The 113,439-nt window shown below is 71.5% G+C and carries 106 protein-coding genes (1 of these 106 only partly in view); 26 read left to right on the top strand and 80 right to left on the bottom strand.

The window, feature by feature from the left end:
- From argJ to infC, 15 genes are all read right to left on the bottom strand, one after another.
- On the bottom strand, positions 1-647 hold the 5' portion of the coding sequence (argJ, locus tag L0965_RS15250; RefSeq protein WP_101306549.1) for a bifunctional glutamate N-acetyltransferase/amino-acid acetyltransferase ArgJ. The gene continues 511 nt to the left of window position 1, outside the view; only the first 647 of its 1,158 coding nucleotides appear in the window; its start codon is at positions 645-647; its stop codon lies off the left edge, out of view.
- Complete coding sequence (argC, locus tag L0965_RS15245; RefSeq protein ID WP_101306550.1) at positions 644-1,699, bottom strand: N-acetyl-gamma-glutamyl-phosphate reductase; 1,056 nt, start codon at positions 1,697-1,699, stop codon at positions 644-646. Before argC ends, argJ begins: the two co-directional genes overlap by 4 nt.
- A gap of 217 nt (positions 1,700-1,916) precedes the next feature.
- Positions 1,917-2,906, bottom strand: coding sequence for an NAD-dependent epimerase/dehydratase family protein (locus L0965_RS15240; RefSeq protein ID WP_101306551.1), 990 nt, complete (start codon positions 2,904-2,906; stop codon positions 1,917-1,919).
- Entirely contained in the window at positions 2,903-4,486 is a 1,584-nt protein-coding gene (locus L0965_RS15235; protein ID WP_101306552.1) for a hypothetical protein, read from the bottom strand. Before L0965_RS15235 ends, L0965_RS15240 begins: the two co-directional genes overlap by 4 nt.
- A complete protein-coding gene (locus tag L0965_RS15230; protein ID WP_060959514.1) occupies positions 4,468-5,238 on the bottom strand; it encodes an ABC transporter ATP-binding protein in 771 nt (256 codons plus the stop codon). The genes L0965_RS15235 and L0965_RS15230 overlap by 19 nt, the downstream gene beginning before the upstream one ends.
- A gap of 224 nt (positions 5,239-5,462) precedes the next feature.
- Positions 5,463-8,027, bottom strand: a complete 2,565-nt coding sequence (gene pheT, locus L0965_RS15225; RefSeq protein WP_101306553.1) for a phenylalanine--tRNA ligase subunit beta — start codon at positions 8,025-8,027, stop codon at positions 5,463-5,465.
- A complete protein-coding gene (pheS, locus tag L0965_RS15220) occupies positions 8,027-9,079 on the bottom strand; it encodes a phenylalanine--tRNA ligase subunit alpha (protein WP_101306554.1) in 1,053 nt (350 codons plus the stop codon). Before pheS ends, pheT begins: the two co-directional genes overlap by 1 nt.
- Before the next feature lie 63 nt (positions 9,080-9,142).
- Positions 9,143-10,072, bottom strand: coding sequence for an amino acid ABC transporter permease (locus L0965_RS15215; protein WP_198553626.1), 930 nt, complete (start codon positions 10,070-10,072; stop codon positions 9,143-9,145).
- Complete coding sequence (locus tag L0965_RS15210; protein WP_060959511.1) at positions 10,069-10,716, bottom strand: amino acid ABC transporter permease; 648 nt, start codon at positions 10,714-10,716, stop codon at positions 10,069-10,071. The genes L0965_RS15215 and L0965_RS15210 overlap by 4 nt, the downstream gene beginning before the upstream one ends.
- A gap of 72 nt (positions 10,717-10,788) precedes the next feature.
- Positions 10,789-11,703 carry a glutamate ABC transporter substrate-binding protein gene (locus tag L0965_RS15205; RefSeq protein WP_060959510.1) on the bottom strand — a complete coding sequence of 305 codons (915 nt, stop codon included), beginning with the start codon at positions 11,701-11,703 and terminating at the stop codon, positions 10,789-10,791.
- A gap of 64 nt (positions 11,704-11,767) precedes the next feature.
- On the bottom strand, positions 11,768-12,556 hold the full coding sequence (locus tag L0965_RS15200) for an amino acid ABC transporter ATP-binding protein (RefSeq protein WP_060959509.1): 789 nt from the start codon (positions 12,554-12,556) through the stop codon (positions 11,768-11,770).
- Positions 12,557-12,644: 88 nt separating this feature from the next.
- Complete coding sequence (locus L0965_RS15195) at positions 12,645-13,445, bottom strand: RNA methyltransferase (RefSeq protein WP_061782142.1); 801 nt, start codon at positions 13,443-13,445, stop codon at positions 12,645-12,647.
- A 74-nt stretch (positions 13,446-13,519) separates the two neighbouring features.
- Complete coding sequence (rplT, locus tag L0965_RS15190; RefSeq protein ID WP_060959507.1) at positions 13,520-13,900, bottom strand: 50S ribosomal protein L20; 381 nt, start codon at positions 13,898-13,900, stop codon at positions 13,520-13,522.
- A gap of 30 nt (positions 13,901-13,930) precedes the next feature.
- The gene (rpmI, locus tag L0965_RS15185; RefSeq protein WP_005048908.1) at positions 13,931-14,125 is read right to left on the bottom strand and encodes a 50S ribosomal protein L35; all 195 of its coding nucleotides are present in this window, start codon (positions 14,123-14,125) and stop codon (positions 13,931-13,933) included.
- Positions 14,126-14,201: 76 nt separating this feature from the next.
- Complete coding sequence (infC, locus tag L0965_RS15180) at positions 14,202-14,867, bottom strand: translation initiation factor IF-3 (RefSeq protein WP_234057999.1); 666 nt, start codon at positions 14,865-14,867, stop codon at positions 14,202-14,204.
- 233 nt (positions 14,868-15,100) lie between these two features.
- Between infC and L0965_RS15175 the strand changes: the two genes are divergently transcribed.
- Positions 15,101-15,499 (top strand): DUF1844 domain-containing protein, encoded by a 399-nt coding sequence (locus L0965_RS15175; RefSeq protein WP_060959506.1) that lies wholly within the window; start codon positions 15,101-15,103, stop codon positions 15,497-15,499.
- Between the two features lie 12 nt (positions 15,500-15,511).
- Here the strand turns inward: L0965_RS15175 and L0965_RS15170 are convergent, their stop codons facing one another.
- From L0965_RS15170 to L0965_RS15145, 6 genes are all read right to left on the bottom strand, one after another.
- Entirely contained in the window at positions 15,512-16,309 is a 798-nt protein-coding gene (locus L0965_RS15170) for an SseB family protein (protein WP_101306556.1), read from the bottom strand.
- Positions 16,293-17,039 (bottom strand): bifunctional 1-(5-phosphoribosyl)-5-((5-phosphoribosylamino)methylideneamino)imidazole-4-carboxamide isomerase/phosphoribosylanthranilate isomerase PriA, encoded by a 747-nt coding sequence (gene priA, locus L0965_RS15165; RefSeq protein ID WP_060959504.1) that lies wholly within the window; start codon positions 17,037-17,039, stop codon positions 16,293-16,295. Before priA ends, L0965_RS15170 begins: the two co-directional genes overlap by 17 nt.
- Before the next feature lie 61 nt (positions 17,040-17,100).
- The gene (hisH, locus tag L0965_RS15160; RefSeq protein ID WP_060959503.1) at positions 17,101-17,769 is read right to left on the bottom strand and encodes an imidazole glycerol phosphate synthase subunit HisH; all 669 of its coding nucleotides are present in this window, start codon (positions 17,767-17,769) and stop codon (positions 17,101-17,103) included.
- On the bottom strand, positions 17,766-18,377 hold the full coding sequence (gene hisB, locus L0965_RS15155; RefSeq protein WP_101306557.1) for an imidazoleglycerol-phosphate dehydratase HisB: 612 nt from the start codon (positions 18,375-18,377) through the stop codon (positions 17,766-17,768). The genes hisH and hisB overlap by 4 nt, the downstream gene beginning before the upstream one ends.
- A 54-nt stretch (positions 18,378-18,431) precedes the next feature.
- On the bottom strand, positions 18,432-19,538 hold the full coding sequence (locus L0965_RS15150; protein ID WP_060959501.1) for a histidinol-phosphate transaminase: 1,107 nt from the start codon (positions 19,536-19,538) through the stop codon (positions 18,432-18,434).
- Between the two features lie 57 nt (positions 19,539-19,595).
- A complete protein-coding gene (locus tag L0965_RS15145) occupies positions 19,596-20,018 on the bottom strand; it encodes a LysM peptidoglycan-binding domain-containing protein (protein WP_101306558.1) in 423 nt (140 codons plus the stop codon).
- Between the two features lie 276 nt (positions 20,019-20,294).
- On the opposite strand from L0965_RS15145, the gene lexA reads away from it, so the two are divergent.
- Together lexA and L0965_RS15135 are read left to right on the top strand one after the other, a co-directional pair.
- Positions 20,295-20,960 (top strand): transcriptional repressor LexA, encoded by a 666-nt coding sequence (gene lexA / locus L0965_RS15140; protein ID WP_060959500.1) that lies wholly within the window; start codon positions 20,295-20,297, stop codon positions 20,958-20,960.
- Positions 20,961-20,962: 2 nt separating this feature from the next.
- Positions 20,963-21,979 carry a hypothetical protein gene (locus L0965_RS15135; RefSeq protein WP_101306559.1) on the top strand — a complete coding sequence of 339 codons (1,017 nt, stop codon included), beginning with the start codon at positions 20,963-20,965 and terminating at the stop codon, positions 21,977-21,979.
- 9 nt (positions 21,980-21,988) lie between these two features.
- Here the strand turns inward: L0965_RS15135 and L0965_RS15130 are convergent, their stop codons facing one another.
- The 6 genes from L0965_RS15130 to L0965_RS15105 all read right to left on the bottom strand — a co-directional run bounded on the left by L0965_RS15130 (position 21,989) and on the right by L0965_RS15105 (position 29,711).
- The gene (locus L0965_RS15130) at positions 21,989-24,253 is read right to left on the bottom strand and encodes a TIM-barrel domain-containing protein (protein ID WP_101306560.1); all 2,265 of its coding nucleotides are present in this window, start codon (positions 24,251-24,253) and stop codon (positions 21,989-21,991) included.
- Positions 24,250-25,374 (bottom strand): glycoside hydrolase family 15 protein, encoded by a 1,125-nt coding sequence (locus tag L0965_RS15125; RefSeq protein ID WP_101306561.1) that lies wholly within the window; start codon positions 25,372-25,374, stop codon positions 24,250-24,252. The genes L0965_RS15130 and L0965_RS15125 overlap by 4 nt, the downstream gene beginning before the upstream one ends.
- 63 nt (positions 25,375-25,437) lie before the next feature.
- Entirely contained in the window at positions 25,438-26,682 is a 1,245-nt protein-coding gene (locus L0965_RS15120) for a sugar ABC transporter substrate-binding protein (protein ID WP_060959496.1), read from the bottom strand.
- A gap of 47 nt (positions 26,683-26,729) precedes the next feature.
- Complete coding sequence (locus L0965_RS15115) at positions 26,730-27,545, bottom strand: carbohydrate ABC transporter permease (RefSeq protein ID WP_060959495.1); 816 nt, start codon at positions 27,543-27,545, stop codon at positions 26,730-26,732.
- Positions 27,538-28,485 carry a carbohydrate ABC transporter permease gene (locus tag L0965_RS15110; protein WP_082734139.1) on the bottom strand — a complete coding sequence of 316 codons (948 nt, stop codon included), beginning with the start codon at positions 28,483-28,485 and terminating at the stop codon, positions 27,538-27,540. Before L0965_RS15110 ends, L0965_RS15115 begins: the two co-directional genes overlap by 8 nt.
- A complete protein-coding gene (locus L0965_RS15105) occupies positions 28,482-29,711 on the bottom strand; it encodes an ROK family transcriptional regulator (protein WP_061782138.1) in 1,230 nt (409 codons plus the stop codon). The genes L0965_RS15110 and L0965_RS15105 overlap by 4 nt, the downstream gene beginning before the upstream one ends.
- A 181-nt stretch (positions 29,712-29,892) precedes the next feature.
- Here L0965_RS15105 and L0965_RS15100 point away from each other — a divergent pair, with 181 nt between their 5' ends.
- Together L0965_RS15100 and L0965_RS15095 are read left to right on the top strand one after the other, a co-directional pair.
- Positions 29,893-33,228 carry a TIM-barrel domain-containing protein gene (locus L0965_RS15100; RefSeq protein ID WP_101306562.1) on the top strand — a complete coding sequence of 1,112 codons (3,336 nt, stop codon included), beginning with the start codon at positions 29,893-29,895 and terminating at the stop codon, positions 33,226-33,228.
- A 22-nt stretch (positions 33,229-33,250) separates the two neighbouring features.
- Positions 33,251-36,151, top strand: coding sequence for a TIM-barrel domain-containing protein (locus tag L0965_RS15095; protein WP_101306563.1), 2,901 nt, complete (start codon positions 33,251-33,253; stop codon positions 36,149-36,151).
- A 43-nt stretch (positions 36,152-36,194) separates the two neighbouring features.
- Here L0965_RS15095 and metE read toward each other — a convergent pair whose 3' ends face one another.
- Both metE and L0965_RS15085 read right to left on the bottom strand, forming a co-directional pair.
- A complete protein-coding gene (metE, locus tag L0965_RS15090) occupies positions 36,195-38,516 on the bottom strand; it encodes a 5-methyltetrahydropteroyltriglutamate--homocysteine S-methyltransferase (protein ID WP_101306564.1) in 2,322 nt (773 codons plus the stop codon).
- A complete protein-coding gene (locus tag L0965_RS15085) occupies positions 38,513-39,433 on the bottom strand; it encodes a methylenetetrahydrofolate reductase (RefSeq protein ID WP_232783914.1) in 921 nt (306 codons plus the stop codon). Before L0965_RS15085 ends, metE begins: the two co-directional genes overlap by 4 nt.
- A 313-nt stretch (positions 39,434-39,746) precedes the next feature.
- On the opposite strand from L0965_RS15085, the gene L0965_RS15080 reads away from it, so the two are divergent.
- A complete protein-coding gene (locus L0965_RS15080; RefSeq protein WP_101306566.1) occupies positions 39,747-41,657 on the top strand; it encodes a prolyl oligopeptidase family serine peptidase in 1,911 nt (636 codons plus the stop codon).
- Between the two features lie 343 nt (positions 41,658-42,000).
- On the opposite strand, the gene hflX is transcribed toward L0965_RS15080, so the two are convergent.
- Positions 42,001-43,524: a GTPase HflX gene (gene hflX, locus L0965_RS15075; protein WP_101306567.1), complete on the bottom strand. Its 1,524-nt coding sequence runs from the start codon at positions 43,522-43,524 to the stop codon at positions 42,001-42,003.
- A 69-nt stretch (positions 43,525-43,593) separates the two neighbouring features.
- Here hflX and L0965_RS15070 point away from each other — a divergent pair, with 69 nt between their 5' ends.
- Positions 43,594-44,235, top strand: coding sequence for a class I SAM-dependent methyltransferase (locus L0965_RS15070; RefSeq protein ID WP_101306568.1), 642 nt, complete (start codon positions 43,594-43,596; stop codon positions 44,233-44,235).
- Positions 44,236-44,271: 36 nt separating this feature from the next.
- Here the strand turns inward: L0965_RS15070 and dapF are convergent, their stop codons facing one another.
- The 17 genes from dapF to L0965_RS14985 all read right to left on the bottom strand — a co-directional run bounded on the left by dapF (position 44,272) and on the right by L0965_RS14985 (position 60,333).
- On the bottom strand, positions 44,272-45,135 hold the full coding sequence (gene dapF / locus L0965_RS15065) for a diaminopimelate epimerase (RefSeq protein ID WP_060959489.1): 864 nt from the start codon (positions 45,133-45,135) through the stop codon (positions 44,272-44,274).
- A 56-nt stretch (positions 45,136-45,191) separates the two neighbouring features.
- Positions 45,192-45,617 carry a GNAT family acetyltransferase gene (locus L0965_RS15060; protein WP_060959488.1) on the bottom strand — a complete coding sequence of 142 codons (426 nt, stop codon included), beginning with the start codon at positions 45,615-45,617 and terminating at the stop codon, positions 45,192-45,194.
- Positions 45,614-46,528: a tRNA (adenosine(37)-N6)-dimethylallyltransferase MiaA gene (gene miaA / locus L0965_RS15055; RefSeq protein WP_101306569.1), complete on the bottom strand. Its 915-nt coding sequence runs from the start codon at positions 46,526-46,528 to the stop codon at positions 45,614-45,616. The genes L0965_RS15060 and miaA overlap by 4 nt, the downstream gene beginning before the upstream one ends.
- Positions 46,525-48,075 carry a tRNA (N6-isopentenyl adenosine(37)-C2)-methylthiotransferase MiaB gene (miaB, locus tag L0965_RS15050; protein WP_101306570.1) on the bottom strand — a complete coding sequence of 517 codons (1,551 nt, stop codon included), beginning with the start codon at positions 48,073-48,075 and terminating at the stop codon, positions 46,525-46,527. Before miaB ends, miaA begins: the two co-directional genes overlap by 4 nt.
- Before the next feature lie 74 nt (positions 48,076-48,149).
- Positions 48,150-48,899, bottom strand: a complete 750-nt coding sequence (locus L0965_RS15045) for a regulatory protein RecX (protein WP_101306571.1) — start codon at positions 48,897-48,899, stop codon at positions 48,150-48,152.
- Positions 48,899-49,954, bottom strand: coding sequence for a recombinase RecA (gene recA / locus L0965_RS15040; protein ID WP_101306572.1), 1,056 nt, complete (start codon positions 49,952-49,954; stop codon positions 48,899-48,901). The genes L0965_RS15045 and recA overlap by 1 nt, the downstream gene beginning before the upstream one ends.
- A 269-nt stretch (positions 49,955-50,223) precedes the next feature.
- Positions 50,224-50,448: a DUF3046 domain-containing protein gene (locus L0965_RS15035; RefSeq protein WP_060959483.1), complete on the bottom strand. Its 225-nt coding sequence runs from the start codon at positions 50,446-50,448 to the stop codon at positions 50,224-50,226.
- 1 nt (position 50,449) lies between these two features.
- Positions 50,450-50,770: a helix-turn-helix domain-containing protein gene (locus L0965_RS15030; RefSeq protein ID WP_060959482.1), complete on the bottom strand. Its 321-nt coding sequence runs from the start codon at positions 50,768-50,770 to the stop codon at positions 50,450-50,452.
- A gap of 182 nt (positions 50,771-50,952) precedes the next feature.
- Entirely contained in the window at positions 50,953-51,510 is a 558-nt protein-coding gene (locus tag L0965_RS15025) for a CinA family protein (RefSeq protein ID WP_101306573.1), read from the bottom strand.
- Positions 51,507-52,097 (bottom strand): CDP-diacylglycerol--glycerol-3-phosphate 3-phosphatidyltransferase, encoded by a 591-nt coding sequence (gene pgsA / locus L0965_RS15020; RefSeq protein WP_060959480.1) that lies wholly within the window; start codon positions 52,095-52,097, stop codon positions 51,507-51,509. The genes L0965_RS15025 and pgsA overlap by 4 nt, the downstream gene beginning before the upstream one ends.
- A gap of 38 nt (positions 52,098-52,135) precedes the next feature.
- Complete coding sequence (locus L0965_RS15015; RefSeq protein ID WP_234057998.1) at positions 52,136-54,823, bottom strand: DNA translocase FtsK; 2,688 nt, start codon at positions 54,821-54,823, stop codon at positions 52,136-52,138.
- Between the two features lie 108 nt (positions 54,824-54,931).
- Positions 54,932-55,426, bottom strand: a complete 495-nt coding sequence (locus tag L0965_RS15010; protein WP_060959478.1) for a GNAT family N-acetyltransferase — start codon at positions 55,424-55,426, stop codon at positions 54,932-54,934.
- A 31-nt stretch (positions 55,427-55,457) separates the two neighbouring features.
- On the bottom strand, positions 55,458-57,134 hold the full coding sequence (locus tag L0965_RS15005; RefSeq protein ID WP_060959477.1) for a ribonuclease J: 1,677 nt from the start codon (positions 57,132-57,134) through the stop codon (positions 55,458-55,460).
- A 47-nt stretch (positions 57,135-57,181) separates the two neighbouring features.
- The gene (gene dapA, locus L0965_RS15000) at positions 57,182-58,159 is read right to left on the bottom strand and encodes a 4-hydroxy-tetrahydrodipicolinate synthase (protein ID WP_060959476.1); all 978 of its coding nucleotides are present in this window, start codon (positions 58,157-58,159) and stop codon (positions 57,182-57,184) included.
- A 44-nt stretch (positions 58,160-58,203) separates the two neighbouring features.
- A complete protein-coding gene (locus L0965_RS14995; protein ID WP_101306575.1) occupies positions 58,204-58,968 on the bottom strand; it encodes an SDR family oxidoreductase in 765 nt (254 codons plus the stop codon).
- Between the two features lie 28 nt (positions 58,969-58,996).
- The gene (locus tag L0965_RS14990) at positions 58,997-59,494 is read right to left on the bottom strand and encodes a dihydrofolate reductase (protein WP_101306576.1); all 498 of its coding nucleotides are present in this window, start codon (positions 59,492-59,494) and stop codon (positions 58,997-58,999) included.
- A complete protein-coding gene (locus L0965_RS14985; protein ID WP_157831622.1) occupies positions 59,491-60,333 on the bottom strand; it encodes a thymidylate synthase in 843 nt (280 codons plus the stop codon). The genes L0965_RS14990 and L0965_RS14985 overlap by 4 nt, the downstream gene beginning before the upstream one ends.
- Positions 60,334-60,410: 77 nt before the next feature.
- On the opposite strand from L0965_RS14985, the gene L0965_RS14980 reads away from it, so the two are divergent.
- The 3 genes from L0965_RS14980 to L0965_RS14970 all read left to right on the top strand — a co-directional run bounded on the left by L0965_RS14980 (position 60,411) and on the right by L0965_RS14970 (position 62,265).
- Positions 60,411-60,845: a thioredoxin family protein gene (locus tag L0965_RS14980; protein WP_060959472.1), complete on the top strand. Its 435-nt coding sequence runs from the start codon at positions 60,411-60,413 to the stop codon at positions 60,843-60,845.
- A gap of 87 nt (positions 60,846-60,932) precedes the next feature.
- Positions 60,933-61,358: an OsmC family peroxiredoxin gene (locus tag L0965_RS14975; RefSeq protein ID WP_101306577.1), complete on the top strand. Its 426-nt coding sequence runs from the start codon at positions 60,933-60,935 to the stop codon at positions 61,356-61,358.
- Positions 61,351-62,265 (top strand): TIGR01777 family oxidoreductase, encoded by a 915-nt coding sequence (locus L0965_RS14970; RefSeq protein ID WP_101306578.1) that lies wholly within the window; start codon positions 61,351-61,353, stop codon positions 62,263-62,265. The genes L0965_RS14975 and L0965_RS14970 overlap by 8 nt, the downstream gene beginning before the upstream one ends.
- Here L0965_RS14970 and L0965_RS14965 read toward each other — a convergent pair whose 3' ends face one another.
- Together L0965_RS14965 and dapB are read right to left on the bottom strand one after the other, a co-directional pair.
- Positions 62,266-62,715, bottom strand: coding sequence for a hypothetical protein (locus tag L0965_RS14965; protein WP_101306579.1), 450 nt, complete (start codon positions 62,713-62,715; stop codon positions 62,266-62,268). It abuts the gene before it with no gap.
- Entirely contained in the window at positions 62,712-63,530 is an 819-nt protein-coding gene (gene dapB / locus L0965_RS14960) for a 4-hydroxy-tetrahydrodipicolinate reductase (RefSeq protein ID WP_101306580.1), read from the bottom strand. Before dapB ends, L0965_RS14965 begins: the two co-directional genes overlap by 4 nt.
- A 44-nt stretch (positions 63,531-63,574) precedes the next feature.
- On the opposite strand from dapB, the gene L0965_RS14955 reads away from it, so the two are divergent.
- On the top strand, positions 63,575-64,054 hold the full coding sequence (locus tag L0965_RS14955) for a GNAT family N-acetyltransferase (RefSeq protein ID WP_101306581.1): 480 nt from the start codon (positions 63,575-63,577) through the stop codon (positions 64,052-64,054).
- Positions 64,055-64,194: 140 nt separating this feature from the next.
- Here L0965_RS14955 and L0965_RS14950 read toward each other — a convergent pair whose 3' ends face one another.
- The 3 genes from L0965_RS14950 to L0965_RS14940 all read right to left on the bottom strand — a co-directional run bounded on the left by L0965_RS14950 (position 64,195) and on the right by L0965_RS14940 (position 68,487).
- Positions 64,195-64,794, bottom strand: coding sequence for a histidine phosphatase family protein (locus tag L0965_RS14950; RefSeq protein ID WP_060959466.1), 600 nt, complete (start codon positions 64,792-64,794; stop codon positions 64,195-64,197).
- Positions 64,795-64,892: 98 nt separating this feature from the next.
- Positions 64,893-65,915: an aldo/keto reductase gene (locus L0965_RS14945; protein ID WP_060959465.1), complete on the bottom strand. Its 1,023-nt coding sequence runs from the start codon at positions 65,913-65,915 to the stop codon at positions 64,893-64,895.
- A 292-nt stretch (positions 65,916-66,207) separates the two neighbouring features.
- Positions 66,208-68,487: a polyribonucleotide nucleotidyltransferase gene (locus L0965_RS14940; protein ID WP_060959464.1), complete on the bottom strand. Its 2,280-nt coding sequence runs from the start codon at positions 68,485-68,487 to the stop codon at positions 66,208-66,210.
- A 286-nt stretch (positions 68,488-68,773) separates the two neighbouring features.
- On the opposite strand from L0965_RS14940, the gene L0965_RS14935 reads away from it, so the two are divergent.
- Entirely contained in the window at positions 68,774-68,947 is a 174-nt protein-coding gene (locus L0965_RS14935) for a DUF5302 domain-containing protein (protein ID WP_157831623.1), read from the top strand.
- Between the two features lie 30 nt (positions 68,948-68,977).
- Here the strand turns inward: L0965_RS14935 and L0965_RS14930 are convergent, their stop codons facing one another.
- Positions 68,978-70,936, bottom strand: coding sequence for a GDSL-type esterase/lipase family protein (locus L0965_RS14930; RefSeq protein WP_101306582.1), 1,959 nt, complete (start codon positions 70,934-70,936; stop codon positions 68,978-68,980).
- A gap of 151 nt (positions 70,937-71,087) precedes the next feature.
- Between L0965_RS14930 and L0965_RS14925 the strand changes: the two genes are divergently transcribed.
- On the top strand, positions 71,088-71,690 hold the full coding sequence (locus tag L0965_RS14925) for a DedA family protein (RefSeq protein WP_082808059.1): 603 nt from the start codon (positions 71,088-71,090) through the stop codon (positions 71,688-71,690).
- 38 nt (positions 71,691-71,728) lie between these two features.
- Here L0965_RS14925 and L0965_RS14920 read toward each other — a convergent pair whose 3' ends face one another.
- Entirely contained in the window at positions 71,729-73,171 is a 1,443-nt protein-coding gene (locus L0965_RS14920; protein ID WP_061782130.1) for a cation:dicarboxylate symporter family transporter, read from the bottom strand.
- A 165-nt stretch (positions 73,172-73,336) separates the two neighbouring features.
- Here L0965_RS14920 and L0965_RS14915 point away from each other — a divergent pair, with 165 nt between their 5' ends.
- Both L0965_RS14915 and L0965_RS14910 read left to right on the top strand, forming a co-directional pair.
- Positions 73,337-74,602, top strand: a complete 1,266-nt coding sequence (locus L0965_RS14915) for an ATP-binding protein (RefSeq protein ID WP_061782129.1) — start codon at positions 73,337-73,339, stop codon at positions 74,600-74,602.
- A complete protein-coding gene (locus L0965_RS14910; protein WP_101306583.1) occupies positions 74,599-75,279 on the top strand; it encodes a response regulator in 681 nt (226 codons plus the stop codon). The genes L0965_RS14915 and L0965_RS14910 overlap by 4 nt, the downstream gene beginning before the upstream one ends.
- On the opposite strand, the gene L0965_RS14905 is transcribed toward L0965_RS14910, so the two are convergent.
- Positions 75,280-76,665, bottom strand: a complete 1,386-nt coding sequence (locus tag L0965_RS14905) for a glucose-6-phosphate dehydrogenase (protein ID WP_101306584.1) — start codon at positions 76,663-76,665, stop codon at positions 75,280-75,282.
- 52 nt (positions 76,666-76,717) lie between these two features.
- Between L0965_RS14905 and L0965_RS14900 the strand changes: the two genes are divergently transcribed.
- The gene (locus L0965_RS14900; protein WP_232783915.1) at positions 76,718-78,571 is read left to right on the top strand and encodes a glycoside hydrolase family 15 protein; all 1,854 of its coding nucleotides are present in this window, start codon (positions 76,718-76,720) and stop codon (positions 78,569-78,571) included.
- A gap of 22 nt (positions 78,572-78,593) precedes the next feature.
- On the opposite strand, the gene L0965_RS14895 is transcribed toward L0965_RS14900, so the two are convergent.
- Together L0965_RS14895 and L0965_RS14890 are read right to left on the bottom strand one after the other, a co-directional pair.
- Positions 78,594-79,256 (bottom strand): FMN reductase, encoded by a 663-nt coding sequence (locus tag L0965_RS14895; RefSeq protein ID WP_061782126.1) that lies wholly within the window; start codon positions 79,254-79,256, stop codon positions 78,594-78,596.
- The gene (locus L0965_RS14890; RefSeq protein WP_198553714.1) at positions 79,253-80,449 is read right to left on the bottom strand and encodes an LLM class flavin-dependent oxidoreductase; all 1,197 of its coding nucleotides are present in this window, start codon (positions 80,447-80,449) and stop codon (positions 79,253-79,255) included. Before L0965_RS14890 ends, L0965_RS14895 begins: the two co-directional genes overlap by 4 nt.
- Positions 80,450-80,592: 143 nt before the next feature.
- On the opposite strand from L0965_RS14890, the gene L0965_RS14885 reads away from it, so the two are divergent.
- Together L0965_RS14885 and L0965_RS14880 are read left to right on the top strand one after the other, a co-directional pair.
- On the top strand, positions 80,593-81,750 hold the full coding sequence (locus L0965_RS14885; protein WP_101306587.1) for an acyltransferase family protein: 1,158 nt from the start codon (positions 80,593-80,595) through the stop codon (positions 81,748-81,750).
- 52 nt (positions 81,751-81,802) lie between these two features.
- Positions 81,803-82,813 carry an isopenicillin N synthase family oxygenase gene (locus L0965_RS14880; RefSeq protein ID WP_101306588.1) on the top strand — a complete coding sequence of 337 codons (1,011 nt, stop codon included), beginning with the start codon at positions 81,803-81,805 and terminating at the stop codon, positions 82,811-82,813.
- On the opposite strand, the gene L0965_RS14875 is transcribed toward L0965_RS14880, so the two are convergent.
- From L0965_RS14875 to rpsO, 3 genes are all read right to left on the bottom strand, one after another.
- A complete protein-coding gene (locus tag L0965_RS14875; protein WP_157553764.1) occupies positions 82,810-83,220 on the bottom strand; it encodes an N-acetyltransferase in 411 nt (136 codons plus the stop codon). The two genes, L0965_RS14880 and L0965_RS14875, sit on opposite strands and share 4 nt — an antisense overlap.
- A gap of 79 nt (positions 83,221-83,299) precedes the next feature.
- The gene (locus L0965_RS14870; RefSeq protein WP_101306590.1) at positions 83,300-83,929 is read right to left on the bottom strand and encodes a hypothetical protein; all 630 of its coding nucleotides are present in this window, start codon (positions 83,927-83,929) and stop codon (positions 83,300-83,302) included.
- 132 nt (positions 83,930-84,061) lie between these two features.
- Positions 84,062-84,331 carry a 30S ribosomal protein S15 gene (gene rpsO, locus L0965_RS14865; protein ID WP_005048780.1) on the bottom strand — a complete coding sequence of 90 codons (270 nt, stop codon included), beginning with the start codon at positions 84,329-84,331 and terminating at the stop codon, positions 84,062-84,064.
- Between the two features lie 136 nt (positions 84,332-84,467).
- On the opposite strand from rpsO, the gene L0965_RS14860 reads away from it, so the two are divergent.
- The 3 genes from L0965_RS14860 to L0965_RS14850 all read left to right on the top strand — a co-directional run bounded on the left by L0965_RS14860 (position 84,468) and on the right by L0965_RS14850 (position 87,137).
- The gene (locus L0965_RS14860) at positions 84,468-84,689 is read left to right on the top strand and encodes a DUF167 domain-containing protein (RefSeq protein ID WP_060959454.1); all 222 of its coding nucleotides are present in this window, start codon (positions 84,468-84,470) and stop codon (positions 84,687-84,689) included.
- Positions 84,686-85,984 (top strand): MFS transporter, encoded by a 1,299-nt coding sequence (locus L0965_RS14855; RefSeq protein WP_060959453.1) that lies wholly within the window; start codon positions 84,686-84,688, stop codon positions 85,982-85,984. The genes L0965_RS14860 and L0965_RS14855 overlap by 4 nt, the downstream gene beginning before the upstream one ends.
- A gap of 184 nt (positions 85,985-86,168) precedes the next feature.
- Positions 86,169-87,137 carry a DMT family transporter gene (locus L0965_RS14850; protein WP_101307252.1) on the top strand — a complete coding sequence of 323 codons (969 nt, stop codon included), beginning with the start codon at positions 86,169-86,171 and terminating at the stop codon, positions 87,135-87,137.
- On the opposite strand, the gene L0965_RS14845 is transcribed toward L0965_RS14850, so the two are convergent.
- Positions 87,103-87,669 carry a YceI family protein gene (locus L0965_RS14845; protein WP_060959452.1) on the bottom strand — a complete coding sequence of 189 codons (567 nt, stop codon included), beginning with the start codon at positions 87,667-87,669 and terminating at the stop codon, positions 87,103-87,105. The genes L0965_RS14850 and L0965_RS14845 overlap by 35 nt on opposite strands.
- A gap of 141 nt (positions 87,670-87,810) precedes the next feature.
- A complete protein-coding gene (locus L0965_RS14840; protein WP_060959451.1) occupies positions 87,811-88,179 on the bottom strand; it encodes an FKBP-type peptidyl-prolyl cis-trans isomerase in 369 nt (122 codons plus the stop codon).
- A 219-nt stretch (positions 88,180-88,398) separates the two neighbouring features.
- On the opposite strand from L0965_RS14840, the gene L0965_RS14835 reads away from it, so the two are divergent.
- Positions 88,399-89,265: a fumarylacetoacetate hydrolase family protein gene (locus tag L0965_RS14835; RefSeq protein ID WP_101306591.1), complete on the top strand. Its 867-nt coding sequence runs from the start codon at positions 88,399-88,401 to the stop codon at positions 89,263-89,265.
- Between the two features lie 74 nt (positions 89,266-89,339).
- Here the strand turns inward: L0965_RS14835 and L0965_RS14830 are convergent, their stop codons facing one another.
- The 7 genes from L0965_RS14830 to L0965_RS14800 all read right to left on the bottom strand — a co-directional run bounded on the left by L0965_RS14830 (position 89,340) and on the right by L0965_RS14800 (position 95,426).
- Entirely contained in the window at positions 89,340-89,756 is a 417-nt protein-coding gene (locus tag L0965_RS14830) for a hypothetical protein (protein ID WP_060959449.1), read from the bottom strand.
- 83 nt (positions 89,757-89,839) lie between these two features.
- A complete protein-coding gene (locus tag L0965_RS14825; protein ID WP_101306592.1) occupies positions 89,840-91,297 on the bottom strand; it encodes an aspartate ammonia-lyase in 1,458 nt (485 codons plus the stop codon).
- A gap of 147 nt (positions 91,298-91,444) precedes the next feature.
- The gene (locus L0965_RS14820; protein WP_101306593.1) at positions 91,445-92,431 is read right to left on the bottom strand and encodes an aldo/keto reductase; all 987 of its coding nucleotides are present in this window, start codon (positions 92,429-92,431) and stop codon (positions 91,445-91,447) included.
- Entirely contained in the window at positions 92,428-92,811 is a 384-nt protein-coding gene (locus L0965_RS14815; RefSeq protein WP_060959446.1) for a MerR family transcriptional regulator, read from the bottom strand. The genes L0965_RS14820 and L0965_RS14815 overlap by 4 nt, the downstream gene beginning before the upstream one ends.
- Positions 92,812-92,868: 57 nt before the next feature.
- A complete protein-coding gene (locus L0965_RS14810; protein WP_101306594.1) occupies positions 92,869-93,774 on the bottom strand; it encodes a phosphodiesterase in 906 nt (301 codons plus the stop codon).
- Between the two features lie 45 nt (positions 93,775-93,819).
- Positions 93,820-94,152: a peptidase gene (locus L0965_RS14805; protein WP_101306595.1), complete on the bottom strand. Its 333-nt coding sequence runs from the start codon at positions 94,150-94,152 to the stop codon at positions 93,820-93,822.
- Positions 94,152-95,426 carry an inorganic phosphate transporter gene (locus L0965_RS14800; RefSeq protein WP_060959443.1) on the bottom strand — a complete coding sequence of 425 codons (1,275 nt, stop codon included), beginning with the start codon at positions 95,424-95,426 and terminating at the stop codon, positions 94,152-94,154. Before L0965_RS14800 ends, L0965_RS14805 begins: the two co-directional genes overlap by 1 nt.
- A 176-nt stretch (positions 95,427-95,602) precedes the next feature.
- Here L0965_RS14800 and L0965_RS14795 point away from each other — a divergent pair, with 176 nt between their 5' ends.
- A complete protein-coding gene (locus L0965_RS14795; RefSeq protein ID WP_101306596.1) occupies positions 95,603-97,732 on the top strand; it encodes a S9 family peptidase in 2,130 nt (709 codons plus the stop codon).
- Positions 97,733-97,884: 152 nt separating this feature from the next.
- Here the strand turns inward: L0965_RS14795 and L0965_RS14790 are convergent, their stop codons facing one another.
- From L0965_RS14790 to L0965_RS14770, 5 genes are all read right to left on the bottom strand, one after another.
- Positions 97,885-98,559, bottom strand: coding sequence for a hypothetical protein (locus L0965_RS14790; RefSeq protein ID WP_157831624.1), 675 nt, complete (start codon positions 98,557-98,559; stop codon positions 97,885-97,887).
- A 525-nt stretch (positions 98,560-99,084) separates the two neighbouring features.
- Positions 99,085-100,113, bottom strand: a complete 1,029-nt coding sequence (locus tag L0965_RS14785; RefSeq protein WP_101306598.1) for a 6-phosphofructokinase — start codon at positions 100,111-100,113, stop codon at positions 99,085-99,087.
- A gap of 113 nt (positions 100,114-100,226) precedes the next feature.
- On the bottom strand, positions 100,227-102,404 hold the full coding sequence (locus L0965_RS14780; RefSeq protein ID WP_101306599.1) for a DEAD/DEAH box helicase: 2,178 nt from the start codon (positions 102,402-102,404) through the stop codon (positions 100,227-100,229).
- A 310-nt stretch (positions 102,405-102,714) separates the two neighbouring features.
- The gene (locus tag L0965_RS14775) at positions 102,715-105,063 is read right to left on the bottom strand and encodes a cation-translocating P-type ATPase (protein WP_101306600.1); all 2,349 of its coding nucleotides are present in this window, start codon (positions 105,061-105,063) and stop codon (positions 102,715-102,717) included.
- An 11-nt stretch (positions 105,064-105,074) separates the two neighbouring features.
- Positions 105,075-105,296, bottom strand: a complete 222-nt coding sequence (locus L0965_RS14770) for a heavy-metal-associated domain-containing protein (RefSeq protein ID WP_061782119.1) — start codon at positions 105,294-105,296, stop codon at positions 105,075-105,077.
- Positions 105,297-105,398: 102 nt separating this feature from the next.
- Between L0965_RS14770 and deoC the strand changes: the two genes are divergently transcribed.
- Positions 105,399-106,115, top strand: coding sequence for a deoxyribose-phosphate aldolase (gene deoC / locus L0965_RS14765; RefSeq protein WP_060959436.1), 717 nt, complete (start codon positions 105,399-105,401; stop codon positions 106,113-106,115).
- A 24-nt stretch (positions 106,116-106,139) separates the two neighbouring features.
- On the opposite strand, the gene L0965_RS14760 is transcribed toward deoC, so the two are convergent.
- Genes L0965_RS14760 through truB form a run of 4 tightly spaced genes read right to left on the bottom strand, consistent with a single transcriptional unit; the run spans position 106,140 to position 108,916 of the window.
- Complete coding sequence (locus tag L0965_RS14760; protein WP_060959435.1) at positions 106,140-107,087, bottom strand: bifunctional riboflavin kinase/FAD synthetase; 948 nt, start codon at positions 107,085-107,087, stop codon at positions 106,140-106,142.
- Positions 107,084-107,590, bottom strand: a complete 507-nt coding sequence (locus tag L0965_RS14755) for a hypothetical protein (protein WP_232783916.1) — start codon at positions 107,588-107,590, stop codon at positions 107,084-107,086. The genes L0965_RS14760 and L0965_RS14755 overlap by 4 nt, the downstream gene beginning before the upstream one ends.
- A gap of 46 nt (positions 107,591-107,636) precedes the next feature.
- Positions 107,637-108,005: a hypothetical protein gene (locus L0965_RS14750; RefSeq protein WP_060959433.1), complete on the bottom strand. Its 369-nt coding sequence runs from the start codon at positions 108,003-108,005 to the stop codon at positions 107,637-107,639.
- Positions 108,002-108,916, bottom strand: a complete 915-nt coding sequence (gene truB, locus L0965_RS14745; protein ID WP_101306601.1) for a tRNA pseudouridine(55) synthase TruB — start codon at positions 108,914-108,916, stop codon at positions 108,002-108,004. Before truB ends, L0965_RS14750 begins: the two co-directional genes overlap by 4 nt.
- A gap of 69 nt (positions 108,917-108,985) precedes the next feature.
- Here truB and L0965_RS14740 point away from each other — a divergent pair, with 69 nt between their 5' ends.
- Both L0965_RS14740 and L0965_RS14735 read left to right on the top strand, forming a co-directional pair.
- Positions 108,986-109,852, top strand: coding sequence for an A/G-specific adenine glycosylase (locus L0965_RS14740; RefSeq protein WP_101306602.1), 867 nt, complete (start codon positions 108,986-108,988; stop codon positions 109,850-109,852).
- Positions 109,853-109,932: 80 nt separating this feature from the next.
- Entirely contained in the window at positions 109,933-110,418 is a 486-nt protein-coding gene (locus L0965_RS14735) for a flavodoxin domain-containing protein (RefSeq protein WP_101306603.1), read from the top strand.
- Between the two features lie 3 nt (positions 110,419-110,421).
- Here L0965_RS14735 and rbfA read toward each other — a convergent pair whose 3' ends face one another.
- Positions 110,422-110,859, bottom strand: a complete 438-nt coding sequence (gene rbfA / locus L0965_RS14730; RefSeq protein WP_060959431.1) for a 30S ribosome-binding factor RbfA — start codon at positions 110,857-110,859, stop codon at positions 110,422-110,424.
- A gap of 140 nt (positions 110,860-110,999) precedes the next feature.
- A partial coding sequence (infB, locus tag L0965_RS14725; RefSeq protein WP_234057997.1) for a translation initiation factor IF-2 occupies positions 111,000-113,439 on the bottom strand: 2,440 nt, incomplete at its 5' end.

Raw genomic sequence — 113,439 nt, 5'->3', positions numbered from 1 at the left:
CCGTCCGAGTCGAGCCGGTCGAAGCTCACGCGCGTCGCCGCACGCAGGTGCGCGTCGGCGTCGGCGGCGGCGAGCACCGCATCGGTCGTGAGGACGACGAGCATCGTCGCCAGGCCCGGGGCGAGCATGCCCGCGCCCTTCGCCATCGCGCCGATGGTCCACCCGTCCCCCTCGAACACGCTGGTCTTGGGCACGGTGTCGGTGGTCATGATCGCGCGCGCCGCGTCGTCGCCGCCGTCGTCCGACAGCGCCGCGATCGCCGCCTCGGTGCCGGCGAGCACCTTCGCGCGGAAGACCTCGTCGCCGGTGCCGATCAGCCCGGTGGAGCAGACGAGCACATCGCCGGGGCTCACGTCCAGCAGCTCCGCGGCCTTCTCGGCCGTCTGGTGCGTCGTCTGGAAGCCGAACGCGCCGGTGAAGCAGTTGGCACCGCCGGAGTTCAGCACGACGGCCTCGACCGTCGCGTCCTGGATGGCCTGCTGCGACCACAGGATCGGGTTCGCCTTGGCGCGGTTGCTGGTGAACACGGCGGCACCGACCTTGAGCGGGCCGCGGTTGACGACGACGGCGACGTCGGGCTTGCCGGTCGATTTGAGGCCGGCGACGACGCCGGCGGCGGCGAATCCTGCGGGGGCGGTGACGCTCACGGTGCCACTCCGTTCACGGTCAGGCCCGTGGCCTCGGGAAGGCCGAGGGCGATGTTCATCGACTGGATGGCGGCACCCGCGGTGCCCTTGACGAGGTTGTCGACCGCCGTCACGACGACGACGCGGCCGGCGGGGCGGTCGATCGCGAGTCCGACGAGCGCCGTGTTGGCGCCGAGGACGTCCGCCGTCCGGGGGAACTGTCCCTCGGGAAGGAGCTGCACGAACGTCTCCGACCCGTAGGCGTCCTCCCACGCGGCGCGGATCTCGGCATCCGTCACCCCGTCGACGATCGGCGCCGTGGAGGTCGCCAGGATGCCGCGGGCCATCGGCACCAGCACCGGGGTGAACGAGATGCGCACGTCGGCGGCGGCGGGCGCCGCAGCGGTGAGCGCCTGCTGGATCTCCGGAATGTGGCGGTGCGTGCCGCCGACAGCATACGGGTTGGCGGAGCCGAGGATCTCGGACGCGAGCAGGGTGGTCTTCAGGCTCTTGCCGGCCCCGGACGGGCCGACGGCGAGGACGCTGACGATGTCCGACGGGTCGATGACGCCCGCGGCGACACCGGGGGCGAGGCTGAGGGCGACGGTCGAGGCGTTGCAGCCGGGGGCCGCGATGCGCGAGGCGCCGACGAGCGCGTCGCGCTGCTTGGCGCCGCCGGCCCCGACGAGGAGCTCGGGCACGCCGTAGGTCCACGGCTCGTGGAAGGCGCCGCCGTAGAACGCGTCCCAGGCCGCCGGGGAGGTCAACCGGTGGTCGGCGCCGGCATCGATCACGAGGGGCGTGTCGGCGAGCGCGTCGGTGTACTGGCCGGACTGGCCGTGCGGGAGCGCGAGGAAGACGACGTCATGGCCGGCGAGCACGTCGGGCGTGGTCGGCTGGAGCGTCAGGTGTGCGAGGGAGCGCAGGTGCGGCTGGTGCTGGACGAGCGCGTCGCCCGCGTTGCTGTGCGCGGTGACGGTCGTGATGCGGATGTCGGGATGAGCGGCGAGCAGGCGCAGGATCTCGCCGCCCGCATAGCCGGAAGCGCCGGAGACGGCGACCGAAAGGGTCATTGTTCAACCTTATTGTGACTGTGGTCTGCAGACGGTGGGCTCGAAACGGCGACACCGGCGGCTCGACCCGTCACGGCGACAGGGAGCTCGCGGGATCGCCTAGAGTCGGCGGCCGGCCTGGCGTCGGCGCGCGCGTCGCACCGTGGTGACGGTGAGAGGAGCGGCCGGATGCATGCGGCGACCGTATCGCGCGGACGGGGTGCGTCGCAAATCGGCCTCAGCCGCCCGCGCGGGCGGCGAGCAGCGCGCGCTCGTCGGCGCGGGTGAGGCCGGCCCGGCGCGGGCGATCGAGTCCGCGGGCGCGCTCGTCGGCGAGCACACGCTCCAGCGTCGCGCCGAGCGGCGTGAGCCGCCCGCCGAGCAGACGGAAGACCGCGTTCGATCGCGTCGCGAACCCGGGCATGCCCTCCGGCAGCCACAGCGGCAGCGAGCGCTCCCCCGCCCAGTGGGCCACCCCCTGGGCGACCAGCCAGTCGGGGGATGCCGCGACCACCTCCCCCGTGTGTCCCGCCGTCGCGCGGGCGGCCGCCAGCACCGTGTCCAGCGGCAGGGCGTCGCCGACGGCGTTGACGGCGCCCGTGAACCGCGCACCGCCCAGGGCGACGACGAAGCTCGCGAGGTCGTCGACGTCGATCACCTGCACCGGCGCCGCCGGCACGTCGGGCACGAGCACCGGCTCGGCTCCCGCGGCCGCGAATCGCGCGACCCAGTAGCCGAAGCGGTCGGTCGGATCGCCCGGTCCGACGATGAGCCCGGGGCGTACCACGGCGGCACGGTGGCCGCACGCGGCGCGGACCGCGGCCTCGGCGGCCGACTTCTCCCGCCGGTAGTCGCCTTCCTCGCCCGGTCCGGCGGGCGGCGCGAGCGGCGCGGTTTCGTCGGCGCCCACCACGTCGTCGTCCGCGTACGCCGACACGCTCGACACATAGGTCCAGTGCCGGGCGCGACCGCCCAGGGCGTCGACGGCCGCGCGCACGTGGGCGGCCGTGGAGGAGATGTCGACGACCTCGTCCCACTCGCGGTCCGCGAGGCTCTCGTAAGCGGAGGCGGAGGCGGAGTCGCGGTCGCCGACGACCAGCCGCGTGCCGTCCGGCACGGGGCGGCCTCCGCGCGCGAGACAGGTCACGGCGGCGCCGGCATCCCGCCACCGCCGAGCGATCCGGCCCGACAGCCACCCGGTGCCGCCGAGGACGAGGATCTCGGTCATGTCGTCGGGAACGCCTTGATGCGCTGCAGCAGATCCGGTCCGCTGCGATCGAGCGCGCGGCCGCCGAGCCACACGCCCAGCGCCGCCGCTCCCCCGCCGACGCCGATGCCGACGGCGAGCGCCACCCAGCCCCACAGCGGTGCACCCGTGACGAGACCCGCGATGGCGAACGCGATCGCCGGGGCACCGAGCACGAGGCACGCCCCCATCACGACGAAGACGAGCAGACCCGTGAGGAAGGTCTGCCCCGGCACGCTCTTGAAGGGGCTGTCTCCGGGCGCGGCGACGGGGCTGACGATCAGCGCCGACGAGACCGCGCTGACGCCGTACCCGCCGAGGAGCAGCCCGAGCGCGGCGCCGAGGATCGCAGGGAGCTCCGCCGAGCGACCGCCGACCGCGGTGGTGACGACCGCGACGAGGACCACCAGCGGGATGCCGATGCTCGCCGCACCGAGCGCCCGGCCGAGCCGGTCGTCGCGGCCGCGGATGCCGGTCGCGAGCACCGAGGCGAACGCGGTGCCGTCGTAGGACACGTCGGTGTACCCGGCGAGGCAGAGCACGAAGGCGACGAGGATCGCCGACGACGAGAACATGAACCCGTCGATGCCGCCGGTGAAGGCGAACAGCAGCGGGAACAGCGGCACCACCAGCAGCTGCCGCAGGTAGCGGGGATCGCGCAGCCACGCCGTGAGGGAGCGGGCCCAGGTCGCGCCGATGCCACCGGTCGGCATCCGACCGAACAGGCCCAGGGCACCGGAGCGGGCGACCTTGGCGGCGCGCTGTCGCGGCGCCGTCGTCGCGCCGTGCAGCGCACGCGCCCACAGCATCCAGAGCACTCCGAGCGTCGCGAGCGCGATCAGCAGCTTCAGCGCCGCGCTCCCCCACGCACCGGCCGCCACGTCGCCGGGGACCGCCCAGGTGGCCCCGATCGGGGTCCACGAGAGCACGCCGGCGATCTGCCGCACCTGCTCGCCGAGGTCGCGCGCCGAGCCCAGCAGCGCCAGCGTCCCCGTGATGATCGGCCCGGACATGATCAGCAGCACCAGCACGACGGTGCCGACGAGCTCGCGGCCGCGCCGGTTGCCGCCGAGCACGGTCGACAGCGCGGAGACGAGGCGCGAGGCCACGACGCACGTCAGCACGGCGAGCGCGATGCACGGCACCGCGACGAGGGCCGCGAGGGGCCAGCGCACCCAGAGCGCGACCGTCGCGAGCGCGGCGATGGAGGTCGCGATGCCCGGGATGCCGGTGAGCCCCGTGACAGTGAGGGCGAGCATGACCTGACGGGTGGTGAGCGGGAAGGGGGCGAGCTTGTCGGCATCCACCGTCGTGTCCATGCCGGTGACCAGCACCGGGCCGAGCACCCAGCCCAACAGCAGCGCGGAGCCGCCGGTCACGGCCACCGCGCGGGCGACGTCGAGGCTCTGGAAGACCGCGATCGCGACGAGGCCCGTGATCACCGACCCCAGGATGCCGAGCGCCCAGAGGATGCCGAAGCAGAAGCCGACGAGCTGCCACGGCCGGCGGGCGAGCGTGTTGCCGAGGATGCGGTAGCGCAGCCTCAGGACTGTCGCAACCACTGCGGGCCCTCCGAGGTGTGGCGGCCGCCGACCAGCGACAGGAAGCGGTCCTGCAGGCTCTCGCCCGCGCGCACCTCGTCGACCGTGCCGGCGGCGAGGACGCGGCCGGTCGCGATGATCGCGACGTGGTCGCACATGCGCTGCACGAGGTCCATCGAGTGGCTCGAGACGATGATCGTGCCGCCCGAGGACGTGTACGAGCGCAGGACGTCCTCGATGTTGGCGGCCGACACCGGGTCGACCGACTCGAACGGCTCGTCCAGCACGAGCAGGCGCGGGGCGTGCACGAGCGCGCAGGCCAGCGCCACCTTCTTGGTCATGCCGGCCGAGTAGTCGGCGACGATCGTGCCGGCGGCCTCACCGAGATCCATGAGCGCGATCAGGTCGGACACGCGCCCGGCGATCTGCTCCCGGGGCACCGAGAACATCATCGCGGTGTACGTGAGCAGCTGCTCCCCCGTCAGGCGGTCGAACAGACGCACGCCGTCGGCGAGGTTTCCGATCATCGCCTTGGCGCGCACCGGATCGGCCCACACATCGACGCCGTGCACCCACGCCGTCCCGGCATCGGGGCGCAGCAGTCCCGTCGCCATCGACAGGGTCGTCGTCTTCCCGGCGCCGTTGGGACCGACGAGTCCGTAGAACGAGCCCGGTGGGACGAGGAGGTCGACACCGGCGACCGCGGTCTTGTCGCCGAAGCGCTTGACGAGGCCCGCGAGCTGCAGGGCGGGGACCAGCTGGGTGTCAGTCATCCCCACCGAGCCTAGCCCGACCGGCGCGCGCGGTCACAGCCCCGTCGCCGACGCCGCGGCATCCGCCGGTGTCGGAGCGCGCCGGCACGATGGCCGCATCGCCGAAGCCCGAACTGCACGGGCCCCGACGCGTCACGCGGGACGCTCGACGCTCGACTCCGGCGTGTCGCGCAAGAGGGCTTGCAGATCCGTCACGAGGGCCACGCGACGGCCCCGAGCGGGCGCTACTCCCGGATCGTCGCCGCGTAGCGCTGGGTCGCGACGGCGACGCCGGCGAGCTTGGCCTCCGTGGCCTCGGCCGCGGTGAGCGTGCGATCGGGCGCCCGGAACCGCAGCGCGAACGTCAGGCTCTTCGTGCCGTCGGCGAGTCCCGTTCCGCGATAGTCGTCGACGAGACGCACGGTCTCCAGCAGCGGGCCCGCGCCGTCGACGAGCGCCGCCTCGACGTCACCGGCGACGACGTCCGCGCCCACGACGAGCGAGACGTCCTGCGTCGCGGCCGGGTAGCCCGACAGCGACGGCGCGACCGCGGGAGCGCCCGCGAGAGCGAGGACGCGATCGAGATCGAGCTCGGCGACGTAGACCCGCCCGTGCAGGTCGGCGTCGGCGGCGACCTGCGGCAGCACCTCGCCGACGTAGCCGACCTCGACGCCGTCGACGGAGAGGATCCCGGTGCGTCCCGGGTGCAGCGCGGCGCGCCGGCCCTGGGCCACGTCGATGCGCACGCCCGCGGCGGCGGCGATCGTCTGCACCGCGAAGAGCGCGTCCGACAGTTCCGCCGCGACGGCCGGCTGACCCGGCTGCTTGGCGACGATGTCGCCGCCGAGGAGGACGGCCGCGTGGCGCGGCTGCGGCGGCAGCGAGGCGTTGAGGGCCGCGAGGGTCTCGTCATCGGGACGCACGGCGAGCGGCGGCACGGTCGCCGTGCCGTAGACGACGCCGTCTTCGGGGGTGAAGACGAGTCCCGTCTCGAACAGGGCCAGGTCGGTGAACCCGCGGGCCTGGTTGCGGTGCGCCACGGCCAGCAGCCCGGGGATGAGCGAGCGGCGTAGATACGGCGCCTGTCCGTCCAGCGGGTTCGCGAGCCGCACCGAGGCCACGGGCTCGCCGGAGGCCGAGCCGTGCAGCGCGTTCGCCTCGGCGGTCGAGAAGGGGAACGACGGCGTCTCGACGTAGCCGGCGGCCGCCAGGGCGTTGGCGACCCGACGACGCCCCTTCTGCAGCGCGGTCAGGCCGCGACCCGACGGGGGAGTCGGCAGGATCGACGGGATGCGGTCGAGCCCGTGGATGCGCGCGACCTCCTCGGCCAGCGTCCACTTGTCGGTGAGGTCGGGGCGCCACGTCGGCGGGATGACGATCCATCCGCCGCCGGGGATGTCGGCGGGCACGGCCTCGTCGAACACGACCCCGTCGACGAACGCCTCATCGACATCCGTCACCTCGCAGCCGATCATCTCGAGGGCGTCCGTGATCTCGGCATCCGTGTAGTCGACGCCGATGAGGGTCGGCACGAACGCACGCGGCAGGTCGATGCCCTCCACGAACACCTCGCCGAACAGCGCGCCGCCCAGCTCGGTGTCGAGAGTTCCGCCGGCGAGGTCGACCATCAGGTCGGCGACGCGGCGGGCGGCGACGAACGGCAGCAGCGGGTCGACGCCGCGCTCGAAACGGCGCGAGGCCTCGGACGGCAGCTTGTGGCGACGGGCCGTGCGCGCGATCGTGATCGGGTCGAAGGTCGCCGCTTCGATGAGCACGTTGCGCGTGGCATCCGTCATCTCGGTCGTCCCGCCGCCCATCACGCCGGCGAGGCCGATCGGGCCCGACTCGTCGGTGATGAGGAGGTCCTCGGCGCTGAGCGTCCGCTCCTTGCCGTCGAGGGTCGTGAGCTTCTCCCCCTCGCCGGCGCGCCGGACGGTGATGCCGCCCTGCAGCCGGTCGAGGTCGTACCCGTGGATCGGGTTGCCGAGCTCGAGCATGACGTAGTTGGTGATGTCGATCAGGATGCCGAGGGAGCGGATGCCCGCGAGGGTCAGCCGCGCCACCATCCAGGGCGGCGTGGGGCGGGTCGGATCGACCCCGCGCACGACGCGGGCGACGAACTCGCTCGCTCCGACGCGGCCCCGCAGCGGTGCCCGGTCGTCGACGACGATCGGGAATCCGCTGCCGGGCGCGACGTCCGCCCACTCGTGGTCGGCGGGGTCGCGGAAGGCGGCTCCGGTGGCGTGCGAGTACTCGCGCGCGATCCCGCGCAGCGACAGGGCGTAGCCGCGGTCGGGCGTGACGTTCACGTCGACCGCCACGTCGTCCAGGCCCAGCAGGGCGATCGCGTCGGCGCCCACCTCCGGGTCCAGTCCGAGCTCGACCAGACGCAGGATGCCGTTGTGCTCCTCACCGAGGCCGAGCTCGCGCGCCGAGGCGATCATGCCGTCGGAGACGTGGCCGTAGGTCTTGCGCGCCGAGATCGGGAACGGGCCGGGCAGGACGGCGCCGGGCAGCGACACGACGACCTTGTCGCCGGCGACGAAGTTGGAGGCGCCGCAGACGATGCCGCGGACGCCGCCGTTGGCCGCGCCCACGTCGACCTGGCACCACCTGATGGTCTTGCCGTTGGACTGGGGCTCCGCCTCGAAGGAGAGCACCTGGCCGACCACGACCGGACCGGTGATCTCGAAGCCGATCGCCTCTTCCTCCTCGAAGCCCACCGACACGAGCGCCGCGAAGACGTCGTCGGTCGTGGCATCCTCGGGAAGCTCGACGTACTCACGCAGCCACGACAGAGGGACGCGCATCAGACCACCATTCCGAACTGCTCGCTGAAGCGGACATCGCCCTCGGCCATGTCCCGCATGTCCTGCACGTCGGAGCGGAACATGAGCGTGCGCTCGATGCCCATTCCGAAGGCGAACCCGGAGTAGACCTCCGGGTCGATCCCGGCCGCGCGCAGCACGTTCGGGTTGACCATGCCGCAGCCGCCCCACTCGATCCAGCGCGCGCCGCCCTTGAAGGTCGGGTGCCACAGGTCGAGCTCGGCCGACGGCTCGGTGAAGGGGAAGAAGTTGGTGCGGAAACGCGTCTTCGCCTCGGCGCCGAACAGGACCTTCGCGGCGTGGTCGAGGGTGCCCTTGAGGTTCGCCATCGTGATGCCCTTGTCGACGACGAGTCCCTCGAACTGGTGGAAGGCAGGCAGGTGCGTGGCGTCGAACTCGTCGGTCCGGTACACCCGTCCGGGCGACAGCACGTAGATCGGCAGCTCACGCTCGAGCATCGAGCGCATCTGGACGGGACTGGTCTGCGTGCGCAGCACCAAGTGGCGCTCGACGGGATCCACGAAGAACGTGTCCTGCATCTGGCGCGCCGGGTGGTCGATGTCGAAGTTCAGCGCGTCGAAGTTGTACCACTCGTGCTCGAGCTCGGGTCCTTCGGCGATCTCCCATCCCATGCCGACGAAGAGGTCGGCGATCTCCTCCTGCAGGAGAGAGATCGGATGCCGGGCGCCGACGCGTCCCCGCGGCGCGATCGCCGTGATGTCGACCCGCTCGGCCTCGAGCTTCGCCGCGTTCTCCGCGGCCGCGAGCTCCTCCTCCCGGGCGACGAGCGCCTGCGTGACGCGCCCGCGCGCCTGGCCGACGAGCTTGCCGAACGCGGCCTTCTGCTCGTTCGGCACGTGACGCAGCTGCGCGTTCAGCTGCGCGAGGGGCGACCCCTCGCCGGCGTGGGCCGCGCGCGCCGCCTTGAGCTCGGCCGTGGAACCGGCCGCTGCGATCGCCGTCAGGGCGTCGGCGACGGCGGCATCCACGTTCTCGGCGGTGATCGCGGGAGTGATCTCGGGTGCGTCAGACACAAGAGAGGAGTCTACCGGCGGCGGCGCAGGCTGCCGGGACCGCGCCGGCGACCGCCCCGCGGATCACATCTGCGACGTGTTCCCCGGATCGAGCTTGCCCGCCCGCGCCTGCAGGGCGATGAGCTCGGTGTCGGTGCCACCGGTTCCCATCGGATGATGGGGCGCGCCCCCCTCGGCCGCCTGCTGCTGCTGACGCCGCTGGGACCGCTGTTCGATGCGGTACGCCACATAGCTGAGGGCCAGGCACATCGCCACGTAGATCGAGCCGCCGACGATCGCGGTCTGGATGAGAGGCGAGCTGTACACCGCGTTCGAGCCCAACAGCTTGATGACGTAGAGCAGCTCGGGGTAGGTGATGATGAAGCCGAGCGCCGTGTCCTTCAGGGTGACGACGAGCTGGGCGACGATGACCGGCATCATGGCGCGGATCGCCTGCGGAAGCAGGATCAGGCGGAGCACGCCGGCCTTGCGCAGACCGATCGCGTAGCCCGCCTCGCTCTGGCCGCGCGGCAGCGACTCGACGCCGGCGCGGATCACCTCCGCCAGGACCGAGCCGTTGTACGCGACGAGGGCGATCACGACCGCCCAGTACGGCTCCATCCGGATGCCGATGACCGGCAGACCGTAGTAGAGCAGCATCATGAAGACGAGGACGGGGACGGCGCGCAGGATCTCGGTGATCCAGCCGACGGGCACCCGGATCCACGTGTGCGCGGACAAGCGCCCGATCGCGAGGACGAAGCCGAGCACGAGCGCACCGGCCGCCGCCGCGGCGAAGGCCGCGAGCGTCGCGAGCGCGCCGTCGAGCAGCCGCTGCCAGATCGTCGCGTACGTGAAGATCTCCCATTTGTCGGCGGAGAACTGTCCGGTCGCGGCGAAGCGCCAGATCACCCACCCGGCGATCGCGAGGACGAGCAGGATCGTGGCGAGTCCCAGCACGCGGTTGCGGGCGACGGCGCGGGGACCGGGGACGTCGTAGAGGACGGAGCTCATCGTGCGACCTTCCATCGGCGTTCCATCGCTCGCTGCAGCCACGCGAGCAGCAGCACCAGGGCGACGAAGATGACCATGACCCACAGGAGGGTGACGAGCTGGTTCTCGCCGCGCTCGCTGAGGTTGCTGCGGACCGACCCCAGGTTGAGGACGGAGAAGCCGGCGGCCACGGTGGTGTTCTTCAACAGCGCGATGAGCACGCTCATCATCGGCGGGATGACCGAGCGGGTGGCCTGCGGCAGCACCACGAGCGTCATCACCTGACCGAAGGTGAGACCCAGCGCGCGGGCGGCTTCGGCCTGACCGACCGGCACGGTGTTGATCCCGGAGCGCAGCGTCTCGGCCACGTAGGTCGCCGTGTACACGCCGAGGGCGAGCGTCGCGAGCAGGATCGCGTCGATGCGCTCCCGCAGCAGGATCGGCAGGCAGAACGCGAAGAAGAACATGACCAGCGTCAGCGGGGTGTTGCGGATCCAGTTGACGTAGACGGCGCCCACCGCGCGCGCCGCCGGAATCGGCGAGACGCGCATCGCGCCGACGACGAAGCCGAGCACGAGCGCGAGGACGCCGCCGCCGAAGAACAGCACCAGCGTGCCGGTGAGGGCCTCTCCCCACAGGTCCAGGTTGTCGGTGATGACCTCCACCGCTCCGCCTTCCGTCGTTGTCGTCGTGGTCGGGTTCCGGCGGCGGCGCCGCAGCGCCGCCGCCGGGGCGGATCAGTCCGCCGCGTCGACCTGCGGCTGCGTCGCCTTCACGCCCGAGGCGCCGAGGTTCTTGTCGAAGATCGCCTGCCAGGTCGATCCGCCGTCGGTGAACATCGTGTTGATGAACGTCTGGAAGGCGGTGTCGCCCTGCGCGATGCCGACGCCGTAGCGCTCCTCGCTGAAGGGCTCTCCGACGACCTTCAGCTGGTCGGGCGCCTGCGCGGCGTATCCGATGAGGATAGCCTCATCGGTGGTGACGGCGTCGACCTGGCCGTTCTTGAGATCTTCGACGCACGCGGAGTAGGTGTCGTACTCCTTCGTCTTGGCCTGCGTCTCCTCCTTGATGCGCTGGATCGAGGTCGAGCCCGTGGCCGAGCAGACGGTGTCGTCCGCGGTCAGCGCGTCTTTACCCGTGATCTTGTCGTTGTCGGCGGCGACGAGCAGGCCCTGACCGGTGATGAAGTAGGGACCGGCGAAGGAGATCTGCTGCTTGCGCTTGTCGGTGATCGAGTAGGTGCCGACGTAGTAGTCGATGTCGCCGTTCACGAGCGCCTGCTCGCGGTTGGCGGAGGCGATCGCCTGGAACTCGATCTTGTCCTCGTCGTAGCCGAGCGACGCCGCGATCCACCGCGCGATGTCGACGTCGAAGCCGCTGCGCGTGTTCGTGACCGGGTCGAGGTAGCCGAGACCGGGCTGATCCTCCTTGACGCCGACCTTGACGACGCCGGCGCTCGTGATCTTGTCGAACGTGGGGCTGCCCTCGAGCGTCACATCCGTGGCGACCGTCCACGGGGTCTCGGCGGCGCCGCCCGCGCCCTCCGTCGCGCCGGGCTCTGCACCCGGGGTGCCGCTGTTGCACGCCGTGAGGGCGAGGGCCGCGACGGCCAGACCGGCGAAAGCGCCGGCGATGCGATTCTTCTTCAGCATGTGATCCTCCTGTTTCGTATCCATCTCTCGTTGACCGCGCCGGTGCCGGGCGCGGACGTCTTCATCAGTGCGTGATCAGCTTGGAGAGGAAGTCCTTCGCGCGGTCGCTCTTCGGTGCGGTGAAGAACTCCTCGGGCCGGGCCTGCTCGACGATCTGCCCGTCGGCCATGAACACGACGCGGTCGGCGGCCTTGCGGGCGAACCCCATCTCGTGGGTGACGACGATCATCGTCATGCCGTCCTGGGCGAGGCCGACCATGACGTCGAGCACCTCATTGATCATCTCCGGGTCCAGCGCGCTGGTGGGCTCGTCGAAGAGCATCACCTTCGGCTTCATCGCCAGCGCCCGCGCGATCGCGACGCGCTGCTGCTGACCTCCGGACAGCTGAGCCGGCAGCTTCGCCGCCTGGTGGCCGACGCCGACGCGCTCGAGGAGGACCTTCGCCTCCGCCTCGGCATCCGCCTTCTTCATCCTCTTGACCTTGATCGGCCCGAGAGTGACGTTCTCGAGGATCGTCAGATGCGAGAACAGGTTGAACGACTGGAAGACCATGCCGACGTCGGCGCGGAGCGCGGCGAGGGCCTTGCCCTCCTTCGGCAGCTCGGTGCCGTCGATCGAGATCGTGCCGCTGGTGATCGTCTCCAGCCGGTTGATCGTGCGGCAGAGCGTCGATTTGCCGGAACCGGACGGCCCGATGACCACCACCACTTCGCCGCGGTTCACCGTCAGGTCGATGTTCTTCAGGGCGTGGAAGTCGCCGTAGTGCTTCTCGACCGCATCGATCACGACCAGGGGATCGCCTCGACGGACCGTGATGTTGGACGTCGCCGGAGCCGGGTGGGGAGTCGACATGCGGGCCAGCCTAGGCAGATCACCTCGACGTGGCACAACTTATGCACAGGATCTTGACCGAGTCGTGACCGACCCGCGACAATGCGCGTCAGCGCCCTCCGCGCTGCGCGAAGGCGGTCTCGTACAGGCAGACGCTGGCCGCGGTGGCGAGATTCAGGGACTCGGCGCGCCCGTAGATCGGGAGGCGCAGCGAGAGGTCCGCAAGGCCCAGCGCGGCGTCTTCGAGGCCGCGCGCCTCGTTGCCGAACAGCCAGGCGGTGGGCTCGGCGAGCACCTCGCGGCGCGCGAGGAAGTCGTCGCCCCCGACGTCGGCGGCGACCACCCGCATCCCCGCGGCGTGGGCACGCTCGACGGTCGCGGACAGCTCGGCGCCGACCGCGACCGGCAGGTGGAAGAGCGACCCGGTGGTGGCCCGCACGACCTTGGGATTGTAGGGATCGACGGTGCGCCCGGTGAGCACGACGGCATCCGCGCCCGCCGCGTCGGCGGCGCGGATGATGGTGCCCAGGTTCCCGGGATCGCGCACCTCCTCGCAGATCGCGATGAGCGTCGGGGATGCCGCGAACACGTCCTTCAGCGACGTCGGCGACTGGCGCGCGACCGCGACGATGCCCTGCGGCGTGACGGTGTCGGCCATCGCGTCGAGCACCGCCTCCGTCGTGAAGACGATCTCCAGCCCCGCGTCGCGCGCGGCGTCGCGGATGTCCTGGTGCCGCTCCATCGCCGTGGGCGTGGCGAAGAGCTCGACGAGGGTGTCGGGGCGGAAGGCCAGCGCCTCGCGGGCGGCCTGCGGCCCTTCGAGCAGGAACAGCCCGGTCTCCTGACGTGCACTGCGCTTGGTCAGTTTGGCGACGGCGCGCACGCGCGGAGAGCGAGGGTTTTCGAGCACGCTCTCATCCTAGAGAAGAAGAAGGGGTGTCCCCCGTTCGGAGGACACCCCTTCTGTGTGCTGTGTTGCGGTGATTACGCCTTGGGCGCGTTCACGTCCGCCGGCAGCGCCTTCTTGGCGGTCTCGACGAGCGACGCGAAGGTCTTCGGCTCGTTGACGGCCAGCTCGGCGAGCATGCGACGGTCGACCTGCACGCCGGCCAGGCCCAGGCCCTGGATGAAGCGGTTGTAGGTGAGGCCGTTCGCACGGCTCGCGGCGTTGATGCGCTGGATCCACAGGCGGCGGAAGTCGCCCTTGCGCTTGCGACGGTCGCGGTACGCGTAGACCAGGGAGTGGGTGACCTGCTCCTTGGCCTTGCGGTACAGGCGCGAACGCTGACCGCGGTAACCGGAGGCGCGCTCGAGGATGACGCGACGCTTCTTGTGGGCGTTGACGGCCCGCTTGACTCTAGCCATTTTCTTCTACTTTCTCGTCTGCGTCAGCGCTCAGATGCCGAGGAGCTTCTTGGCGACCTTCGCGTCGCCGGGAGCCAGGATCTTGTCGGCCGACAGGCGGCGCGTGCGCTTGGTGGGCTTGCCCTCGAAGTTGTGGCGGAGGTTCGCCTGCTGCTTCTTGATCTTCCCGCTACCGGTGACCTTGAAGCGCTTCTTGGCACCCGAGTGGGTCTTCTGCTTCGGCATGTCTCTATCCTTCGTTGTGGTTCCCGCGGGGCGGGAGCTCGTGGGGCCGACGCGGCGGGGCCGCGGGCCGGGCGACCTACTCCGCGGGAGCGGTCTCGGCGGGGGCGGACTCGGGCTCGGCGCCCGGGGTCGTGCGCGCCTGGCGCACCGCCTCCTTGTTGGCAGCACGCTGGGCGTTCTGCTCGGTCTTGACCTCGGACTTGTTCTTGTGCGGGGCGATGACCATGACCATGTTGCGACCGTCGATCGTCGGGTTCGACTCGACCGTGCCGTACTCGGCGACGTCCTCGGCGAACTTGCGCAGCAGACGCACACCCTGCTCGGGACGCGACTGCTCGCGACCGCGGAAGAGGATCATGGCCTTGACCTTGTCACCCGACTGCAGGAAGCCCTCGGCGCGCTTGAGCTTGGTCGTGTAGTCGTGAGCCTCGATCTTCAGACGGAAACGGACCTCCTTGAGGACCGTGTTGGCCTGATTGCGACGCGCTTCCTTGGCCTTCTGGGCGGCCTCGTACTTGAACTTGCCGTAGTCCATGATCTTGACCACGGGCGGCTTCGAGTTGGGGGCGACCTCGACGAGGTCGAGATCTGCTTCCTGAGCGAGGCGCAGCGCGACCTCGATGCGGACGACGCCGACCTGCTCACCCGCGGGTCCGACGAGGCGGACCTCGGGAACGCGGATGCGGTCATTGGTGCGGGGATCGCTGATGCGGAACTCCTTAGTCGTACGGGTGGGTGCCACCGGACACAGGGATGTGTCTCGGGCGGAAGATCGTCACGTCCACCCCGCACGACGCGCACGTCGGCTTCGTTCCTGCACCCTCACCCGCAACGGATCCCGTCGTGGCGGCCCCGTCGGACGGGGCGGAGTGCGTGACCCGGTAGCCTGGAGCGGCAAGCGCGGGTGGGATGTGATCCTCTTTCGATCCGGAGCAGAACACTCCGGCGCCCGCACAGTCTAGCAGAGAGCAGCACGTGGACACGATTCCCTCCTCCCCCGACCCCCACGAGGCCGAACGGCTCGCCCGATGGGAGGAGCGCGAGCGCGCCGCCGCGGCGGCGAGCCGCGACATCGCCGACGTCCCGGCCGTCGAGGTGATCACGACGGCGGCCGTGCATCTCATGAGCGCCGCGGCCGTCAAGACGGGACTGGCCGACGACCCGGCCACGCAGCTCGACCTGGATGAGGCCCGCAAGCTCATCAACGCCCTGGCGGGTCTCATCACCGCCGGCGCTCCGGAGATCAGCGACATGCATGCGCGGTCGCTGCGCGACGGGCTGCGCTCCCTTCAGCTCGCCTTCCGTGAGGCATCCGTCATCCCCGATCCGATCGGCAAGGGACCGGGCGAGAAGTGGACGGGCCCAGTCACCTGACCGGCGACACGGTCAGCCGCGGACGAGCTTGACCGTCAGGGAGTCGACGAGCACCGCGATGCGGTCGTCCGCCGCCCAGCGGGCGGCGAGGCGCTGCAGGATCGCGTCGAGCTGCGTCTGGTCCAGACCGTCGACGAGGTGCAGGCGCACGATCAGCTCCGGTCCGCGCAGGCGCGCCTCCGGGTCGCCGCTGGCCACCGAGAGGTCGAGCACGCCGAGCTCGGCGCCGATCGACGCGTGCAGACCGGCCATGACCTCGGGTGACAGGTGGGCGGGCTCCCACGGCAGCGCCTGACCGATCGCCCACACGGCGGGTCGGCGCAGCACGAACTCGGTCGCGGATGCCGGGTCGATCACGATCAGGTCGGTGTCGTCGGCCGCGGCCGACAGCGCGGTGCGGATGCCGTCGGCCGGCACCGGCCGCGCCTTCGGGTCCCACGCGGCCATCGTCGCGACGGACGTGAACACCGGCAGCACCGTGCGCCCGTCCGGTCCCGCGACGGTCACGATCGAGAGCTCCTGCGTCTTGTCGACGAGGTGGCCCGACGGTGCGACGCCGACCTCCCCCGCCTCGGCGACCAGGGGGATGAGCAGCCGAGCCGAGCGGTAGGCGTCGACGACGGCGACCGCGTCGCCGCTGCCGTCGCGGAACGCGGTCAGTGCCGCCAGCAGCGCGGGATCGGCCGATCCGTCGTCACCGGCGTGCGGGTTCGCCTCGAACGAGCGCCCCTCCCAGGGCACGCCCGCCGAGTCGGCGGCGCAGGAGTGGCCTCCCGCGCCGTCCCCGGGCCGTTCAGCCTGCGGCGACATCCAGCGCCTCGGCGAGCGTGAACGCGCCCGCGTACAGGGCCTTGCCCACGATGGCGCCCTCGACGCCGAGCGGCACGAGCTCGCGCAGCGCGGCGATGTCGTCGAGGTTGGAGATGCCGCCGGATGCGACCACCGGCTTGACCGTGCGCGCCGTGACCTCGCGCAGCAGCTCCAGGTTCGGTCCCTTGAGCGTGCCGTCCTTGGTGACGTCGGTGACGACGTAGCGGCTGCAGCCGGCGTCCTCGAGGCGCTCGAGCACCTGCCAGAGGTCGCCGCCGTCGCGCGTCCAGCCGCGCGCCGCGAGGGTGGTCCCGCGCACGTCGAGGCCGACCGCGATCGCGTCGCCGTAGCGGCCGATGACGTCGGCCGCCCATTCGGGGTTCTCCAGCGCCGCCGTGCCGAGGTTGATGCGCGCCGCACCGGAGTCCAGCGCCGCCTCGAGCGTGGCGTCGTCGCGGATGCCGCCGGACAGCTCGACCTGCACACCCTTGAGCTGCTTGATGACCTTGCGGAGCACGGCGGCGTTGCTGCCACGGCCGAAGGCGGCGTCGAGGTCGACGAGGTGGATCCACTGCGCACCGTCGCGGGCCCAGGTGAGGGCCGCCTCGACGGGATCGCCGTAGCTGGTCTCGGTGCCGGCCTCGCCCTGCGTGAGGCGCACGGCCTTGCCGTCGGCGACGTCCACGGCGGGAAGCAGGATCAGTTCAGGGGTCGACGCGAAATCGTTCATGGCTCCAGGAAGGGGTTCAGTGACCGCGCACTGCGGACACGGTGACACACAAGCAGAGAGACTACCGGGCCGACGGCAACGCCGAGATCCAGTTGCCGAGCAGACGGATGCCGGCTTCGCCGCTCTTCTCGGGGTGGAACTGGGTCGCCGACAGCGGACCGTTCTCGACCGCCGCGAGGAACGGCGAGCCGTAGTCGCACCAGGTGAGCGCCGGCTCACGGAACGGCCGCGTGACCTCCAGCGTCCAGTGCTGCGCCGCATAGGAGTGCACGAAGTAGAACCGCTCGTGCTCGATGCCGCGGAACAGCGTCGTCCCCTCCCCCGCGCGCACCGTGTTCCATCCCATGTGCGGCAGCACCGGGGCGTCGAGTTCGGTGACCGCGCCCGGCCACTCGCCGAGCCCCTCGGTCTCCTCGCCGCGCTCCACCCCGTGCTCGAACAGCACCTGCATGCCGACGCAGATCCCCAGCACGGGCAGGCCGCCGGCGAGGCGCCGCTCGATGATCTCGTCGCCGCGGGTCGCGCGCAGCGCGTCCATCACGGCACGGAAGGCGCCGACTCCGGGCACCACGAGGCCCGCGGCATCCTGGATCAGCCCGCGATCCGCCGTCAGCCGCGCGTCCGCCCCGGCGGCGACGAGCGCCTTGACGGCGGAATGGACGTTGCCGGATCCGTAGTCCAGCACCGCGACCAGCGGTCGCGTGCCGACCTGCGCGTCGCCGTCCGTCACAGGGCTCCCTTCGTACTGGGGATGCCGTGCACGAGCGGATCCTGCGCCTTCGCCTGGCGGAACGCCCGGGCGAACGCCTTGTACTCCGCCTCGGCGATGTGGTGGGGGTCCCGCCCGCCGAGGACCGTCACGTGCACTGTGAGCCCGGCGTTGAAGGCCAGCGCCTCGAAGGTGTGGCGCACGAGCGAGCCGGTGAAGTGGCCGCCGATGAGGTGGTGCTCGAAGCCGACGGGCTCCCCCGTGTGCACGAGGTAGGGCCGTCCGCTGATGTCCACGACGGCCTGCGCGAGCGCCTCGTCGAGCGGCACGAGCGCGTCGCCGTAGCGCGAGATGCCGCTCTTGTCGCCCAGCGCCTGCCGGATCGCCTGGCCGAGCACGATCGCCGTGTCCTCGACGGTGTGGTGGGCGTCGATGTGGGTGTCGCCGGAGGCGCGCACGGTCAGATCGGTGAGCGAGTGCTTCGCGAACGCGGTGAGCAGGTGATCGAAGAACGGGACCGTCGTGTCGATGCGGCTCTGCCCCGACCCGTCGAGATCGAGCTCGAGCTCGATCGTGGACTCGCTCGTCGCGCGCCGGAGGGAGGCGATGCGGGGGGCAGAAGTACTCATGCGCCGAGTCTACCGAGCGCCCGCGCGACCGCTTCCGCGTGTTACCGGCGCGTGCTACCGCGCGGTGGCTCCACCCGGGCCCAGCGAGGCGAGCGCGTCGAGGAACGCGGTCGACTCCTCCTCGGTGCCGGCCGTCACCCGCAGGCTGTGCGGGATGCCGACGTCGCGGATGAGGACGCCCCGGTCGTAGAGGGCCTGCCACGTGGCGGCCGGGTCCTCCACGCCCGCGAAGAGGACGAAGTTCGTCCAGCTCTCGAACGGGCGGTAGCCGAGCGCGTCGAGGGTCGCCGAGATGCGGTCGCGCTGACCGACGATGTCGTCGACCATCGCGAGCATCGCGGGCGCGTGCCGCAGCGCCGCGGTCGCGGCGGCCTGGGTGAGCGCGCTGAGGTGGTACGGGAGGCGCACCAGGCGCAGGGCGTCGATCACGGCGGGGTCGGCGGCGAGATAGCCGACACGGGCACCCGCGAACGCGAAGGCCTTGCTCATGGTGCGCGACACCACCAGACGCGGACGATCGGGCAGGAGCGTGAGCGCCGAGCGCGAATCGCGCGGCGCGAACTCCTGGTACGCCTCGTCGACGATCACGATGCCGGGCGCCGCGTCGTACACCGCCTCGATGACGTCGAGGCCGAGCGGGGTGCCGGTCGGGTTGTTCGGCGCGCAGAGGAAGACGATGTCCGGCTGGGCGCGCTCGATCTGGGCGGCGGCGTCCTCCGGGGCGAGGGTGTAGTCGACGCCCCGGGTGCCGTGCGCGTAGGTCGCCCCCGTCGCCCGCGTCAGCAGCGGGTACATCGAGTAGGTGGGAGCGAAGCCGAAGGCGGTGCGTCCCGGACCTCCGAAGGCCTGCAGCAGGTGCTGGAGGACCTCGTTCGACCCGTTGGCGGCCCAGATCTGAGCCGCCGACAGGCCGTGACCCAGATACTCCGCGAATCCCTCGCGCAGAGCCGTGAACTCCCGGTCGGGGTACCGGTTCACCTCGCGCAGCGCGCGCGCGACGCTGTCGAGGATGTCGTCGGCGACGTCCTCCGGCACCGGGTGGGTGTTCTCGTTGACGTTCAGCGCCACCGGCAGCGGCGCCTGGGGCGCCCCGTAGGGTGTCAGCCCGCGCAGATCGTCGCGGAGGGGAAGGTCATCGAGTCGGACGCTCACCCTGAACATCGTAGACGGCGCACTGCACGGCGCGGCGCCCCGAGAGGGCTCCCGGCGCCGGGAGCATCAGCGCCCGGCGCTGTACTCCGCCGGGATCGCGACGCTCTGGCCGATGTCGAGGCTTCCCGACGGCAGCGCGTTCAGCCGCATGATCGCGTCGACCACGTCGCGCGGATCGGCATCGGGCGCGACGGCGTGCGCGATCGACCAGAGCGTGTCACCGGGCTGCACCGTGACGTGGGCGAAGGAGACCCCGGAGCCGTTCTCGTTCGAGGCGAGCGCGCCACCACCGGACAGGATCGCGATGCTGAGGGCGATCACCGCGGGCACGGAGGCGAGCAGCGCGAGGACCCGCCGACCCCGTGCCGTGAGACGCAGTCGCGTCGGGGCGTTCGTCGTGCGGGCGTTCGTCGCGCGGACAGTCGTCATCGGGGTCGCCGCGACGAGACGGCCGCGGGGCGAGGCGCCGAGGATGTCGATCGTGGTCATGGGTTCCTCCTCAGGACGGGTGTCTCCGGGTGTCGAGAGATTCGCATCCGATCCTCGGCCGGGAGGGCCGGATGCGAATCTCTCTTCCGAATGTATCTTCGATGGTGTTCGGGTGTCAAGCACATGGTTCTCGCAGATGAATCGAAGGCGACACGCGGGCGCGTGCCGGTCGAGGCTGCGAAAACCGGATACGGTTTCGACAAGACGACCCCATCACCTACCTCCGACATTCGAAGGCCACGCCTTCGGGGGGACGCGATCGAAGGAGCGCGCGACATGGCCGAGAAGCCTCAGACACGCAGGCGGAAGAGCCTCAGCGACAAGCAGCTGAAGATCCTCGAGGTGATCCAGACCTCCATCGCCCGCCACGGCTACCCGCCGAGCATGCGCGAGATCGGCGATGCCGTCGGACTGAAGTCGCTGTCGAGCGTGACCCATCAGCTCAACCAGCTGGAGCTCAGCGGCTACCTGCGCCGCGACGCGGGCAAGACCCGCGCGATGGAGGTGCTCATCGACCTGCCCGGCGCGGCCGCGGAGAACCCCGCCGACCTCGCGCCCGCCCTCGGCGATGCCGCCCTCGTGCCGCTCGTGGGCCGCATCGCCGCCGGCGTGCCGATCACCGCCGATCAGCAGGTCGAGGAGATCTTCCCGCTGCCGCGACAGCTCGTGGGCAAGGGCGACCTGTTCATGCTCAAGGTCAGCGGCGAGTCGATGATCGACGCCGCCATCTGCGACGGCGACTGGGTCGTGGTGCGCTCGCAGCCGACGGCGGACAACGGCGAGATCGTGGCGGCGATGCTCGACGGCGAGGCCACCGTCAAAACCTTCCGCCAGCGCGACGGCCACACGTGGCTGCTCCCCCGCAACTCCGCGTTCGAACCGATCCTCGGCGACGACGCCGTGGTGCTCGGCCGCGTCGTCGCGGTTCTGCGCGCCGTCTGAGGATGGCCACCGCGCGCGGGGTGGCGTCGACGGCGGTGATCGTCGTCGCGGCGGTCCTGCTGCCCCTGTCGATCGTCAGCGGATGGGCGCGGACGCAGCTCGTGGACGAGGACGCGTTCACGGCCACCCTCGCGCCGCTGTCGCAGGCCGTCGAGGTCCAGGACGCCGTGATCGCGGCATCGACGACGGCGATCGATGAGCGGCTCGACACGGCGGCGCTGACCGGCACGGTCATCGACGGCCTGATCGACCTCGGCATGGGCGACCGCGCGGCGCAGGCGCTGCGGCGCCTGGAAGGCCCGGCGGCGACGGCGCTGCAGCAGCTCGTGCACGTCGCCGTGGCCGACGCCGTGCGCTCGGACGCGTTCAGCACCGTCTGGGAGCAGGTCGTCCGCCGCTCCCATCGGGCGCTGACCGTCGCGGCGACCTCCGACGGCGGCGGCGTCGTCGTGCAGACGGCCGACGGCCTCGGCATCCAGATCGGCGCGATCGTCGCGGCCGTCGAAGAGCGCCTCGTCGCGCAGGGCGCTCCGCTGGCTCCGTTCATCCCCGAAGTCGACCACGTCGTGATCATCGGTTCGGGTGACACCCTTTCGGCGATCCGGACGGGCTACGCCTTCGGCGTCGCTCTCGGCGGGTGGATGCCGGTGGTCACGGCCGTGCTGTTCATCGGCGGGGTCGTGCTCGCGCGACGCCGCGCCGCCGCTCTCGCCCGGGCGGGCATCGCCGCGGGGATCGGGTCGGCGATCCTGCTGATCGCCGCGGGGGTCGGCCGCCCGTGGGTGGCGTCCTCCGCGACGCAGGCGGACTTCTCCTCCGCCGCGGCGCTCGCGATCTACGACCGGCTCCTCGCCGGCGCCGTGGGCACGGCCGTGGTGGTGCTCATCGTGGCCCTCGTCCTCGTCGGAGCGGGCTGGCTCGCCGGCGCCTCGCAGCGCGCCGTGGCGCTGCGCCGCCGCGTGGCCCACCGGTGGGCTCACCGCACGGACGAGGCAGCCGCCGACGAGCCCACCGCGTGAGAGACGGCCTCAGTCCTCGTCGCGGTGCGGCTCCCGCTCCGGTGCGAGGACCGGCGCCAAGGCGACCCACGCCTCGGCGCGGACGAACACCGGGACGGCGTCCCGCGCCGACACGTCGACGGTGACCACGCGTCCGCCGGTCAGCGCCGCGCCGGTGCGCGCCTCGACCCACGATCCGGACGGCAGGTACACCGGCCACTCCCGCGCCCCGGGCTCGAGCACGGGGGCGACGAGCAGGTCGCTGCCCAGCATCCACTGCAGCGGATGCCGCCACACGGCCGCATCGGTCGGGTGGTCGAAGTACAGGGGGCGCATCATCGGCACCGACGAGGAGACGGCGCGCGCCGCCGCCTCGGCGAGGTACGGCACGAGGCGCTCGCGCAGCCGGACGAGCGCGCGCACCTCGGGGATCACCGCCTCGTCGCCCGTCCGCTCGGCGATGTTCCACGGCGTGCGGTCGTTGGAGGGCAGCCGGTGGTGGTTGAACTCGGAGTGGTACTGCATGATCGGCACGAACACGCTCGCCGCCATCGCCCGCACGTACAGTTCCGCGTCGGGGATGGGACCGGAAAAGCCCGCGATGTCCCAGCCCCAGTAGACGATCCCGCAGGATGCCGCGGAGAGCCCCGCGAACATCGACCAGCGGAACGCCTCCCACGTGGAGTTCTCGTCTCCCGCCCAGTACGCCCCGTGCGCGGGTGAGCCGGTGAAGCCGGCGCGACTGAAGGTGACGGGAGCCTTGCCCGCCGACTCCAGCAGCCGACCGTACGCGGCGGCGTACGCCACGGGGAAGCGGTTGTTGGCGACGTCGCCGGACGAGCCGTCGAGGTAGACGAGATCCTCGCCCCACGCGTGCTCGCCGCCGTCGGTCTTGAAGCCGTCGATGCCGACCTCCTCCACGAGGTAGCGGCGCTTCTCGGTCCACCACGCGGCGGCACGCTCGTCGGTGAGGTCGGGCATGAGCGAGAGCGGGAACCACCACCCGCGGTTGCGGTACGGCCGCAGCGTCCCGTCCGGAGCGCTCTCCCGGATGACGACGCCCTCAGCGAGCGCGGCGCGCGCGTCCGCGGCCGCCTGGCCGGTGGGATGCGGGCGGAGCTTGAGCAGCGGGATCTGCCACAGGTGCACACGCACGTCGTGCGCATGCAGCGCGTCGACCATGCCCTTCGGGTCGGGCCAGGCGCCGTCAGCGGGGAAGGTGAAGTCGGCCAAGCGCATCGGGCCGCCGTCCTCGCGCACCGCGTACTGCGCGTCGCGGAAGATCGTGAAGCTCTTCTCGTCGCTCCATGCCTCGATCACCACGTTGCGCACGGGGATGTCGTGCTCACGGTGGAGCGCCATCTGGCGCTCCACCTCGGCCTGCGTGTTCCACTCGTTGCCACTGGCCCACAGCCCGAACACCCAGTCCGGAAGGACGCGGGGGCGTCCGGTCTCCGCGAGGAAGGCGTCGAGCACGGTCGTGGGATCGCCCGTGTACAGGGCGAGCGAGAGTGCGGCCGGCGCGCCGGAGGCGGCATCCACGTCGGCCTCGATCACCAGGCGATCGGAGACCTGCTCTCCGATGTCGAACCACACGCGACGCGACGTGCGCACGTGCAGCCCCCAGCCGGCGCCGCCCACGACGTGCGCGAACGGCATGGGCAGGTAGGTGCGCCGGTGCGCCCCCTGGCTCTTGTACTGCTCGAACACGACGGCGTCCAACTGCGCCCCGCGGTGATCGAGCGCGTCGTAGCGTTCACCGAATCCGGTGACGTGCTCCCCCGGCGCGAGCGGGAGGGCGAAGCGCAGGCGGTGGATCCGCTCGCCGTCGTCGAGCACCTGGAGCGTGCCCGGCACGACGTCCACGGCGGTCCCCTCGACCGCGAGCGCCGCGGCATCCGCGTCGCGCCACGCCGCGACCCGGGTCTCGAACCAGCGGGTGGAGCCGCCGCGGTCGGTGCCGGCGGCGGCGAACCGGTAGCGCAGCACGCTGCCGGCCGGCGGAGCCTGAAGCTCCACCTGCCATCCGCCCGCGGCCCGCGCGGTGCGCGCCTGGGCCGAGGCGAGGTGCCCGCCGTCGACGGCCTGTCCGCGCGACGACCGGGCGACGCGCGCGAGCGGGAGGATCACCGCGTCGGCGCCGTCCACCCGCAGCTCGACCGTGACCGCGTCGATGTCTCCCGACGTGCGCACGCCGAGGCGCAGCGGCTCGCCCGCCACCGGCTGCACCGGACTGCGCTGCTCGGTGTCGTCGGAGTAGGGATGCCCGGACCCGGAGGGACGATGACGGATCATGCTGCGAGCTCCCCCCGGTCGACACCCAGCTCGACGGCCAGGCGCAGCACCATCGCATGACTCCACAGCAGCGGGGTCGCGACCGGCCCCCATCGCTCGAGCCACTCCTGGCGGTACCCGGGCGCGAGCAGATGCCCGTCGACCTGCTCGGGCAGCATCCCCTCCGCGGTGGCGGTCGACGCGGCCCATTCCAGGAGGCGCAGGGCCTCGTCGCGCTCGCCCGCCGCCGCGTAGGCGAGACCGAGGAAGCACGACAGGAGCGGCCACCGTCCGCCGCCGAAGAACGTGTCGGCGCGGAAGCGGTATACCCCGCCCTCGACCTCCAGCTGCTCCGACACCGCGCGGAGGGTCCCCGCCCCCAGTGCGGAACGCGCATCGATCACACCCAGCGGTGCGAGGAGCGCACTGAGGCTGCCGTCCACGGCATCCGAGCCGATCCACTTCACGAGGTGCCCGTCGACCACGGCGTCCCGCGTGAGACGGGCGGTGACCTCCGCCGCTCCCGCGCGGGCCCGCTCGGCGCGCTCCCCCGTGACCAGTCCGGCGTCGGCCGCCGCACGCAGGCCCGCGGCGATGCACCCGAGCGTCGAGGCGTGCACGGCCTCGTCGTGCTCCTCCCACCAGTCGTAGCAGGGGCGCGCCCACGAGCTCAGAAGGTAGTCGACGGTGAGCGCGGCGGCATCCGCCCACCGCGTGGGGTCGATGCCGTGTCGGTCGCAGTGAGTGGCCGCGGCCCAGAGCCACGTGCCGTAGCCGTCGAGCTGGAAGTCCCACCAGTCGTCCGAGCCCAGTCCGCCGTCGAAGGTGAAACGGGCGGGCAGCATCTCTTCGTCGGGCAGCGGGGTGCCCGCATCCGCCGCTTCGACGATGTCGCGGATGCGGTCGGCGTAGCGGGCGACGACCATCGCGCACCAGTCATGGAACGCCGAGGCGGAGGCCGCCTCGCCCGCGGCGGAGGCGCCGTCGGCGATGAACGAGCCGTCGCGGAACCAGCAGTACCCGCGGTACGCCGAGAACGACGGCGACGCCGGGTAGGCGCCGTTGGGTTCCTGCAACGAGGTGATGACGGCGCGGGAGCGGTCGAGGAGGGCGTCGAGCGCGACGCGGGGTGTGGTGGTCATGGGTCCGTTCCGTGGGAGTCGCGGTGGTCGGGGCGGGCGGACCCGCCCCGACCAGAAGGGATGTCAGCCGAGGAGGGGCGTGATGCGCTTCTCGGCGTCGGCGAGGGCCGCTTCGACCGTCTTGCGGCCGGCGGCGGCCTCGGTCAGCTCCTCGGTGACGATGTCCTGCATCTCGGCCTGGCCGTCGCCGATCGACGGCGCGAGCGCGACCTCCTCGAGCGAGTCGAACACGGCCTGGCGGTTGGCCGGCGGGGTGATGTCGAGGTAGGCGGACAGCGCCGTCTGGTCGGCGATCGGCGGGAGCTCCCAGCCGGCCGTCAGACGCGTGTCGACGGTCGTCTTCGAGCTCGTGAGGAACTCGGCGAACTTCGTGGCCGCCTCCTTGTTCTTCGTGCCCGCAGACACGCCCACGGCGTTGGAGAACAGCGCGCTCGCGTGCTGCGTGTCACCCGGCTCGACGGCGATGTCCCAGGAGATGCCGGCGTCGGCCAGGCCCCCGAACATCCAGATGCCGCTGTGCCACATCGCCAGCTTCCCGTCCGCGAACAGCTTGCTGTCGAAGTCGGGGGTGCCCGCACCCTGCTCGGCCGTCGGCATGGTCGTGCCGCTCTTGCCGACGAGCCAGGTGGCGGCGGCGATGCCCTCCGGGCTGTTGAAGCCGACCTTGCCGTCGGCGGTGAGGAACTGCCCACCCGCCTGGGCGACGGCCTTGTAGAACTCGTGGTACGAGATGGGCTGGTAGTCGCCCCACACCCCGGCGCCCGCGTCGGTGAGCTTCTCGGCGGCGGCCTTCTCGTCCGCCCACGTCCAGTCGGCGGTCGGGTACGCGAGACCCGCGGCATCGAACAGGTCGGCGTTGTAGAACAGCACGACGTTGGAGAAGGAGCTCGGCAGCGCGTACGAGGTGCCGTCGGTGGCGTAGGCGTCGACGAGCGAGGCCTGGTAGACGCTCGTGTCCACGCCGTCCAGCGCGGCGAGGACGCCGCTCTTCTGATACGCGGCGTAGTTCGCGAACTCGATGTCGAACACGTCCGCCGCCGTGCCGCCGGCCAGGTCGGTCTGCAGCGCCGTGAAGTAGTCGGTGTAGGGCAGCGTCTTCACCTCGACGGTGATGCCGGGGTTCTCCTTCTCGAAGGCGTCGACGATCGCCTGCAGGTTCTTCTCGTTGCCGCCGGCCGAGATGAAGTTCGAGTACGTGATGGTCACGTCTCCCCCCGCGGCGGGCGAGCCGGAGCCGGAGCATCCGGCGAGGGCGAGGCCGGCGACGGCGAGGACGCCGATCCCGGCGATGGGTGCTGTGCGGTTCATGCGATATCTCCTTCGATACGGGTGTGCGAGGTGAGGTCGTGCGGGTCTTACTTGATGCCGCTGGAGGCGACGCCCTGGATGACGTAGCGCTGAGCGAACAGATAGATGGCCAGCATCGGGAGGATGCTGACGACCGAGCCCGCCATCATCACGTCCCACTGGGTCGTGTACTGGCCCTGCAGCCCGGCGAGCGCCAGCGGCAGGGTCTTGAGCTCGGCCGAGCGCAGGATGATGAGCGGCCACAGGAAGCCGTTCCAGCTGTTCATGAACGAGAACACGGCCAGCGTCGCGAGCGTCGGCCCCACCAGCGGCAGCACGACCGTGCCGAAGATGCGGAAGTGGCCCGCGCCGTCGAGGGTCGCGGCCTCGTCCAGCTCGCGCGGCACGGCGTTCATCGCCTGCCGGAGCAGGAACACGCCGAATGCGCTCGCGACGCCCGGCAGCAGCACACCGAGATAGGTGTCGACGAGGCCGAGGTCTCGCATCTGCACGAACAGTGGCACGATGAGCACCTGGATGGGGATCATCATCGTCGCGAGGTACACCGCGAACACCACGGAGCGCCCACGGAAGGGCAGACGACTGAAGGCGTAGGCCGCGAGCGAGCTGGTGATCAGCTGGAGCAGCGCGGTGGCGACGGCCAGACCGAGGGAGTTGGCGATGATGCGGGCGAACGGCAGTTCCGCGAACAGCGTCTGATACGCGGAGAACGACGGCTCCTCCGGGATGAGGCGGGGCGTCGCGTCCAGGCCGGCGCCCGGCGAGAACGACGTCGACAGCGTCCACAGGAACGGGAAGAACATCACGACAGCGCCGGCGATCAGCACCGCGGCCAGGAGGGCGCGCTGGGTCTTCTCACGCATAGGTCACCCACTTCTTCTGGCCGACGATCTGCACGACGGTGACGCCGAGCACGAGGATGAACAGCATCCACGACAGGGCCGAGGCCTCACCGGCGGCGCCGTAGCGGAACGTCAGGTCGTAGATCTGCTGCACGACGACGGTGCTCGAGCCCGCCGGACCGCCGCCGGTCATCGCGTAGACCTGGTCGAAGACCTGGAAGCCGTTGATCAGCGAGATCACGACGACGAAGAACGTCGAGGGCGACAGCAACGGCAGGGTCACGTTGAACAAGCGCCGCCACGGGCCCGCGCCGTCCACCTTCGCGGCCTCGTACATCTCCTGCGGGATGGCCTGGAGCCCGGCGAGCAGGATGATCATGACGAACCCGAGGTCCTTCCACGCCGAGGCCAGGATGATCGAGGGCATCGACCACGCCGGGTCGGTCCACCAACCGGGCCCGTCGATGCCGAACACCGCGAGGGTCGCGTTGACGATGCCGACGGACGGGTTGAGGAGCCAGCGCCACACCAGGGCGACCACGATCCAGCTCGTCACGACGGGAAGGAAGTACACACCGCGCAGGATGTTGCGACCGCGCAGCGGCACGTTGAGGGCGAGGGCGAGGGCGAGACCGCCGATGTAGACGAGCGGCAGGTAGCCGACGAGGTAGTAGAGCGTGTTGAAGAACGCCCGCTGCGTCGCCGGGTCCTGCACGAGGTGGACGTAGTTGTCGAGCCCGACCCACTTCATGGGGGCGAGCAGGTTCCATTCGTGCAGGCTCGTCCACAGCGCGCCGAACATCGGGTAGATCGTGAAGAGGGCGAGCGGGATGGCGCTCGGCAGCAGGAACGCGAGCACCGTGAGCGCGTAGCGCAGTCGTCGCCGGGGCCGCCGCACGGGCCGGGTCCGGATCGCCGCGCGTCCCGTCGTGGCCGGGAGAGGCCGGGCCGTGAGGGTCATCTCGCGCCGCCGCCTTCTCCGGGCTCGACCGCACGCGCCACGGCGAGCCGCTCGCGCACGAGACGTCCCTGCTCCCCCGAGCGCCCCTGGTCGTCGAACGGGGTCGAGAGCACGAGCGAGGCCGCGCCCTGCGCCCAGCGGTCGTCCTGCCACGTCTCGACCGCAACCGGCACGGCGCGGTTGCGCGGGATGAGGCCGGCGCGAAACGCCGGCTCGAATCCGAACGACCAGTGTCGCCACGACTCGACGCCCTCACCGAGGAGGATCACGATCTCGGGGTCGACCACGTTGACCACGCCCGCGAGGACCCGACCGAGCAGATGTCCGGCGTGCGAGAAGAGCTGCTGGGCGCCCGCGTCGCCGGCGTCCGCCGCGGAGCGCAGCGCGCCGATGCCGGCATCGCGGCCGATGATCCCCTGCTCGCGGGCGCGGCGCACGAGGGCGTCCTGGCCGACGATGGCTTCGAGACAGCCGCGGCCGCCGCACTGGCAGAGCGGACCGTCCTCCTCCACCGGGACGTGCCCGATCTCGCCCGCCCCGCCGCTCCGGCCGCGCAGCACGCGGCCGTCGGCCACGAGCCCCGCACCGACGCCGGTGCCGATCGTGAGGACGAGGACGTTCTCGTGCCCCCGCGCCTGGCCGTGCAGCGCCTCGGCGATCGCGAGCGCGTTGACGTTGTTCTCGACGAGGACCGGAAGGTCGAGCTCGCGACGCAGCGCTTCGCCGAGGGGCACGCGCTGCCAGCCGAGCTGCGTGGAGTCGACGGTGCCGACCGCCTGCTCCTCGACGTTGCCGGGCACGCCAACCCCGAGACCGAGGAGCGGGGCGCCGTCGCCCCCGGCGATGAACGCGCGCAGCTTCTCGGCCAGGCGTGTCGTCGCGGTGCCCGAAGCCGCATCGAAGGGCTCGGTCGCGGAACGGACGACGGTGCCGTCGATCCCGACCTCCACGACGGTGATGTGATCCGCGACGACCTTGACGCCGATCGCGCGACCCGCGTCGGCCACGAGTCCGAGGAGCCGCGCCGGGCGTCCGCCGCTGGAGGGGCTGTGGTCGAGCTCGACGAGCAGCCCGTCGGCGATCAGCTGACGCGTGTGCTGGGTGATGAGCGCGGGCGAGACGTCGAGCTCGCGCGCCAGGTCGGCCCGCGAGGTGGGACCGCTGCCGCCGATGAAGGCGAGCACGGCCGATCGAGTGACATCGGCTCGGGCGGATGAAGACGGCACGGGAACCCCTTTGTTTAGGCCTGAAAGAACATTAGGACACGACGCGCGCGAACGTCAACTCGATTCCCCTTCGCCCCGATCAGCCCGGCGCGCGACTGCTCGATGAGAACAAAGGGTTGATATCCGACGCACAGGTGGTCCATACTCTCCACTAAATTCAGACCTGAACAAAGAGGTTCCCATGTCTTCTGCTGCACGGACTGTTCCCCTCGTCGGCCCCCGGCGCGCGATCGTGCTCGCCGCGGGTCTGGTGACGGCTCTCGTCATCGCCCTTCTCGCGGCGACCCCGGCACAGGCGAGCACGCTGGACGGGGTGTGGCACGACCCGTACGGCGACGACGAGCTGTATGCCGCGCAACCGGCGGAACGATCGCCGCGCGACCCGATGGCGGGCGAGGACGTCACGGTCCGCGCCACGACGTGGCCGATCGCCTCGGGCCAGTCGGTGTGGGTCACCTGGAGCGTCAACGGCGTCGCCCAGACCCCGCGCGGCGCGAGCTGGGACTACAACTCCGGCAACAACACGTACTGGAAGATCGATCTGGGATCCTTCGCCCGCGGCGACGACGTGCAGTACACCGTGCACGCCGACGTGAACGGCGCCGGCCAGCGCGACATCGGACCGTTCTCGTTCGCGACCACCTCGTGGAGCACCGTCACCGACGTCACGAACGTGATCGACAACGGCACCTCGGTCGACATCGTGACGGGCGACAGCGCCGGCGACTTCACTCCGAAGGTGCGTTTCGCCTTCCCCCGCCTCGACGGCTACGACGTGCAGATCGCGCCGAGCGGATCTGGCCTGAACCTGAGCGGGCTGACGGACTACACCCTCACCAACGGCGCGTCGCAGGTGACCATCGCCACGAGCCAGCTCGTCCTCAAGATCGACAAGAGCTCCTACCGCCTCTCGGTCTACAAGGGAGACGGCACGACGCTCATCACACGCCAGTACGACCCGGCGCAGTTCCGCAACATCGGCTGGGCCAGCGACGGCAGCTCCACCGTGACCAAGATCGAGGACCACTTCCTCAGCCCCGCGGGCGAGCGGTTCGAGGGCTTCGGCGAGCGCTACGACCGACTCGACCATCGCGGAACCGACGTGCACAACTACGTCTACAACCAGTACCAGGACCAGGGCGCGACCCGCCGCACGTACTACTCCGTGCCCTACTTCGCGAACTCCGCCGGCTACGGCGTGCACGTCCACAGCACCCGGTACGCGATCTTCAACCTGGCGACCTACCGCTCCGACATGGCCGGGTTCACCGTCGACACGGGCGGCGCGGTGACCTCGACCCTCACGTACCAGTTCTTCACCGGCGACCAGACCGAGATGCTCGACGACTTCACCGCCGAGACCGGCCGTCCGCTCCTGCCGCCCAAGTGGGCCTTCGGCCTCTGGGGATCGGCGAACGAGTGGAACACGCAGGCCGAGGTCGACACGTGGCTGAACCAGGTGGACTCCTCCGGCATCCCGCACAGCGCTCTCGTTCTGGAGCAGTGGAGCGACGAGGCCACGTTCTACCTCTGGAAGGACGCCCAGTACACGCCGACCGCGGGAAGCGGCAGCCTCGACTATGCCGACCTCACCTTCCCCTCCGGCGGGGCGTGGAGCGACCCGAAGCAGATGATCCAGGATGCCCACGACCAGAACATCAAGGTCATCCTCTGGCAGATCCCGGTGCTCAAGGAGAACTTCACCTCGAACCCCTCCACCGCTCCGCAGCAGCACCTCAACGACAAGGCCTACGCCGCCGCGCAGGACTTCCTCGTGAAGGACGGCGCCGGTCAGCCCTACCGCATCCCGACCGGCCAGTGGTTCGGCGACAGCACGGTGCCCGACTTCACGAGCACCGCCGCCACCGACTGGTGGATGAGCAAGCGCGCCTATCTGTTCGACGACCTGGGCGTGGACGGCTTCAAGACCGACGGCAGCGAGGCGCTGTTCGGCCGCGACCTCCAGGTGGCCGACGGACGCCGGGGCGACGAGATGCACAACGCGTACCCGAACGAGTACACCCGCGCCTACAACGACGTCGTGCAGCAGAAGACCGGGGGCGACGGCACGCTCTTCAGCCGCGCGGGCACCTCCGGCGCCCAGAGCCAGTCGATCTTCTGGGCGGGCGACCAGTCCTCCACCTTCGGCGCCTTCCAGGAGGCGGTGCGGGCGGGACAGAGCGCCGGGCAGTCGGGCGTCCCGTTCTGGGCGTGGGACCTCGCGGGCTTCACCGGCTCGTTCCCGAGCGCCGAGCTCTACCTGCGCTCGACGTCGCAGGCCACCTTCTCACCGATCATGCAGTACCACTCCGAGAAGTCCGACCCCACGCCGTCCGAGGCCCGCACTCCCTGGAACGTGCAGGCGCGCACCGGCGACACGAGTGTGGTCCCCACCTTCGCGAAGTTCGCGAACGTCCGCATGAACCTCGTCCCCTACCTGTACACCGAGGCCGACGACAGCGCCTCGACGGGCGTGCCGATGATGCGGGCCATGAGTCTCGCCTTCCCGGGCGACGCGACCGCGGCGACCTACGACCAGCAGTATCTGTTCGGCTCGCAGCTGCTCGTCGCCCCGATCACGACGCAGGGCCAGACCGTGAAGGACGTCTACCTGCCCGCCGGCGAGTGGTACGACTTCTGGAACGGCGGCCGCGCGCTCGGCGACGGCGTGAAGCCGTACTACGCCGCCACCGACAGCATCCCGGTGTACGCACGGGCCGGCGCGGTCATCCCCCTCAACCTCAACGACGCCTACGAGCTGGGCGGCACGATCGGAAACGACGTCGAGGCGTACGACAACCTGGTGTTCCGGATCTACCCGTCGGCCTCCAGCACGTACGACTACTTCGAGGACGCGGCGGACGCCCACCGCGCCATCGCGGTCACCTCCGACCGTGTGGCGCGCACCGTGTCGATCTCGGCTCCGGCGCTGACCACCGCGGCGACCTACCAGGTGTCGGGCACGAAGCCCACCGCGGTGGCGGTCGGCGGGTCGGCGCTCACCGAGGTCGGGTCGGTGGCGGCGCTGGCCGCCGCGAGCACCGGCTGGTTCTGGGATGCCGTGCAGCAGCTGACCTCCATCAAGGTCGCAGCGAGCACGTCCGCGCGCACGATCGCGCTGACCGGCGTCGACAAGGCCGCGTACGAGGCCGAGTTCGCCGCGCAGACGGGCGTGGGCACGAACACGGATCACCCCGGCTACACCGGCACGGGCTTCGTGGACGGGTTCGCCACGAGCGGCGACGCCGTGCAGTTCGACGTGTGGGCCGACGCGAACGCGACCCACCAGCTGCGCGTGCGGTACGGCAACGGCGCGGCGACCTCGGCCGTGCGCACCGTCCGCGTCGACGGAACGTCCGTCGGCACGCTGACCCTGCCCTCGACCGGCTCCTGGGACAGCTGGGGCATCGCCTCGATCGGCGCGAGTCTCGCTCCGGGCCGCCACACCGTGCGCATCGAGTACGACAGCGGCAGCGCCGGCGGCATCAACCTCGACAACCTCGTGCTCGCACGCTGAGCCGGATCCCGCGGAGAGAACCATGAACGCTCTGACCCTGCGGCGCCGCGTCGCCACCCTCGCGATCGCGTCGATCGCGGCGGCCTCCCTGACCGCCCTCGGCGGCTGGGCGGATGCCGCGCCCGCCCAGGCTGCACCGCTCGGCGTGCAGCGGGCCGAGTTCACCTCCGGATCGAGCTACCTCGTGGTCGAGGTGCTCGACGACGACCTCGTGCACTTCGAGGTCGCCGGCGGCGGCACGTCGCCCGGGACGTCGACGGCGCTGTTCACGACGCCGCAGATCGCGAAGACCGACTACCCCGGCCCGGAGACCTACACGCGCAGCGGCGGCACGATCCAGACCGCGGGGCTGCGACTCGACGTCGACACGTCGACGCTGTGCGTGACGGCGACCGACATCACCCGTACGCCGGAGCTCGTCCTCCAGACGACCTGCCCGGTCGATCTCACGCAGGCGTGGAAGGGCCTGAACATCACGAAGTCGTCGATGGAGAACGCCTACGGCCTCGGGCAGCAGTTCTTCACGGGAGCCAGCGCCGACGGCGACTGGGTGGGGCGCGTCCGCTCCCCCGGCGGCACCTACGGCAATGCGATGGTCTACGACGCGGAGAACGGCCCGGTCGGCAACACGCAGATCCCGGTGCTGTTCGCCGTGGGCGACGCCAACGCCAACTACGGCCTGTTCGTCGACCAGCTGTACAAGCAGGAGTGGAACCTGACCGGCGACCCCTGGACGATGCGCACGTGGGGCGACCAGCTGCGGTGGTATCTCATGGCGGGGCCGGACCTGCCAGACCTTCGCGAGGACTACATGCAGCTCACCGGCACCCCGCCCGTGCCCCCGAAGAAGGCGTTCGGACTGTGGGTCTCGGAGTTCGGCTACGACGACTGGTCCGAGCTCGACGACACCATCTCCGGGCTCCGTGCCGCCGACTTCCCCGTGGACGGCGCCATGCTCGACGTGCAGTGGTTCGGGGGCGTGACCGCCGACTCCGACGACACCCGCATGGGCACCCTCGACTGGGACACGTCGAGCTTCCCGAACCCGGCGTCGAAGATCGCCGCGCTGAAGGCCGACGGCGTCGGCATCATCCCGATCGAGGAGTCGTACGTCGGCAAGAACCTGCCCGAGCACGCCGACATGGCCGCCGACGGCTACCTCGTGCGCTCCGGATGCTCGACCTGCTCCCCGGCCTACCTCACCGGCAACCCGTGGTGGGGCAAGGGCGGGATGATCGACTGGACGCAGCCCGCCGCCGGTGCCGCGTGGCACGACGAGCAGCGCCAGCACCTCGTGGACGAGGGCGTGATGGGGCACTGGCTCGACCTCGGCGAGCCGGAGATGTACGACGCGAACGACTGGACGGCCGGGATCCTCCCCGGCAAGCACGCGCACGCCGATTACCACAACGCCTACAACCTCCTGTGGGCGCAGAGCATCGCCGACGGCTACGAGCGCAACGACGAGGACGCCCGCCCGTTCCTGCTCTCGCGCGCCGCGGCCGGCGGCATCCAGCGTTTCGGGACGGCCATGTGGTCGGCCGACATCGGTTCCACGATGAAGGCCCTCGCGTCGCAGCAGAACACGCAGCTGCACATGTCGATGTCGGGCATCGACTATTACGGCTCGGATGTCGGCGGGTTCCGCCGCGAGATGCTCGACGCGGATGCCGACGAGCTGTACACGCAGTGGTTCGCCGACAGCGCCTGGTTCGACACGCCGCTGCGCCCGCACACCGAGAACCTCTGCAACTGCCTGGAGACCACGCCCGACGCGATCGGCGACGTCGACAGCAACCGCGCGAACCTGGTGCGCCGCTACGAGAACGCGCCCTACACGTACTCGCTCGCCCACCGCGCGAACCGGTACGGCGAACCGGTGGCTCCGCCGCTCGTGTACTACTACCAGAACGACGACAACGTCCGCGAGATGGGCCACCAGAAGATGCTGGGCCGCGACCTCATGGTCGCCATCGTGGCCGGGTCGGGCGAGCGCGAGCGCGACGTGTACCTGCCCGCCGGCGACTGGATCGACATCCACACGAACGAGCGCATCGCCAGTACGGGTCAGTGGATAGCGGACGTGCCCCTGTGGCGCAACGGCGTGTTCACGCTGCCCGCCTACGCCCGCGCGGGAGCGATCATCCCGCAGGCCTTCGTCGATGCCGAGACGAAGGACATCACGGGCCTGCGCTCGGACTCGACCGTGCACGACGAGCAGATCACGACCGTCTACGCCGACGACACCGCGACCAGCTTCACCCTGTACGAGGACGACGGCACGAGCACCGCGTACCAGAGCGGTGCGGTGCGCACGACGCCGATCAGCCAGTCGACGTCCGGCGGCGTGGCCACCGTCACCGTGGGCGCGGCATCCGGCACGTACGCCGGCGCCCCGTCGTCGCGGCCGACGATCGTCAAGCTCGTCACCGACGACACGCAGGCCGCCTCGGTGACCCTCAACGGCAGCGCGCTCACCGAGCACGCGAACAAGGCCGCCTTCGACGCCGCCGCCAGCGGGTGGTACAACGCCGGTGGCAACACGGTCATCGCCAAGGCCGCCAGCAGCGCGGTCGGCACTGCGAAGACCTTCGCCTTCACCCTGGGCGAAGACCCGGTGTGGGCGACCTTCGCGTGCGAGTTCGCGACGACGACGTTCGGCCAGTCGGTCTACGTCGTGGGGAACATCCCGCAGCTGGGCAACTGGTCGCCCGCGAGCGCGATCAAGCTGAACCCGAGCGCGTACCCGACCTGGACCGGTGTGATCGAGAACCTCCCGCCGTCCAGCGCGATCGAGTGGAAGTGCATCAAGCGGCAGGAAGCGGGCAATCCGAACACGGCCGACGCGTGGGAGCCCGGCGGCAACAACGTGCTGAACACTCCCCCGTCGGGATCGGCCGGGATCACGACGGGCGCGTTCTAGCCGTGCGGACCCGGTCCACGCGCGGGGACCGGGTCGACGCCGGCTACGCGCCGACGCGCTCCCGCACGCGCGCGGTGGCCGTGACGAGGTTCTGCAGCGCCGCCACGGTCTCCTCGTAGCCGCGCGTCTTCAGCCCGCAGTCGGGGTTGACCCAGACCTGGTGCAGCGGAAGCTCGTCCGCGGCGCGCTGCAGGAGCTCCTCGATCTCGTCGACGCTCGGCACGCGCGGGGAGTGGATGTCGTACACACCCGGCCCGACGCCGTGCGAGAAGCCCGACGCCGCGATGTCGTCGATGACCTCACCGCGGCTACGCGCCGCCTCGATCGAGGTGACGTCGGCATCCAGCGCGGCGATCGCATCGATCACGACGCCGAACTCGGAGTAGCAGAGGTGGGTGTGGATCTGGGTGGCGTCGGCCGCCCCCGCCGTCGCGAGGCGGAACGAGCGCACCGACCAGTCGAGGTAGGCGGGCTGGTCGGCCCGCCGCAGCGGCAGGAGCTCCCGGAGGGCGGGTTCGTCCACCTGGATGATGCGGATGCCGGCGGCCTCGAGGTCGGCGATCTCGTCGCGCAGCGCCAGGGCGACCTGGTCGGCCGTCGCGGCGAGCGGCTGGTCGTCGCGGACGAAGGACCACGCGAGGATCGTGACGGGTCCGGTCAGCATCCCCTTCACGTACTTCTCCGACCGGGATTGCGCATACGTCGACCACCCGACCGTCATGGGCGCGGGACGCGACACGTCGCCCCACAGGATCGACGGGCGGGTGGCGCGCGAGCCGTACGACTGCACCCAGCCGTTCTGGGTGACGGCGAAGCCGTCGAGGTGCTCGGCGAAGTACTGCACCATGTCGTTGCGCTCGGCCTCCCCGTGCACGAGGACGTCGAGGCCGAGGTCCTCCTGCAGGTCGATGACGCGATCGATCTCGGCGCGCAGGAACTCCTCGTACTCCGCTGCCGACAGCTCACCGCGCGTGTGGGCCGCGCGCGCCCGGCGGATGTCCGCGGTCTGCGGGAACGAGCCGATCGTCGTCGTCGGCAGCGTGGGCAGACCGAGCGCCGTCTGCGCGGCGGATCGCCGGGCGAACGGCGCGCGGTCGGATGCCGCGGCGTCCAGCCCCTCCAGACGCGCGCGCACGTCGCCGTCGGCCACCCCGGGCGCCGACCGACGGTCGGCGAGGGCGGCGTCGGCCGCTGCGAGCTCGTCGGCGATCGCGGCGCGCCCGGCGACGAGACCGTGCGCGAGGGTCGCGACCTGGGAGACCTTCTGATCCGCGAACGCGAGCCACGCCGCGAGACGCGGGTCGAGCGCCGGCTCGTCGGCGACGTCGTGCGGCACGTGCTGCAGCGACGTCGAGGTGCCGACGGCGACCGCGGCCGCGCCGACCGCGCGGAGCCGCTCCAGCCGATCCGCGGCGGCGGTCAGATCGCCGCGCCACACGTTGCGACCGTCGACGACACCGCCCACGATCGTCTTGCCGGCGAGGCCGGGATGCGGGGCGGGCGCCTCGGCGGCGCGGTGCAGATCGATCGCGAGGGCCTCGACGGGCGCCGCGGCCAGCACGCTCCACGCGTCGGCCGTCAGCGGCCCGTAGGGCGCCGCCACGAGGATCGCCGGACGGTCCGCGGCGGCTCCCAGCACCGCGTACGCGCGCTCCGCCGCGGCGGCGAGTCGGTCGGCGTCGATTCCCAGACTCTCGCTGACGAGCGCCGGCTCATCCAGCTGCACCCACGACGCGCCGGCCTCCCGCAGCGACTGCAGCAGCGACGCGTAGACCGGAAGGAGATCCTCGAGGCGGTCGAGCGGGGAGAAGCCCGCGGGCGCGCCGTCGGCGGGCTTCGCCAGGGCGAGGAGGGTCACCGGACCGACCACGACGGGGCGCACGGTCACGCCGTCCGCGGCGGCCTCCGCGACCTGCCGGGCGAACCGGTCGTGCGAGAGCGCGAAGCGGGTCTCGGGAGCGATCTCGGGAACGAGGTAGTGGTAGTTCGTGTCGAACCACTTCGTCATCTCGAGCGGCTGACGATGACCGTCGCCGCGCGCGGCGGCGAAGTAGGCCGCGAGCGGCACGGCGCCGTCCTCGCCCCGGAGCGCGTCGAAGCGCGCCGGGAGGGCGCCGACGGCGGTCGCCGCGTCGAGCACCTGGTCGTAGTAGGAGAAGGTCTCGGGGATGGACGAGTCGTCGCGGCCGAGGCCGAGGTCGAGGAGCCGCGCGCGCGTCGCGCGGCGGAGGGCCGCCGCCTCGGTCTCGAGGCCGGCCTCGTCGAGCACACCGGCCCAGTGGCGCTCGACGGCGCGCTTGAGCTCGCGGCGGCGGCCGATGCGCGGGTAACCGAGGATCGTGCCGGCGGGGAAGGACGTGGTCATGGGGTCGTCTCCTCAGGGATGAGCCCGGCGGCGCGGAGCACGGCCAGGACGGTGTCGTGGTTGTTGAAGGCGTAGAGGTGGATGCCGGGCGCTCCGCCGTCGAGCACGGCGCGGGCGAGGTCCGCGGCGTGGGCGATGCCCACCGCGCGCTGCGCGGCGGCATCCGTCGCGGCCTCCAGGGCGACCGCGAGGTCGTCGGGCCGGGGGTCGCCGGTGAGCTCGAGGACGCGGCGCAGGCGTGCGGGCGAGGTGATCGGCATGATGCCGGGCAGGATCGGGATGACGACGCCGGCGGCGCGGGCGCGCGAGACGAAGTCGAGGTAGTCGGCGGGGCGGAAGAAGAGCTGCGTGATCGCCGAGGTCGCTCCCGCCGCCTGCTTGGCCAGGAGCGCATCGATGTCCTCGAAGCGGTGGCGCGAGCGCGGGTGGCCGTTCGGGAAGGCCGCGACGGCGATCTCGACCCGCTCCCCGGCGGCGACCTGCGCAGCCCCGGGAACGCCGGGGATCTCCTGCTCGCGGTACGGCGAGCGCTCCGCCTGCACCCGGTCGATCAGCTGCACGAGCTGCGCCGCCGACTCGAGGTCGCCGAGCGCGACCTCGTCCTCCGCGACCCCCGCGGGAGGGTCGCCGCGCAGGGCCAGGAAGCGGGTGATGCCGGCGTCGAGGAACTCCCGGATCACGGTGGTGGCCTCCGCGTAGCTGCTGCCGACGCACGTGAGATGGGCCACCGGGGGCACGGGCGTCTCGCGGAGGATGTGGGTGAGGACGGCGAGCGAGCGGTCGGTGGTCGATCCGCCGGCCCCGAACGTGACGGAGATGAAGCGCGGCCCGGTGGCGGCGAGCACACGGATCGTCTCGTGGAGGGCGGGGAGCCCCTCGGCCGTCCGGGGCGGATAGATCTCGAAGGAGAAGGGCACCGTCCGAGCGGACCTCGGGGACACGTCGTCGACGATCGGCGCGGTGGCGCGGGGTTCGTGAGACATCATGGCTCGGTTCGCTCTCGGGTCAGGGTCGTTCAGCCGGTCGGCCGCGGGGCGCACGAAGGTGCGGTTCTCGCGGGCGGGTGCCGGGCTCGGCTGTCGCTCCTGCCCGGGCGAACCGGGCGGCCCGCTGGCGCGGGCGTCGATGGCACCACTGTAGGGCCACGACGGCGGCATCCGGTGTTGTGTGACGACACGTTTCACTCCGGGCGGGGAGGATGCCGTCGCCCCGCGGCGTAGCGTGGGACGTATGGTCGACGCACGCCCCTACGGATCCTGGCCCTCCCCGCTGACCGCCGCGTGGGCCTCCGCCGCCTCCCCGCGCATCGACGGCGCCGCCGTCGTCGGCGACGAGGTGTGGTGGGGGCAGTCCGTCCCCGAGGAGGCCGGTCGCACGGCCGTCTTCCGCCGCGACGCGCAGGGCGAGGTGCACACCGTGCTGCCGGCGCCGTGGAACGCGCGCTCGGGCGTGCACGAGTACGGCGGCGGGTCATGGGCGGCCGATGACGAGGGCCGTCTGTTCTTCGTCGAGCGCAGCGATCAGCAGGTCTGGGTGATCGAGCCCGGTCACGAGCCGCGCCCCCTCACGGCGGAGCCCGACGTCCGCTACGGCGGTCTGCGCGTCAGTGCGGGAGTGCTCCTCGGCATCCGCGAGCGCGGCGGGCGCGATCGGGCGATCGTGCGGATCGAGCGGGACGGCTCCGGCGCGCGCGACCTCGTCGCCGGCAGCGACTTCGTCGCGCAGCCGGTGCTCTCGCCGCGCGGCGATCGCCTCGCCTGGGTCGCCTGGAACCATCCGGACATGCCCTGGGACCGCACGGTCCTGCGCGTCGGGCGGATCGACGACGGCGCCGTCGTCGAGTGGACGGACGTGACCGACGGCGCCTCCGCGGCGCTGCAGCCCGAATGGGCCGACGAGGACGACCTCGTCTACCTCGACGATGCGAGCGGGCACTGGAACCCGTGGCGGGTGCGGCTCGATGCGGATCTGCCGCGTACCGCACTCGCCCCCGCCGACGCCGACACGGGTGGGCCGCTGTGGTCTCTCGGCAGCCGCTGGTACGGGCTGCTCGACGACGGTGGGCTGCTCGCCGTGCGGACCGAGGGTGCCGATGAGCTCGTGGCGGTGGATGCCGCCGGCACCGCGACCGCCGTCGACGTCCCCGCCACCGCGTCGCTGGCCGTCGAGGCCGTCGCCGGTCGTCGGGCGCTCGTGTCGGGGATGGCCCCGGGAGTCAGCGGGATCTGGCTCGTCGACCTCACCGACGGTCCCGACGCGGCGCATGTGACGCGCATCGTCGGGGCGCCGGCGCAGATCCCCGGCGACGAGCTGGGCTCGTGGATGCCGCCGACGCGGCCGCTCACGGTGGAGGGACCGACCGGGCCGGTGCACGCGTTCGTCCATCCGCCGACGAACCCGCACGCCACGGGCCCCGCCGGTGAGCGTCCGCCGTACCTCGTGCTCGTCCACGGCGGCCCGACCGGCCACGAGGGCGGCGTCGCCGACGGCAAGACGCTGTTCTTCACGAGTCGCGGCATCGGGGTGCTCGAGGTCAACTACGGCGGCTCCACCGGCTACGGCCGGGCGTACCGGCAGCGCCTGCGCGGCCAGTGGGGCGTCGTGGACGTGCAGGATGTCGCGGCCGCGGCATCCGGTCTCGCCGCGTCCGGCGCGGCGGACCCGCACCGGCTGGCGATCAAGGGCGGGTCGGCCGGCGGGTGGACGGTACTGGCCGCGCTCGCCCGCACCGACGTCTTCGCCGCGGGCATCTCGCGCTACGGCGTCGGCGACGCGCGCGCCCTCGCGGCGGACACCCACGACTTCGAGTCCCGTTATCTCGACGGCCTCATCGGCCCGCTACCGGAGGCCGAGGACCTGTACGTCGAACGGTCGCCCCTGACGCACATCGCGGGCTTCGCGGTACCCGTCCTCCTGCTGCAGGGCGCGGAGGACGCGGTCGTGCCGCCGTCGCAGGCCGAGGCGATCCGCGATGCCCTCGCCGCGCGGGGGGTCCCCCACGCATACGTCCTGTACGAGGGCGAAGGGCACGGCTTCCGCCGCGCGGAGTCGGTCGTGCACGCGTTGGAGAGCGAGCTCGCGTTCCTCGGGCAGGTGTTCGGCTTCGAGACCCCGGGGGTGCCGCCGATCACGCTCTCGTGAGTGCGGGCGTTTCGACTCCTCGCTGCGCTCGTCGCTCAACGACCGGGCCCGTCCCCCACCGCCCCGCCCGGTCGTTGAGCGAGCGCAGCGAATCGAATCGCCCCACCGCCGCCACCGGTCGTTGAGCGAGCGCAGCGAGTCGAAACGCCCGACCGTCGCCACCGGTCGTCGAGCGAGCGCAGCGAGTCGAAACGCCCGACCGCCCCGCCCGGTCGTCGAGCGAGCGCAGCGAGTCGAAACGCCCGACCGCCCCGCCCGGTCGTTGAGCGAGCGCAGCGAGTCGAAACGCCCGACCGCCCCGCCCGGTCGTTGAGCGAGCGCAGCGAGTCGAAACGCCCGACCGTCAGACGGCGTAGGGCGCGAGCTCCGCGGCGAGACGCTCCGAGACGTGCGCGTGCACGGCCGTGCCGTCCTCCTCGTGCGACGTCGAGACGATGTGCCCCGACTCGTGCACGGCGTTGATCAGGTCGCCGCGGTCGTACGGCACGAGCGCACGCACCTCGACGGCGGGAAGCGGCAGCGCCTCCTCGACGACGGCACGGAGCTGGTCGATGCCCTCGCCCGTCCGCGACGACACGAACAGCGCGCCCGGCTCGAGACCGCGCAGCACGAGCCGGGTGTCCTCGTCGACGAGGTCCGCCTTGTTGAACACGACGATCTCGCGCGTGGAGCGCGCCCCGACGTCGCCCATCACGTCGCGCACGGTCGCGAGCTGCGCGGCGGGGTCGGGGTGCGAGCCGTCGACGACGTGCACGAGCACGTCGGCGTCGCCCACCTCCTCCAGGGTCGAGCGGAACGCCTCGACGAGCTGGTGCGGGAGGTTCCGCACGAACCCGACGGTGTCGGTCAGCGTGTACACGCGGCCGTCGGCCGCCTCGGCCCGGCGCACCGTGGCATCCAGGGTCGCGAACAGCGCGTTCTCGACGAGCACGCCGGCGCTGGTCAGCCGGTTGAGCAGGCTGGACTTGCCGGCGTTGGTGTAGCCGGCGATGGCCACCGAGGGGATCGTGTTGCGCTTGCGCTCGCTGCGCTTGGCCTCGCGGGCGGGTGCGAAGTCGCGCAGCTGCTTGCGCAGCTGGGCCATCTTGGTGCGGATGCGGCGGCGATCGAGCTCGATCTTCGTCTCACCCGGACCGCGCGAGCCCATGCCGGCGCCACCGGCGCCCACCTGGCCACCGGCCTGACGGCTCATCGATTCGCCCCAGCCGCGCAGGCGCGGCAGCAGGTACTCGAGCTGGGCGAGCTCGACCTGGGCCTTGCCCTCGCGGCTCTTCGCGTGCTGGCTGAAGATGTCGAGGATGACGGTGGTGCGGTCGATGACCTTCACCTTCACGACGTCCTCCAGCGCACGGCGCTGGCTGGGGGCCAGCTCGGTGTCGGCGATGACGGTGTCGGCGCCCACGGCCGCCACCAGGTCGCGCAGCTCCGCGGCCTTGCCGCGGCCGATGTAGGTGGCGGGGTCGGGGTGCGGGCGACGCTGCAGCACGCCGTCGAGCACGACGGCTCCCGCGGTCTCGGCGAGCGCCGCGAGCTCGCGAAGGGAGTTCTCGGCATCCTCGTGCGATCCCTGGGGGTACACGCCCACGAGCACGACGTTCTCCAGCCGCAGCTGGCGGTACTCGACCTCGGTGACGTCCTCGAGCTCGGTCGACAGCCCGGGCACGCGGCGCAGCGCCGCGCGTTCCTCACGGTCCCACTGGTCGCCGTCGGTGTCGCCATAGGCGACGGTCGCGGAGTCCTGCAGCGCCTGGGCGGCCCCGAAGACGCGCGCGCTCGAACGCCCCTCGGCGTGGGCCAGCACGCGATCCACCGGGTCGATCGGCGTCTCGTCGCCGTGCGCGTCGGTGGTCTCGGTGGTGTGGGTCATGGATTCCTTCCAGGTCAGCCTTGCAGTCTAGCCTCCCGCGGGGGCGGGTGGCTCCGGTACGCTCGCAGGATGGGGAGTGACCACTACTTCAGCGCCTCCCCGTCCAGCGCCGAGAACCTCCGCCGCATCCGTGTGTCCCTCGCCGGACGCTCTGGCGAGGTCACGACCGCGGGCGGGGTGTTCAGCCCCGACCACGTCGATGGCGGGACGGCCGTGCTCCTGGCGAACACGCCACCGCCTCCGCCGGGAGGACATCTGCTCGACCTCGGCTGCGGGTGGGGGCCGATCGCGTTGAGCCTCGCCGTCCAGTCTCCCCACGCCACCGTGTGGGCGGTCGACGTGAACGACCGGGCCCTCGATCTCGTCCGCCGCAACGCCGCGGAGTGGGGACTCGACAACGTCAACGCCGCACGCCCCGAAGATGTTCCGGAGGACGTCCGCTTCCGCGGCATCCGGTCGAATCCCCCGATCCGGGTCGGCAAGAACGAGTTGCACGGCCTCCTGGAGCGCTGGCTTCCGCGGCTCGACGAGCGCAGCGACGCCTGGCTCGTCGTGCAGCGCAACCTCGGCTCGGATTCTCTGCAGCGCTGGCTCGCGGCCACCTTCGACGACGGCTACTCCGTGACACGGGCCGCGACCGGGCGAGGATTCCGGGTGCTGAAGGTGCGCCGGCACGGCGCCGTGCGCACGGGCGCCATCGAGCTTCCCTGACGTGCCCCTGGCGCCGGCGCGGGCGGCGCGCCGGCCTCAGGCGAGACGGACCTCGCCTGAGTAGACGAGCGCCGCCGGTCCGGACAGGAGGACGTGCTCTCCGTCGGCCTCGGCGACGATGCGTACACCGAGCGTGCCGCCGGGCACCTCCACGCTCCACCGGTCCGGCGCCGCGGCCCCCGCCCAGTGCCGGACCGCCAGCGCGGCGGCGGCCACACCGGTGCCGCACGACAGGGTCTCCCCGACGCCCCGCTCGAACACACGCATCCGGATCGTTCCGACGCCGTTCTGCACGAGCGGATCGGCCGGGACCACGAACTCGACGTTGGCGCCCTCGACCGGGTCGGGATGCAGCTGCGGCTGCACCGTGAGGTCGAGTCCGTCGAGCTCCGCGGAGCTGGAGAGGGCAACGACCACGTGCGGGTTGCCGACGTCGACGCCCTGTCCGGGCCGGGCGACGTCGAGGCCCCTCGCCTTCACCACGACATCGCCGTCGACCCGGAACACGCCGAGGTCGACCTCGAAGCCGAGGTCGCTGCGAGTGAGGGTCTTCACGCCCGCGCGGGTGCCGATGCGCAGCGGCGCGTCATCGATGTTCGCGCGGCCGGTGTCGACGAGGTACTTCGCGAACACGCGGGTGCCGTTGCCGCACATCTCCGCGGCCGATCCGTCGGCGTTGCGGTAGTCCATGAACCACTCGGCATCCGCCGTCGCCTCGCCCTCGCGGAGGCGGGCGCTGCGGACGACGCGCAGGATGCCGTCGCCGCCGATGCCGAAGCGGCGGTCGCAGAGCGCGGCGATCTGGTCGGCCGACAGGTCGAGGGCACCGTCGTCGTCCGGGACGATCACGAAGTCGTTGCCCGTGCCGTGACCCTTGGTGAATGCGATCGGCTCTGCCACCCGGCAAGTCTACGGGCCGCGCGCTGTGCACCGGCGGGGTGGACGGCGGGCACGCGTCAGTCGGCGATCAGCCGCTTGCCGGTCATCCAGACATCGAACGGCTCGTACCCGAGGCGGGCGTAGAAGTCGTGGACCGCGGTGTTCTCCGGACGCACCATCAGCTCCACCTTCGGGCATCCGAGGGCGCGCAGGCCCTCCTCCGCCGTCTCCACGAGGCGGCGCGCGATCCCCTCGCCGCGACGCTCCGCGGCCGTCGCCAGGTAGTACAGCCACCCGCGATGCCCGTCGTAGCCGGCCATGACGGTGCCCACGAGGTCGCCCCGATCGTGGGCGACGAGGAACAGCTCGGGCTGCACGGTGAGCTTGCGGGCGATGTCCCGGTACGGGTCGTTCCAGGGCCGCGTCAGCCCCGCCTCTCGCCAGAGCGCGACGACGGCGTCCGTATCGGCGGTGGCGAAGGGGCGGATCTCGACGGCGGTCACGCCATCGAGTCTGCCAGCGCGGCGGCGTCCGCGTCGGGCGCGACCCAGTGGATGCCGGGGTACCGACGGAACCACGACACCTGTCGCCGCGCGTAGCGCCGCGTCAACGCCTGGGTCTGCGCGATCGCCTCCGCCTGGTCGATGCGTCCGGCGAGCTGGTCGACGGCCTGGGCATACCCGATGGCACGGCTCGCCGTGACCCCGCGCTCGAGGCCTCGCGCGCGCAGCGCCTCGACCTCGGCCAACATCCCCTCGCGCCACATGCGCTCCACGCGCTCGTCGAGGCGTGCGACGAGCTGCGCACGGTCGAGCTCGACGCCGACGAGCATCGTAGGCTCATGCCACCGCACCGGTTCCGCGGGCAGTGCCGCGCCGTGCCCGCGGTCGCCCTGCAGAGCGATCTCGAGCGCACGGACGATCCGACGCCCGTTGCGGGCGTCGATGCGCTCGGCCGTCGTCGGATCGAGGAGGCGGAGCCGTTCGAGCAGGGCGCCGGGGCCGTCCTGGGCGAGCTCCTGTTCGAGCCGCTCGCGCACCGCGTCGTCGTGCGGCGGGAAGCGGAAGTCGTAGACGACGCTCGACACGTACAGCCCCGAGCCGCCGACGAGGATGGCGTCGGCATCGCGGGAGAAGATGTCGGAGATCGCGGTGCGCGCGGCATCCTGATAGGCCGCGACCGCGGCCTCGTCGGTCACCTCCAGCACGTCGAAGAGGTGGTGCGGGATGCCGCGACGCTCGGCGACCGGCAGCTTCGCGGTCCCGATGTCCATCCCGCGGTAGAGCTGCATGGCATCGGCGTTGACGATCTCCGCCGCGCGTCCGCGGGCGCCCAGCGCCTCGGCGAGGCGCAGCGACAGGTCCGTCTTGCCGGTGCCGGTGGCTCCGACGACGGCCCAGAGGCGCCCGGTCACCCGAGGCGCAGCGTGGGAAGGCCCAGCGACACCGCGCGCGGCGCGCCGCCCTCCGCGCCCGCGGGAGCGGGGACGCCGCAGGACTCGGCCTGCGTCCGGTCCCACGCATCGCCCGCGCGTGTGCGGCGGATCTGCAGCGGGGCGCCGTCGGTGCTGTCGGCGAGCAGGTGGAAGGGAGCGGCGTGGGTGACGGTCACGGTGACGACGTCGCCCGGGCGGGGCACCGCGGAGCCGTCGGGCAGCTCGAAGTGCACGAGGCGGTTGTCCTCCGCGCGGCCGGTCAGGCGGCGCGTCTCGGCGTCCTTCTTCCCTTCGCCCGTCGAGACGAGCACCTGGAGCTCGCGTCCGATCTGGGCCTGGTTCTCCTCCAGGCTGATGCGCTCCTGCAGGGCCACCAGGCGCTCGTAGCGCTCCTGGACGACGGCCTTGAGGATCTGGTCGGGCATCGTGGCGGCGGGCGTGCCCTCGCGGATGGAGTACTGGAACGTGAACGCGCTCGCGAAACGGGCCTGCTCGACGACACGCATCGTGTCCTCGAAGTCCTCGTCGGTCTCGCCGGGGAAGCCGACGATGATGTCGGTGGAGATCGCCGCGTGCGGGATCCGCTCGCGGACCCGGTCCAGAATGCCGAGGAAGCGGTCGCTGCGATAGGAGCGCCGCATCGCGCGCAGGATCCGGTCGGAGCCGGACTGCAGCGGCATGTGCAGCTGAGGCATCACCTGCGGCGTCTCGGCCATCGCGTCGATCACGTCGTCGGTAAACGCCGCCGGATGCGGGCTCGTGAAACGGATGCGTTCCAGGCCGGGGATCTGACCGGCGGCGCGCAGCAGCTTGCCGAACGCCTGGCGGTCGCCGAACTCGACCCCGTAGCTGTTCACGTTCTGACCGAGGAGCGTGACCTCGATCGCGCCGTCGTCGACGAGGAGCCGGATCTCGTTCAGGATGTCGCCGGGGCGGCGGTCCTTCTCCTTGCCGCGCAGGCTCGGCACGATGCAGAACGTGCACGTGTTGTTGCAGCCCACGGAGATCGACACCCAGCCGCTGTGGACGGCGTCGCGCTTGGTGGGCAGCGTGGAGGGGAACACCTCGAGGGCCTCGAGGATCTCGAGCTCGGCGTCGCCGTTGTGCCGTGCGCGCTCCAGCAGGCGCGGAAGCGATCCCATGTTGTGGGTGCCGAAGACGACGTCGACCCAGGGCGCCTTCTCGAGGACGGCGTCCTTGTCCATCTGCGCCATGCAGCCGCCGACCGCGATCTGCATGCCCTCGTGGCGGTCTTTACGACTCTTGAGGTGTCCGAGCGTGCCGTACAGCTTGCCCGCGGCGTTGTCGCGCACGGCGCACGTGTTGATGACGACGACGTCGGCCTCGGTCCCCGCATCCGCACGCACGTATCCCGCGCTCTCGAGCGAACCCGACAGCCGCTCGGAGTCGTGGACGTTCATCTGGCAGCCGAAGGTGCGCACCTCGTAGGTGCGGGTGCGGCCGTCGGCGGCGACGGCGGCGAGCGACGGCGCGATCAGCGTGGGGGCGGCGGACGGAGAGGTCATGGTGCCTTCATTCTACGATCCGACGACGCGTCGGACTCCGGTGCGACTGCGGGCGCGGCGGGCGGCGGGCCCGCTCAGTCGAAGCGGACGGTACCCGCGGGCGGTCGCCGTACGGGCCGGCCGAGCTCGTCGAGCGCCTGCCGGGCGGCCGACAGCGCCGTCGCGCCGTAACCGCGCCGCGCAAGCCGGCCGGACAGTCGCCGCAGCGCCGTGTCGCGATCGAGGTCGCGCAGCGATCGCGCCTTCTGGCGCGCGAAGTCGAGCGCGCGTTCGGCCTCGTCGTCCGGCAACGCCCCGAGGGCCTCGTCGACCACATCACGAGGGATGCCGCGCTTGGCCAGCGCCTGCGCGAGCATGACCCGGCCCTGACCCTTCCGCTCGACGCCACTGTGGACGAGCTGCTCCGCGAGCGCCGCGTCGTCGAGATAGCCGAGGCCGCGCATCCGCGCCAGCACGTGCTCGATCGCGTCGTCCGCGAGGTCGCGCTCGCGGAGGAAGGCCCTCGCCTCCCGCTCCGACAGCGACCGCGTCCGTAGCCGCTTGACGAGCGCAGCCTCGGCGTCCTGCGCACGAGTCGTCGTGTCGGCATCCCAGGCGTCCGCCTCCGGGCTGTCCTGCTCGTCCGTCCACGTCGTGTGCCACGTCGTCGACGGGGCGTCGCGGAACGGGGTCACTCCCTCGCGGTCCGCGTCCCCGACAGTCCTGTCCTCCGCAGTCGCGTCCTCCGCGGCCCCGTCGTCGCGCCGGGCGTGATGTGCTCCGCCGAACAGCGGGATCACGGGGGCGAGGCCGTCGCGCTCGCCCCCGTCGCGCGCACCGCTCATCAGGCCGGGCGGCGCGCAGCCAGATCGTCGGCGGGCACCGTCTCGGCGGCGCCGCGCGGCTGTCCGATGCCGAGCTTCTGCTTGATCTTGGTCTCGATCTCGGCGGCGATGTCGGGGTTCTTCAGCAGGAAGTTGCGCGCGTTCTCCTTGCCCTGCCCCAGCTGCTCGCCGTCGTAGGTGTACCAGGCACCGGACTTCTTGACCAGCGTGTGCTCCACGCCGAAGTCGATGAGGGAGCCCTCGCGCGAGATGCCGATGCCATACAGGATGTCGAACTCGGCCTGCTTGAAGGGCGGAGCCATCTTGTTCTTGACGACCTTCACGCGCGTACGGTTTCCGACCGCCTCGGTTCCGTCCTTGAGGGTCTCGATACGACGGATGTCGAGGCGCACCGACGCGTAGAACTTCAACGCCTTACCACCGGCGGTGGTCTCCGGCGAGCCGAAGAACACGCCGATCTTCTCGCGCAGCTGGTTGATGAAGATCATCGTGGTGTTGGTCTGGTTGAGCCCACCGGTGAGCTTGCGCAGCGCCTGCGACATCAGTCGCGCCTGCAGACCCACGTGCGAGTCTCCCATCTCGCCCTCGATCTCGGCCTTGGGCACCAGCGCGGCGACCGAGTCGATCACGACGAGGTCGATCGCGCCCGAGCGCACCAGCATGTCGGCGATCTCCAGGGCCTGCTCCCCCGTGTCGGGCTGCGAGACGAGGAGCTGGTCGATGTCGACGCCCAGCTTCTGGGCGTAGTCGGGGTCGAGCGCGTGCTCCGCGTCGATGAAGGCGGCGATGCCGCCCGCGCGCTGCACGTTGGCGATCGCGTGCAGCGTCAGGGTCGTCTTACCCGACGACTCGGGACCGTAGATCTCGATGATGCGGCCGCGCGGCAGACCCCCGACGCCGAGGGCGACGTCCAGCGCGATGGATCCGGTCGGGATGACCTCGACGGGGGCGCGCTCGTCGCTGCCCAGTCGCATGACCGAGCCCTTTCCGAACTGCCGGTCGATCTGGGCGAGGGCCGATTCGAGGGCCTTCTCGCGGTCGGCGGGTGAGGGCATGACGTGCTCCTTGTGCTCTGCCGTCGGCGGCTCGGCCGCGTCGGGGATTCCGTCGCCTGTAGGCTGTCGCGCTCCCACCCGACGGGAGGGATGCTGCGACAAGGCGGAGGTGTCGTGATGACGATGTCCACGCTAGGGAGCGCCTCCGACATCGGTCGGGGGCACGCCCACGGATGTGGACAAACATCTCGTTCTACCTCATGTGCAGGAGCCTACGCCCCTCGAACAGAGTTTCGAGATCGCGACACGCCGTGGCGCCGCGCACACCGTCAGCGCCGACGGGGCTCCATCATGCCCACGCCGTGTCGGCGCGCGAGAGGCACGTCGGTCTCCACGCACAGCGCGAGCCAGATCTCCCGCGGATCCACCCCGTCGGCCAGCGCCTGCGCCGCGGTGCGATGACCGACACCGGACAGGGCGAGGTCGGCGACGAGGCTCGACCCGCGGGGGCCGAATTCGTCCGCGACCGCGCGCGCGAACTCACTGCGCCGCACGTCAGCGCAGCGAGAGCTCGGGCTGGACCAGACCGCCGTCGAGGGCGGCAAGATCGTCGGGGACGACGTCGGGGAAGACCTGCAGGCCTTCGAGGACGGACAGGCGGTCGCCCACCTCGCGCATGATGGTCGAGATCGGGACGTCGAGGGCCTCGGCGACCGCGGCGAGGATCTCGCTCGACGCCTCCTTCTGACCGCGCTCGACCTCGCTGAGGTAGCCCAGGGCGACGCTCGCGCGCCCGGCGACCTGACGGAGGGTGCGCCCCTTCTGCAGACGGAAGTCGCGCAGGACTTCGCCGATCTCCTGACGAACCAGGATCATGTTCGGGCCCCCTCCTCTACTCGTGTTCCCTCGCCGGTTTCGGTACCCGGGTGGACAACAGTACCCGACTTGCTGGCCACGATAGCCCTCACGTGCTGGGTAATGGTTGGGAATCGCTCAGACGTAACCGGCGCGACACGAACGGTATTCCCCGCGACATCGCCCGCGCGCGGGCGGGCGCGTCAGAGCGCGTCGAGCACCAGTCGGATGGCGCGCGCCGCGGTCTCGGCACGGATGCCGTCCCGGTCGCCGTCGAGCTGCACCGACTCGACCCGCGAGCCCAGGGGCGTCGCGACGGCGATGTGCACGGTTCCCACCGGCTGCCCGTCGGACGAGACCGGGCCGGCGATGCCGGTGGTCGCGATGCCGACGTCGGCCGGAACACCGTCGCGTCCGAGGGCGCGGCGGGCCCCCTCGGCCATCTGGCTCGCGACCCGCGGGTGGACGGGCCCGTGCGCGTCGAGGAGGTGCTGCTCCACCCCGAGCAGGCTCGCCTTGACGTCGGTCGCGTAGGCGACCACCGCGCCGCGGAAGACCCGCGACGCGCCCGACACCGAGACGATGGAGGCGGCGACGAGACCGCCCGTGAGCGACTCCGCGGCGGCGATGGTCCAGCCCAGCTCCCCCAATCGGGCCACGAGGCGCTCGGGGTCGGTGCGGCGACCGACCGAGACGAGGGTGCTCTCGAGGTCGTCGGCGAGGCCGGTCTCGCCGGACGCGGGGGTGGGCGACGCGGTCATCGCCGGGGCTCCCCGGATCCGGCCGCCCGCGACGCGCGCGCGCCGCGCACCTCGGTCACGACGTAGTCGAGACCGCTCGCGACGGTGAGGACGACCGCGATGACCATGGCGATCGTGTTGACCACGTGGATCCCGTCGCCGACGAGGGTCCACAGCGGCAGCAGCGCGAGCGAGAGCGCGACGGCCTGGGCCACCGTCTTGAGCTTGCCCATCCACGCGGCGGCCACGACGTGGTCGCTCGCGACGACGAGGCGATGCACCGTGATGCCCACCTCGCGCACCAGCACGAGGATCGTGACCCACCAGGGCAGCTCGCCCAGGAGGGAGAGGCCGACGAACGCACAGCCGGTGAGCGCCTTGTCGGCGATGGGATCGAGGAGCTTGCCCAGGTCGGTGACGATCTCGTACCGGCGGGCGAGGTAGCCGTCGATGCCGTCGGTCGCGATGGCCACGATGAACAGCGCGCCCGCCCACCAGCGCAGGGCCCCGTCGGCGCCCTGGTCGGCGAGGAGCATCCAGAGGAAGACCGGTGCGCACAGGATGCGCACGATCGTGATCGCGTTCGGGAGCTGCCGGGGAATCGCCACGAGCCGAGCCTACCCGCGGGCTCGCCGCGTCGCCGCGCTCAATCGCGGCCGGTCAGACCCCAAGTATCCTCGGAGCCCTCGTCGCCGTCCACGACCTCGAGGCCCTCGAACTGCGAGGTCACGGCATCCGGACCGTACGGGTCGGTCGCCGCCGCCGCCGCCGGCGGATCATCGCCGCGGAGGCGCGCGAGCACCTCGGGGAGCTGGTCCGGTGTGACGAGGACGTCGCGGGCCTTCGAGCCCTCCGAGGGGCCGACGATCTCGCGGGACTCCAGGAGGTCCATCAGTCGTCCGGCCTTGGCGAAGCCGACGCGGAGCTTGCGCTGCAGCATCGACGTCGACCCGAACTGCGTCGAGATGATCTGCTCGGCCGCCGCCAGCAGCAGGTCGAGGTCGTCCCCGATGTCGGCGTCGATCTCCTTCTTCTCGGCGACCGCCTGCACGTCGGCGCGATAGTCGGGTCGCGCCTGGTTCTTGACGTGGGTGACGACCTTCTCGATCTCGCTCTCGGCGACCCACGCCCCCTGCACGCGGATGGCCTTCGAGGCGCCCATCGGGAGGAACAGGCCGTCGCCCTGGCCGATCAGGCGGTCGGCGCCGGGCTGGTCGAGGATGACGCGGGAGTCGGTGACGCTCGTGACGGCGAACGCGAGCCGCGACGGGACGTTCGCCTTGATGAGACCGGTCACGACGTCGACGGAGGGGCGCTGCGTGGCGAGCACGAGGTGGATGCCGCTCGCGCGAGCGAGCTGGGTGATGCGCACGATCGAGTCCTCGACGTCGCGAGGGGCCACCATCATGAGGTCGGCGAGCTCGTCGACGACGACCAGCAGGTAGGGGTAGGGCTTGAGCACGCGCTCGCTGCCGACGGGGAGGTTGATCTCGCCCGCGACCACGGCCCGGTTGAAGTCGTCGATGTGACGGAAGCCGAACGACGCGAGGTCGTCGTAGCGCATGTCCATCTCCTTCACGACCCACTGGAGCGCCTCGGCGGCCTTCTTCGGGTTCGTGATGATGGGCGTGATGAGGTGCGGCACCCCGGCGTAGCTCGTGAGCTCGACGCGCTTGGGGTCGATCAGCACCATCCGCACCTCGGAGGGCTTGGCGCGCATGAGGAGGCTCGTGATCATCGAGTTCACGAAGCTCGACTTGCCCGAGCCTGTGGAACCGGCCACGAGCAGGTGGGGCATCTTCGCGAGGTTCGCGACGACGTACCCGCCGCCGACGTCCTTGCCGACGCCGATCGTCATCGGATGGGTCTGGCCCGTGGAGGCCGGGGAGCGCAGCACGTCGCCGAGGGTGACGATCTCACGGTCGGTGTTGGGGATCTCCACGCCGATCGCGCTCTTGCCCGGGATGGGCGCGAGGATGCGGACCTCGTTGGAGGCGACGGCGTAGGCGATGTTGTTGGTCAGCGCCGTGATGCGCTCGACCTTGACGCCCGGGCCGAGGGAGATCTCGTACTGGGTGACCGTCGGTCCGCGCGAGAAGCCCGTGACGCGGGCGTCCACGCCGAACTGCTCGAACACGCCCATGATCGCCGCGACGACGCGGTCGTTCGCCTCGGAACGCGCCTTCGGCGGCGTTCCCTGCGCCAGCGCCGCCACCGAGGGCAGCACGTAGGGCGCCTGCGGCGGGCGACCGTCGTGGTCGTCGCCGAGGGCGGAGATGCCGGGCAGCGTGCCGTCGTCGAGGATGATCTCGCCGCTGTCCTCCCGGATGCCGGTGTCGGCACGGCGGGCGGCCTTCTTCGCGTTCGCGATCACCGAGGGGTCGATGATCTCGGTGGGCGCGTCGGCAAGGGGCAGCGGCGGGACGGGCGGCACCGCGACCGCCTGCTCGAAGCCGCCGTCGCCGGTGGTGTCCAGAAGGGCCGTCAGGTCGTCGGAGCCCAGATGACCGTCGACGTCCTCCTCGCGTCCCGACTTGTTGCGGCGCCACCAGGGCAGCTCCTTCTGCGCGGCGTCCTCGCCCTCGGCGAAGGCGACGGTCGGCGCGGTCTCGCCCGCGGGTGCCGACTCCGGCCGTTCCGCGCCGAACATCCACGCGTACAGGTCGCCGAGACGCCGCCCGATCCGGTTCGGCGGGGTCTTGGTGATGATGAGCACGCTGAAGAAGGTGACGACGGCGAGCACCAGATAGGCGCCGATCTCCGTCAGCAGCGTGAGCGGCTCGCCCACGGTCCACCCGAACAGGCCACCCGCGGTGCTGAGCGCGGGAAGTCCCTCGCGCGGCTGCGGACGCCCCCCGGCGACGTGGCAGAAACCCGCGATCGCCAGGACGAACAGGCCGAACCCGATGCCGATGCGACCGTTGTCGTGCACCGACGGCGGATGCCGGAAGAGCCACCCGGCCAGCAGCATCAGCAGCACGGGCATGATGAACGCGACGCGCCCGATGAGCGCGCCGACGGTGAACGCGCTGATGGTCGTGCCGACGTCGGTCCCGATGAGGAACCACTCGACCACGGCACCGGCCGTCGCCAGCAGCACGAGCAGGAACGGGAAGCCGTCGCGACGCTGGTCCTTTTCGAGCGTCTCCTGGCCGAACGCCCGGAACATTCCGCCGACGGCATGGGCGACGCCGAGCCACGCGCGCACGGCGACGGGCGGGTGCTCCTCCTCGTCGACGTACTTCTTGGGTGCCGGCGCGGGCTTGCGGGCACGCGACGAGGAGCCCTTCGCGGACGCGCGGGCGTTCGTGGGCGTGCTCGTGGATCGTGCCATTACTCCACGGTAGGCCGCGGGGACCCCGGATCGCCGGATTGACGCGGCCCGAGCCCGCATCCGGCGCCGCCTTCCGGATCGCGCCGGCCTCGCCGGCCCCGCCGGGGATCAGCGCAGGCGCTTGACCATCGTGTCGCGACCGTGGCCGGCCTGCGTGACGGCGAAGCCCTCGCTGCGGTAGAGCGACTGGGCGTAGTTGCCCCGCTCGACCGACAGGCTGATCCGGCCGTAGCCCTGCGCCCGGGCGTGCTCGCAGAGCCGCTGGAGCAGGGCCCGGCCGACGCCGTGGGCTCGCCAGATCGGACGCACGCCGATGATGAGCTCGGGCACGCCCGTGCCGATGTAGCCGAAGCCGGGGTCGGTGCGCGGCAGCATCCGGTACCAGGCCGCTCCGAGCGGATCGTCCTGCGCGTCGACGGCGATGAAGCCGGCATCGCCGGGCCGCATCCAGCCCGAGATGTAGCGGGTGTGGTCCGGATGCGTCAGCACCTCGTGCCGCGGACGCGCTCCGCCCTGCCGCCAGTTCGCCGCCTCGACGACCATGTCGCCGAGGAACGCGCCATCGGCCTGCGTCGCAGGGCGCACACGGAAGCTGACGGGCATGGAGCCGATGCTAGCGCCCCGCCGCGACCGCTCAGGCCTCGATGACGAGCGGCACGATCATCGGCCGCCGGCGCAGACGCTGGTTGACCCAGCGGCCGATCGTGCGGCGGACGACCTGCGACAGCGCGTGGGCGTCCCGCACGCCCGACTGCGCCGCCTCCGTGAGCGCGGCGGCGATCTTCGGCTTGACGTCGTCGAAGACGCTGTCGTCCTCGGCGAAGCCGCGGGCGTGGATCTCGGGGCCCGTGATGATCCGTCCGGTCGCGGCGTCCACGACGACGATGACCGAGATGAAGCCCTCCTCGCCGAGGATGCGGCGGTCCTTCAGGTCCGCATCCGTGATCTCGCCGACGGTCGAGCCGTCGACGTAGACGAAGCCGAGGTCGAGCTGGCCGACGACGCGGGCGACGCCGCCCTTGAGGTCGACCACCGTGCCGTTCTCCGCGATGATCGTGTTCTCCGCGGGGATGCCGGTGTCCTGCGCGAGCTTCGCGTTCGCGATGAGGTGCCGGTACTCGCCGTGCACCGGCATGACGTTGCGCGGCTGCAGGATGTTGTAGCAGTAGAGCAGCTCGCCGGCGGCGGCGTGGCCCGAGACGTGCACCTTGGCGTTGCCCTTGTGCACGACGTTCGCGCCGAGCTTGGTGAGGCCGTCGATCACGCGGTACACCGCGTTCTCATTGCCCGGGATGAGGCTCGAGGCGAGGATCACGGTGTCGCCCGGACCGGGCTCGATCGCGTGGTCGAGGTTGGCCATGCGGCTGAGCACGGCCATCGGCTCGCCCTGCGACCCCGTCGACATGTAGACGATCTTGTCGTCCGGCAGGTCCTGCGCCTTCTTGTAGTCGATGAGCACGCCGTCGGGCACGTGCAGATAGCCGAGGTCCTCGGCGATGGTCATGTTGCGCACCATCGAGCGGCCGAGGAACGCGAGCCGGCGCCCGTTGGCGGCGGCCGCGTCGATGACCTGCTGCACACGGTGGACGTGACTGGAGAAGCTCGCGACGATGACGCGACGGGGAGCCTTGGCGATGACCTGGTCGAGCACCGGGCCGATGTCGCGCTCGAGCGGCGTGAAGCCGGGGACGTCGGCGTTGGTCGAGTCGACGAGGAACAGGTCCACGCCGTCCTCGCCGAGGCTGGCGAAGGCGCGGAGGTCGGTGAGGCGGCCGTCCAGCGGCAGCTGGTCCATCTTGAAGTCGCCCGTGGCGAGCACCGTGCCGGCATCCGTGTGGATCGCGACGGCGAGCGCGTCGGGGATCGAGTGGTTGACCGCGACGAACTCGAGATCGAACGGGCCGACCTGCTCCTCCTGCCCCTCCTCGACCGTGAGGGTGTACGCCTTGATGCGATGCTCCTTGAGCTTCGCCTCCACGAGCGCGAGGGTCAGCTTCGAGCCGATGAGGGGGATGTCGCTCTTCAGGCGCAGCAGGTAGGGCACCGCGCCGATGTGGTCCTCGTGGCCGTGCGTGAGCACGACGCCCACGACGTCGTCGAGCCGGTCCTTGATGGGCTCGAAGTCGGGGAGGATGAGGTCGACCCCGGGCTGGTGCTCCTCGGGGAAGAGCACCCCGCAGTCGACCACGAGGAGCTTGCCCTCGTACTCGAAGACCGTCATGTTGCGACCGATCTCGCCGAGCCCGCCGAGCGGGATCACGCGGAGGGTCTGAGGGGCGAGCGCGGGGGGCTCGGAGAACGTCGTGGGCATCGTCTGCCTTTCGTGGATGCCGCGGCATCCACCGGTATCGCGGTCGCTCAGCGGGTGGTGCCGTGGACCTTGGGGAGCGCGCCGCCGGCGGCGGCGTTGCGGTCGGGTCGGAAGTTGGAGAAGTCTGCACCGTCGACGCCCGTGACGAGCGCGAGCTCGTCCTCGATGAGGGCGGCCTCCCACTCTTCGGGTCCGACGAGCGGCAGACGCACGCGCGGGCTGGAGATGCGGCCCAGTCCGTGCAGGATGTACTTCGCGCTCACCGTGCCGGGGACGTGGGTCATGACGGCGCGGACGAGCGGTTCGAGCTGCTGGTGGGCGGCCGTGGCGGTGGCCAGGTCGCCGCGGTTCACGGCATCCACGATGACGCGGTAGGGCGTCGCGGTGATGTTCGCCGTCACGCCGATCAGACCCGCGGCGCCGATCGACAGGTGCGGGAGCACATTGGCGTCGTCGCCGGAGAAGTACATGAGATCGGTCTGGTTGAGCACCCGGCTGACCTCGCTGAAGTCGCCCTTGGCGTCCTTCACGGCGAGGATGTTCGGATGGTTGGCCAGCCGCAGGATGGTCTCGTACTTGATCGGCACCCCGGTGCGGCCGGGGATGTCGTAGAGGATGACCGGGAGGTCGGTCGCATCGGCGACGAGGCGGAAGTGCGTCAGGATGCCGGCCTGCGTCGGCTTGTTGTAGTACGGCGTGACGATCATGATGCCGTCGGCGCCGGCCTTCTCGCTCGCCTTGTAGAGCTCGATGGCGTGCGCCGTCTCGTTCGAGCCGCCGCCGGTGATGATCTTGGCGCGGCCGGCGGAGACCGACTTGCCGACCTCGACGAGCGTGAGCTTCTCGGGGTCGGTGAGCGTGCTCGTCTCCCCCGTCGTGCCGGTGACGACGATGCCGTCGGCGCCGGCGGTGATGACGTCGTCGATGTGCTTCTCGACGGCGGGCCAGTCGACTTCACCGTCGGCCGTCATCGGGGTGACGAGCGCGACGAGGACCTGTCCGAAGGGATTGCCCGAGTGCGTCATGCCTCCAGGCTAGCGGCTCGCGGGGCGGAGGTCGGAGCGGGCCGTCACCGCCCGGTCGCGGCGAGTCGCGCCGCCCAGGGCGCGGGCAGCGCGCGTGCGAGGCCGACGAGCACCTTGTAGCGCAGCGAGGGGATGGACACCGCCGTGCCGCGTGCCGCGTCGCGCAGCCCCTCACGGACGACGTCGGCGACCTCCAGCCACATCGCGGCGGGGATGCCCTCCTCCCCCGGGGGCAGTCCCAGACGGGCGTGGAAGTCGGTGTGGGTGAAGCCCGGGCAGACGGCCGTGACCGTCACGCCGCGCGGCCGGTAGACCGCGTTCGCCCAGCGGCTGAACGAGATCACCCACGCCTTGACGGCGCCGTAGGTTCCGCGCGGCAGGAAGCCCGCGACGGAGGCGACGTTGATGACGCGGCCGCTCCCCCGTTCGAGCATCCCGCCGAGTGCCGCGTGGCTCAGGCGCATCGTCGCCCGCACGTGCAGGTCGAGGTGACGCTGCTCGTCGGCGATGTCGTTCGCGGCGAAGTCGAGGTCGAGACCGAAGCCCGCGTTGTTGACGAGGATCTCGATCGGATGCCGGCGGTCGGCGACGCGCTCGGCCACCGCGGCCAGTCCCTCGTCGGCGACGAGGTCGGCGGCGAGCACCTCGACGCCGACGCCCGTGTCGGCGCGCAATCGCGCGGCCAGGGCCTCCAGTGCGGCGCGATCGCGCGCGACGAGCACCAGATCGGCTCCGCGGGCGGCGAGCTGACGCGCGAACTCGGCGCCGAGACCCGAGCTCGCCCCCGTGATCAGTGCTGTCCTGGGCATGGGGCCACGCTAGTGCCGATCGGGAGGATCAGGGACGGATCAGCGTCAGGAAGCGGTAGGGGACGCCGGTCCGCGACACCGTCCAGCCCTCGGCGGGGTCGATGCGCGCGACGCTCCAGCCCGCGCGGACCGGAGCGAAGGTGTCGCCGTCCACCTCGAGGTCGAGCTCGGTCACCTCGAGCACGTCCGCGCGCGCGATCGCCTCCGCGAACAGTCCCGCGCCGCCGATGACCCACACCTCGGGCTCCGGCGCCGCCAGCGCCAGGGCGTCGTCCAGCGAGGAGGCCCGCTCGGCGCCCTCGTCGGCCCAGCCGGGATCGCGGCTGACCACGATGTTGCGCCGCCCCGGGAGCGGCCGGAAGCGCGGCGGGAACGACTCCCAGGTGCGCCGGCCCATGATCACGGGAGCGCCCGTCGTCACGGCGCGGAAGTGCGCGAGGTCCTCGGGCACGTGCCACGGCATCCCGCCGTCCTTGCCGATGACGCCGCCGCGCGCCTCGGCCCAGATCAGCCCCAGTCGCGTCATACGGCCACGGCCGCGCGGATCGCGGGGTGGTGCCGGTAGTCCTCGACGACGACGTCCTCGTACGTGTAGTCGAAGATCGACGCCGGGGTGCGGGCGAACGACAGCCGCGGGTACGGATACGGATCGCGGGAGAGCTGCTCGCGCACCTGCTCGACATGGTTGTCGTAGATGTGGCAGTCGCCCCCGGTCCAGACGAAATCACCCGGCTCGAGCCCCGTCTGCTGCGCGATCATCAGCGTCAGCAGCGCGTAGGACGCGATGTTGAACGGCACCCCGAGGAACATGTCGGCGCTGCGCTGGTACAGCTGGCACGACAGCTTGCCGTCCGCCACGTAGAACTGGAAGAGCGCATGGCAGGGAGCCAGCGCCATCTGCGGGATGTCCGCCGGGTTCCACGCCGACACGATGAGCCGCCGCGAGTCGGGGTTGCTGCGGATCTGCTCGATGACCTGCGAGATCTGATCGATCTGACCACCCGACGGCGTGGGCCAGGAGCGCCACTGGACGCCGTAGACCGGACCGAGCTCGCCGTCGGCATCCGCCCACTCGTCCCAGATGCTCACGCCGTGCTCCTGGAGCCATGCGACGTTCGACTCGCCGCGCAGGAACCACAGCAGCTCGTAGACGATCGACTTCAGGTGCACGCGCTTGGTCGTGATGAGCGGGAAGCCCTGCGCGAGGTCGAACCGGATCTGCCGACCGAAGACGCTCGTGGTCCCCGTTCCGGTGCGGTCGTCCTTGTGCACGCCGTGGGCGAGCACGTCGCGCAGGAGATCCTCGTACGGGGTGGGGATGGATGCCGCGGTCACGCCAGTCAGACTACCGGCGTGCGCGGACATCGGCTCTGTTACGCACGGCCCGTCATCTGCCCGCGCACCGCGCCTCGAAGCCCGAAGCGGCGGTATCGTGGCAGATTGTGACCATCGTCGATGCCGTGCTCCTGCTCACGGCGCTTCTCGCCGTCACCGTCGGCGTCGGCCTCTTCCTCCGCTGGAAGCAGAGCCGTCCTCGCCGGCAGAACCCCGACGAGGTCGTCGAGCCGCAGCGGCTCGGGGCCCCGGCGCTCGGCGAGCGGGCGACGCTCCTGCAGTTCAGCACCGAGATGTGCTCCCGCTGCCCGGGCGTGCACCGCGTGCTGGGATCGATCGCCGACGCGCACGACGGCGTCCTCCACCTCGACGTCGACCTCACGCACCGCCCCGACATCGCGAAGCACTTCCACGTGCTGCAGACGCCGACGACGCTCATCCTGGATCGGCACGGCGTCGTCCAGACGCGCTTCGGCGGCACGCCCAACCGCAATGCGATCGAGCTCGAGCTCGATCGCGTCACCGCGGCCGCCGCCGTCTGACCGGGCGCTCCACGCGTCCCCCCGTTCCGTCGCGGGGCGGGCGCGTCTAGGCTCGGGAACGAATCCCCACGACATCGAGGAGCAGTCATGAGCGTCACGAGCGAAGCGTCCACGAGCTGGAAGGGATCCCTCACCGACGGATCCGGAGAGATCGCCTTCGAGAGCTCCAATCAAGGGCCGTTCGCGGTCGACTGGAAGGCCCGCAGCGAGGGCTCCGCGTCGGTCACGACGCCCGAGGAGCTGCTGGCCGCGGCCCATTCCTCCTGCTTCAGCATGGCCCTCTCCCACGCCCTGACCGGCAACGGCACCCCGCCCGAGAGCATCGAGACGACGGCATCCGTCACGTTCATCCCCGGCACCGGCATCACGGGATCGCACCTCAACGTCAATGCGGTCGTGCCCGGGCTGTCGGCCGAGGAGTTCGCGCGCATCGCCGGCGAGGCGAAGTCGGGCTGCCCCGTGTCGGCGGCGTTGACCGGCATCGAGATCACGCTCGAGGCCACGCTTGCCTGACACCGCCGCCGAGGGCCGCGTCGTCATCGCCGGCGCCTCCGGCCTCATCGGACGAGCGCTGTTGGACTCGCTGCGCGCCGACGGCATCCCGGTGACCCGCCTCGTCCGTCGCGAGAGCACGGCCGGCGACGAGGTCACCTGGGACCCCGGCCGCACGCCCCTGCCCCCGGCGGTGCTCGCCGGCGCGCGGGCGGTCGTCGGCCTCAACGGCGCCACCCTGGGACGCTTCCCGTGGACGCGCCGCTACAAGCACGACCTGGTGTGGTCGCGGATCGCGCCGACCCAGGCGCTCGCCGCGGCCGTGCGCAGCCTCGGCGACGACGCACCGGCCTTCGTCTCGTCGTCCGCGGTGGGCTATTACCCCTCCGTCCCCGGCGCGACCCTCACCGAGTCCTCGCCGCGCGGCGAGTCCTTCCTCGCCGACCTCTGCGGCGAATGGGAGACGGCGGCGCTGCGCGGGGCGGGCGACCGGGCTCGCGTCGCGACCCTGCGCACGGCCCCCGTCGTGCACGCCGACGGCGTGCTCAAGCCGCTGCTGCTGCTCACGAGACTCGGGCTCTCCGGCCCCCTCGGACGCGGCACCCAGGTGTGGCCGTGGATCTCGCTGGACGACGAGGTGCGGGCCATCCGCCACATCATCGACACCGGCACGACCGGACCGGTCAACCTCACGGGGCCCCAGCGCGCGACGGCGAACGATCTCGGCTTCGCCCTCGCACGCCGGATGAACCGGCCCTACCTCCTGCGGGTGCCCGAATGGGCGCTCACGCTCGTGCTCGGGCGCGACGCCGCGGAGGGCTTGCTGACGTGCGACATGCACGTCGTGCCGGAGGTGCTCACGGCATCCGGATTCACGTTCTCCCACCCCACGGTGGAGGATGCCGTGGCCGCCGCCGTCCCCGCGTGATCAGCCCGTCGGCGGGTTCTTCTCGATCGTGATCGCCCGGCGGATCGCCTCGCGGGCGCGCCGGCGGTCGCCGGCGCCGTCATAGGCCAGGCCGAGGCGGAACCACGCGCGCCAGTCGTCGGGGTGGCGCTCGACATCCGCGCGGTAGACGGGGAAGACCGCGTCGGCCTGTTCCCGGTCGGGGCGGCCGCTCACGCGGACGTCGAGCTCCTCCGCCGGCAGCGCCCGCTCGGCCTCGAGGCGCTTCGCGAGCCGCTCGGCCGCACGGCCGAAGGCCAGCTCGCGCCACAGGGCCCACGCCGCGATGACCGGCAGCACCACGAGGGCGATCCCCATCGCGATGCCGATCGGCTCGCCCGAGACCAGCAGCAGCCACGCGCGCTGTGCGACGAGCACGATGTAGAGCGCCAGCAGCACCGCCATCACGGCGACGCCGATGCGGGCGTTCATGCTCCGGTGACGCGGGCGACCTGGCCGGGGACCGCGCCCTCGTCGACGCGAGCCTCCGCCGTCTCCGCGTCGCGGCGGGAACCGAGCCCGAGATCGATGAGCGCGTCGAGGCCGATGGTCACCCCCCGCGCATCGCGGGCGGCGACGAGGGCGACGCGGATGCCGGGGGCATACGCCTGGGCCGGGTCGACCGTGTCGTGCACGATCGACAGGGACTCGCCCGGACCCGACAGGATCGTCTCCTGCTTCGCGATGACGCCGGGCCGTCGCAGTGAGTGGATCGGCACGCTCGCCACCTGCTGGCCGCGGGCGCGCTGATCGACGTGCGGCGAGGCGACGGGACCGACCGCCGAGCGCGCATCGGCGATGAGCTCGGCCGTGCGCACGGCGGTGCCGCTCGGCGAGTCCACCTTGGTCTCGCGGTGGGTCTCGACGATCTCGATCGAGGGGAACAGCGGTGCGGCGGCCGCGGCGATGGCCGTCGCGACGACGGAGCCGAGCGAGAAGTTCGGGATGAAGACGGCGCCGGTGCCGGCCGCCTCGACGAGCGGGCGCACGAGCGCGATCCGCTCGGTCGACCACCCGGAGGTTCCGACGAGCACGTTCCGGCCCCGCTCGATCGCGGCGCGCACGACGTCGATCGAGACGCCGGGCGTGGAGGCGTCGACGACGAGGTCGGCGGCGTCGATCTCGGCGAGGTCGCTCGACGAGCCGAGCACGGCGACCGTCTCGAAGTCGTCCATCTCGTCGATCACGCCGGCGATGATCGCACCGAGCTTGCCGGTGCCGCCCACGAGGGCCACTCTCGTCGTCATGGCTCCAGCCTAGGGCGTGGACCCGACACGGTTACGCTCGAGGGATGGTCCGTCTCGAGCCGCTCACCGCCGACGATCCCCGTTCGCGTGCCCTCCTGGAGGAGTACTTCCGGATGCGCGCGGCGGCCTTCCCGCAGGGACAGGCCTACCAGCCGGTGTTTCCCGCGACATCCGTGTTCACTCCCCCGGCCGGCGTGTTCCTGGTCGTCGTGGACGACGACGGCGCCGACGCGACGGACGCGGGCTGCGGCGGCATCCGTCGGATCGATGACGGACCGGCGGGACCGCGCTACGAGGTGAAGCACCTCTACCTCCAGCCGCGCACGCGCGGCCGGGGATGGGGACGGCTGCTGCTGGAGGCGCTCGAGGAGCGGGCGCGCGGGTTCGGCGCCGCGGAGCTGGTGCTCGACACGCACCACACCCTCGACGCGGCCGGTGCGCTCTACGCCCGCTCCGGTTTCACCGCCGTCGAGCCCTACAACGACAACCCCAACGCGACGGTGTGGTTGCGCAAGGCGCTGTGAATCACGGCGGCGCCGTCGGGTGACGACCGTCGGAGATCCTCGCGGTCGGGGCCGCACAGCCCCCGCGATCACGGCACGTGGAGGGTCTCGGCGACAGCGAATCCGACGTTGCGCACGCCGACACTCCCGCACGCCGGAGCTCAGACGGGCGGGACCTCGGGCAGGCCCGTGCGCAGCTCCATCGGCAGGTGCGCCAGATCGTTGTGCGTCACGAGCGCCCACGGCCGCCCCTTGCGCTGGGCGAGCACCGTGAGGCCGCAGTGGGCCTGGTTGATCGTCATCCAGCGCCAGTCCGGCGCGTCGAGCACCTCCCGGACGAACCAGGCGATCACGGAGTTGTGGGTGATGAGCAGCTCGTGCGCGGCGGGCTTGCGCACGAGGAACTCCGCGACCGCGTCGCCCATCTGCGCGCGCCCCGCGTCGATCTCCGCCTCGGTGTACGAACCGAAGAACGGCTCGTAGATCGACGGCGTCTCGGGGAGCATGCCGGTCGGGATGCAGTCGAACAGCAGCGCCGACGGCTCGGGCGTCACCGACGGCAGACGGCCCGCGACCGCGCGGGCGGTCTCGGCGGCGCGCTCGAGGGGAGAGTGCCACACGGCATCCAGCGGAACGCCGGACAGCCGGTCGGCCAGCAGCTCCGCCTGGCGGCGACCGCGCGGCGACAGCGGACCGTCTTCGAGCCCGTGCTCCGCGTCGAGATGCTCTCCGTGTCGCACGAGGTACAGGTAATGCGTCACGTCAATACTCGTCTCGCCTGGGGGTGGGGCTCTTCCACCCTACGTCAGGCCGACGCGGCCCGACCGGGTCTTGACAGCGCCGCGCGCCGCCGCCCCGACTACTGGATCGCGCGGGCGATCTCCGCCAGATGCGCCCGGCTCAGACGCGCTCCCACGCCCTGCACGAGCTCCTCCACATGACCGACGGCGAAGACGTTGACGATGGGTGCGACGACGGCGCGCTGCGCGAGCAGCCACGCGATCGCGACCGCGGAGGGCGGGATCGCCAGCTCGGCGCCGATCCGATCCAGCGCGCGGAGGGTGCGGGACCCCCGCCTGTTCATCGACGCCGCCAGCTGGATGCCGCGCACGGAGTACGCGACGTTGGCGCGGTCGCGGTGCACTCCGGCGAGGTAGCCGTGCTCGAGCGCCTGCGACGGCGTGACCGCGATGCCCTGCGCCCCCGCGACCAGGCGCAGATCGCCGTCGAACTCGCTCTGGCGGAGGATGTTGTAGGGCACGTCGAGCACCGTGAACCGCGGGTATCCCGCCGAGGCGAGGATGCGGGCCTCGACGAGCTGCGCCGCCGAGTGACCGAACGCGCCGACGGCGCGCACCTTCCCCGACTCGATGAGCCACTCGACGGTCGCCAGGGTGTCCTCGAGCGTCGTCGCGTCGTCGGAGGTCGCGTCGAGGTACAGCAGGTCGATCCGGTCCGTCTGCAGCCGCGTGAGGGAGGCCTCCACGGCGCGGATCAGGTTGACCGGTCCGAGGCCGGGGTTGTCGGGGTTGGATCCGATCCGCACGGCCAGCACCATGTCGTCACGGATGCCGCGGCGACCCAGCCACTGGCCGACGATGTGCTCGCTGCGCCCGGCGGCGTACCCGTCGGAGGTGTGCACGGCGTTGCCGCCCCACTCGCGGTACGCGTCGAGGATGCCGTGGGCCGCGGAGAGGTCGACGTGCCAGCCGAACTCGGCCGCGCCGAGCATGATGGGGAAGACGTCGAGCCCGGACTCGCCGAGCCCGGTGCGGATGACGGATCCCACGGGAGCCCCCTGGACGGGAATGGGCGCGGAGGGGTGCGGCGCCGCGACGACGCGCGACCCGGCCGCCGTGGCGCCGATGCCGAAGTAACCCATCCGTTCACCCCCTCACGCTGCCGCCGCTGCGGCCCCGTGTGTCTCGATACCCACCCCCCGATGTGTAGTTCCGAGGGTAGGCCAGCCCCGCACCCGCGCTGCGCATCGCGCCGAACGAACGGTAAACATTCCATAACGCTTCCGTCACGACGCCGTCGCGGGGCACCGGATGTCCGCCATTCGGTGGACATCCGGTGAACGAACGGATGCCCGCCCCTCCGAGACGGGAGGAAGCGGGCATCCGTGTCCTTGGGCGGCGCGGCGACCCTACGGGGTGCCGCGCCGCGTGCGCTCAGCCTTCGGCGGGAGCCTCCGGGCCCTCGCTGGCGGCCGCACGGCCTTCCTGGTCGGCGGCCTCTTCGAGCACAGGCTCGAGCGACAGCTTGCCACGGTCGTCGATCTTCGTGATCTTGACGAGCAGCTTCTGGCCGACGCCGAGCACGTCCTCGACGTTCTCGACACGCTTGCCACCGGCGAGCTTGCGCACCTCGCTGATGTGCAGCAGGCCGTCCTTGCCGGGAAGCAGCGAGATGAACGCGCCGAACGCCGCCAGCTTGACGACCGTTCCGAGGAACTGCTCGCCGACCTCGGGGTTGGTCGGGTTCGCGATCGCGTTCACCTGGGCGCGGGCGGCCTCGGCCGAGGGGCCGTCGGTCGCGCCGATGTAGACGGTGCCGTCCTCCTCGATGGAGATCTGCGCCCCCGTCTCGTCCTGGATCGCGTTGATCGTCTTGCCCTTCGGGCCGATCAGCTCGCCGATCTTGTCGACCGGGATCTGCACGCTGATGACGCGCGGCGCCGTCGGAGCCATCTCGTCCGGGCCGTCGATCGCGGCGTTCAGGACGTTCAGGATCGTCATGCGCGCGTCCTTCGCCTGCGTCAGCGCGGCGGTCAGCACCGACGACGGGATGCCGTCGAGCTTCGTGTCGAGCTGGATCGCCGTGACGAACTCGCTGGTACCGGCGACCTTGAAGTCCATGTCGCCGAGCGCGTCCTCCGCGCCCAGGATGTCGGTCAGCGCGGCGTAGCGCGTCTGGCCGTCGACCTGGTCGGAGACCAGACCCATCGCGATGCCGGCGACGGGGGCGCGCAGCGGCACACCCGCGTTCAGCAGCGACAGGGTCGAGGCGCAGACGGAGCCCATCGACGTCGAGCCGTTGGAGCCGAGGGCCTCGGACACCTGACGGATCGCGTAGGGGAACTCCTCGCGGCTGGGCAGCACCGGAACGAGCGCGCGCTCGGCCAGGAAGCCGTGCCCGATCTCGCGACGCTTCGGCGACCCGACGCGGCCGGTCTCACCGGTCGAGTAGGGCGGGAAGTTGTAGTGGTGCATGTAGCGCTTGCTCGTGGTCGGCGACAGCGAGTCGATCTGCTGCTCCATCTTGAGCATGTTCAGCGTCGTGACGCCCAGGATCTGGGTCTCACCGCGCTGGAAGATCGCGGAGCCGTGCACGCGCGGGATGACCTGGACCTCGGCATCCAGCGGACGGATGTCCGCCAGGCCGCGGCCGTCGATGCGGACGCCCTCGGTGAGGATGCGGCCGCGGACGATCAGCTTGGTGACCGACTTGTACGCGGCGCCGAACTCGGCCAGCGCGCTGTCGGGCAGCTCGCCCGCCTCGACGGCGGCGACCAGCTGAGCCTTGACATCGTCCTTGACGGCGTCGTCGGCGTTCTGGCGCTCGATCTTGTCGGCGATCTGGTACACCGGCACCAGACGGTCGTAGGCGCGACCGGCGACGAAGTCGTAGGTCTCCGTCGCGTACGGCGGGAAGACCGGGTACGGCTGGATCTCCTTGGCCGCGGTGTTCGCGACGACGTTCTGCGCGGCGACGAGCGCGGTGATGAAGGGCTTGGCGGCCTCCAGACCCTGCGCGACGATCTCCTCGCTGGGCTTGGTGGCGCCGGCCTTGATGAGGTTCCAGCTGTTCTCGGTGGCCTCGGCCTCGACCATCATGATCGCGACGTCGCCGTCCTCCAGGACGCGACCGGCGACGATGAGGTCGAACACGGCCTCCTCGACCTGGGCGGCCGTCGGGAACGCGACCCACTGGTCGGCGTGCTCGCCGTGACCCGGGATGAGCGCGAGGCGCACACCGGCGATGGGGCCCGAGAACGGCAGACCGGAGATCTGCGTCGACAGGGATGCTGCGTTGATCGCGAGCGCGTCGTAGTACTCGCCCGGGGCGATGCTCAGCACGGTCACGACGATCTGGACCTCGTTGCGCAGGCCGTCGACGAACGACGGGCGCAGCGGACGGTCGATGAGGCGGCAGACGAGGATCGCCTCGGTGGAGGGGCGGCCCTCGCGACGGAAGAACGAGCCGGGGATCTTGCCGGCGGCGTAGGAGCGCTCCTCGACGTCGACGGTCAGCGGGAAGAAGTCGAAGCCCTCACGCGGGTGCTTGCCCGCGCTCGTGGCCGACAGCAGCATGGTCTCTTCGTCGAGGTACGCGGCGACGGCACCCTGTGCCTGCTGCGCGAGTCGTCCGGTCTCGAACCGGATCGTGCGGGTGCCGAAGCGGCCGTTGTCGAGAACGGCTTCGGCGGCGGTGATTTCTGGACCTTCCAAGAGGTCTCTCCTTCTTTGTTTAGACTCGCGCGCGCGTTTCGCGCACGAGATCGTGCGAAGGAGCAGGAACGGGCAGATCCAGACGCGCGGCGACACCGCGTGAGGCGCCGCCGGGACGGTCAGCGCTGGCCACCAGTAGAAAGCCACCGTTCGCATCGGATCGCGTCGAACGGGAACCCACCACAGGGGACCAGCTTCCTGCCGGCCTGCTCCGGATGCCGCAGAAGATCCACGGCAACCTGCCCAAGCCTATCAGTCGCGCCCTCGCCTGCGTATGGTTGGGGGCATGAGCACCGATGACACCACGGCATCCGAGGAGATGAAGCGCAAGTTCAGGGAGGCGCTCGACAAGAAGAACGCGCAGAGCCGCACCGGCGAGGCGCACCTGGACGGCGACTCGGCCGTGCACGGCACGCACGGCGCGGTCACCAAGCGGGAGTTCCGCCGCAAGAGCGGCTGACGCGCCGACGCGCCCCGCGGTCATCGCGGGTCAGCGCTGCGGCGTGCGCGCACGGTCGGACGACCCGCCGGCGGGAAGATCGACGTAGTCGGTGTGCTTCGCCGTCACGGCGTCGCCGGCCGTGCGCCCGCGCAGCCGCCGCCACGCCCACGGCAGCGCGTCGCGGGTGAGCCACGTGCCGCTGACCGGGCGGTCGTCGTCGGCGTGCAGGGCGGCGTCGAGCGCACCGAGCGCCTCCACGTCGGGCAGCCCGAGCACCTCGGCGGCGCGGTACGCCACGAACCGATGCCCGCGCGAGCTCAGGTGCACCTTGTCGTGCGCCCACTTCTCGCGCTCGCCGATGTCGGGATCGCTCTCGAGGTCCAGCAGGAAAGCCCCGTGCCGGGCGGCGATCTCGCGCAGCCGCACCGCGAAGCGGGCGAACCGGCGGGAGAACAGCCGTGAGGCGCGGCGGTCGGGCAGGAACGGCGTGACCAGCAGCACATCGCTGCCCGCCGCGCGCAGGCGGCCGACCGCGTCGTCGACCCGGGCGGCCACGGTGTCGGCGTCGACGTGGTGCGACACGAGGTCGTTCGCGCCGATGAGCACGGTCGCGAGCTCGGGGCGCATCGCGAGCGCGCGCGGGAGCTGCTCGTCCAGGAGGTCGCGGACACGGCGGCTGCGCACCGCGAGGTTCGCGTAGCGCACCGGTGTCGGCGAGCGCTGGGCCAGGAGGGTCGCCAGGCGGTCCGCCCAGCCGCGGTACTCCCCCTCCGGCATCCGCGACGTGTCGCACAGCCCCTCCGTCAACGAGTCGCCGAGGGCGATGATGCGCGACCATCCGCGCAGCGGCGGCGCCGGACGCTCCGCCGCGGGGGCCGAGGCCGACCCGACGCGTGTGCCGCGCTCCGCGCCGTGCAGCCGCCGCGCTTCGAGGTAGTACTGCTCCAGCGTGTCGACGAGGGCAGGCCAGGTCCGCCCCTCGACGCCGGCCCGCGCCGCCGCTCCGAAGGCCTGACGCTTGGTCGCGTCGCCGACCAGGTCGCGCACGCGATCGCGGAGGTCGTCGAGGTCGCCCGGCCGGTAGAGCCAGCCGTCGACGCTGGAGCGTACGAGGTCGACGGGGCCGCCGCGACCGGTCGCGACCACGGGTACGCCGCTGGCGTGGGCCTCCTGGATGGTCTGCCCGAACGTCTCGCTCTCCCCCGGATGCACGAAGACGTCGAAGCCGGCCATCGCCTGGGCGAGCTCGGCGCCGGCGAGGTGGCCGAGGAACACGGCGCGCGGCAGCGCGCGCTCCAGTCGCGCGCGGGCGGGGCCGTCGCCCACGATCACCAGGCGGACGCCGGGGATGTCGGCGAGAACCGCCAGGTCTTCGACCTGCTTCTCGGGGGCGAGACGCCCGACGTAGCCGACGATCACCTCGCCCGGCGCGATCCAGGAACGCCACGCCTCACTGCGGTGCTCGGGGCGGAAGCGCTGGGTGTCGACGCCCCGGCCCCACAGCCGCGTGCGATCGACGCCCAGTTCGTCGAGCTGTCGCAGCGCCGACGACGAGGGCGCGAGCGTCAGCGTGGCCCGGCCGTGCAGACGGGCCACGTGCGCGGCGGTCAGGGCGGTCGCCCGCGGGACGCCGTACTTGCGGGCGTAGGCGATGACATCGGTCTGGTAGACCGCGACGGTCGGCAGCTCCAGCGCCTCCGCCGCCGCGACGGCGCGCCAGCCGAGCACGAACGGCGAGGCGAGGTGCACGACGTCGGGCGCGTAGTCGCGCAGGATGCCGGCGAGCGTCCCGGTGCGCCCCAGCGCGATGCGCACCTGGCGGTAGGCGGGCAGCGGCACGGAGGGCAGCAGGGTGGTGGTCGCATCCGAGCGCGCACCCGGCGCTCCCGGCGCGATGACGAGGGCGTCGTGGCCGCGTGCGGTGAGATGACGCACGGACTGCAGGACGGATCCGGTGACGCCGTTCATGTGAGGCAGGAACGACTCGGCGACGAACGCGACTCTCATGGGTCCAGGGTCGCGGGTGCGCGGCCCCGGGGGCGTGCTGACGGGCCCCGGGAACGCAGTGTTCCCCGAACGCTCCGCGGACGGTCACCGCACGGTCATCCCCGCCGCGCGCGTTCGCCGCGCGTTCATGGGCCCGTGCTACTCCGGGACGGTGACGGACGCATGGCTCCAGGCTCTCGCGCACAGCCCGTGGGCGCTGCCGGCGATGGCGGGGCTGGTGCTGGGCGATGCGCTGCTCGTCGTGATCCCCGGCGAGGCGGCGGTGACGACCTTCGGCGCGCTGGCGGTGGCCGAGGGCGCGCCGCCGCTGATCGCGGTGATCGCCGTCGCCGCGCTGGCCGCCCTGCTCGGCGACCTCGGCTGCTACGCCCTCGGACGAACGGTCGGCCTCGATCGCTGGCGATGGATGCGGGGGCCGCGCGTGACCGCCGCGTTCGGCTGGGCCCGCGACGCCCTCGCGCGGCGCGGGGCGACGCTGATGTTCACGGCCCGCTTCATCCCGTTCGCCCGCCTGGCGGTCAATCTCGCGGCGGGCGCCTCCCGCATGCCGGTGCCGCGGTACCTGCTGCTGGCCGCTCCCGCGGCGACGGCGTGGGCGCTCTATCAGGCGCTGCTGGGAGCCGCCGTCGCCGCGATCGTGCCCGGCGGCACGGTCGTCGCCGTCGCGGTCTCGATCGCCCTCGCGCTCGCCCTCGGCGCGGCCGCCGACGCCGTGGCGGGCCGCGCGCGGCGACGCCGCGCCCCGGAGGCCTGAGGACAGGCACGCCCGGACGCGGCGACGTGACCGCGCCGTCAGTGCGCGGCCGCCCGGCGGCGGGCGCGCTCCTCCTTCGCGGCGGCCTCATCGAGGGCAGCCTGCTCGAGTCCCTGCGTGCCGACGGCGCCGGTCGCGGTGGACATGCCGTCGTGGCCGTCACCGGTGAGGGTGGACTCGTCGAAGGGCGCCCGACCGGCGAGCACCTCGCGGACGCGGTCGCGGTCGATCTGCTTCGTCCAGGTGCCGATGAGCAGCGTCGCGACGGCGTTGCCGGTGAAGTTCGTGACGGCGCGCCCTTCGGACATGAACCGGTCGATGCCCACGATCACGCCCACCCCGTTGACGAGGTCGGGGCGGAAGGCCTGGAGCCCGCCGGCGAGCGTCGCCAGACCCGCCCCCGTGACCCCGGCGGCGCCCTTGGAGGCGATGATCATGAACACGAGCAGGCCGATCTGCTCGGACCACGACATCGGCGTTCCCATGCCCGCGGCGATGAACAGCGACGCCATCGTCAGGTAGATGGCCGTGCCGTCCAGGTTGAAGGAGTAGCCGGTCGGGACGGTGATGCCGACGACGGGCTTCGAGACGCCGAGGTGCTCCATCTTGGCGATCAGCCGGGGAAGGGCGGACTCGCTCGAGGAGGTGCCGACGATCAGCAGATACTCGCGACCGAGGTACTTCATGAGTCGCAGGATGTTCACGCGGGTGACGGCGTACAGGAGCACCCCGAGGATGCCGAAGACGAACACGGCGCACGTGATGTAGAACGCGATCATGAGGATGCCGAGGCTGACGATGGCGGCGAAGCCGGTCTTGCCGACCACGGCGGCGATCGCGCCGAACGCGCCGATCGGGGCGAGCCAGAGGATCATCCCGAGGATGCGGAACACGAGCACCTGCAGCTGCTTGACGGCGTACATGATCGGCTCGCCCTTGCTGCCGAGTCCCTGCAGGGCGAAACCGACCAGCAGCGCGATGAAGAGCACCTGCAGCACGCTCTCGCCGGTGAAGGCCGAGAAGAACGTCGTGGGGATGATCCCCATGAGGAACTGGGTGGTCGAGGTGGCCTCGATGCTGGATGCGTCGTAGGTCGAGCTCGACATGTCCAGTCCCGTGCCCGGGTGGATGATGTTGCCCACGACGAGGCCGATGAACAGCGCGAACGTCGTCATCACCATGAAGTAGCCCAGGGCCAGCCCGCCGATCTTGCCGACCGTGGCAGCCTTGGCGATGGAACCGACGCCGACCACGATGGTGCAGAAGATGATCGGCGCGATCATCATCTTGATGAGGTTGACGAACGCCTTGCCGATCGGCTCGAGCCCCTTCGCGAACTCGGGCCAGACGAGGCCGACGACGGCGCCCAGCACGACGGCGATGATCACCGACACGTAGAGCCAGGTGTGTTTGTCCCAGGACGTCTTGCCGCGGCGCCAGTTGTAGCCGGGGAGTCTGAAAGATGTCGTCGAGAGGGCCATGTCCGCCTCCAGGTGTGAACGGGTCGTTGTTCGCGGACCGCCGACGTTGGCGGCCACGTGCCCAGAGTGCGCCCGCCGGGACCACGTGGTTCACTTGTGGTCGTATTGGTCCCGCCCCGCGGGCGGCGACGCACGCCACCGCCGTTCACCGTCGAGAGGGGCGCCATGGCCCGCAGCATCGGACGCAGCGCCGCGTCCCGGCTGTTCCTGTGGCTCGCCGGTGCGGCGCTCGTGCTGGCGCTGGGGACGGCGGGGCTGCTCGTGCTGGAGGCCCAGCGGGCGGCCCGCGCCGAGGCGGAGCGGGCGACCCAGGCCGTCGCCGCGACACTCGCGGGCCTTCCCGAGGTCCGGTCCGCTCTCGCGGCGGGCGACGGCGAGGCGGCCACGCGCACGCTCCAGCCGATCGCGCGCGAGGTGATGTCGAGCGCGGGCGTCGATTTCGTCACCGTGATGGACACGGCCGGCATCCGCATCACGCACCGCGACCCGGCCCAGATCGGCCAGCACTACATCGGCACGATCCCGCCTTCGCCGCAGACGATCACCGAGGAGTTCACCGGAACCCTGGGTCCGTCGCTGCGCACGATCGTGCCGGTGGAGGCGGACGGGCGCCTCGTGGGCTGGGTGTCGGTCGGCGTGACGGTGCGCACCGTCACCGCGCAGGTCGTGCCGCGGCTGCTGGTGGTCGCGGCGGTCGGGCTCGCCCTCGTCGGGGCGGGACTGGCGGGGGCGGTGCTCGCACGTCGAGCGACCCGGAGCGTCGCCGGCGACCTCCCCGCCGGAGCGATCCGCGACACCCTCGCCTCGGCCGAGTCGATGCGCACGCTCGGCGAGGCGCTGCGGGCGCAGACGCACGAGCACGGCAATCGGATGCACGCCGCCGTCGCCCTGATCGAGCTCGGCCGGAGCGCCGACGCCATCGGCATCCTGACCGATTCCGCACGCCAGAGCCAGGCGCTGGTCGACCAGGTCGCCGCGCGGACGGACGGCGACCCGACGGTGGGGGCGCTGTTGCTCGGCAAGGCGTCCCAGGCGATGGAGCGGGGAATCGAGTGGAGCGCGGACATCGCCGCCGACGCGCCCCGTTCGCTGCTCCGGCCGATCGACGCGGTCGCCCTCGTCGGCAACCTGATCGACAACGCCCTGGATGCCGCGGCCGCGGGCCCGGAGCCGCGCTGGGTGCGCGTGCACATGTCGCGCACCGCCGAGGACGAGCTGCTGCTCAGCGTCGCCGACTCGGGCGAGGGGCCCGACGAGCACACCCGCGCGCGGATGTTCGAACGGGGCTTCTCGACCAAGCCCGCCGGCGCGGACGGCCGGGGGGTGGGTCTGGCCCTGGTGCGCGCGGTCGTCGACGAGGTCGGCGGGACGATCTCGCTGGGGCTGTCGCCGACGACGTTCCGCGTGGTGCTGCCGACGGGACTGTCATGATCGGGGTGCTGCTGGTCGACGACGAGGCCCTGACCCTCGAGCTGCATCGCACCTACGTCAGCCGCGTGCCGGGCTTCGAGGTCGTCGCCGAATGCGCCGGCGCGCGCGCCGCCGTCGCGGCGGTGCTCGAGGCGCCCGAGCGGTCGCGGATCGATCTCGTCCTGCTCGACATGACGATGCCCGACGGCACGGGGCTGGACGTCCTGCGCCATATCCGGGCGCGCGCCGCGGACGTCGATGTCATCGCGATCACCTCGGTGCGCGACGCCGACGTGGTGCGTCAGGCGATCGCGCTCGGTGCGGTGCAGTACCTCGTGAAGCCCTTCACGTTCGCCGCCTTCCACGATCGACTGGATCAGTACCGCGCGTATCGCGCGCGAGCCCGTGCCGCGACCGGAGCGGCGACGCAGTCGGAGATCGACGCGATGCTGGGCGCTCTGCGCCCGACGGGTCCCGTCGTGCTGCCGAAGGGCCTGTCTCCGGCATCCCTCGATCGCGTGTCGGACGCGGTCCGCGACCGCGGCCCCCTCTCGGCGACGGAGGCCGCCGACGCGCTGGGGATGTCGCGCGTGGCGGCGCGCCGCTACCTCGAACACCTCGCCGACGCGGGACGGGTCGAGCGTTCGCCGCGGTACGGCACGCGCGGGCGTCCCGAGACGGAGTACCGCTGGCGCTGATCAGCGCCCGGAGGCCGCGACGCCCGCGTCGTCCCACCCGATCCCGCTCGATCCGGCGGCGTACTCCTCGAGCGGCACGTCGCCGCGCCGCCAGGCGTCGCGGACGGGCTGGATGATCCGCCAGCACTCCTCGGCGACGTCGCCGCGCACCGAGAGCATCGCGTCCGCGTCGAGGATCGCGGCCAGCACCTCGGTGTAGGCCTGGTGCGAGCCCAGGCCGAGATCGGCTTCGAGGCGGGCCCGGTGCAGCGCGAACGGCCCGTCGCCGCCGTTGACGGAGATGTCCATGGTGACCCGGTCGGGGCCGAGGGAGAAGCGGATGACGCTGCCGGCGGCGTCGCCGGTGAAGCCCGCGGGAAGGTGGCGGACCGGCCGGAGCACCACGTCGATCTCCGCACGCTTGGCATCCAGAGCCTTCCCCGACCGCAGCGTGAAGGGCACGCCCGCCCACCGCGCGTTGCGCACCTCCACGGTGACCTGTGCCAGCGTCTCGGTCTCGCGTGCGGGGTCGACGCCCGACTCGTCGACGTAGGAGGGCATCTGCTCGCCGCCGGCGGTGCCGGCCGTGTAGCGGGCTCGGTGGGAGAAGCGCACCGCGTTGTCCTCCCAGACGTGCGTGGCGCGCAGGACCGCGGCGGTCGCGTCGCGGACGTCGGTCGCGTTCAGCGCCGCGGGCGGCTCCATCGCGACCACCGCCATGACCTGCAGGAGATGGCTCTGGATCATGTCGACGAGGGCGCCCGCGCGATCGTAGAAGCCCGCGCGCCCCTCGAGGCCCAGGGTCTCGTCGAACCGGATCTCGACCCGCTCGACGTGCTCGGCCGTCCACACGGGCTCGAGCAGGCGGTTGGCGAAGCGGACGCCGAGCACGTTCAGCACCGTGGATCGGCCGAGGAAGTGGTCCACGCGGAAGATCTGCTCCTCCGGCAGCAGCGTCCGCAGCACCTCGTTCAGCGCGCGGGCGCTCGCCTCGTCCTCGCCGAACGGCTTCTCGAGCGCCAGCACGGTCCCCGCCGGCAGGTCGCCCGGCGACAGCGCGGCGCACGCGGCCGCCGCGGCCGCCGGCGGCACGGCGAAGTAGAGCACGAGCCGGCCGTCGGGGGCGTCGCGCACGACGCGGCGCAGCCCCGCGGCGGTGGTCGCGTCGACGGCGAGGTAGGGCGTGGAGGCCACCGCGGCGAACGCCTCCTCGGCATCCGCTTCGCGAAACGCGGTGCGCACGCGACGCCGCCACTGCGCATCGCTGAGCGCCGTGCGTCCCACCCCCAGCAGATGGATGCGGCGATCGGGCTGACTCTTCAGCAGGTCGGCGACCGCGGGCAGCAGCAGCCGCTCGGTCAGATCGCCGCTCGCTCCGATGATGGCCAGTGTCGACACGTCGCCCATGAGCACACCCTACGTGGCCCCCTCCGCCCCGGGGAGACGGCAGAATCGTTGCGTGGCAGATGCACCTCCAGGATCGGACTCCTCGCCCGCGCCCATCGAGGACTACGCGCTGCTGAGCAGCAGCCGCACGGCGGCGCTGGTGTCGGGATCGGGGTCGATCGACTGGCTCTGCCTGCCGCGCTTCGACTCGGCGTCGGTGTTCGCCGCGCTTCTCGGCGACGAGCACCACGGGCAGTGGATGCTGCGCCCGACCGATCCACAGGCGCAGCACACGCGGCGCTACGACGGCGAGACGTTCACGCTCGTCACGCGCTGGGAGAGCGCCGACGGTGTCGCCGAGGTGCACGACTGCCTCCCGGTCGATCCGCACCACCTCGACACCGCGAGCCGCACCGACCTCGTCCGGCGCGTGGTCGGCCTCTCCGGCAGCGTGGAGTTCGAGCAGCGCGTGCGGCTGCGGTTCGACTACGCGCGGGCCCTGCCCTGGGTGCGCCAGACCGGCACCGCCGAGGCGCCCGAGCTGACCGCCATCGCCGGCCCGGATGCGGTGGTCCTGCGCGGCGCCGCCCTCACGGCCACCGACCATCTGCACCGCGGTGCGTTCCGCGTCTCGTCGGGTGAGCGGCGCGACCTGACCCTCACCTGGCACGCTTCGCACCGTCCGGCGCCCGAGCCGCTCGACGTCGACGCGGCCCTCGCCCGCACCCGCGACTGGTGGAGCACGTGGGCGCAGCGCATCGACGTGCACGGCCCGCACCGCGAGGCCGTGGTGCGCTCGCTGCTGACCTTGCGCGCGCTGACGCACCGCGACACCGGCGGGATCATCGCCGCACCGACCACGTCCCTCCCCGAGCAGTTCGGCGGCGGCCGCAACTGGGACTACCGGTTCGTGTGGCTGCGCGACGCGTCCCTGACGATCGAGGTGCTGCTCGGACAGGGCTTCGCGCACGTCGTGGAGCACTGGCAGCGGTGGCTGCTGCGGGCCATCGCGGGAGATCCCGCCGACCTGCAGATCGTCTACGGCATCGCGGGCGAGCGCGACCTCGCCGAGCGCGAGCTGGAGAGCCTCCCCGGCTACCGGGGCGCCGCCCCTGTGCGCATCGGCAACGGCGCGGCCGGGCAGTACCAGGCGGACGTCACGGGCGAGGTGATGACCTGCCTGTTCGCGGCCCGGCAGGCGGGCATCGAGCAGTCGGACATCTCGTGGCCGCTCGAGCGTGCCCTGCTGCGCCGGGCCGAGAAGCGCATCGACGAGCCGGACAACGGCATCTGGGAGATCCGCGGCGACCCGCAGCTGTTCACGCACTCGCGGGCGATGGTGTGGGCGGCGTTCGACCGCGGCGTCCGGTCGGTGCGCGAGTTCGGCCTCGACGGGCCGGACGAGCGGTGGGAGCGTCTGCGCGATCGCGTGCGCGCCGACATCGATCGGCGCGGCGTGTCGGCGCGCGGGCACTTCGTGCAGCACGCCGGCACCGATGCGGTCGACGCGTCGCTCCTGCTGCTGCCGGTGGTCGGTTTCTGCGCCGCCGACGACCCGCGGATGCTGGCCACCGTCGCCGAGATCGAGCGCACGCTGATGGTCGACGGCCTCGTGCTGCGCTATCGGACCGAGTCCGGCGTGGACGGCCTCGAGGGCACCGAGAACCCGTTCCTCGCCTGCTCCTTCTGGCTCGTCGAGCAGTACGCCGCGAGCGGCCGGCTCGACGACGCCCGCGCGCTCATGGACCGTGCCTGCTCGCGCGCCAACGACGTCGGCCTGCTGTCGGAGGAGTACGACGTGGCCGGCAGACGCCAGGCCGGCAACACCCCGCAGGCGCTGTCGCACCTGGCGCTGGTGCGCGCGGCATCCGCCCTCGCCCGCGCCGAGGCGGCGCACGGCGACGCCCCCGACCGCGCCGGAGCGTGATCGGGGGCGTCGACGGGCGGGCTCACTCGCCGGCGAGACCGCCGAGCAGGTGGCCGAACGAGCGTCCCTCGCCGAGGTAGTTCGCCGGGTCGAACGGGTCGCCGCTGCCGGCGGGCTGACGGCGCGCGACGGCCTCGGCCAGTTCGCGGGCGCCGCGCTCGACGCGCGAGCTCAGCGGTGCGACCTGATCGGCGGCGGCTCCCCAGTCGCTGGATGCCGCGAACACACCGGTCGAGACCGTCTCGGCGTGGAGGTACGCGAACAGCGGGCGGATGGCGTAGTCGATCGCGAGCGAATGCCGCGCCGTTCCCGCGTTGGCCCCGATCAGCACCGGCATGCCGGTGAGGGCGTCGGGATCGAGCACGTCGATGAACGACTTGAACAGGCCCGAGTAGCTCGTCGAGAAGATCGGCGTGACCACGATGAGCGCGTCGGCCGAGACCACCGTGTTGATGGCCGACTCCAGCGCGGGCGGCGCGAAGCCGGTCAGCAGGTTGTTCGTGATGTCGTGCGCGAGATCGCGCAGCTCGATCGTATCGACGGTGGCCTGGATAGGGGCGCCGTCGGGTCCCGACTGCTCCCCCAGCGCCGTCACGGTCGCGGCCGCGAGACGGTCGGCGAGCATGCGGGTCGACGACGGGTTGGACAGGCCGGCGGAGACGACGGCGATGCGCCGGGCGCTCATCGGGTCGCCCCCACACCGAACGCGGCGCCGGCCGGCGCGGGCGCGTCCTGATAGGGCGACGGGCCGCTGAGGTTGTCGCCGCGGTTGGCGCGCGGGGTGGCCTGGCGTGCCGGGCCGTCGCCGTACGCGGCGCGCACGAGCGAGGCGTGCGTGGGCGCGTCGGGCACGTTCTCCGGCCGGTCCTTCGCGAACTCCTTGCGCAGGGCGGGCACGACCTCGCCGCCGAGGAAGTCGAGCTGCTCGAGCACGGTCTTCAGCGGGAGTCCGGCGTGGTCCATGAGGAACAGCTGGCGCTGGTAGTCGCCGAAGATGTCGCGCATGCCCGCGTAGCGGTCGATGACCTGCTGGGGCGAGCCGACCGTCAGCGGCGTCATCTCGGTGAAGTCCTCCATCGAGGGGCCGTGACCGTAGACCGGGGCGTTGTCGAAGTACGGACGGAACTGGTTCACGGCATCCTGCGAGTTCTTCGCCATGAACGCCTGTCCGCCGAGGCCGACGATCGCCGTCTCGGGGGCGCCGTGACCGTAGTGCTCCCAGCGCTGGCGGTACAGGCCGATGAGGCGCTGGTAGTGCTCGGCGGGCCAGAAGATGTTGTTCGCGAAGAAGCCGTCGCCGTAGTAGGCGGCCTGCTCGGCGATCTCGGGCGTGCGGATCGAGCCGTGCCAGACGAACGGCGCGACGCCGTCGAGCGGCCGCGGGGTCGCGGTGAAGCCCTGGAGGGACGTGCGGAACTTCCCCTCCCAGTCGACCACGTCCTCACGCCACAGCGTGTGCAGCAGCGCGTAGTTCTCGATCGACAGCGGCAGACCCTGACGGATGTCCTTGCCGAACCACGGGTAGACCGGGCCCGTGTTGCCGCGACCGAGCATGAGGTCCATGCGGCCGCCCGAGAGGTGCTGCAGCATGGCGTAGTCCTCGGCGATCTTCACCGGGTCATTCGTCGTGATGAGCGTCGTCGAGGTCGAGACGATGAGCCGCTCGGTCTGAGCGGCGATGTAGGCCAGCGTGGTCGTCGGGGACGACGACCAGAACGGCGGGTTGTGGTGCTCGCCGAGGGCGAAGACGTCCAGGCCCACCTCTTCGGCGTGCTTCGCGATCTCGACGGTCGCGCGGATGCGCTCGGCCTCGCTGGGCGTGTGGCCCGTGGTCGGGTCCTGCGTGATGTCGCTGACGGTGAAGATGCCGAACTGCATCTGCGGGCTCTTCTCGTTCACGGTGTCCTTCGCCTTCCGGATGCCTCGGCATCCAATACATGCAAATGAATGTATCTGGTGCAACGCGGTGCTGTCCAGGTTATTCCCGCCCCGTCCTGCACCCCCGGTAGGGTGACCAGACGATGACCGACCCTGTCCCCTCGCCCGCCTCCCCGGCACCGCGCCCGGCGAAACGGCGGGTGCCGCTGTGGGACAACGCCCGCTTCGCCTGCATCGTGCTGGTCGTCCTGGGCCACGCCATCCAACGCCTCACGTACGACAGCGACGCCGCGCTGGCGCTCTACCTCGTCGTCTACGCGTTCCACATGCCCGCCTTCGCCCTGATCTCCGGCTACTTCTCGACGTCGGACGGGCCGTCGCGGCGGCAGATGGCCCGGGTGCTGACGGACATCGTCGCCCCCTACGTCGTGTTCGAAAGCTTGTGGACGCTGACGAAGTGGCTCGTCGAGGGCGAGGCGAACCCCAACCTCACCCAGCCGTCCTGGACGCTGTGGTTCCTGCTCGCGCTCGCCATCTTCCGGCTCGTGCTGCCGTACCTCGCGCTCCTGCGGTGGCCGCTCGCGTGGACCGTCGCCGTCTCCCTCACCGTCGGCTACTGGCCCAACGTCGACTCGACCCTGTCGCTGTCGCGCACGCTGGGCCTGCTCCCGTTCTTCACCCTCGGGTGGTGGGTGTCGCACCACCGGATCGTGCAGCGGCTCGACCTGCTCCGCCGTCGCCGCAGGGGTCCGCGGATCGCGGCCGTCGCCCTGTTCGCCGCGGCGGGCGCCGTGGCGTGGCTGTTCGCCGACACCTGGCGGGCGGTCGACCTGCGCCAGTGGCTGTTCTACGACCAGGACTACGCCGCGCTCGGCGGCCCCTGGTGGTCGGCCGCGGTGCGCCTGGCGCTGATGGCGATCGCGCTCGTCCTCAGTGTCGCGTTCTTCGCCCTCGTCCCGCGCGGCGCGTACGGGTGGACGGCGTGCGGGCGCTACACGATGTACGTGTACCTGCTCCACTCGTTCGTGCTGTACCCGTTCCGCGAGAGCGGTCTGCTGCGCAGCGCCGAGCCGACGTGGCTCTGGCTGCCGACGCTGGTCGTCCTGTCGGTCGTCATCGCGCTCGGCCTCGCGACGCGGCCCGTGCGCACGGTCTTCCGGCCGCTCGTCGAGCCCCGCCCCCGCTGGCTGTTCGCCGACCCGACGCTGGCCGGGCGCGAAGGCCATCGCTCCGACCCCACCGGCTCGCGCCGGCCCCGTCAGGACCCGCGGCCGCGACCGCACCGCGAGCCCGAGCGGTAACCGGGCGCAACACAGCGCGCGCGGGTGCCGGCATCCGCCTACCCTCGCCTTCATGAGCGACCTGAACCTGCCCGTGCTCGATTTCGCCCTCCTCGACGCCGGCCCCGAACAGGCCGCCCTCTTCCGCGAGCAGTTGCGGGCGGCGACCCACGACGTCGGGTTCTTCTACCTCACCGGCACGGGCGTCGACGGCGAGCTGGAAGCACAGCTGCACCGCGCCGCGCGGGACTTCTTCGCCCTCCCAGATGCCGACAAGCTCGCGATCGAGAACGTCACCAGTGCGCACTTCCGCGGCTACACGCGCATCGGCGGCGAGCGCACGCAGGGCAAGGTCGACTGGCGCGAGCAGATCGACATCGGCCCCGAGCGCGATGTCGTCGACGACCCGGACGCCCCGGCGTTCGCACGGCTCATCGGGCCGAACCTGTGGCCCGCGGCGCAGCCCGAGCTGCGCGAGGTCGCGTCGGCCTGGCAGGAGCATCTGACGGGCGTCGCCCGGCGGCTGCTGCGCGCGTGGGCTCTGGCCCTGGGCGCGCCCGAGGACTACTTCGACGACCACTTCGGCGAACCGTCGACACTGCTCAAGATCGTCCGCTACCCCGGCTCGAGCGCGCCCGAGCCGGCCCAGGGCGTCGGCGCCCACAAGGACTCGGGTGTCCTCACGCTGCTGTGGGTCGAGCCCGGCAAGGGCGGCCTTCAGGTCGAGCGCGACGGCGAATGGGTGGATGCGCCCCCGGTGCCGGGGGCGTTCGTGGTCAACATCGGCGAGATGCTCGAGTACGCGACCGGCGGCTACCTCATCGCGACGAACCACCGCGTCGTATCGCCGCGCGCGCCCGAGGATCGCATCTCGGTGCCGTTCTTCTTCAACCCGGCCCTCGACGCCCGTCTCCCGCTCATCGAGCTGCCCCCCGAGCTCGCCGCACAGGCGCGCGGCGTCACGCAGGACCCCACGAACCCCATCCACGCCCTCTACGGCGAGAACGCGCTGAAGTCCCGGCTGCGGGCACACCCCGACGTGGCCGAGCGCTGGCACGCCGACCTGCTGGCCGCTCGCGCCTAGGAGAGCTGCTTGCCGATGATGATCCGATCCACACCGCCGTACATCTTGCGGCGTGCCAGGTCGACGTAGCCGGCCTTGAGGAAGTTGCGACGACTCGGCTCGTTGTCAGGCGACACCGTCGCCAACGCGACGGGAACGTGGTCACGGACGAGTTCCTCCTCGACAGAGCTCAGGAGTGCCCGCTGCAGTCCACGGCCGCGGTACGACGGTGCGACCGCGACCGACTCGATGTGCGCAGCCGCCAAGACGGTCGCATCGTCGTATCCGAGACCGCGTGCCAGGTTGTCCTCGGCGTCCCGAGGAAACCGCACGATCATCGCGGCGACGACGAGATCGCCGTCGCCGGCGACCACCGTGAACCCGTCCGGGCCGCCAAGGTGACGCGCGACGACGTCGAGCGGATCCACGATGAAACGACCCTCGGGTTCGGTCCTCGAGGCCTCCTCGAGCAGCCGATGGATCGTCGGAGCCTCGTCAGGATGCGGCCTACGCAGCTGAACCACGTCGAACACCCTTCCGTCGTCCCGCGGCCGAGTGCAGGAGACCGCCGTACTCCGCACCCAACGCCGCTTCCAGTTCGGTCGACGACGCGTACTCGTCCCACCGACCCTGCGCCCGTACGTGGTCGCGCCAGATGTCGTACAGGGTGATGAGGTTCCGGTAGCTGTAGCGATCGGGAATCAGCTCGATGCGCTGGATGTCGGGATTGTGCATCGCGACGAAGAAGCGGTATCCGAACAGATCATCCAGGAGCGCGATATCCACGACCCGGCGAGCGTGCAAGAGGTAACAGGTTTCGAAGAACGTGAGGTACACCATCGCGTCGTACTGATCGCGGTCCGCGAGCCGCTTCTCCCGGACCAGCCGTCCGTACACCCTCCCGATGGAGGCGTTGTCGTTGAAGCTGTTGTTGAGGTTCATGATGAACTCACCGATCGCGACGTCCTTCTCGGCCTTGATCTGAAACCAGATGGCCACCGCGGCGAAGACGGTGGCTGCGGCGGCGAGCGCCTGCTGCAAGACCGAGTCGGGCATCGCGACGAACAGGATGATCGAGGCCGATGCCGCGACAACGAACAGAATCCCGATGATCTTGGTGCGCCTGCGGGTGTGCACGGTACGACCCCCTCTCGATGTGGCATCAGCATACGAGGAGCGGATCGGGCCGGGAAATGACGAGAGCCTCCCCACACCGTGGGGAGGCTCTCCAAGAATGTTTTGCGCGATTGAACGCGGGGGCGCGAAGCCTTAGCGGCGCAGACCGAGACGCTCGATGAGCGAGCGGTAACGGTTGATGTCGATGTCCTGCAGGTAACCCAGCAGGCGACGACGCTGACCGACGAGCAGGAACAGCCCACGACGGGAGTGGTGGTCGTGCTTGTGCTCCTTGAGGTGCTCGGTGAGGTCCTTGATGCGCTGCGTCAGCATCGCGACCTGCACCTCGGGGGATCCGGTGTCACCGGGGTGCGTCGCGTACTCTTCGATGATCGCCTTCTTGACGTCTGCTTCCAGTGCCATAGGTGATCCCCTTCCTCTTCGTTGCGCGGCGCCCGACGCCTGATGCGTGGGCTCTCTTTCTCCGCGGCCGATCGAACGGCAACCTCAGGAGTCTACCAGCGCCGACGCCGTCGCGGAAACTCGTAGGCTCGGTCACGTGCAGTTCTCCGTCCACGTCAAGCCCGGCAGCCGCAAGGGCCCCCTCGTCGAGCAGGATGCCGAGGGCCTCACGGTCTTCGTGCGCGAGCGCGCCGTGGACGGCGCGGCCAACGACGGCGTCGTGCGGGCCCTCGCGGCCCACTTCGGTGTCCCGCCGCGCGACGTGACGATCCTCCGCGGACACGCCTCGCGCCACAAGCGCGTCGAGGTCGACCGGTGAGCGGCGGCCATCTGATCGATCTCACGCCGTTCCGGCGGAGCCCGGCCTTCGCCCGTCTGTGGATCGGGTCGACGCTGTCGGGCCTCGGCGGGCAGCTGACGATCATGGCCGTCATGCTGCACATGTACGCGCTGACCGGATCGACCTTCGCGGTGTCGATGATCGCGGTGGCGGGACTGGTGCCCATGGTGCTCGCCGGGATCTACGGCGGCATGCTGGCCGACGCCTTCGATCGGCGCACGGTCGCGCTCACCGCGGCGACGGTCACCTTCGTCTCGACCCTGCTGCTCGCGGTCCTCGCGTGGACGCAGCAGGAGGCGGTCTGGTCGCTCTACGTGCTCAGCGTCGTCAACTCGGCCGCGAACTCGATCGTGATGGCGAGCCGATCCGCCATCATCCCCCGCCTGCTCCCCCGCGAGCTGCTGCCCTCCGCCGCGGCGCTGCAGGGGGTGACGGTCGGCATCATGGTGATGGCCGGGCCCGCGCTGGCCGGTGTGCTGGTGGCCACCACGGGCTACGCGTGGACGTACTCCCTCGACGTCGTCCTGATGCTGAGCCTGTTCCTGGGCCTGTGGACGCTGCCGACGATGCGACCGGAGGGCGAGACGGTACGACCCGGCTTGGAGTCGCTGAAGGACGGCATCGCCTTCCTGAAGCGCGCCCCGAACATCCGGCTGCAGTTCGTCATGGACATCGTCGCGATGACGTTCGGACAGCCCTTGGCGCTGTTCCCCGCCCTGGGCATGGTGCTGCTCGGCGGCGGACCGGTGACGGCCGGAGCCCTCACCGCCGCCATCGCGGCCGGCGCCTTCCTGTCGAGTCTGTTCTCCGGCCGGGTCGGCGGCTACCGCTGGCACGGGCGCGGCATCACGCGGGCGATCGAGGTGTACGGCGGGGCCATCGGCGCCTTCGCCCTGGCGCTGCTGCTGGCGGCGGTGGGGCTGGGCGCACCGGCGACGGTGGATGCCGAGCACGCGAACGTGCCGATGATCGTCGCCGCCTGCGTCGCGCTCGCGGTGGCCGGCGCCGCCGACAACGTGAGCGCGATCTACCGTTCGACGATGCTCCAGGCCGCCGTTCCGGACGCCGTGCGCGGAAGGCTCCAGGGGATCTTCATCGTCGTCGTCGCGGGCGGTCCGCGCGTCGGCGCGCTCTACGCGGGCACGCTGGCGACCATCACGACCCTGTGGTTCCCGCCGCTGGTCGGCGGCATCCTGATCATCGCGATCGTCGCGACGCTCGCGCGGTTGAGCCCCCGTTTCCGCGCGTATGACGCCGAGAACCCCCTCGCCTGAGCGCAGCGCCCGAACGGGCGCGAGGTGCGCCGTCGCATTCCTGCCAGCCGTCGGCGGGTTTCGGACGTCACGCTCGCGGACCCGTCCCGACGTCGGATGCCGCGGCTAGAGTCGCCGCGTGACCGTCTCCACGCCCGCCGCCGCCGTGGCCGCACCGCGCCCCGGGGCAGGGCCCGCCTCGTCGGTGATCGCCGTGCAGTTCGTGCTGGTCGGCGTCATCTGGGGCTCGAGCTTCCTGTTCATGAAGGTCGCCCTCGAGGGGATCTCCCCCGCGCAGGTCGCGTGGGGGCGGCTCGTGCTGGGCGCGCTCACCCTCGGGATCTTCGTCCTCGCCCGTCGAGACCGCCTGCCGGCCGTCCGCGGCGCGGGCGCGCGCGTCTGGGGCCACATGACGGTGCTCGCGGTGACCTTCTGCGTCGTGCCGTTCCTGCTCTTCTCCTGGGCGGAGCAGCACGTCTCCTCGGGTCTGGGCAGCATCTACAACGCGACCACGCCGATCATGACGGCCGTGATGGCGGCCGCCGTGTTCCGGGTCGAACGACTGAAGCCCGTCCAGATCACCGGGATCGTCGTGGGCATCGCGGGCGTCGTGGTGATCATCGCGCCGTGGACGGGGCTCGATCTCACGCACAGCCTCGTGGCACAGCTCGCCCTACTCGGCGCGACGGCGTGCTACGGGTTCAGCCTCGCCTACATGCGGCGCTTCCTCCGCGACTCGGGCATGACACCCCTCGCCTTCTCGTTCGTCAACATCGGCATCGCGGCCGTCCTCATGACGCTCATCGCCCCGGCGATCGCGCTCTCGCCCGTCACCCTCGATCCCTGGATCGTGGGGAGCATGGTCCTGCTGGGATGTCTCGGCACGGGGGTCGCCTACATCTGGAACCAGAACACGCTGCGCGCCTGGGGGCCGACGGCGGCCTCCACCGTGACCTACATCACCCCCGTGGTCGGCGTCGCACTCGGCGTGCTCGTGCTCGGCGAAGAGGTCAGCTGGCACGAGCCGGTCGGTGCGGCGGTCGTCTTCCTCGGCATCCTCCTGGCGCAGAACCGGCTGCGGATGCCACGACGGCGGCCGCCCCGGGATGCCGGGGACGACCGCCGTCGATCGGATCGGATCAGGCCTGCAGCGCGCCCTGCAGATCGAGCGTGATGGTCACGTCCTTGCCGACGAGGACGCCACCCGTCTCGAGGGCGGCGTTCCAGGTCAGGCCGAAGTCCTCGCGGTTGATGACACCGGTCGCCGTCGCACCGGCCTTGTAGTTGCCGTACGGGTCGGTTCCGAACCCGCCGAACTCGAGGGTGAAGGTGACCGGCTTCGTGACGCCGTGCATCGTCAGGTCGCCGTCGACGAGGAAGTCGCCGCCGTCGAGACGGACACCGGTCGAGACGAACTCGATGGTCGGGAACTGGGCGACGTCGAAGAAGTCGGCGCTGCGCAGGTGGTTGTCGCGGTTCTCGTCGTTGGTGTTGATCGAGGCGACGTCGACGGTCGCGGTGACCTTGGCGTCCAGGGGGTTCTCGGGCGCCTCGATGGTGGCGCTCTTCAGGCCGAACACGCCGCGGACCTTCGAGATCATCATGTGGCGCAGGCTGAAGGTGACCTCGCTGTGGGCGGGGTCGAGGACCCAGGTGCCGGCCTTGTAGCCGGGGATCTCGGGGGCGGTGGTGGTCGTGTCGGTCATGTCAGTCGTCCTTCGTCGGGGGAACCGGTCTGCGCATAGTCAACACGTCGACCGGGTATGTATTCCCAAGAATGAAAAAACTCTCGGCGAACACCTCGGGGGCGGATGCCGCGGCATCCGCCCCCGAGGAACGTCCAGTGGTCAGCCGACCTTCAGCAGGTCGATGATGAAGATGAGTGTCTTGCCGCCCAGGAAGTGGCCACCGGCCGGTCCGTACGCCAGGTGCGGGGGGATCACGAGCTCGCGGCGACCGCCCACCTTCATGCCCGGGATGCCGTCCTGCCACCCCTGGATCAGGCCACGCAGCGGGAACTGGATCGACTCGCCGCGGCCCCAGGAGGAGTCGAACTCCTCACCGGACTCGTACTCGACGCCGGCGTAGTGGACGGTGACGTTGTCGCCGGGCTTCGCCTCGTCGCCGTCACCGACGATGAGGTCGCGGATGACGAGGTCCGCGGGAGCAGGCCCCGTCGGGGCGTCGAACTCGGGCTTGGTGCGCTCTTCGGTCATGCCTCCATCCAAGCATGCGCGGATGCCGCGGGCACCCTCTTGACACCCCCGAGAGCACCGACGGACAATGACTGCAGGCCAACTCAGCGCCCGGGAGACACGCAGGCATCGCCGCGGCACCGGGCGCTGAGTCTTTCCCACTGCAACCTGCGGAGACCCGCGTAGCGACCGTAATCACCGAAACCTGCGCCGTCGCGCCGTCCCCACTACCCTGGAGGGATGCGTTTCGCCCACGTCGTGCTGCCCGAGACGGACGATCCGCAGCTGGTCGCCGTCGTCGCCCCCGGACGTGTCGCCCCGGTGGGCGCCCTGTTCGCGGGCGCGCCGCGCACGCTGCAATCCCTCATCGAGGGCGGCGACGACCTGCTCGCACGGGTGCGGGAGGCGGCCGAGGATGCCGAGGGCATCCCCCTCGCGGGGCTCATGTTCGGGCCGGCCGTCGCCGCGCCGCCCATCGTCCTCGCGGTCGGCCTCAACTACGCGGCGCACTCCAGCGAGCTCGGCCTGAAGGCCGACACCGCACCGACCGTGTTCACGCTGTGGCCGAATTCCCTGGCCGGCAACGAGGGCACGACGAGCTGGCCGCGCACGCTCAGCGAGTCGGTCGACTACGAGTCGGAGCTCGGTGTCGTGATCGGCGCGCCCGCGAAGGACGTCCCGGCGGAGGACGCGCTCGATCACGTGTGGGGATACACCGTCGTCAACGACATCACGGCGCGCGACATCCAGTTCTCCGAGGCGCAGTGGTCGCGGTGCAAGTCGTTCGACGGGTTCACCCCCAACGGCCCGTTCGTCGTCACGGCCGATGAGATCCCCGACCCGCAGGATCTGCACATCTGGGCCGTCGTCGACGGCCAGACGGTGCAGGACGCCTCGACGGGGCAGATGATCCGCTCGGTCGCCACGCTGATCGCGCACCTCTCCCAGTCGGCGACGCTGCTGCCGGGAACCCTCATCTCCACGGGGAGCCCCGGCGGTGCGGGCTACTCGCGCGACCCGCAGATCTTCCTCCGCGACCGCTCCACCGTGACCGTCGGCATCGACGGGATCGGCGAGCTCACGACACACTGCCGCATCCTGGACTGAGGCCGCGACCGCTCGACGCCGAACGGCCCGCCCCGCGCCGAAGCGCAGGAGCGGGCCGTCGCACGTTCGCGGGATCAGCCGCCGTTGCAGGTGACGGTCTGCCCGTTCACCTCGTACACCCCGCTGGGGTTGTTGGCGCAGAACTGGATGAGATCGCCCGCCGCGTTGGCGAACACGGCCACGAGGATGATGCCGACGATGACGCCGACCACGGCCAGCACGGCACCGACGATGATCGCCGCGACCGCCCAGCCGTTCTTGACCCCCGCCTTGCGGCTCTGCACGAGAGCCACGATGCCCAGGATGAGGCCGATGATGTTGAAGAAGATCGCCACCACGAACGCGACGATGCCGAGGGTGCGGCCGGGGACCGGCGCCCCAGGGGCGGGCGGTCCGGCGTACGCGGGAGCCGCCTGGTAGGCGGGCGGTGCGACGGGCGGCGCCGACGGGGGCGTCGGCGGGTTGACGGGGGGCTGAGTGGGGTCGGTCATGTCTCTCCTCGGTGATTCGGTACAGGGTGCCGGATTGAGACGTACGCTATCGGGCGTTGACGGCCGCCCGCAAAGGGTTGCGCTCAGCTCTCGACGAGGTTCTCCGCCGGCTGGACGATCGGGATCGCCTGGGTGATCGCCTCCAACCCCGACAGCCGCGCGGGCGACAGCTGCTTGTCGACGTCGTCGCGGCTCATGAGACCGGCTTCGACGACGAGGTCGCCGACGTTGCGGTGCGTGAGCAGCGCCGTCTTGGCGAGGGCCGCCGAGGCGGCATAGCCGATGAACGGCGTGAGGGCCGTCACGACGCCGACCGAGGAGCCGACCATGGCGCCGAGGCGCTCGCGGTTCGCGGTGATGCCGTCGACGCAGTTGATCCGGAAGCTGCGCATGGCCCGGCGCATCCAGGTGATCGACTGGAAGATCGAGTGCGCGATGATCGGCTCGAACGCGTTCAGCTGGAGCTGGCCGCCCTCCACCGCCATCGTCACGGTGAGATCGGCGCCCGCCACCGAGAACGCGACCTGGTTGACGACCTCCGGGATGACGGGGTTGACCTTGCCGGGCATGATGCTGGAGCCCGCCTGACGCGCGGGCAGGTTGATCTCTCCGAGACCCGCTTGAGGACCGCTGGAGAGCAGCCGCAGGTCGTTGGCGATCTTCGACAGCTTGATGGCGTTGCGCTTGAGCGTGGAGGAGAAGGACATGAACGAGCCGGTGTCGCTCGTCGCCTCGACGAGGTCGTCGGCGGTCGCGAGGTCGAGGCCGGTGATCTCCCGCAGGTGGCGCAGCACCGCCGGCGCATAGTCGGGATGCGTCGTGATGCCCGTGCCGATGGCGGTGGCGCCCATGTTGATCTCGAACAGGAGATAGGCGTTCTCGGTGAGGCGCTGATGGTCGTAGCCGAGGGTCGTCGCGAACCCGTGGAACTCCTGCCCGAGCGTCATCGGGACGGCGTCCTGCAACTGCGTACGACCGATCTTCAGGATGTCGTGGAACTCCACGGCCTTCGCCAGGAACGAGCGGCGCAGGAGGTCGAGCTCCTCCAGCAGCGTCTTGAGGTCGAGGCTGAGGCCCACCTTGACGGCCGTCGGGTACACGTCGTTGGTCGACTGCGAGCGGTTCGTGTGATCGATCGGCGAGAGGAACGCGTAGTCGCCCTTCGGGCGTCCGGCCAGCTCCAGCGCGATGTTGGTGATGACCTCGTTCGCGTTCATGTTGGTGGAGGTGCCGGCGCCGCCCTGGACGACGCCCACGACGAACTGGTCGTGGAACTCGCCGTCGATGACCCGCTGGGACGCGCGGTCGATGAGGTCGGCCCGCTCGGCATCCAGCACGCCGATCTCCAGGTTCGCGCGGGCGGAGGCCTGCTTGACCATCGCGAGGGCGGTGACGAGGTCCTTGTAGACGGAGATGGGGCGCATGGAGATGGGGAAGTTCTCCAGAGCGCGGGCGGTGTGGATGCCCCAGTAGGCATCCGCGGGGATCTCCATCGATCCCAGGGAGTCGGTCTCGGTGCGCGTCGTTGCGTCCAGTGCCATGAGTGCAGGTCCTTTTGGGTCGTCGCCTCGGGTGGTCGTGGTCGAGCCTACCCGCGGCCACGCGGCGTTTCCGGTGTACACGACGTACACCGGAAACGCCGGCGCCCTCCGCCACGGTCATCGACCGGTGCGGAGGGCGCCGTCCGATCAGCGGTTGACCGTGGACATGTCCGCGTAGCGCTCGCCCACCGGGGCGGCCACCGTGTCCAGCGCCGCGAGCTGCGCCGCCGAGAGCGACAGCTCGGCCGCGCCGATGTTCTCCTCGACCCGCGTCAGCTTGCGCGTACCCGGGATCGGAGCGATGTGCTCGCCCTGGGCCAGCAGCCAGGCCAGTGCCACCTGCGCCGGCGTGGCCCCGGCGTCGCGTGCGACGCCCTCCACGACCTCGACGATGGCGAGGTTGGCCTCCAGGGCCCCGTCGGCGAAGCGCGGATTGCTCTTGCGGAAATCGTCGTCGTCGAGCACGTCCAGCGACCGGATGGTCCCGGTCAGGAAGCCGCGGCCCAGCGGGGAGTACGGCACGAACCCGATTCCGAGCTCCCGCAGCGCGGGCAGCAGCTCGCCCTCGGGGTCGCGCGTCCACAGCGAGTACTCGGTCTGCACGGCGGTCACCGGGTGCACGGCGTGCGCCCGGCGGATCGTCGCGACGGAGGCCTCCGACAGGCCGTAGCCGCGGATCTTCCCCTCGGCGACGAGCTCCGCGAGCGCGCCGACGGTGTCCTCGATGGGCGTCGAGGGATCCATCCGGTGCTGGTAGTAGATGTCGATCCGGTCGGTGCGCAGGCGGCGCAGGGAGCCCTCGACGGACAGCCGGATGTTCTCGGGCGTGCCGTCGAGTCCCCGCTCGTCGCCGGCGGTGTGGCGGATGGTGCCGAACTTGGTGGCGATGACGGCCTCGTCGCGGCGACCGGCCTCGGCCAGCGTGCGCCCGAGCAGCTCCTCGTTCGTGTAGGGGCCGTACATCTCGGCCGTGTCGAGGAAGGTGACGCCGCGGTCCAGGGCGCCGAGGATCGTGCGCGCGCCGTCGACGTCGTCCTGACCGGCTCCCGTGTAGAAGGCGCTGATCCCCATCAGGCCGAGGCCGATGCGGCTGACCTGGATCGGGGTCGAGGCTCCCAGAGTGGTGGTCTTCATGAGTGTGCGATCTCCTTGTCGTAGATGTCGATCTTGTGGTCGATGGCGCGCAGGCTGGCGGTGATCTCCTCCAGCTGTGCGCGGACGCGTTCGCGGTGCTCGACGAGGAGCTCGCGCCGCTGCGGCACCGTCGACTCCCCCACGCGCACGAGCTCGGTGTACCGCCGGATGCCGGCGATGGGCATTCCGGTCATGCGCAGTCGCGTGAGGAAACGCACCCACGCGATGTCGGCCTCCGTGTAGCGCCGGTGCGACGACGAGGCGCGGTCGATCGGCGCCAGCATCAGTCCCTCGCGCTCGTAGTAGCGCAAGGTGTGGGCGGACACACCGGTCGCCTCGGCGACCGTGGCGATCGAGACGCCGTCGTGAAGGAGGGTCATGCCCCCACGCTAGAACTTAGAGTGCACTCTCAGTCAAGCGGGTCGGCGACGACGCGATCAGCGTTTGCGTGAGAACGCCTCCAGGCGCTCCTCGGCGCTCAGCGCCGCCATGCGTCGCGTCCACTCCGGTGTGAAGACCTCGGCCGTCTCGCCCTCCCCCACGGGCACCACCGCATGGGTGATCGTGTCGTCGTAGACGTGGACGAGATGGAAGGACTGACCGCCGTCCATGCCGTTGACCTCCTGCGGCGGGCGCTGGAGGTTCATCGTGTAGCAGGTCGCCGACGCGACGCTCACCGGGATGCCCGCGAACGTCCCGGACGTCGCGTAGTGGAGGTGCCCGGCGAGGATCGCCCGCACGTCGCTGCCGGCGAGCACGGCGGCGAGCTCGTGCTGGTGCCGCAGCTCGAGGATGTCGAAGAAGGGGATGTGACTCGGAAGCGGCGGGTGGTGCAGCGCCAGGATCGTTCCGAGCGGTGCCGGCTCGGCGAGGATGCCGCGGAGCCAGTCGAGCTGCGCGGCATCCAGATCGCCGTGGTGCCAGCCCGGCACCGACGAGTCGAGGGCGATCAGCCGCAGCCCGCCCAGATCCCACACGCCGGTGATCGGCTCGACCGACGCGGTCCCGTCGAGCAGCCCCGCCCGCAGCGCGGGGCGCTCGTCGTGGTTTCCCGCGACCCACACGATCGGCGCGCCCAGGCGTGCGGCGACGGGCTCGACGGCGGCACGAAGCGCCGCGTAAGCCTCCGGCTCACCGAGGTCGGTCAGATCGCCCGTGAAGACGATCGCGTCGGGTCGCACGCCGGTGCGCTCCACCGCCGCCAGCGAGGCGGTGAGGTTCGCCGCCGTGTCGTAGCGCCCGCCCAGCGGCCGGTTTGCCGCCAGCAGATGCGTGTCGCTCAGGTGCACGATCACGCGCCGTGCGGGCGGATGGATGCCGAAGCGGATCGACTCTGTGGCCATGCCCTCAGCCTAGGCGGGGGTCGCGACGCCGCGTCGGGTGCCCGCTCAGCGCACCACGATCAGTGCGAGGCCCGCGAGCACGGCGACGCCGCACAGCGCGAAGCACAGGTAGGCGCCGACGAGGGCCACACGCTTCTGCCCGTCGGTGAGGGGACTCTTCTTCGCGGCCTTCGCGGCGGCCTTCGCGGCCCGCTTGGCCTCCTTCTCACTGATGACGGTGATGGCGTCCGTGAACTCCGCCGGCGCCACGACGGGTGCGCGGCCGCCGCGCACGAGCAGCCGCAGGCCGACTGCGTAGAAGCCGACCACGAGCAGCGCACCGGCGAGCGCCGCGGCGAAGACCTGGACGAAGGCGAACCAGTCGATCGTGATGCCCATCAGCGCGGGTCCTTCCCCTGACGGTGCGCGCGGTCGGCCTTGTCCTTCGCCCGCTGCGCCTTCTCGCGTGCACGCTCTTCGCGCAGGATCGCGCGCTGGCGGCGGGTGGGCGGCGGGTTGCGCTTGACCTTGACGGCCAGGCCGGAGTCGGCGACCTCGCTCATGGCGTTCGAGGAGTCCACCTGGTTGCGGCGGGAGCGCAGGAAGAGGCCGACGATGATCGCGACCGCGATCACGGCGTCGATGAAGATGCCCACGTTCCCGAACCACACCACCAGCAGCGCGGCCAGGGCGCCCACCGCGGCGGAGGCCGGCAGGGTGAGCACCCAGCCGACGGCGATGCGGCCCACGGTGCGCCAGCGGACCGTGGAGCCGCGGCGGCCGAGCCCCGAGCCGATGACCGATCCCGACGCCACCTGCGTCGTGGACAGGGCGAAGCCGAGCGCGCTGGAGGCCAGGATCGTCGCCGCCGTGGAGGTCTCGGCGGAGAAGCCCTGCGCGGGCTTGACGTCGGTGAGGCCCTTGCCGAGGGTGCGGATGATGCGCCAGCCGCCCATGTAGGTGCCGAGCGCGATCGTGAACGCACAGGCGAGGATGACCCACAGCTGCGGATCGGCGTGGGCGGAGTTCTGCCAGCCCGCCATGATCAGCGCCAGGGTGATGACGCCCATCGTCTTCTGGGCGTCGTTCGTGCCGTGCGCCAGGGCGACGAGCGACGAGGTGAAGATCTGCCCCCAGCGGAAGCCGTCGCGTCCGTCGGGCTTGTTGTCGTAGCGCCGGGTCACCGCGTAGGCGAGGCGCGTGACGAGGAACGCGATCACACCCGCCGTGAACGGCGCGATCAGCGCCGGCAGCACGACCTTGCTCAGAACCATGCCGAAGTCGATGGCCGCGACGCTCGCGCCGACCAGGGTCGCGCCGATGAGGCCGCCGAACAGCGCGTGCGAGGAGCTGGAGGGCAGCCCGAGCAGCCACGTGAGCATGTTCCAGGTGATGGCGCCGATGAGGCCGGCGAAGATGATCGGCAGGAAGGCCAGCGGCTCGATCTGGTCCTCGCGGATGATCCCGTGGGAGATCGTCTTGGAGACCTCCGTGGACAGGAAGGCACCGACGAGGTTCAGGCTCGCGGCGAGGAGGACGGCGACCTTGGGCTTGAGCGCTCCGGTCGCGATCGGGGTGGCCATCGCGTTCGCGGTGTCGTGGAAGCCGTTCGTGAAGTCGAAGAACAGCGCCAGCGCGATCACCAGCACGACGATGAGTGCAGCGGTTTCCACAGTTCGCTTTCGTCGGGATTCGTGGGAAGGGAGCCGATGGGATCGGCGGTGCGAACGAAGAGTTCACCGTGGGTTCATACTCCGGCAACCGGACCACAGAAATACTCCCACATCCGCGGGCCGGCGCCGAACGCCGCTTCGCCCCCGACACGCCGGTCGTCGATTAGCGTGGAGCGGTGACCCGAGACCTCGCCTCCACGCCGCCGTCCGCCCCGATCGCCCCGGCACGCCCCACGATCCGCCGGCATCACGGCGACGAGGTCCGCGACGACTTCGAATGGCTGCGCGCCAAGGAGGACGCCGAGGTCATCGCGCACCTCGAGGCCGAGAACGCCTACACCGAGGCGCGCACCGCGCACCTCGCGGGACTGCGCCAGCGGATCTTCGACGAGATCAAGGCCCGGACGCTCGAGACCGACCTCTCCGTGCCGACCCGTCAGGGCGCGTGGTGGTACTACGGACGCACCGTCGAGGGCAAGCAGTACGGCATCCACTGCCGCGCGCCGCTGTCCGGTCCCGACGACTGGACGCCGCCGGTGCTCACCCCCGGCGTCGACGTCCCCGGCGAGACGGTGCTCCTGGACGGCAACGTCGAAGCCGACGGCCACGAGTTCTTCTCCCTCGGCAGCTTCGACGTGAGCACCGACGGCACGCGTCTGCTGTACGGCGTGGATGTCGCCGGCGATGAGCGGTACACGCTGCGCATCCGCGACCTCGCCACCGGCGAGACGCTCGGCGACGTCGTCGAGAACACGTCCGCGGGCGCCTCCTTCTCCCCCGACGGCCGGTACGTGGTGTACACGACGGTCGACGACGCCTGGCGCCCCGACACCGTCTGGCTGCACGAGGTCGGCACCGACGCGGCCGCCGACGTCCGCCTGTTCCACGAGCCGGACGAGCGCTACTGGGTGGGGGCGGGATTCACCCGCAGCGAGAAGTACCTCGTGATCGAGGTGGGATCGTCCATCACGACGGAGGAGTACCTCCTGGAGGCCGCCGAGCTCGGCGCCGGGGCCGAGCCGCGCTCGATCTGGCCGCGCCGCGAGGGCGTCGAGTACTCGAGCACCCACGCCGTCGTCGACGGCGAGGACGTGCTCTACATCGTGCACAACGAGGATGCACTCGACTTCGAGCTCGTGCGGGTCGCGGCATCCGACCCTCTCGGCGCGCGGGAGGTCGTGCTCCCCCACACGCCGGGACGCCGTCTGCTGGACGTCTCGGCGTTCCGGGACTGGGCGGTGGTGTCGTACCGCCGCGACGGCCTGTCGCGCATGGGGATCCTCGACTACCGCACCGGCGCCGTGGACGAGCTCGACTTCCCGGAGGAGCTGTACACGGCCGGCGCCGCGGGCAACCCGGAGTGGGCTCCCCCGATGGTGCGGCTCGGGTTCGGCTCGTTCGTGACCCCCGGGACCGTCTACGACTACGTGGTGGCCTCCGGCGAGCTGCTGCTGCGCAAGCGACAGCCGGTGCTCGGCGGGTACGAGCCGCAGGAGTACGCACAGCGGCGGGAGTGGGTCACGGCATCCGACGGCACCCGGGTACCCGTCTCGCTCGTCTGGAAGCGCTCGTTCGGCGACCCCGGCGACGGGCCGCGACCCGTGCATCTGTACGGCTACGGCTCGTACGAGCACTCGATCGAGCCGGGCTTCTCCGTCGCGCGCCTGTCGATGCTCGACCGCGGCGTCGTGTTCGCGGTGGCGCACGTGCGCGGGGGCGGCGAGCTCGGCCGCCAGTGGTACGAGGACGGCAAGCTGCAGCACAAGCGCAACACGTTCACGGACTTCGTCGACGTCGCCCGGCACCTCGTCGACACCGGCGTCACGAGCCCCGACCGGCTCGTCGCCGAGGGCGGATCGGCCGGCGGGCTGCTGATGGGCGCCGTCGCGAACCTCGCCCCCGAGCTGTTCGCCGGCATCCTCGCCGACGTGCCGTTCGTCGACGCGCTGACCACGATCCTCGACCCGTCGCTGCCGCTGACCGTCATCGAGTGGGACGAGTGGGGCGACCCGCTGCACGACGCCGAGGTGTACGCGTACATGAAGTCGTACACGCCGTACGAGAACGTCCGCGCGGGCGTCACGTACCCCCGCATCCTGGCGACCACCTCGCTCAACGACACCCGCGTGTACTACGTCGAGCCCGCGAAGTGGGTCGCGCGTCTGCGCGAGGTGGGCGCGGACGCGCTGCTCAAGTGCGAGATGGTCGCCGGCCACGGCGGAGTCTCCGGACGCTACAACTCGTGGCACCAGCGGTCGTTCGAGCTCGCCTGGCTGCTGGACGTGCTCGGACTCGCCGCCGACTGATTCCGCGCTCCCACGCACCGCGCCCCGCGCCCCACCGATGCCTCGGCATGTCCCACTTATGCCGAGGTGTGTCCCACATTCTGCGCTTGGCACCGCTCCCCGGCAGCAGGAAGTGGGACACAGCGCACGGCGACCGGCAGCAGTGACCGGCGTCAGCGCCCGGGGGTCCACCCGGCGCGCTGCAGGGCGTCTCGTACCATCGACACCGCGAGCCGGCCATCGCCGACGAGGTGATGCGCCAGCACGCGCTCGTGCTGCCACCCCAGGCCGCGAATGGCCGCCCACCGATCGGCGTCGCGCGCGAACTGACGCGCATCGTAAGCGTGGACGCGCCCGTCGTACTCGACGGCGAGACGATAGCGAGGAAAGGCCAGATCGAGTTCGGCGACGAACGTCCCCCGATCGTCGAACAGATTCCAGGCCACCTCGGCGTCCGGCAGTCCCGCACGGCTCAGCAGCAGCCGCAACCGCGTTTCGCGAGGAGAGCGCACGCCACCGCGAGCGAGTGCCAGTGCCCTGCGGAGGATTCCGCCGCGCACGTCGCCCATCACCTCGATCTCACGCCGAAGCTCGGCCGCATCCGTCAGCGGGCTCCGGCCCGAGATGAGGTGATCTGCGGCCGCAACGAGGTCATCGAGCCGCCAGAGCGTGCCCGTTTGACGCGAGGCACGCGCCGGGTGCTCGACCGGCATCCCGCGCACCGTCGTGTGCGCCGACTCCCGCAGCTGCAGGCGATGGCCGACCACGGCGTGAGTGCGGGGTTCGCGCGCGGGACGGTGGGTGGAAACGTGGATGCTCGGGGCATAGGGCCACTCCGGCAGGGGCACCCCGAGAAGACTCAGGGCCGTCTCGTGGCTGAAGAACTGCCCGTTCCGCAACCGCGGCAGCAGCGCCCGACAGGACGCCTCCAGCGAACCGGGAGTAGGCTCCGCCCGCGCGCGGACGCCGTGGAAGGGACGCGAGAGATCGCGTCCCCGCAGCCGCCCGGGACTCACGCCGGCATCTCGCGCCTGCGCGACGGTGAACGCCTCCGGCAGACTCCGCGGCAGGTCGCTCGAGGTCGTCATCGCGCAAGCGTCACGCATCCGCGGCGACGCTCCGGCGGCTGAGCGCCCGACGGTGGAAACTTCGACGCCCGACGCGGCCGGGGAGGAACCTCCGTCGGGCGTGGGCAGTGAGAGTGACGCTCACACGACGTGTCCCACTTCCTGCTGTGCAGGGGTGCCCCGCAGAGCAGGGAGTGGGACATGCCACGACGGAAGTGGGACAACGCCGGCGAGAAGTGGGACACGGCATCCGCGGCGTCCCGGCGTCCCTGTGGGCGGGTGGGCCGGGGGCCGGCGGGCCGGGGGTCAGCCGAAGAGCGCCGCGGCCTCTTCGTAGCGGTAGATCGGGACCGTGTTCAGCTCGCCGAGCGCCTCTGCGAACGGCACGCGCACGATGTCGGTGCCCTTCAGCGACACCATCTGGCCCCAGGCCTGCTCGTAGACCGAGTCGGCCGCGTGCAGCCCCAGGCGCGTCGCGAGCACCCGGTCGAAGCTCGACGGCGAGCCGCCGCGCTGGATGTGGCCGAGCACGGTGGCGCGGGTCTCGATACCCGTCAGGCGCTCGATCTCGGGCGCGAGCACCTCGCTGATGCCGCCGAGACGCGGGCGGTTGAAGGCGTCGAGGCCCTTGTCGCTGAACGCCTCGTCCATGCCCTTGAGGGTGAAGCCCTCCGACACGACGACGAGGGGGGCGCGTCCGCGGTCGTGCGCCTTCTGCACCTGGGCCGCGATCTCGTCGATCGACATCGGCACCTCCGGGATGCAGATGACGTGGGCGCCCGCGGCGATGCCGGAGTGCAGGGCGATCCAGCCGACGTGGCGGCCCATGACCTCGGCCACCATGCAGCGCTGGTGGGAGTCGCCGGTGGTGCGCAGGCGATCCATCGCGTCGGTGGCGATGTTGACCGCGGTGTCGAAGCCGAAGGAGTAGTCGGTGGCGCGCAGGTCGTTGTCGATCGTCTTCGGAACGCCCATCACGTTGATGCCGTCGTTCCAGAGCCGGTTCGCGGCCGCCAGGGTGCCCTCGCCGCCGATGGCGATGATGCCGTCGATGTGGTGGCCGTACATCGTCTTCGCGATGTTCTCGGCGCCGCCGCGCGGACCCTCGTAGGGGTTGGTGCGGCTCGTGCCGAGGATCGTGCCGCCGACCTTGGACAGCCCCTTCACCTCGTGGCGCGTGAGCGGGAAGAAGTCGCCGTCGACGACGCCGCGCCATCCGTCACGGATGCCGACGAACTCGATGTTGTAGTTCGTGGTGCCCTTGAGCACGACGCCGCGGATGACCGCGTTGAGTCCGGGGCAGTCTCCGCCGCTGGTGAGGATGCCGATCTTCATGTGGAGATCCTTCGATGGTTCGGGATGTGGTTCGGCGACGCTGCCATCCTCGACACTATCGCCGTATCGACGGCGGATGCCACCGCATCCGCCGTCGATAATCCCGGCCCGCCTCAGGCCGCGCCGAGCGCCTGCCGCAGCAGGTGCATGAGCGCGGACAGCTGCACCGAGTCGCTCGAGGTGGGGTCGAGCTGGGCGCCGTCCAGCGCGCGCTGGGCAAGACCCTGCTTGGAGTCGATGAGCTCCGCGATCTTCGTGTCGATCGTGTGGGCGGCGATGATCCGCCACGCCGTGACCGGCTCGTCCTGACCGATGCGGTGCACGCGGTCGATGGCCTGCGTCTGCTCGGCAGCCGTCCACGACAGTTCGGCGAGCACCACGTTGGAGGCCGCCTGCATGTTCAGGCCGACGCCGGCGGCCGTCAGCGAACAGACGGCGATGGCCACGTCGGGATCCGTGTTGAACGCGTCGATCGCCTGCTGGCGGGCGGGCGTGGACTGGTCACCGCGGATGGAGATGGTGCGCAGGCCGGATGCCGCGAAGTGCGCCTCTGCGGCATCCATCACGTCGATGTGCTTCGCGAAGAAGACGACCTTGCCGACGGAGCGCTGCAGCTGCACGGCGTAGTCGGCCGCGAGGTGAGCCTTGGCCTGGCCGATCTTGCGCACCATGGTGAACACGTTGTCGGCGCCGGCGGACGACGACTTGGCGTCCTCGAGCTCGCCGTGCGCGACGAGGCGCACGATGTCCTCGTCGATCTCGCCGATGCGCACCTTGTCGCCGCGCGCCTCGATGATGCGGCGGTACTTGGCGGCCAGGCGCGCACCCAGCTCGCGCTCGGCCTCGCGGATGGAGCGGCCGAACTCGTCGTCCAGCTCCACGGGCAGGTCGGCGACCAGCTTGTCGGGGAGGTCGGAGGCGACATCCTTCTTCTTGCGACGGACGATGCCCATCGAGATGACCGCTTCGCGGGCCTCGGGGTAGAACGCCTTGTCCGCCGGGGTGAACCCGGTCGCGTCGAGCTTCTCCATGAGCTCCGGGCCCGGCTTCTCACCGTTGGTCCAGCCGAGGAAGCGCCAGATCGCGTCGAAGTCCTCGACGTCGTTGATCAGCGGCGTGCCGGTGAGCGCCAGCATGAGTGGGTTCCGCACCTGCTCGCGGATGCGTCCGCCGAGCGCCAGCACGTTCTGCGAACGCTGCGAGGTGAGGTTCTTGATGAAGTGCGCCTCGTCGACGACCATGCCCTTCAGCCCGAGCGAGCCGAGCCAGGAGAGGTGGCGGTCGAGCACCTCGTAGTTGACGATGAAGACGTCGGCGAAGGCGTCGACCGTGTCGCCGTCGCCGTGGATGACGGTGGCCCGACGCTGCGGCGTCCACCGCTCGACCTCGCGCGCCCAGTTCATCTTCACGACGTTGGGCACGACCGCCAGCAGCGGATAGGCGTCGGCGACGGAGGCCGCGAGCACCGACTGCGCGGTCTTGCCGAGGCCGGGCTCGTCGGCGAGCAGGAACGAGCGATGACCCGCCCGGACCGCCTCGAGGAACCGCGACTGGTGCGGCATGATCTCGAGCCCCTTGGGCGAGAGCCGGTCGAACTCGGGCACGGGGGGCAGCTCCATCGACGCGCTCGCGCCTCCGGCGCCCGTCTCGAACGCCTTGTAGAGCGGTCCCATCAGCTCCCAGCCGTCGAGGCGGCGGCGGGCGGTGGATGCCGGGGCGCGCAGGGCCACATCGGGCGCGAGGAACGGGTTCGCCTCGCGGCGCGCCTCGATCTGCGGCGGGATGACCTGCCGCTCGGCGAGCGCGGCGGGCACGACCGGGGTCTGCCCCCAGCTCTGCGCGTTCTGGGTGACGTCGGTGATGATGAGCTCGTCCTCGGGCAGGTCCGCGCCCGACTCGAGCAGCCAGTCGCGGCGCATGCGCTTGGCGACGGGCGACGTGGCCTGGTCGACCTCGAGCAGCTGGATGAGCGAGGTGTCGCGTGCGGCCGTCTTGGCGAGGATCGTCGCGACGCCGTCGAGGCGCTTGAGCAGCTCGGCGCGGGCGGCGCCGGCGATCGCCTCGTCGGCCTTGACGCGGGCCCGCTCCTCGCGCACGAGGAAGGCGATGACCTGGAACTTGACCCGGTTGGTGGGCCCGAGCTTGCCCTTCTGCGCCTTCGCCTCGACCTCGCGCACCTTGCGGGCGAGGATCGGGATCAGCGGCGCGTCGTCGTCGCGACGAGCGGACGAGCCGCGATGGGACGGGCCGCGTCGGCGTGACGCGGGGGCGATGGATGCCGTGGTCGGCATGCTCCTCCTGAGCGTGAGTCGCCGGGAGACCGGCGGGCTTCCGGTCCAGAGACCGGTCAGTCGTTTCCCGGGGCGGATGCCGCGGGGTCGGGACGAGGCACGGATCCTCCGGCTGCGGGTACTCGCTTCTGCGAGCTGCGGCGACGGGGGTAGCCTCGCGCCCAGTCTAGCGCGCCACCCCCGCACCCGCGAGCCGCCACGACGCGGCCGAGCCGCCATGATCCGGCGGACACGAACCATGGCGGCTCGCACAGAGGATGGCGGCTCGCGAGGAGGGTGGGGGGGAGGGAGGGGGGAGGGAGGGAGGGGGTCAGGAACGCAGGCGCAGGCTGTTGAGGACGACGAAGACGCTCGAGAAGGCCATCGCGGCCCCGGCGATCATCGGGTTCAGCAGCCCCAGGGCCGCCAGCGGGAGGGCCGCGACGTTGTAGGCGAACGCCCAGAAGAGGTTGCCGCGGATGATCCGCATCGTGCGACGGCTCAGCCGGATCGCCGTCAGCACCGGTGCCAGGCCCTGCCCGGTGATCGCGATGTCGCTGGCGTGCATCGCGGCATCCGTTCCCGAGCCCATCGCGATTCCGAGGTCGGCGCTCGCGAGGGCGGCGGCGTCGTTGATCCCGTCGCCGACCATGGCGACACGGTGTCCCCCGGCCCGCAGCCGCTCGATCTCGGCGACCTTCCCCTCCGGAAGCACGCCCGCGACGACGCTGCGGATGCCGACGGCCTCCGCCACCGCGTGGGCGGCTCCGGCGTTGTCCCCGGTGAGGAGCACGACGTCCAACCCCATCGCCGCCAGCGCCGCGACCGTGTCGGCGCTGTCGGCGCGCACGGTGTCGGCGACGGCGATGACCGCGCGGATCCGTCCGTCCCACCCCGCGACGATCGCGGTCGCGCCGCGCTGCTCGGCCGCGCGCACCGCCGCGGCGATCTCGTCGGGCGCACCATCCGCGGCATCCGCGATCTGCTCTGCATCCGCGGCCCGCGCAGCCTGCTCGGCCGCGAAGGTCGGACGGCCGGCGAACACGCGGTGCCCCTCCACCGTGCCGGTGACGCCGAGCCCGGCCCGGCCCGCGAAGTCGGTCACCTCCGCCGGGCCGTCGGCGAGGGCGGCGACGGCGCGCGCGAGCGGGTGCTCGGATGCGTGCTCCAGCGAGCCGACGAGGTGCGCGACGTCGTCGGGATCGGTGCCGGCGACGGGGGTCACGGTCGCGACCGTCATGGTTCCGGCGGTCACGGTTCCGGTCTTGTCGAGGACGACCGTGTCGATGCGGTCGGCCGCCTCGAGCGCCTCCGGCCCGGTGATCAGCACCCCCAGCTGGGCGCCGCGCCCGGTGCCGACCAGGATCGCGATCGGGGTCGCCAGTCCGAGCGCACAGGGGCAGGCGATGATCAGCACCGCCACCGCGGCGGTGAACCCCGATGCGATCGCCTCGCCCGAGAACCCGCCGACGATCAACCACGCCAGCAGGGTCAGCGCCGCCAGGACGATGACGACGGGCACGAAAACGCCGGAGATCCGGTCGGCGAGCCGCTGGACGCGGCTCTTGCCCGCCTGAGCGTCTTCCACCAGCCGCGCCAGCCGGGCCAGACGGGTGTCGTCGCCGACCGAGGTCGCCTCGACGACCAGTCGACCGTCGGTGGAGATCGTGCCGCCGGTCACGATCGCACCGGCATCCACCTCGACGGGCACCGCCTCGCCGGTGATCATGCTCTCGTCGATCGAGGCGCGCCCGGCGACCACACGACCGTCGGTGGCGACCTTCTCCCCCGGGCGCACGACGAACGCGTCCCCGACCCGGAGGGCGTCGATCGGCACGCGGCGGCCGTCCTGCAGCTCGACGTCGCGCGCCGAGAGATCCATCAGCGCCCGCACCGCCGCGCCGGCGCGCCGCTTGGAGCGCTGCTCGATGACGCGTCCGAGCAGCAGGAACACCGTCACGGCGGCGGCGACCTCGAAGTAGACGAGCGACGACGGGTCGTGGACGGGGGCGAACATCCCGCCGTCGTGGCGCATCCCGAGCTCGCCGGCCGTGCCGAACAGGAGCGCCCAGACGCTCCAGAGGTAGGCCGCGCCGGTGCCGAGGGTGATGAGCGTGTCCATCGTCATCGCGCCGTGGCGCGCATTGGCGATCGTCGCGCGGTGGAACGGCCACCCGCCCCAGAGCACCACCGGCGTCGCGAGCACGAGCGACACCCACTGCCAGCCCGAGAACTGCCACGCGGGGACCATCCCGAGCGCGACGACGGGCAGCGCCAGAAGGATGCTGACGATCAGGCGGGTCCGCAGTGTGACGGCGCCCGGGCGATCCTCCACGTCGTGGACGTGGCCCTCCGCTCCCTCCGCGTGCGCCGAGTGGTCGTGCGCGTGCGCCTCGCCGGGCGACGACTCGTGCACCCGGTCGGGGGTCGAACGCCGCGGACGCAGGTGCGCCTCGTACCCCGCTTCGCGCACCGCGGCCACGAGTGCGGCGGGGTCCAGGGCACGAGGGTAGTCGACGCGTGCGGACTCGGTCGCGAGGTTGACGGATGCCGAGACGCCGTCGAGGCGCTCCAACCGCTTCTCCACGCGCGCGACGCAGCTCGCGCAGGTCATCCCCTCGATGTCGAGCACCGCCTCCTCGTGCGGCATCGACACGGCATCCGTCGACAGGCCGGTCATCGTCGGCTCCGTCAGCGGGCGACGACGGTGTAGCCCGCCTCGTCGACGGCGGCCGCGATCTCGGCGTCGAGCGCGGCACCGGCCGCGCCGTCGTCGACGGTGACGGTGAGGGTTCCCGCCGTCACGTCGACGGCGATGTCATCGATCCCGTCGACCTTGCGCACCTCGCGCGTGACCGCTCCGGCGCAGTGCGCGCAGGTCATGCCGTCGACGGCGTACGTCTGCGTGGACATGGTGTCTCCTCTCGCCGCGCGCCCGTTCGGCTGCGGCTCTCGCTGACAACCATGATACCCCCCTGGGGTATTCCCGAGGACCCGCTGGCGTAGGCTGGGGCCATGTCCACCATCACCGAGCGGGACCTCGCCGCGACCATCGACCACGCCATCCTCAAGCCCGAACTGACGCGCGCCGACGTCGACGCCGAGCTCGACATCGCCGCGGAGTGGGGCGTCTTCAGCGTGTGCGTGCGTCCGAGCGACATCGCCCACGCGGTCGACCGCCTGGCCGGCACCGGAGTGAACGTGGGCACCGTCATCGGCTTCCCCCACGGCACCACCTCCACCGCCGCCAAGGTCGCCGAGGTCGGTCAGGCCCTCGCCGACGGCGCCGTCGAGTTCGACATGGTCATCAACATCGGCGCCCTGCGTTCGGGCTTCGACGACGCGGTCGTCGCCGACATCGCGGCCGTCGTCGCGGCGGCATCCGGCAAGGTGACGAAGGTCATCCTCGAGACCTCGCTGCTCGACGACGAGCAGATCGCCCGCGGCAGCCGTCTGACCGAGGCCGGCGGCGCCGACTTCGTCAAGACGTCGACGGGATTCGCGGGGGGCGGGGCGAGCGTCGCCCACGTCGAGCTCATGCGCGCGAACGTCGGACCCGATGTGCAGGTGAAGGCCTCCGGCGGCGTCCGCAGCTACGCCGACGCGCTGGCGATGCTGGCCGCCGGGGCGACCCGACTGGGCACGAGCGGCAGCGCGGTGATCCTCGGCGAGGCGCGCCGGGTGGATGCCGGAGAGCAGGCCGTCGGCGCCGTCGACGCCTCCTCGTACTGACCCGCCGTCGTCGTGTGCGGCGGCTCAGGCCAGAGCCGCGCGCACACGGGCGACGTCGTCGTCCATCTGCGCGATGAGCGCCTCGATGCCGGCGAAGGCGACCATTCCGCGGATGCGATGCGTGAAGCGGATCTGCACGCGGTGCCCGTACAGGTCGAGTCCCGTCTCGTCGAGGACATAGGCCTCGACCTGACGGACGGGGACGTCGTCGAACGTCGGGTTCGTCCCGACGGAGATGGCCGCGGGGTAGCGGGTCGTGACGGCGGTTCCGTCCGCGCCGAGGTCGACGAGCCAGCCGGCGTACACGCCGTCGGCCGGGATGAAGCCCTCCGCCGACGCGGACAGGTTCGCCGTCGGAAAACCGAGCTCCCGGCCGCGCTTGAGGCCGTGGACCACCTCGCCCTGCACGGCGTGTGGACGTCCCAGCAGCCGCGCGGCCCCCTCGACGTCACCGGCGGCCAGCAGGTCGCGCACCCACGTCGACGAGACACGGCGGCCGCCGCCCTGCACGTCGCCGACGACGTCGACCGCGAAGCCGTACTCGGCGCCCAGTTCGGTGAGGAGAGCGGGATCTCCCGCCCCGCCGCGGCCGAAGCGGAAGTCGTCTCCGACCATCACGGTCACGACGCCCAGGCTGAGCAGGACGTGCTCCACGAACGCCCGCGGCTCCAGCGCGGCGAGCTGTTCATCGAAGCGCAGGACGAGGGTCGCATCGACGCCCGCGGCCGCGAGGAGGTCGAGCTTCTGGCCCACGCTGCACACCGGCTCGGGACACAGCTCCGGCCGCAGCAGGCTCAGCGGGTTGCGGTCGAAGGTCACGGCGACCACCCGCGCGCCGGCCTCGGCCGCCGCGACCCGGGCGCGATCGATCACGGCGCGGTGGCCGGAGTGCACGCCGTCGAACTTCCCGATGGCGACGACGCTCGGGCCGAACCCCTCGGGGATCTCGGCGGGGTCGTGGAAGACGATCACCAGGACGACCTCCGATCGGTGCCGACGGTGTCGTGCCGGACGGGCTCGTCGCCGGACGCCGCGGCATCCGGCACCGGGTCCGCCCCGCGTCCGCCGCTGCGCAGCCACCAGAGCCCGACGAAGGGAAGCACGAGCGGCACCCAGAAGTAGCCGAAGCCGTAGCCGGACCAGACGGTGGCATCGTGGAGGAACAGCTCCGGATGCGTGAGGCTCAGAGTGCCGACGATGAGCACCCCCGCCAGCTCGAAGCAGATCGCGATCCACGCGACGACGTACCAGCGCGGGCTGTCGGACTTCACGAGGGCGACGGTCGCCAGCACGTACACGACGGCGGCGGCCGCCGACAGCGTGTAGGCGAGCGGGGCGGCGGAGAAGTCCTGCACGATCTGGACGAACGAGCGTCCGGTCGCCGCGAGGGCCATGATGGCGTAGACGACCACGAGCACGCGGCCGATGCCGGTCATCCGGGTGGGCCCGGTCGCGTCGAGGTGTGGCGAAGTCATGACCTGTCAATGATAGGCGGCGCCGACGGGGGCGTCGGGCGCCCGCTCACATGCCGACGGTCGTCCAGATGACCTGCATGCGCCAGACCATGACCGCGACCGACAGCGCCGCGATCCCCATGATCACGGTGCTCCAGCGGCTGCGCTCGATGAGGGCCCAGACCACCGACGCGGGCGGGATGAGCACCGCGGACACGAGGTAGACCCAGAACTCCAGCGCGCTGCCCGACGGGGGGTTGCCGACGAGCGGGGCGACGATCGCGACGACGACCTGCGCGAGCAGGAGCACGAGGATGAGGGCCATCGCCCCGACCGTCAGGTCGCTGGGACGACGCCCGGCCAGGCCGAGCACGACCGCGAGCAGACCCGCCGCGACGGCGACCGCGACCTGCACGATGGCGAACCACTCGATCATGCGTCCTCCGCCATGTTCATCACGCTCTTCACGTCGGCGCCGCGGCGTTCCACGATGCCGACCAGTCGCCCGTCGGGGTCGATCGCGGCGGGCGTCGCGGTCGCGGATCCGTCGAGGCGCTCCGCCGCGGCGTGGAGCCTCTTGCCGTGGCGCAGGTCGCGCGCCTCGTCGGCGCTGACGGGAAACGCGCCGAGCACGGCTGCCGCGACGTGCGCCGGCGTCTCCAGCGGCGCGTCGGGGGTGATCTCGGCGACGGCGTCGGCGACCTCGAACGCGCCGATGCGGGTGCGCCGCAGCGCCGTGAGGTGCCCGCCGACGCCGAGGGCGGCACCGAGGTCACGCGCGAGGGCGCGGATGTACGTCCCGCTGGAGCAGTCCACGACCACGTCGAGGTCGATGGTGCCGTCCGCGCCCGCACGTCGGGCCAGGACCTCGAAACGGTCGATCGTGACGCGCCGCGCCGTCAGCTCGACCGCTTCGCCCGCGCGCGCGAGATCGTAGGCGCGCTTGCCGCCGACCTTGATCGCCGAAACCGTGCTCGGCACCTGGTCGATCTCGCCGGAGAGCGCGGCGATGCCGGCCGCGATCCGCTCGTCCGTCGCGGCGGCGAGGGCCGCGGCATCCGCTCGGGCCGTCTCGACGCCGTCCGCGTCGTCGGAGTCGGTGGCGACGCCGAGCCGGATCGTGGCCTCGTACGTCTTGCCGAGGCCGACGATGAAGGTCAGCAGCCGGGTCGCGGGCCCCACCCCGAGGACGAGCAGCCCCGTGGCCATCGGGTCGAGGGTGCCCGCATGCCCGATCTTTCGGGTGTTCAGCGCGCGACGCGCGCGGGCGACGACGTCGTGGCTCGTGATCCCCTGCGGCTTGTCGACGAGCAGGATGCCGTTCGGGACGGACGGTGACGCGGGCATTGCTCCAGCCTAGGCCGGGCCGACGCGCGGCCGGAGAACGCAACCCGCCCGCGGCCGTAGGCTGGTGCGGTGCCAGAGCTCGCGACGCCGCTGATCGCGTGGTATCGCGACACCGCGCGCGACCTGCCCTGGCGGGCGCCCGGTTTCGGCGCATGGGGCGTGCTGGTGAGCGAGTTCATGCTGCAGCAGACGCCGGTGACCCGCGTGATCCCGCGTCTGGAGGCGTGGCTGACGCGCTGGCCGACTCCCACCGCGCTGGCCGCCGACCCGCCCGCCGCCGCCGTCGCGCAGTGGGCGAACCTCGGCTACCCGCGCCGCGCGCTGTGGTTGCACCGCGCCGCGGTCGAGATCCGCGACCGTCACGACGGCGTGGTCCCCCGCGACGTCGACGCGCTCCTGGCCCTCACCGGGATCGGCGACTACACCGCGCGCGCCGTCGCGGTGTTCGCGTACGGCGACCGGCATCCGGTCGTCGACACGAACACGCGGCGGGTCATCGCGCGGGCGGTCGAGGGCCGGTCGCAGCCCGGACCCCCGGGGCGCCGGGACCTCGCCGACATGGAACGGCTGCTGCCGGCGGAGCTGACGGATGCCGCGGTGATGAACGCCGCGATGATGGAGCTCGGCGCCGTGGTCTGCACCGCGCGGGCGGCGCGCTGCGACGTCTGCCCGGTGGCCTCGCTGTGCGCGTGGCGCGCCGCCGGGTATCCCGACACCGGCGACGCACGCCGGAAGCAGGCGTCCTACGAGGGCAGCGATCGTCAGGCGCGCGGCGCGGTGCTGCGGACGCTGCGGGCGGCGGAGGCGCACGAGGTCGCCGAGGCGGCGGTCATCGCCGACTGGCCCGATCCGGCGCAGCGCGGGCGGGCCATCGACTCGCTGCTGGTCGACGGACTCATCGAGTCCGACGGGATGCTGCTGCGTCTGCCCCGCTGACGACGCCGAGCGCGGCGCACCCTCATTGTCACGGCGAGGGGCCGATGCGTCACCCGGTGCGGCGGCGTACGGTCCGCCTCATGAAGGCGCTGATCGTGTACGAATCGCAGTTCGGCAACACCGAGAAGGTCGCCCGGGCCATCGCGGAGGGCGTCGCGACGAGCGGTCGGGTCGAGGTCGTCGCGGTCGACACCGCCCCGACGGTCCTGCCCGACGATGTGGACCTGCTCCTCGTGGGCGGTCCGACGCACGTGTTCTCGATGTCGCGGGTGCAGACGCGGGCCGATGCCGCGAAGGACGCGCCGACGCCGACCCGGCGCGGCATCCGGGAATGGCTCGCCCAGCCCCCCTCCTCTTCGGGACGTCTTCGCGTCGCCACGTTCGGCACGAAGCAGGGGCACGGCCGGCTCAGCGGGTCGGCGGCGACGGCGGCCGCGAAGGCGGCGCGGGCGCACGGTTTGTCGGTGGATGCCGTGGAGGACTTCTTCGTGACGGGACGAAGCGGCCCCCTCGAGGAGGGCGAGCTCGAACGCGCGACCGCGTGGGGACGCGCGCTCGGGCGCTGAGGCTCAGTCGTCCTCGTCGTCGTCCTCGCGCGGCTTGACGTAGGGGTCGGCGTCGCCCGCGTAGGCGGCACCGGCGGCGAGCCCGGCGACGGCGGCGTCCCGCTCCTGCGCCTCCCGGAGGAGCTCGGCGATGTGTCCGGCGTTCTCCGGCAGCGCGTCGGGGATGAACTCGAGCGACGGGGTGAGCCGCACGCCGAGCTGCTTGCCGACCTCGCTGCGCAGCATCCCGGTGGCCGCCTTCAGGGCAGCCGCCGAGTCTTCGCGCGCCTTGTCGTCGCCGTACACGGTGTAGAACACCGAGGCGTGCTGCAGGTCTCCGGTGACGCGCACGTCGGTGATCGTCACGAAGCCGAGGCGCGGGTCACGCAGCCCCTTCTCGAGCCGCTCGGCGATGAGCACGCGGATGCGGTCGGCGAGTCTCGCCTGCCGTTCTGAAGACATCTCTCTTACCTCTTTCTGCGCCCGGCGGAGCCGGGAGGTCGGCGGAGGCGGAGCCGGTCGCGCCGCGGAGACAATCGGGGTAGGGGCCCCGCTCTTGTCTCCGCGGCGCGACCGGCGCAGCCGCAGCCGAACAGGAAGGATCAGCCGCGCGGCTTCTCCACCATCTCGGTCGTCTCGATCTCGTCGCCGATCTGGATGTCGTTGTACTTGCCCAGTCCGATACCGGCCTCGAAGTCCGTGCGGACCTCGGTGACGTCGTCCTTGAAGCGGCGCAGCGACTCGATCTGCAGACCGTCGGCCAGCACGACGCCGTCGCGGATGACGCGCGCCTTGGCGTTGCGCGTGATCGTTCCGCTGCGGACGATGACACCGGCGATGTTGCCGAACTTCGAGGAGCGGAACACCTCGCGGATCTCGGCGACACCCGACTGCACCTCTTCGAACTCCGGCTTGAGCAGGCCCTTGAGCGACTGCTCGACGTCGTCGATCGCGTTGTAGATGACCGAGTAGAAGCGCACGTCCACGCCCTCGCGGGCGGCGCGCTCGCGCGCCTTCGTGTCGGGGCGGACGTTGAAGCCGATCACGATCGCGTTGTCGATCGTGGCCAGGTTGATGTCCGACTCCGTGATGGCGCCGACGCCGCGGTGGATGATGCGCAGCTGCACCGAGTCGTCGACCTCGATCTTGAGGAGCGACTCCTCCAGCGCCTCGACGGCACCGGACACGTCACCCTTGATGATGAGGTTGAGCGACTCGACCTTGCCCTCTTCGAGAGCGCGGGTGAAGTCCTCGAGCGAGATGCGCTTGCGGGCCTTGGCCAGCTGGGCGTTGCGCTCGGCGGCCTCGCGCTTCTCGGCGATCTGGCGAGCCGTGCGGTCCTCCTCGGTGACGATGAACACGTCACCGGCGCGGGGCACGGAGTTCAGACCCTGCACCTGGACGGGACGCGAGGGGTAGGCCTCGTCGACCGCGTCGCCGTTCTCGTCGATCATCGCGCGGACGCGGCCGTAGGCCGTGCCGGCCACGATCGCGTCGCCGACGCGCAGCGTTCCCGACTGGATGAGCACGGTCGCCACCGAGCCGCGGCCCTTGTCGAGCTTGGCTTCGATCGCGACACCGCGGGCGGCCTTGTTCGGGTTCGCCGTGAGGTCGAGTCCCGCGTCGGCCGTCAGCAGCACGGCATCCAGCAGTTCCTGGATGTTCGTGCCCTGGCGTGCGGACACGTCGACGAACATGACGTCGCCGCCGTACTCCTCGGCCACGAGGCCGTACTCGGTGAGCTGCTGGCGCACCTTGGCCGGGTTCGCGTCGGGCTTGTCGACCTTGTTGACCGCGACCACGATCGGCACACCGGCCGCCTGGGCGTGGTTCAGGGCCTCCACCGTCTGCGGCATGATGCCGTCGTCGGCGGCGACCACGAGGATGGCGATGTCGGTCACCTGGGCACCACGGGCACGCATGGCGGTGAACGCCTCGTGACCGGGGGTGTCGATGAAGGTGATCGCGCGCTCGATGCCCTCGTGCTCGGTCCACACCTGGTACGCACCGATGTGCTGGGTGATGCCGCCGGCCTCGCCCGCCACGACGTTCGTCTGGCGGATGGCGTCGAGCAGTCGCGTCTTACCGTGGTCGACGTGACCCATGACGGTCACGACCGGAGGACGGATCTCGAGGTCGTCCTCGCTCTCCGCCTCCAGCTCGGCCTCGAGGTCGAGACCGAAGCCCTCGAGGAGCTCCTTGTCCTCGTCCTCGGGCGAGACCATCTGGATCTTGTAGCCGAGCTCGGCGCCGAGCACCTCGAAGGTGGCCTCGTCCAGCGACTCGGTCGCGGTGGCCATCTCACCGAGGTTGAAGAGGATCGTCACCAGCGTGCCGGGCTGCACGGTGTAGCCGCGCAGGGCCTCGAGTTTGTCCGCGAAGTCGGCGATCGACGCGCCGCGACGCAGGCGGATGATCTCGCCGTTGCCCTTCTGGACGTTGACGCCGCCGACGACGGGCGCCGACCGCATCTCGAATTCCTGCCGCTTCGCACGACGCGACTTGCGCTGCTTGCTCTTGCCGCCGCCCTTGCCGAAGGCACCCGCGGTGCCACCGCCGGGACCACGGCCACGACCACCGCCGCCACCGGGACGACCCGCGAAGCCGCCACCGGGCGCTCCGGGACCGCCGGTGCCGCCGGGACGCTGGAAGCCGCCGGCACCGCCGGGACGACCGGGACCGCCGGGACGCTGCTGGAACGGCGCGCCGGGACGACCGCCGCCTCCGGGACGACCGGCGCCGCCGGGACGCGGGGCGCCGGGGCGGGGGGCGCCGGGGCGCGGAGCCTGCGGGCGCGGGATGTTGCCGGGCGTCGGACGCTGCCCCATCCCCTGCGCGGACGCGAACGGGTTGTTGCCCGGACGCGGGCCGGCGGGACGCTGGCCCATCCCCTGCGACGAGGAGAAGGGGTTGTTGCCGGGACGCGGAGCGCCACCGGGGCGCGGCGCCTGCGGCGTGGCCGCACCGGGCGCGGCGGCGGCCGGCGTGGCGGGCGTCGGAGCGTCCGCTGCGGCGGGGGCCGCCGGAGCCGGAGCGGCCGGC

It is taken from the genome of Microbacterium sp. NFH-22A-Y (assembly GCF_021401375.1).
GTDB classification, from domain to species: Bacteria; Actinomycetota; Actinomycetes; order Actinomycetales; family Microbacteriaceae; genus Microbacterium; species Microbacterium hominis.
This window is presented reverse-complemented; position numbering and strand designations above follow the sequence as displayed.

What these genes read in the sequence shown, in the direction of transcription:
- argC (WP_101306550.1), bottom strand. Translation starts at nt 1,699, where the DNA reads ATGACCCTTTCGGTCGCCGTCTCCGGCGCTTCCGGCTATGCGGGCGGC.
- L0965_RS15240 (WP_101306551.1), bottom strand. Translation starts at nt 2,906, where the DNA reads ATGACCGAGATCCTCGTCCTCGGCGGCACCGGGTGGCTGTCGGGCCGG.
- L0965_RS15230 (WP_060959514.1), bottom strand. Translation starts at nt 5,238, where the DNA reads ATGACTGACACCCAGCTGGTCCCCGCCCTGCAGCTCGCGGGCCTCGTC.
- pheT (WP_101306553.1), bottom strand. Translation starts at nt 8,027, where the DNA reads ATGCGCGTCCCTCTGTCGTGGCTGCGTGAGTACGTCGAGCTTCCCGAG.
- L0965_RS15215 (WP_198553626.1), bottom strand. Translation starts at nt 10,072, where the DNA reads ATGAGCTCCGTCCTCTACGACGTCCCCGGTCCCCGCGCCGTCGCCCGC.
- L0965_RS15205 (WP_060959510.1), bottom strand. Translation starts at nt 11,703, where the DNA reads ATGCTGAAGAAGAATCGCATCGCCGGCGCTTTCGCCGGTCTGGCCGTC.
- L0965_RS15200 (WP_060959509.1), bottom strand. Translation starts at nt 12,556, where the DNA reads ATGTCGACTCCCCACCCGGCTCCGGCGACGTCCAACATCACGGTCCGT.
- rplT (WP_060959507.1), bottom strand. Translation starts at nt 13,900, where the DNA reads ATGGCTAGAGTCAAGCGGGCCGTCAACGCCCACAAGAAGCGTCGCGTC.
- rpmI (WP_005048908.1), bottom strand. Translation starts at nt 14,125, where the DNA reads ATGCCGAAGCAGAAGACCCACTCGGGTGCCAAGAAGCGCTTCAAGGTC.
- L0965_RS15170 (WP_101306556.1), bottom strand. Translation starts at nt 16,309, where the DNA reads ATGTCGCCGCAGGCTGAACGGCCCGGGGACGGCGCGGGAGGCCACTCC.
- priA (WP_060959504.1), bottom strand. Translation starts at nt 17,039, where the DNA reads ATGAACGATTTCGCGTCGACCCCTGAACTGATCCTGCTTCCCGCCGTG.
- hisB (WP_101306557.1), bottom strand. Translation starts at nt 18,377, where the DNA reads ATGAGTACTTCTGCCCCCCGCATCGCCTCCCTCCGGCGCGCGACGAGC.
- L0965_RS15150 (WP_060959501.1), bottom strand. Translation starts at nt 19,538, where the DNA reads ATGTTCAGGGTGAGCGTCCGACTCGATGACCTTCCCCTCCGCGACGAT.
- L0965_RS15145 (WP_101306558.1), bottom strand. Translation starts at nt 20,018, where the DNA reads ATGACCACGATCGACATCCTCGGCGCCTCGCCCCGCGGCCGTCTCGTC.
- lexA (WP_060959500.1), top strand. Translation starts at nt 20,295, where the DNA reads ATGGCCGAGAAGCCTCAGACACGCAGGCGGAAGAGCCTCAGCGACAAG.
- L0965_RS15135 (WP_101306559.1), top strand. Translation starts at nt 20,963, where the DNA reads ATGGCCACCGCGCGCGGGGTGGCGTCGACGGCGGTGATCGTCGTCGCG.
- L0965_RS15130 (WP_101306560.1), bottom strand. Translation starts at nt 24,253, where the DNA reads ATGATCCGTCATCGTCCCTCCGGGTCCGGGCATCCCTACTCCGACGAC.
- L0965_RS15125 (WP_101306561.1), bottom strand. Translation starts at nt 25,374, where the DNA reads ATGACCACCACACCCCGCGTCGCGCTCGACGCCCTCCTCGACCGCTCC.
- L0965_RS15120 (WP_060959496.1), bottom strand. Translation starts at nt 26,682, where the DNA reads ATGAACCGCACAGCACCCATCGCCGGGATCGGCGTCCTCGCCGTCGCC.
- L0965_RS15115 (WP_060959495.1), bottom strand. Translation starts at nt 27,545, where the DNA reads ATGCGTGAGAAGACCCAGCGCGCCCTCCTGGCCGCGGTGCTGATCGCC.
- L0965_RS15110 (WP_082734139.1), bottom strand. Translation starts at nt 28,485, where the DNA reads ATGACCCTCACGGCCCGGCCTCTCCCGGCCACGACGGGACGCGCGGCG.
- L0965_RS15100 (WP_101306562.1), top strand. Translation starts at nt 29,893, where the DNA reads ATGTCTTCTGCTGCACGGACTGTTCCCCTCGTCGGCCCCCGGCGCGCG.
- L0965_RS15095 (WP_101306563.1), top strand. Translation starts at nt 33,251, where the DNA reads ATGAACGCTCTGACCCTGCGGCGCCGCGTCGCCACCCTCGCGATCGCG.
- metE (WP_101306564.1), bottom strand. Translation starts at nt 38,516, where the DNA reads ATGACCACGTCCTTCCCCGCCGGCACGATCCTCGGTTACCCGCGCATC.
- L0965_RS15080 (WP_101306566.1), top strand. Translation starts at nt 39,747, where the DNA reads ATGGTCGACGCACGCCCCTACGGATCCTGGCCCTCCCCGCTGACCGCC.
- hflX (WP_101306567.1), bottom strand. Translation starts at nt 43,524, where the DNA reads ATGACCCACACCACCGAGACCACCGACGCGCACGGCGACGAGACGCCG.
- L0965_RS15070 (WP_101306568.1), top strand. Translation starts at nt 43,594, where the DNA reads ATGGGGAGTGACCACTACTTCAGCGCCTCCCCGTCCAGCGCCGAGAAC.
- miaB (WP_101306570.1), bottom strand. Translation starts at nt 48,075, where the DNA reads ATGACCTCTCCGTCCGCCGCCCCCACGCTGATCGCGCCGTCGCTCGCC.
- L0965_RS15045 (WP_101306571.1), bottom strand. Translation starts at nt 48,899, where the DNA reads ATGAGCGGTGCGCGCGACGGGGGCGAGCGCGACGGCCTCGCCCCCGTG.
- recA (WP_101306572.1), bottom strand. Translation starts at nt 49,954, where the DNA reads ATGCCCTCACCCGCCGACCGCGAGAAGGCCCTCGAATCGGCCCTCGCC.
- L0965_RS15030 (WP_060959482.1), bottom strand. Translation starts at nt 50,770, where the DNA reads ATGATCCTGGTTCGTCAGGAGATCGGCGAAGTCCTGCGCGACTTCCGT.
- L0965_RS15025 (WP_101306573.1), bottom strand. Translation starts at nt 51,510, where the DNA reads ATGACCGCGTCGCCCACCCCCGCGTCCGGCGAGACCGGCCTCGCCGAC.
- L0965_RS15015 (WP_234057998.1), bottom strand. Translation starts at nt 54,823, where the DNA reads ATGGCACGATCCACGAGCACGCCCACGAACGCCCGCGCGTCCGCGAAG.
- L0965_RS15010 (WP_060959478.1), bottom strand. Translation starts at nt 55,426, where the DNA reads ATGCCCGTCAGCTTCCGTGTGCGCCCTGCGACGCAGGCCGATGGCGCG.
- L0965_RS15005 (WP_060959477.1), bottom strand. Translation starts at nt 57,134, where the DNA reads ATGCCCACGACGTTCTCCGAGCCCCCCGCGCTCGCCCCTCAGACCCTC.
- dapA (WP_060959476.1), bottom strand. Translation starts at nt 58,159, where the DNA reads ATGACGCACTCGGGCAATCCCTTCGGACAGGTCCTCGTCGCGCTCGTC.
- L0965_RS14995 (WP_101306575.1), bottom strand. Translation starts at nt 58,968, where the DNA reads ATGCCCAGGACAGCACTGATCACGGGGGCGAGCTCGGGTCTCGGCGCC.
- L0965_RS14990 (WP_101306576.1), bottom strand. Translation starts at nt 59,494, where the DNA reads ATGACGCGACTGGGGCTGATCTGGGCCGAGGCGCGCGGCGGCGTCATC.
- L0965_RS14985 (WP_157831622.1), bottom strand. Translation starts at nt 60,333, where the DNA reads ATGTCCGCGCACGCCGGTAGTCTGACTGGCGTGACCGCGGCATCCATC.
- L0965_RS14975 (WP_101306577.1), top strand. Translation starts at nt 60,933, where the DNA reads ATGAGCGTCACGAGCGAAGCGTCCACGAGCTGGAAGGGATCCCTCACC.
- L0965_RS14965 (WP_101306579.1), bottom strand. Translation starts at nt 62,715, where the DNA reads ATGAACGCCCGCATCGGCGTCGCCGTGATGGCGGTGCTGCTGGCGCTC.
- dapB (WP_101306580.1), bottom strand. Translation starts at nt 63,530, where the DNA reads ATGACGACGAGAGTGGCCCTCGTGGGCGGCACCGGCAAGCTCGGTGCG.
- L0965_RS14955 (WP_101306581.1), top strand. Translation starts at nt 63,575, where the DNA reads ATGGTCCGTCTCGAGCCGCTCACCGCCGACGATCCCCGTTCGCGTGCC.
- L0965_RS14945 (WP_060959465.1), bottom strand. Translation starts at nt 65,915, where the DNA reads ATGGGTTACTTCGGCATCGGCGCCACGGCGGCCGGGTCGCGCGTCGTC.
- L0965_RS14935 (WP_157831623.1), top strand. Translation starts at nt 68,774, where the DNA reads ATGAGCACCGATGACACCACGGCATCCGAGGAGATGAAGCGCAAGTTC.
- L0965_RS14930 (WP_101306582.1), bottom strand. Translation starts at nt 70,936, where the DNA reads ATGAGAGTCGCGTTCGTCGCCGAGTCGTTCCTGCCTCACATGAACGGC.
- L0965_RS14920 (WP_061782130.1), bottom strand. Translation starts at nt 73,171, where the DNA reads ATGGCCCTCTCGACGACATCTTTCAGACTCCCCGGCTACAACTGGCGC.
- L0965_RS14915 (WP_061782129.1), top strand. Translation starts at nt 73,337, where the DNA reads ATGGCCCGCAGCATCGGACGCAGCGCCGCGTCCCGGCTGTTCCTGTGG.
- L0965_RS14910 (WP_101306583.1), top strand. Translation starts at nt 74,599, where the DNA reads ATGATCGGGGTGCTGCTGGTCGACGACGAGGCCCTGACCCTCGAGCTG.
- L0965_RS14905 (WP_101306584.1), bottom strand. Translation starts at nt 76,665, where the DNA reads ATGGGCGACGTGTCGACACTGGCCATCATCGGAGCGAGCGGCGATCTG.
- L0965_RS14895 (WP_061782126.1), bottom strand. Translation starts at nt 79,256, where the DNA reads ATGAGCGCCCGGCGCATCGCCGTCGTCTCCGCCGGCCTGTCCAACCCG.
- L0965_RS14890 (WP_198553714.1), bottom strand. Translation starts at nt 80,449, where the DNA reads ATGCAGTTCGGCATCTTCACCGTCAGCGACATCACGCAGGACCCGACC.
- L0965_RS14885 (WP_101306587.1), top strand. Translation starts at nt 80,593, where the DNA reads ATGACCGACCCTGTCCCCTCGCCCGCCTCCCCGGCACCGCGCCCGGCG.
- L0965_RS14880 (WP_101306588.1), top strand. Translation starts at nt 81,803, where the DNA reads ATGAGCGACCTGAACCTGCCCGTGCTCGATTTCGCCCTCCTCGACGCC.
- rpsO (WP_005048780.1), bottom strand. Translation starts at nt 84,331, where the DNA reads ATGGCACTGGAAGCAGACGTCAAGAAGGCGATCATCGAAGAGTACGCG.
- L0965_RS14845 (WP_060959452.1), bottom strand. Translation starts at nt 87,669, where the DNA reads ATGACCGACACGACCACCACCGCCCCCGAGATCCCCGGCTACAAGGCC.
- L0965_RS14840 (WP_060959451.1), bottom strand. Translation starts at nt 88,179, where the DNA reads ATGACCGAAGAGCGCACCAAGCCCGAGTTCGACGCCCCGACGGGGCCT.
- L0965_RS14835 (WP_101306591.1), top strand. Translation starts at nt 88,399, where the DNA reads ATGCGTTTCGCCCACGTCGTGCTGCCCGAGACGGACGATCCGCAGCTG.
- L0965_RS14830 (WP_060959449.1), bottom strand. Translation starts at nt 89,756, where the DNA reads ATGACCGACCCCACTCAGCCCCCCGTCAACCCGCCGACGCCCCCGTCG.
- L0965_RS14825 (WP_101306592.1), bottom strand. Translation starts at nt 91,297, where the DNA reads ATGGCACTGGACGCAACGACGCGCACCGAGACCGACTCCCTGGGATCG.
- L0965_RS14820 (WP_101306593.1), bottom strand. Translation starts at nt 92,431, where the DNA reads ATGAAGACCACCACTCTGGGAGCCTCGACCCCGATCCAGGTCAGCCGC.
- L0965_RS14815 (WP_060959446.1), bottom strand. Translation starts at nt 92,811, where the DNA reads ATGACCCTCCTTCACGACGGCGTCTCGATCGCCACGGTCGCCGAGGCG.
- L0965_RS14810 (WP_101306594.1), bottom strand. Translation starts at nt 93,774, where the DNA reads ATGGCCACAGAGTCGATCCGCTTCGGCATCCATCCGCCCGCACGGCGC.
- L0965_RS14805 (WP_101306595.1), bottom strand. Translation starts at nt 94,152, where the DNA reads ATGGGCATCACGATCGACTGGTTCGCCTTCGTCCAGGTCTTCGCCGCG.
- L0965_RS14785 (WP_101306598.1), bottom strand. Translation starts at nt 100,113, where the DNA reads ATGAAGATCGGCATCCTCACCAGCGGCGGAGACTGCCCCGGACTCAAC.
- L0965_RS14780 (WP_101306599.1), bottom strand. Translation starts at nt 102,404, where the DNA reads ATGCCGACCACGGCATCCATCGCCCCCGCGTCACGCCGACGCGGCCCG.
- L0965_RS14775 (WP_101306600.1), bottom strand. Translation starts at nt 105,063, where the DNA reads ATGACCGGCCTGTCGACGGATGCCGTGTCGATGCCGCACGAGGAGGCG.
- L0965_RS14770 (WP_061782119.1), bottom strand. Translation starts at nt 105,296, where the DNA reads ATGTCCACGCAGACGTACGCCGTCGACGGCATGACCTGCGCGCACTGC.
- deoC (WP_060959436.1), top strand. Translation starts at nt 105,399, where the DNA reads ATGTCCACCATCACCGAGCGGGACCTCGCCGCGACCATCGACCACGCC.
- L0965_RS14755 (WP_232783916.1), bottom strand. Translation starts at nt 107,590, where the DNA reads ATGACTTCGCCACACCTCGACGCGACCGGGCCCACCCGGATGACCGGC.
- L0965_RS14750 (WP_060959433.1), bottom strand. Translation starts at nt 108,005, where the DNA reads ATGATCGAGTGGTTCGCCATCGTGCAGGTCGCGGTCGCCGTCGCGGCG.
- truB (WP_101306601.1), bottom strand. Translation starts at nt 108,916, where the DNA reads ATGCCCGCGTCACCGTCCGTCCCGAACGGCATCCTGCTCGTCGACAAG.
- L0965_RS14735 (WP_101306603.1), top strand. Translation starts at nt 109,933, where the DNA reads ATGAAGGCGCTGATCGTGTACGAATCGCAGTTCGGCAACACCGAGAAG.
- rbfA (WP_060959431.1), bottom strand. Translation starts at nt 110,859, where the DNA reads ATGTCTTCAGAACGGCAGGCGAGACTCGCCGACCGCATCCGCGTGCTC.